General features: G+C 67.4%; 112 protein-coding genes and 1 pseudogene (2 of these 113 only partly in view). 51 read left to right on the plus strand and 62 right to left on the minus strand.

The genetic code is table 11. From position 1 onward, the window contains the following. Nucleotides 1-414: the 3' portion of a glycoside hydrolase family 95 protein gene (locus FDA38_RS07945; protein WP_137253377.1), read on the plus strand. Its footprint begins 1,980 nt before the window's first position; the window shows 414 of its 2,394 coding nt (coding positions 1,981-2,394); its start codon lies beyond the left edge, outside the window; its stop codon occupies nt 412-414. On the opposite strand, the gene FDA38_RS07950 is transcribed toward FDA38_RS07945, so the two are convergent. Beyond that, nucleotides 399-1,136 carry an SDR family NAD(P)-dependent oxidoreductase gene (locus FDA38_RS07950; RefSeq protein WP_170989619.1) on the minus strand — a complete coding sequence of 246 codons (738 nt, stop codon included), beginning with the start codon at nt 1,134-1,136 and terminating at the stop codon, nt 399-401. The genes FDA38_RS07945 and FDA38_RS07950 overlap by 16 nt on opposite strands. Before the next feature lie 159 nt (nt 1,137-1,295). Further along, on the minus strand, nt 1,296-2,060 hold the full coding sequence (locus FDA38_RS07955; RefSeq protein ID WP_137253379.1) for a maleate cis-trans isomerase family protein: 765 nt from the start codon (nt 2,058-2,060) through the stop codon (nt 1,296-1,298). 64 nt (nt 2,061-2,124) lie between these two features. Here FDA38_RS07955 and FDA38_RS07960 point away from each other — a divergent pair, with 64 nt between their 5' ends. Next, nucleotides 2,125-2,961 carry a class I SAM-dependent methyltransferase gene (locus FDA38_RS07960; RefSeq protein WP_233714585.1) on the plus strand — a complete coding sequence of 279 codons (837 nt, stop codon included), beginning with the start codon at nt 2,125-2,127 and terminating at the stop codon, nt 2,959-2,961. 46 nt (nt 2,962-3,007) lie between these two features. Here FDA38_RS07960 and FDA38_RS07965 read toward each other — a convergent pair whose 3' ends face one another. The 8 genes from FDA38_RS07965 to FDA38_RS08005 all read right to left on the minus strand — a co-directional run bounded on the left by FDA38_RS07965 (nt 3,008) and on the right by FDA38_RS08005 (nt 8,896). Continuing rightward, nucleotides 3,008-3,223, minus strand: a complete 216-nt coding sequence (locus tag FDA38_RS07965) for an antitoxin (protein WP_137253380.1) — start codon at nt 3,221-3,223, stop codon at nt 3,008-3,010. An 83-nt stretch (nt 3,224-3,306) separates the two neighbouring features. After that, the gene (locus FDA38_RS07970) at nt 3,307-4,062 is read right to left on the minus strand and encodes an isocitrate lyase/PEP mutase family protein (protein ID WP_137253381.1); all 756 of its coding nucleotides are present in this window, start codon (nt 4,060-4,062) and stop codon (nt 3,307-3,309) included. A gap of 5 nt (nt 4,063-4,067) precedes the next feature. Next, nucleotides 4,068-5,015 (minus strand): sigma-70 family RNA polymerase sigma factor, encoded by a 948-nt coding sequence (locus tag FDA38_RS07975; RefSeq protein WP_137253382.1) that lies wholly within the window; start codon nt 5,013-5,015, stop codon nt 4,068-4,070. Then, nucleotides 5,015-6,343 (minus strand): DHA2 family efflux MFS transporter permease subunit, encoded by a 1,329-nt coding sequence (locus FDA38_RS07980; protein WP_233714586.1) that lies wholly within the window; start codon nt 6,341-6,343, stop codon nt 5,015-5,017. The genes FDA38_RS07975 and FDA38_RS07980 overlap by 1 nt, the downstream gene beginning before the upstream one ends. Nucleotides 6,344-6,470: 127 nt before the next feature. Next, on the minus strand, nt 6,471-6,902 hold the full coding sequence (locus FDA38_RS07990; protein WP_233714587.1) for a PaaI family thioesterase: 432 nt from the start codon (nt 6,900-6,902) through the stop codon (nt 6,471-6,473). Between the two features lie 12 nt (nt 6,903-6,914). Further along, nucleotides 6,915-7,634, minus strand: a complete 720-nt coding sequence (locus FDA38_RS07995) for an anti-sigma factor (RefSeq protein WP_137253384.1) — start codon at nt 7,632-7,634, stop codon at nt 6,915-6,917. Then, complete coding sequence (gene sigK / locus FDA38_RS08000; protein ID WP_137253385.1) at nt 7,631-8,230, minus strand: ECF RNA polymerase sigma factor SigK; 600 nt, start codon at nt 8,228-8,230, stop codon at nt 7,631-7,633. Before sigK ends, FDA38_RS07995 begins: the two co-directional genes overlap by 4 nt. A 3-nt stretch (nt 8,231-8,233) precedes the next feature. After that, entirely contained in the window at nt 8,234-8,896 is a 663-nt protein-coding gene (locus tag FDA38_RS08005; protein WP_137253386.1) for a fasciclin domain-containing protein, read from the minus strand. Between the two features lie 161 nt (nt 8,897-9,057). On the opposite strand from FDA38_RS08005, the gene aroQ reads away from it, so the two are divergent. Further along, nucleotides 9,058-9,651, plus strand: a complete 594-nt coding sequence (aroQ, locus tag FDA38_RS08010; protein WP_202877585.1) for a gamma subclass chorismate mutase AroQ — start codon at nt 9,058-9,060, stop codon at nt 9,649-9,651. Here the strand turns inward: aroQ and FDA38_RS08015 are convergent. The 3 genes from FDA38_RS08015 to FDA38_RS08025 are packed head-to-tail and all read right to left on the minus strand — an operon-like array spanning nt 9,648 to nt 13,695. Beyond that, a complete protein-coding gene (locus FDA38_RS08015) occupies nt 9,648-10,643 on the minus strand; it encodes a hydroxyacid dehydrogenase (RefSeq protein WP_137253387.1) in 996 nt (331 codons plus the stop codon). The genes aroQ and FDA38_RS08015 overlap by 4 nt on opposite strands. Before the next feature lie 9 nt (nt 10,644-10,652). Further along, nucleotides 10,653-12,542 (minus strand): putative Ig domain-containing protein, encoded by a 1,890-nt coding sequence (locus tag FDA38_RS08020; RefSeq protein WP_202877586.1) that lies wholly within the window; start codon nt 12,540-12,542, stop codon nt 10,653-10,655. Nucleotides 12,543-12,567: 25 nt separating this feature from the next. Then, on the minus strand, nt 12,568-13,695 hold the full coding sequence (locus tag FDA38_RS08025; RefSeq protein WP_137253389.1) for a WD40/YVTN/BNR-like repeat-containing protein: 1,128 nt from the start codon (nt 13,693-13,695) through the stop codon (nt 12,568-12,570). A gap of 109 nt (nt 13,696-13,804) precedes the next feature. On the opposite strand from FDA38_RS08025, the gene FDA38_RS08030 reads away from it, so the two are divergent. After that, nucleotides 13,805-14,752, plus strand: coding sequence for a LuxR C-terminal-related transcriptional regulator (locus FDA38_RS08030; protein WP_137253390.1), 948 nt, complete (start codon nt 13,805-13,807; stop codon nt 14,750-14,752). 31 nt (nt 14,753-14,783) lie between these two features. On the opposite strand, the gene FDA38_RS08035 is transcribed toward FDA38_RS08030, so the two are convergent. Further along, entirely contained in the window at nt 14,784-15,995 is a 1,212-nt protein-coding gene (locus FDA38_RS08035; RefSeq protein ID WP_137253391.1) for an MFS transporter, read from the minus strand. 157 nt (nt 15,996-16,152) lie between these two features. Between FDA38_RS08035 and FDA38_RS08040 the strand changes: the two genes are divergently transcribed. Next, entirely contained in the window at nt 16,153-16,974 is an 822-nt protein-coding gene (locus FDA38_RS08040) for a nitroreductase family protein (protein WP_202877587.1), read from the plus strand. Nucleotides 16,975-17,113: 139 nt separating this feature from the next. After that, entirely contained in the window at nt 17,114-17,257 is a 144-nt protein-coding gene (locus FDA38_RS42105) for a GPGG-motif small membrane protein (protein WP_170989620.1), read from the plus strand. Nucleotides 17,258-17,392: 135 nt separating this feature from the next. Here FDA38_RS42105 and groL read toward each other — a convergent pair whose 3' ends face one another. From groL to FDA38_RS08085, 9 genes are all read right to left on the minus strand, one after another. Then, nucleotides 17,393-19,087, minus strand: a complete 1,695-nt coding sequence (gene groL / locus FDA38_RS08045; protein ID WP_202877650.1) for a chaperonin GroEL — start codon at nt 19,085-19,087, stop codon at nt 17,393-17,395. A 21-nt stretch (nt 19,088-19,108) separates the two neighbouring features. Continuing rightward, entirely contained in the window at nt 19,109-20,134 is a 1,026-nt protein-coding gene (locus FDA38_RS08050) for an NAD(P)-dependent alcohol dehydrogenase (RefSeq protein ID WP_137253393.1), read from the minus strand. Further along, a complete protein-coding gene (locus FDA38_RS08055; RefSeq protein ID WP_137253394.1) occupies nt 20,131-20,844 on the minus strand; it encodes an iron-sulfur cluster assembly protein in 714 nt (237 codons plus the stop codon). Before FDA38_RS08055 ends, FDA38_RS08050 begins: the two co-directional genes overlap by 4 nt. Next, nucleotides 20,844-21,887, minus strand: a complete 1,044-nt coding sequence (locus FDA38_RS08060) for an amidohydrolase family protein (RefSeq protein ID WP_137253395.1) — start codon at nt 21,885-21,887, stop codon at nt 20,844-20,846. Before FDA38_RS08060 ends, FDA38_RS08055 begins: the two co-directional genes overlap by 1 nt. A 16-nt stretch (nt 21,888-21,903) precedes the next feature. Next, a complete protein-coding gene (gene mimD, locus FDA38_RS08065; protein WP_134104567.1) occupies nt 21,904-22,278 on the minus strand; it encodes a propane 2-monooxygenase effector subunit MimD in 375 nt (124 codons plus the stop codon). After that, the gene (locus FDA38_RS08070; protein ID WP_137253396.1) at nt 22,275-23,462 is read right to left on the minus strand and encodes a ferritin family protein; all 1,188 of its coding nucleotides are present in this window, start codon (nt 23,460-23,462) and stop codon (nt 22,275-22,277) included. Before FDA38_RS08070 ends, mimD begins: the two co-directional genes overlap by 4 nt. Then, the gene (locus FDA38_RS08075; RefSeq protein ID WP_202877588.1) at nt 23,459-24,511 is read right to left on the minus strand and encodes an NADH:ubiquinone reductase (Na(+)-transporting) subunit F; all 1,053 of its coding nucleotides are present in this window, start codon (nt 24,509-24,511) and stop codon (nt 23,459-23,461) included. The genes FDA38_RS08070 and FDA38_RS08075 overlap by 4 nt, the downstream gene beginning before the upstream one ends. Nucleotides 24,512-24,533: 22 nt before the next feature. Beyond that, complete coding sequence (locus tag FDA38_RS08080; protein WP_137253398.1) at nt 24,534-26,186, minus strand: ferritin family protein; 1,653 nt, start codon at nt 26,184-26,186, stop codon at nt 24,534-24,536. Between the two features lie 86 nt (nt 26,187-26,272). Further along, complete coding sequence (locus FDA38_RS08085) at nt 26,273-26,521, minus strand: hypothetical protein (protein ID WP_137253399.1); 249 nt, start codon at nt 26,519-26,521, stop codon at nt 26,273-26,275. A gap of 125 nt (nt 26,522-26,646) precedes the next feature. On the opposite strand from FDA38_RS08085, the gene FDA38_RS08090 reads away from it, so the two are divergent. Then, the gene (locus FDA38_RS08090; RefSeq protein ID WP_202877589.1) at nt 26,647-28,440 is read left to right on the plus strand and encodes a sigma-54-dependent Fis family transcriptional regulator; all 1,794 of its coding nucleotides are present in this window, start codon (nt 26,647-26,649) and stop codon (nt 28,438-28,440) included. Here FDA38_RS08090 and FDA38_RS08095 read toward each other — a convergent pair. Both FDA38_RS08095 and FDA38_RS08100 read right to left on the minus strand, forming a co-directional pair. Beyond that, complete coding sequence (locus tag FDA38_RS08095; protein WP_137253400.1) at nt 28,437-29,003, minus strand: GNAT family N-acetyltransferase; 567 nt, start codon at nt 29,001-29,003, stop codon at nt 28,437-28,439. The two genes, FDA38_RS08090 and FDA38_RS08095, sit on opposite strands and share 4 nt — an antisense overlap. Then, the gene (locus FDA38_RS08100; RefSeq protein ID WP_137253401.1) at nt 29,000-29,338 is read right to left on the minus strand and encodes a hypothetical protein; all 339 of its coding nucleotides are present in this window, start codon (nt 29,336-29,338) and stop codon (nt 29,000-29,002) included. The genes FDA38_RS08095 and FDA38_RS08100 overlap by 4 nt, the downstream gene beginning before the upstream one ends. A 149-nt stretch (nt 29,339-29,487) precedes the next feature. Here FDA38_RS08100 and FDA38_RS08105 point away from each other — a divergent pair, with 149 nt between their 5' ends. Next, a complete protein-coding gene (locus FDA38_RS08105; protein ID WP_137253402.1) occupies nt 29,488-30,822 on the plus strand; it encodes an FAD-dependent oxidoreductase in 1,335 nt (444 codons plus the stop codon). Here the strand turns inward: FDA38_RS08105 and FDA38_RS08110 are convergent. Continuing rightward, on the minus strand, nt 30,800-31,603 hold the full coding sequence (locus tag FDA38_RS08110; protein WP_170989621.1) for an ABC transporter substrate-binding protein: 804 nt from the start codon (nt 31,601-31,603) through the stop codon (nt 30,800-30,802). The genes FDA38_RS08105 and FDA38_RS08110 overlap by 23 nt on opposite strands. A 121-nt stretch (nt 31,604-31,724) precedes the next feature. Here FDA38_RS08110 and FDA38_RS08115 point away from each other — a divergent pair, with 121 nt between their 5' ends. Beyond that, nucleotides 31,725-32,312 carry a DUF2278 family protein gene (locus FDA38_RS08115; RefSeq protein WP_170989622.1) on the plus strand — a complete coding sequence of 196 codons (588 nt, stop codon included), beginning with the start codon at nt 31,725-31,727 and terminating at the stop codon, nt 32,310-32,312. Here FDA38_RS08115 and FDA38_RS08120 read toward each other — a convergent pair. Then, nucleotides 32,309-33,718, minus strand: coding sequence for an META domain-containing protein (locus FDA38_RS08120; protein ID WP_137253405.1), 1,410 nt, complete (start codon nt 33,716-33,718; stop codon nt 32,309-32,311). The two genes, FDA38_RS08115 and FDA38_RS08120, sit on opposite strands and share 4 nt — an antisense overlap. Further along, on the minus strand, nt 33,715-34,938 hold the full coding sequence (locus tag FDA38_RS08125) for an FAD-dependent monooxygenase (protein ID WP_137253406.1): 1,224 nt from the start codon (nt 34,936-34,938) through the stop codon (nt 33,715-33,717). Before FDA38_RS08125 ends, FDA38_RS08120 begins: the two co-directional genes overlap by 4 nt. 78 nt (nt 34,939-35,016) lie before the next feature. Here FDA38_RS08125 and trxA point away from each other — a divergent pair, with 78 nt between their 5' ends. Further along, nucleotides 35,017-35,442 (plus strand): thioredoxin, encoded by a 426-nt coding sequence (trxA, locus tag FDA38_RS08130; RefSeq protein WP_137253407.1) that lies wholly within the window; start codon nt 35,017-35,019, stop codon nt 35,440-35,442. 16 nt (nt 35,443-35,458) lie between these two features. Beyond that, the gene (locus FDA38_RS08135; RefSeq protein ID WP_137253408.1) at nt 35,459-36,076 is read left to right on the plus strand and encodes a DUF1345 domain-containing protein; all 618 of its coding nucleotides are present in this window, start codon (nt 35,459-35,461) and stop codon (nt 36,074-36,076) included. Between the two features lie 3 nt (nt 36,077-36,079). Here FDA38_RS08135 and FDA38_RS08140 read toward each other — a convergent pair whose 3' ends face one another. Beyond that, nucleotides 36,080-37,072 carry an NAD-dependent epimerase/dehydratase family protein gene (locus FDA38_RS08140; RefSeq protein WP_137253409.1) on the minus strand — a complete coding sequence of 331 codons (993 nt, stop codon included), beginning with the start codon at nt 37,070-37,072 and terminating at the stop codon, nt 36,080-36,082. Nucleotides 37,073-37,158: 86 nt separating this feature from the next. Between FDA38_RS08140 and FDA38_RS08145 the strand changes: the two genes are divergently transcribed. Beyond that, the gene (locus FDA38_RS08145; protein ID WP_170989623.1) at nt 37,159-37,962 is read left to right on the plus strand and encodes an aldo/keto reductase; all 804 of its coding nucleotides are present in this window, start codon (nt 37,159-37,161) and stop codon (nt 37,960-37,962) included. A gap of 179 nt (nt 37,963-38,141) precedes the next feature. Here FDA38_RS08145 and FDA38_RS08150 read toward each other — a convergent pair whose 3' ends face one another. Next, entirely contained in the window at nt 38,142-38,708 is a 567-nt protein-coding gene (locus tag FDA38_RS08150) for a TetR/AcrR family transcriptional regulator (RefSeq protein WP_137253411.1), read from the minus strand. Between the two features lie 98 nt (nt 38,709-38,806). Between FDA38_RS08150 and FDA38_RS08155 the strand changes: the two genes are divergently transcribed. Beyond that, nucleotides 38,807-39,349 (plus strand): hypothetical protein, encoded by a 543-nt coding sequence (locus FDA38_RS08155; RefSeq protein WP_137253412.1) that lies wholly within the window; start codon nt 38,807-38,809, stop codon nt 39,347-39,349. On the opposite strand, the gene FDA38_RS42925 is transcribed toward FDA38_RS08155, so the two are convergent. Further along, a complete protein-coding gene (locus tag FDA38_RS42925; RefSeq protein WP_325053066.1) occupies nt 39,329-39,631 on the minus strand; it encodes an IclR family transcriptional regulator domain-containing protein in 303 nt (100 codons plus the stop codon). The genes FDA38_RS08155 and FDA38_RS42925 overlap by 21 nt on opposite strands. Then, entirely contained in the window at nt 39,573-40,070 is a 498-nt protein-coding gene (locus tag FDA38_RS42930; protein WP_233714588.1) for an IclR family transcriptional regulator, read from the minus strand. Before FDA38_RS42930 ends, FDA38_RS42925 begins: the two co-directional genes overlap by 59 nt. Nucleotides 40,071-40,288: 218 nt before the next feature. Between FDA38_RS42930 and FDA38_RS08165 the strand changes: the two genes are divergently transcribed. From FDA38_RS08165 to FDA38_RS08205, 9 genes are all read left to right on the plus strand, one after another. Then, nucleotides 40,289-41,692 carry an extracellular solute-binding protein gene (locus FDA38_RS08165; protein WP_137253413.1) on the plus strand — a complete coding sequence of 468 codons (1,404 nt, stop codon included), beginning with the start codon at nt 40,289-40,291 and terminating at the stop codon, nt 41,690-41,692. Further along, complete coding sequence (locus FDA38_RS08170; RefSeq protein WP_137253414.1) at nt 41,689-42,639, plus strand: carbohydrate ABC transporter permease; 951 nt, start codon at nt 41,689-41,691, stop codon at nt 42,637-42,639. The genes FDA38_RS08165 and FDA38_RS08170 overlap by 4 nt, the downstream gene beginning before the upstream one ends. Next, nucleotides 42,636-43,472: a carbohydrate ABC transporter permease gene (locus tag FDA38_RS08175; RefSeq protein ID WP_137253415.1), complete on the plus strand. Its 837-nt coding sequence runs from the start codon at nt 42,636-42,638 to the stop codon at nt 43,470-43,472. The genes FDA38_RS08170 and FDA38_RS08175 overlap by 4 nt, the downstream gene beginning before the upstream one ends. Before the next feature lie 9 nt (nt 43,473-43,481). Then, a complete protein-coding gene (locus tag FDA38_RS08180; protein WP_137253416.1) occupies nt 43,482-43,928 on the plus strand; it encodes a Rieske (2Fe-2S) protein in 447 nt (148 codons plus the stop codon). A 10-nt stretch (nt 43,929-43,938) separates the two neighbouring features. After that, entirely contained in the window at nt 43,939-44,892 is a 954-nt protein-coding gene (locus FDA38_RS08185; RefSeq protein WP_137254184.1) for a PDR/VanB family oxidoreductase, read from the plus strand. A gap of 15 nt (nt 44,893-44,907) precedes the next feature. Continuing rightward, nucleotides 44,908-46,002 carry an amidohydrolase family protein gene (locus FDA38_RS08190; RefSeq protein WP_137253417.1) on the plus strand — a complete coding sequence of 365 codons (1,095 nt, stop codon included), beginning with the start codon at nt 44,908-44,910 and terminating at the stop codon, nt 46,000-46,002. Nucleotides 46,003-46,012: 10 nt separating this feature from the next. After that, entirely contained in the window at nt 46,013-47,116 is a 1,104-nt protein-coding gene (locus tag FDA38_RS08195; RefSeq protein WP_137253418.1) for an amidohydrolase family protein, read from the plus strand. Continuing rightward, the gene (locus FDA38_RS08200; RefSeq protein WP_137253419.1) at nt 47,113-48,201 is read left to right on the plus strand and encodes a mandelate racemase/muconate lactonizing enzyme family protein; all 1,089 of its coding nucleotides are present in this window, start codon (nt 47,113-47,115) and stop codon (nt 48,199-48,201) included. The genes FDA38_RS08195 and FDA38_RS08200 overlap by 4 nt, the downstream gene beginning before the upstream one ends. Before the next feature lie 64 nt (nt 48,202-48,265). Beyond that, nucleotides 48,266-49,459, plus strand: a complete 1,194-nt coding sequence (locus FDA38_RS08205) for an epoxide hydrolase family protein (protein ID WP_137253420.1) — start codon at nt 48,266-48,268, stop codon at nt 49,457-49,459. Here FDA38_RS08205 and FDA38_RS08210 read toward each other — a convergent pair whose 3' ends face one another. Next, a complete protein-coding gene (locus FDA38_RS08210) occupies nt 49,460-50,284 on the minus strand; it encodes an alpha/beta fold hydrolase (protein WP_137253421.1) in 825 nt (274 codons plus the stop codon). A gap of 9 nt (nt 50,285-50,293) precedes the next feature. Then, nucleotides 50,294-50,986: an alpha/beta fold hydrolase gene (locus FDA38_RS08215; RefSeq protein ID WP_137253422.1), complete on the minus strand. Its 693-nt coding sequence runs from the start codon at nt 50,984-50,986 to the stop codon at nt 50,294-50,296. A gap of 129 nt (nt 50,987-51,115) precedes the next feature. On the opposite strand from FDA38_RS08215, the gene FDA38_RS08220 reads away from it, so the two are divergent. The 3 genes from FDA38_RS08220 (at nt 51,116) to FDA38_RS08230 (ending at nt 56,737) form a co-directional block, all read left to right on the plus strand. Then, entirely contained in the window at nt 51,116-51,769 is a 654-nt protein-coding gene (locus tag FDA38_RS08220) for an AAA family ATPase (RefSeq protein ID WP_170989624.1), read from the plus strand. Then, nucleotides 51,766-53,886, plus strand: a complete 2,121-nt coding sequence (locus FDA38_RS08225) for a helix-turn-helix transcriptional regulator (protein ID WP_137253424.1) — start codon at nt 51,766-51,768, stop codon at nt 53,884-53,886. Before FDA38_RS08220 ends, FDA38_RS08225 begins: the two co-directional genes overlap by 4 nt. A 172-nt stretch (nt 53,887-54,058) precedes the next feature. Next, nucleotides 54,059-56,737: a galactose-binding domain-containing protein gene (locus FDA38_RS08230; protein WP_137253425.1), complete on the plus strand. Its 2,679-nt coding sequence runs from the start codon at nt 54,059-54,061 to the stop codon at nt 56,735-56,737. Here the strand turns inward: FDA38_RS08230 and FDA38_RS08235 are convergent. After that, nucleotides 56,728-57,459 carry a TetR/AcrR family transcriptional regulator gene (locus FDA38_RS08235; protein ID WP_170989625.1) on the minus strand — a complete coding sequence of 244 codons (732 nt, stop codon included), beginning with the start codon at nt 57,457-57,459 and terminating at the stop codon, nt 56,728-56,730. The genes FDA38_RS08230 and FDA38_RS08235 overlap by 10 nt on opposite strands. A gap of 18 nt (nt 57,460-57,477) precedes the next feature. Beyond that, nucleotides 57,478-58,728: an NADH-quinone oxidoreductase subunit NuoH gene (gene nuoH / locus FDA38_RS08240; RefSeq protein WP_233714589.1), complete on the minus strand. Its 1,251-nt coding sequence runs from the start codon at nt 58,726-58,728 to the stop codon at nt 57,478-57,480. Between the two features lie 188 nt (nt 58,729-58,916). On the opposite strand from nuoH, the gene FDA38_RS08245 reads away from it, so the two are divergent. Beyond that, the gene (locus FDA38_RS08245) at nt 58,917-59,942 is read left to right on the plus strand and encodes an aldo/keto reductase (RefSeq protein WP_137253428.1); all 1,026 of its coding nucleotides are present in this window, start codon (nt 58,917-58,919) and stop codon (nt 59,940-59,942) included. Nucleotides 59,943-59,952: 10 nt separating this feature from the next. On the opposite strand, the gene ligD (FDA38_RS08250) is transcribed toward FDA38_RS08245, so the two are convergent. From ligD (FDA38_RS08250) to FDA38_RS08280, 7 genes are all read right to left on the minus strand, one after another. Next, entirely contained in the window at nt 59,953-60,870 is a 918-nt protein-coding gene (gene ligD / locus FDA38_RS08250) for a non-homologous end-joining DNA ligase (protein WP_137253429.1), read from the minus strand. Continuing rightward, nucleotides 60,867-61,844, minus strand: a complete 978-nt coding sequence (gene ligD, locus FDA38_RS08255) for a non-homologous end-joining DNA ligase (protein ID WP_233714590.1) — start codon at nt 61,842-61,844, stop codon at nt 60,867-60,869. Before ligD (FDA38_RS08255) ends, ligD (FDA38_RS08250) begins: the two co-directional genes overlap by 4 nt. A 155-nt stretch (nt 61,845-61,999) precedes the next feature. Continuing rightward, complete coding sequence (locus FDA38_RS08260) at nt 62,000-62,794, minus strand: sugar phosphate isomerase/epimerase family protein (RefSeq protein ID WP_233714591.1); 795 nt, start codon at nt 62,792-62,794, stop codon at nt 62,000-62,002. Next, entirely contained in the window at nt 62,791-63,843 is a 1,053-nt protein-coding gene (locus FDA38_RS08265) for a zinc-binding dehydrogenase (RefSeq protein WP_137253430.1), read from the minus strand. Before FDA38_RS08265 ends, FDA38_RS08260 begins: the two co-directional genes overlap by 4 nt. A 22-nt stretch (nt 63,844-63,865) precedes the next feature. Continuing rightward, entirely contained in the window at nt 63,866-64,762 is an 897-nt protein-coding gene (locus tag FDA38_RS08270; RefSeq protein ID WP_137253431.1) for a carbohydrate ABC transporter permease, read from the minus strand. Next, nucleotides 64,762-65,676, minus strand: a complete 915-nt coding sequence (locus FDA38_RS08275; RefSeq protein WP_137253432.1) for a carbohydrate ABC transporter permease — start codon at nt 65,674-65,676, stop codon at nt 64,762-64,764. Before FDA38_RS08275 ends, FDA38_RS08270 begins: the two co-directional genes overlap by 1 nt. Continuing rightward, on the minus strand, nt 65,677-66,981 hold the full coding sequence (locus tag FDA38_RS08280; protein ID WP_137253433.1) for an ABC transporter substrate-binding protein: 1,305 nt from the start codon (nt 66,979-66,981) through the stop codon (nt 65,677-65,679). Nucleotides 66,982-67,122: 141 nt separating this feature from the next. Here FDA38_RS08280 and FDA38_RS08285 point away from each other — a divergent pair, with 141 nt between their 5' ends. From FDA38_RS08285 to FDA38_RS08295, 3 genes are all read left to right on the plus strand, one after another. Beyond that, complete coding sequence (locus FDA38_RS08285; RefSeq protein ID WP_137253434.1) at nt 67,123-68,175, plus strand: LacI family DNA-binding transcriptional regulator; 1,053 nt, start codon at nt 67,123-67,125, stop codon at nt 68,173-68,175. A gap of 67 nt (nt 68,176-68,242) precedes the next feature. Beyond that, the gene (locus FDA38_RS08290; RefSeq protein ID WP_137253435.1) at nt 68,243-68,752 is read left to right on the plus strand and encodes an RNA polymerase sigma factor; all 510 of its coding nucleotides are present in this window, start codon (nt 68,243-68,245) and stop codon (nt 68,750-68,752) included. Further along, nucleotides 68,745-69,923 carry a beta propeller repeat protein gene (locus FDA38_RS08295; protein ID WP_137253436.1) on the plus strand — a complete coding sequence of 393 codons (1,179 nt, stop codon included), beginning with the start codon at nt 68,745-68,747 and terminating at the stop codon, nt 69,921-69,923. Before FDA38_RS08290 ends, FDA38_RS08295 begins: the two co-directional genes overlap by 8 nt. Before the next feature lie 3 nt (nt 69,924-69,926). On the opposite strand, the gene FDA38_RS08300 is transcribed toward FDA38_RS08295, so the two are convergent. Then, nucleotides 69,927-70,802, minus strand: coding sequence for an NAD-dependent epimerase/dehydratase family protein (locus tag FDA38_RS08300; protein WP_137253437.1), 876 nt, complete (start codon nt 70,800-70,802; stop codon nt 69,927-69,929). A 74-nt stretch (nt 70,803-70,876) separates the two neighbouring features. After that, complete coding sequence (locus FDA38_RS42110) at nt 70,877-71,074, minus strand: hypothetical protein (RefSeq protein WP_170989626.1); 198 nt, start codon at nt 71,072-71,074, stop codon at nt 70,877-70,879. Nucleotides 71,075-71,224: 150 nt separating this feature from the next. Between FDA38_RS42110 and FDA38_RS08310 the strand changes: the two genes are divergently transcribed. The 8 genes from FDA38_RS08310 (at nt 71,225) to FDA38_RS08345 (ending at nt 79,906) form a co-directional block, all read left to right on the plus strand. Beyond that, on the plus strand, nt 71,225-72,199 hold the full coding sequence (locus FDA38_RS08310) for a hydroxyacid dehydrogenase (RefSeq protein WP_137253438.1): 975 nt from the start codon (nt 71,225-71,227) through the stop codon (nt 72,197-72,199). 121 nt (nt 72,200-72,320) lie between these two features. Then, complete coding sequence (locus tag FDA38_RS08315; RefSeq protein WP_137253439.1) at nt 72,321-73,613, plus strand: extracellular solute-binding protein; 1,293 nt, start codon at nt 72,321-72,323, stop codon at nt 73,611-73,613. Next, nucleotides 73,610-74,548: a carbohydrate ABC transporter permease gene (locus tag FDA38_RS08320; RefSeq protein ID WP_137253440.1), complete on the plus strand. Its 939-nt coding sequence runs from the start codon at nt 73,610-73,612 to the stop codon at nt 74,546-74,548. Before FDA38_RS08315 ends, FDA38_RS08320 begins: the two co-directional genes overlap by 4 nt. Next, complete coding sequence (locus FDA38_RS08325; protein ID WP_137253441.1) at nt 74,545-75,441, plus strand: carbohydrate ABC transporter permease; 897 nt, start codon at nt 74,545-74,547, stop codon at nt 75,439-75,441. Before FDA38_RS08320 ends, FDA38_RS08325 begins: the two co-directional genes overlap by 4 nt. Nucleotides 75,442-75,472: 31 nt before the next feature. Next, entirely contained in the window at nt 75,473-77,437 is a 1,965-nt protein-coding gene (locus FDA38_RS08330) for a DUF2264 domain-containing protein (protein WP_137253442.1), read from the plus strand. 9 nt (nt 77,438-77,446) lie between these two features. After that, complete coding sequence (locus tag FDA38_RS08335; protein ID WP_137253443.1) at nt 77,447-78,532, plus strand: LacI family DNA-binding transcriptional regulator; 1,086 nt, start codon at nt 77,447-77,449, stop codon at nt 78,530-78,532. Between the two features lie 155 nt (nt 78,533-78,687). Then, nucleotides 78,688-79,299 (plus strand): adenosylcobinamide-GDP ribazoletransferase, encoded by a 612-nt coding sequence (locus FDA38_RS08340; RefSeq protein ID WP_137253444.1) that lies wholly within the window; start codon nt 78,688-78,690, stop codon nt 79,297-79,299. Nucleotides 79,300-79,306: 7 nt separating this feature from the next. Beyond that, nucleotides 79,307-79,906 carry a DedA family protein gene (locus FDA38_RS08345; protein ID WP_137253445.1) on the plus strand — a complete coding sequence of 200 codons (600 nt, stop codon included), beginning with the start codon at nt 79,307-79,309 and terminating at the stop codon, nt 79,904-79,906. On the opposite strand, the gene FDA38_RS08350 is transcribed toward FDA38_RS08345, so the two are convergent. From FDA38_RS08350 to FDA38_RS08360, 3 genes are read right to left on the minus strand one after another with little or no spacing between them, the layout of a single operon-like run. After that, complete coding sequence (locus FDA38_RS08350) at nt 79,872-81,317, minus strand: MFS transporter (RefSeq protein WP_137253446.1); 1,446 nt, start codon at nt 81,315-81,317, stop codon at nt 79,872-79,874. The two genes, FDA38_RS08345 and FDA38_RS08350, sit on opposite strands and share 35 nt — an antisense overlap. A gap of 40 nt (nt 81,318-81,357) precedes the next feature. Next, entirely contained in the window at nt 81,358-81,621 is a 264-nt protein-coding gene (locus FDA38_RS08355; protein ID WP_137253447.1) for a hypothetical protein, read from the minus strand. Between the two features lie 28 nt (nt 81,622-81,649). Then, nucleotides 81,650-83,323, minus strand: a complete 1,674-nt coding sequence (locus FDA38_RS08360) for a sodium:solute symporter family protein (protein ID WP_233714592.1) — start codon at nt 83,321-83,323, stop codon at nt 81,650-81,652. 180 nt (nt 83,324-83,503) lie between these two features. Here FDA38_RS08360 and FDA38_RS08365 point away from each other — a divergent pair, with 180 nt between their 5' ends. From FDA38_RS08365 to FDA38_RS08390, 6 genes are all read left to right on the plus strand, one after another. Then, on the plus strand, nt 83,504-85,483 hold the full coding sequence (locus FDA38_RS08365; protein WP_137253448.1) for a GAF domain-containing protein: 1,980 nt from the start codon (nt 83,504-83,506) through the stop codon (nt 85,481-85,483). Nucleotides 85,484-85,556: 73 nt separating this feature from the next. Further along, nucleotides 85,557-86,246: an arsenate reductase/protein-tyrosine-phosphatase family protein gene (locus FDA38_RS08370; protein ID WP_137253449.1), complete on the plus strand. Its 690-nt coding sequence runs from the start codon at nt 85,557-85,559 to the stop codon at nt 86,244-86,246. Next, nucleotides 86,243-86,911: an arsenate reductase ArsC gene (locus FDA38_RS08375; protein ID WP_137253450.1), complete on the plus strand. Its 669-nt coding sequence runs from the start codon at nt 86,243-86,245 to the stop codon at nt 86,909-86,911. The genes FDA38_RS08370 and FDA38_RS08375 overlap by 4 nt, the downstream gene beginning before the upstream one ends. Beyond that, nucleotides 86,908-87,651 (plus strand): aquaporin, encoded by a 744-nt coding sequence (locus FDA38_RS08380; RefSeq protein ID WP_137253451.1) that lies wholly within the window; start codon nt 86,908-86,910, stop codon nt 87,649-87,651. The genes FDA38_RS08375 and FDA38_RS08380 overlap by 4 nt, the downstream gene beginning before the upstream one ends. Further along, the gene (locus tag FDA38_RS08385; protein WP_137253452.1) at nt 87,648-88,049 is read left to right on the plus strand and encodes an arsenate reductase ArsC; all 402 of its coding nucleotides are present in this window, start codon (nt 87,648-87,650) and stop codon (nt 88,047-88,049) included. The genes FDA38_RS08380 and FDA38_RS08385 overlap by 4 nt, the downstream gene beginning before the upstream one ends. Nucleotides 88,050-88,071: 22 nt before the next feature. Beyond that, the gene (locus FDA38_RS08390) at nt 88,072-89,421 is read left to right on the plus strand and encodes an FAD-dependent oxidoreductase (RefSeq protein ID WP_137253453.1); all 1,350 of its coding nucleotides are present in this window, start codon (nt 88,072-88,074) and stop codon (nt 89,419-89,421) included. Between the two features lie 4 nt (nt 89,422-89,425). On the opposite strand, the gene FDA38_RS08395 is transcribed toward FDA38_RS08390, so the two are convergent. Beyond that, entirely contained in the window at nt 89,426-90,631 is a 1,206-nt protein-coding gene (locus FDA38_RS08395; RefSeq protein ID WP_137253454.1) for an MFS transporter, read from the minus strand. After that, nucleotides 90,631-92,010 (minus strand): FAD-dependent oxidoreductase, encoded by a 1,380-nt coding sequence (locus FDA38_RS08400; RefSeq protein WP_233714593.1) that lies wholly within the window; start codon nt 92,008-92,010, stop codon nt 90,631-90,633. The genes FDA38_RS08395 and FDA38_RS08400 overlap by 1 nt, the downstream gene beginning before the upstream one ends. Nucleotides 92,011-92,088: 78 nt before the next feature. Between FDA38_RS08400 and FDA38_RS08405 the strand changes: the two genes are divergently transcribed. Then, complete coding sequence (locus FDA38_RS08405; RefSeq protein WP_137253456.1) at nt 92,089-92,436, plus strand: ArsR/SmtB family transcription factor; 348 nt, start codon at nt 92,089-92,091, stop codon at nt 92,434-92,436. A 40-nt stretch (nt 92,437-92,476) separates the two neighbouring features. On the opposite strand, the gene FDA38_RS08410 is transcribed toward FDA38_RS08405, so the two are convergent. Continuing rightward, a complete protein-coding gene (locus FDA38_RS08410) occupies nt 92,477-93,076 on the minus strand; it encodes a helix-turn-helix domain-containing protein (protein ID WP_137253457.1) in 600 nt (199 codons plus the stop codon). A 68-nt stretch (nt 93,077-93,144) separates the two neighbouring features. On the opposite strand from FDA38_RS08410, the gene FDA38_RS08415 reads away from it, so the two are divergent. After that, a complete protein-coding gene (locus tag FDA38_RS08415) occupies nt 93,145-93,267 on the plus strand; it encodes an FAD-dependent oxidoreductase (RefSeq protein ID WP_325053054.1) in 123 nt (40 codons plus the stop codon). Nucleotides 93,268-93,418: 151 nt separating this feature from the next. Further along, entirely contained in the window at nt 93,419-93,856 is a 438-nt protein-coding gene (locus FDA38_RS08420; RefSeq protein WP_137253458.1) for a hypothetical protein, read from the plus strand. A gap of 45 nt (nt 93,857-93,901) precedes the next feature. Here FDA38_RS08420 and FDA38_RS08425 read toward each other — a convergent pair whose 3' ends face one another. From FDA38_RS08425 to FDA38_RS08470, 10 genes are read right to left on the minus strand one after another with little or no spacing between them, the layout of a single operon-like run. Next, a complete protein-coding gene (locus tag FDA38_RS08425; protein ID WP_137253459.1) occupies nt 93,902-94,831 on the minus strand; it encodes a cyclase family protein in 930 nt (309 codons plus the stop codon). Further along, nucleotides 94,828-95,301 (minus strand): nuclear transport factor 2 family protein, encoded by a 474-nt coding sequence (locus FDA38_RS08430; protein WP_137253460.1) that lies wholly within the window; start codon nt 95,299-95,301, stop codon nt 94,828-94,830. Before FDA38_RS08430 ends, FDA38_RS08425 begins: the two co-directional genes overlap by 4 nt. A 10-nt stretch (nt 95,302-95,311) precedes the next feature. Next, entirely contained in the window at nt 95,312-96,094 is a 783-nt protein-coding gene (locus tag FDA38_RS08435) for a 2-keto-4-pentenoate hydratase (protein ID WP_137253461.1), read from the minus strand. Nucleotide 96,095: 1 nt separating this feature from the next. Further along, nucleotides 96,096-97,193, minus strand: a complete 1,098-nt coding sequence (locus tag FDA38_RS08440) for a mandelate racemase/muconate lactonizing enzyme family protein (RefSeq protein ID WP_137253462.1) — start codon at nt 97,191-97,193, stop codon at nt 96,096-96,098. Continuing rightward, the gene (locus FDA38_RS08445) at nt 97,190-97,981 is read right to left on the minus strand and encodes an HpcH/HpaI aldolase family protein (protein ID WP_170989627.1); all 792 of its coding nucleotides are present in this window, start codon (nt 97,979-97,981) and stop codon (nt 97,190-97,192) included. The genes FDA38_RS08440 and FDA38_RS08445 overlap by 4 nt, the downstream gene beginning before the upstream one ends. Further along, nucleotides 97,978-99,207 carry a glycoside hydrolase family 172 protein gene (locus FDA38_RS08450; RefSeq protein WP_137253464.1) on the minus strand — a complete coding sequence of 410 codons (1,230 nt, stop codon included), beginning with the start codon at nt 99,205-99,207 and terminating at the stop codon, nt 97,978-97,980. Before FDA38_RS08450 ends, FDA38_RS08445 begins: the two co-directional genes overlap by 4 nt. Then, entirely contained in the window at nt 99,208-100,209 is a 1,002-nt protein-coding gene (locus FDA38_RS08455) for an aldo/keto reductase (RefSeq protein WP_137253465.1), read from the minus strand. Further along, nucleotides 100,206-101,540: an ABC transporter substrate-binding protein gene (locus FDA38_RS08460; protein ID WP_170989628.1), complete on the minus strand. Its 1,335-nt coding sequence runs from the start codon at nt 101,538-101,540 to the stop codon at nt 100,206-100,208. The genes FDA38_RS08455 and FDA38_RS08460 overlap by 4 nt, the downstream gene beginning before the upstream one ends. Nucleotides 101,541-101,574: 34 nt before the next feature. Continuing rightward, complete coding sequence (locus FDA38_RS08465; RefSeq protein WP_170989629.1) at nt 101,575-102,453, minus strand: carbohydrate ABC transporter permease; 879 nt, start codon at nt 102,451-102,453, stop codon at nt 101,575-101,577. Then, complete coding sequence (locus tag FDA38_RS08470) at nt 102,453-103,412, minus strand: carbohydrate ABC transporter permease (RefSeq protein ID WP_137253468.1); 960 nt, start codon at nt 103,410-103,412, stop codon at nt 102,453-102,455. Before FDA38_RS08470 ends, FDA38_RS08465 begins: the two co-directional genes overlap by 1 nt. Nucleotides 103,413-103,619: 207 nt before the next feature. Between FDA38_RS08470 and FDA38_RS08475 the strand changes: the two genes are divergently transcribed. The 3 genes and pseudogenes from FDA38_RS08475 to FDA38_RS42935 form a co-directional block, all read left to right on the plus strand. Then, on the plus strand, nt 103,620-104,363 hold the full coding sequence (locus FDA38_RS08475) for a GntR family transcriptional regulator (protein WP_137253469.1): 744 nt from the start codon (nt 103,620-103,622) through the stop codon (nt 104,361-104,363). Between the two features lie 310 nt (nt 104,364-104,673). Next, on the plus strand, nt 104,674-106,317 hold the full coding sequence (locus FDA38_RS08480; protein ID WP_202877591.1) for a hypothetical protein: 1,644 nt from the start codon (nt 104,674-104,676) through the stop codon (nt 106,315-106,317). After that, nucleotides 106,305-106,403: pseudogene (locus FDA38_RS42935) on the plus strand (DUF2613 family protein); the annotation flags it as partial. The gene FDA38_RS08480 and the pseudogene FDA38_RS42935, both read left to right, overlap by 13 nt. Here FDA38_RS42935 and FDA38_RS08485 read toward each other — a convergent pair. After that, complete coding sequence (locus FDA38_RS08485; RefSeq protein WP_233714595.1) at nt 106,357-107,565, minus strand: glycosyltransferase family 4 protein; 1,209 nt, start codon at nt 107,563-107,565, stop codon at nt 106,357-106,359. The pseudogene FDA38_RS42935 and the gene FDA38_RS08485 sit on opposite strands and share 47 nt — an antisense overlap. A gap of 91 nt (nt 107,566-107,656) precedes the next feature. On the opposite strand from FDA38_RS08485, the gene FDA38_RS43550 reads away from it, so the two are divergent. Together FDA38_RS43550 and FDA38_RS08495 are read left to right on the plus strand one after the other, a co-directional pair. Next, on the plus strand, nt 107,657-108,403 hold the full coding sequence (locus FDA38_RS43550) for a class I SAM-dependent methyltransferase (RefSeq protein ID WP_137253470.1): 747 nt from the start codon (nt 107,657-107,659) through the stop codon (nt 108,401-108,403). Next, a protein-coding gene (locus tag FDA38_RS08495; RefSeq protein WP_137253471.1) for an alpha-(1->3)-arabinofuranosyltransferase crosses the window boundary here: on the plus strand, nt 108,400-112,389 show its 5' portion. Its footprint extends 123 nt past the window's final position; 3,990 of the gene's 4,113 nt are visible here — the first part of the coding sequence; its start codon is at nt 108,400-108,402; its stop codon lies beyond the right edge, outside the window. Before FDA38_RS43550 ends, FDA38_RS08495 begins: the two co-directional genes overlap by 4 nt.

Genomic DNA, 112,389 nt, shown 5'->3' on the forward strand with positions numbered 1-112,389 from the left:
GACGGCGCGGCCGCACACCGCCTTGTCCGTGAATTGCTCACGCCTGCAGGCGATTCCGGTACGGACTACGTCGGCGACGGTTCCGGCCTGTACCCGAACCTGTTCTGCGCGCACCCGCCGTTCCAGATCGACGGGAACTTCGGCGCCACCGCCGGGATCGCCGAGATGCTGCTGCAGAGTCACACCGGCGAGCTCGAGATCTTCCCCGCACTCCCGGCCGATTGGTCCGAGGGCGCGATCACCGGCCTGCGCGCTCGTGGTGGCATTGCGGTCGATCTGGAATGGTCACCGTCCGCTGTAAACGCCGTACTGACAGCGGATCGGGACACTACCGTGGTGATTCGGCATGGGGACCAGCGCGAGCAGGTATCGCTCAGCGCTGGTGTCCCGCTGACCGTTCAGGTCACGTCGTGAACGTGTAGGACGCTGCCCGTCTCCAGATCCCGGTCGAGCAGCGACCAGATGATGCGGGCAACGTTCTCAGGTTTCGAAAGCCGGCCGAGCGCCTCCATTTCGCGGAAGCGCGTCGACTCCGGGACTTCGTCCGGACTGCAGGCCCGGAGCTCGGCCTGCATATCGGTGTCGAGCGCGCCGGGTGACACGGAGATCACCCGGCAGCCGGGACTTCGGCGCCGCTGCTCCAGCCCGACCGTACGCACCCATTGGTCGATCCCCGCCTTGCCGGCGCAGTAGCTCGCCTCGCCTTCGTGCGGCCGGATCGCCGCGCCCGACGAGATCATGATCAGGTGCTGCTCGCACTCCCGGCCGGCCACCGCGCGCAGGAACGAGTGCCCGAGCACCTGGGCGGACGCCGAGTTCAGCAGGACATTCCGCGTGTACTCCGCGGTGTCGACGCGATCGGCCGACCCTAGCGGCGTCAACGTGCCGGCGTTATGGATGAACACCACCAGGTCCGGATCGCTCGTCTCGATCCGCTGCTGGAAGTCGTTCTCCACGACCGGCCACGACTCCGGATCGGCGAGATCGACGGCGACGTGATGCGCCCCCGGCGTACCACCACGACGCGAGAGGTCGACCAACTCCGCGTTCTCGAACGGAATCGTCGCCGCGAGTGCAGCCCCTAACCCTGCGGAGGCTCCCGAAATCCAGATCAGGATCCGCCGCAGCGAAGTCACTTTCCCATCCCCGAGCGCAGGCCAAAATCCAGCATCATGCAGTACCCCCTGCAGCGCCCCACCATCCCCTTGGACCAGCAGCCTACGACGCAGATCCCTTTAAATGCACCCCTTTCGGCGATTCTGCCTACCAGCTGAGTGTTCGCTGAGTGCCGTTCCCTACCGCACCCCGAACAGCCGGCCGTACCTGGTCGGACGCGCCGCGCTACGTGCAGCCTGGAGCAAGCCCCAGAGCAGGGCGGAGTTCGCCGTCACGACCGGAACACGCAGATCCTCTTCCAGAGCGGCGATTACACCGACAGCGCGGAACCCGTTCCCTCCGATGAACACCGCGTTTGCGTCTGCCGGAGTGTGGTGCACGATCCAGCTGAAGAGTTCTGAAGGGTTAATGCTGCGTTGGTTGCTCGGTAGGTCGCAGGATGCGTGTGCGACGACCTGCAGGCCTTGGGAGCGGAAGTACTCCGCGCCTAACCGGTCTAGCTCGGCGTCGAACCAGGGTGGGTTGAACAACGCGATGCGATCGATGCCTAGCGCACCGAAACCGGCGACGGCGGCGGCGCAGGGTGCGACGACCGGGATACCGGCGCGTTCAGTCAAGCGATCGACTACCTTGCGTTCGCCGTCCGGCCCGCCGACGTACGACGAACTGGTGAAGCCGATGCCGATGGCACTGATCGGCGCTGCCGCCAGCAGAGCCGTGGCGTCGTCGATCGCGGGCGGTTCGACGAAGGCGTGCACTGGAGCGAGCGGGATCGTCGGATCCATCGTCCCGCCGGCCGCCATCCCACCGAACGGCACCCGGGTCGCGTGGATGCACACGCCGTCCGGTGCCATCGCCTGTAGTTCTGACTCGGGCCCGACGTCGCCGTGCGGTATCAGGACTCCGAGTCGGGTGCGCACATCCCATCCGTCTGATGACCACATGAGCCCCCTCCTTCCCCCACAAAAGAGTGTGCGCCTCGGTCGGCGGGGTCGGTAGCCTCGCTCGGTGGACAGCGACTGGGACTGGCAGTGGGATGCGAGCTTGTATGCCGGGAGTGCTCGGCACTACGCGGTGGGGCGGATGGCCTACCCAGTGGCGTTGGGGGAGGCGATCAGGGACGAGCTGGGGCTGGACGGTCGCGGGCGGTTGCTGGACATCGGCTGTGGGCCCGGTTCGCTGACGTTGCTGCTGGCGCCGTACTTCGCGGAAGCGGTCGGGGTGGATGCGGACGGTGAGATGGTCGAGGTGGCTGCGTCGCGGGCCGCTGAGCAGGATCTGAGCAATGTGACGTGGCAGCAGATGCGGGCGGAAGAGCTGCCGGGGGAGCTCGGCAAGTTCCAGGTGGTGTCGTTCGCGCAGTCGTTCCACTGGATGGATCAGGAACTCGTCGCCGATCGGGTCCGCGGGATGCTCGAACCCGACGGCGCCTGGGTCCACGTCGGCGCGACGACGCATCGCGGCATCGAAGGAGAGCACGAGCTGCCGCACCCGCGGCCGCCATGGGATGCGATCGACGCGCTGGTGACGCGTTACCTCGGTCCGGTACGGCGTGCCGGCCAGAGCGTCCTGCCGACGGGAACGCGGCCAGGTGAAGAAGTGGTCATGCAGGCCGCCGGGTATCGCGGACCCACGCGGGTAGTCGTCGGTGGCAACGAAGTCGAGGAGCGCACGGTGGACGACGTCGTCGCGGCCGTCTTCTCACTGTCCAGCTCGACACCGCACCTGCTCGGCGCTCAGCTGCCGGCCTTCGAGGCCGACCTGCGCGAACTGCTCGGCAAAGCCTCGGACAACGGCATGTTCTCCGAGCAACGCCGGGAGATCGAAGCCGTCATCTGGCGCTGACGCCTGCCGTTCGAGGGGGCTGACCCCCCTCGAACGGCACGGGATGTCAGGACTGGTTGTCCGGGATGTCGTCGTTCTCGCCGTCGAGGTTGTCCAGCTGGTCCTTGGCGAAATCGGTGCCCTGATCGATCTTGTCGCCGTACTTGCCGCCGGTCTTCTCGTCGGCGAAGTCACCGGCCTTGTCGAGGCCCTCGCCGACCTTGTCGCCGTGCTCGTTGACGAGATCGGCGGCCTTGTCCTTCATGTTGTCGAACATGCCCATCGTCTTTCCCCGTTCTGTCGATGGTTGCCTTGTACTAGCAACGCCGTTATTACCCGATCGCAGGGATCCCACACAAGGGGTGATCACCCGGCAAACGGATTCCGGTCCGCTTGCAGCGCCGGCAGGACGGAACCCGCGAACACGCCGTACAGGTGTCGCTGGAACATCGGGCCGAAGCTGATCCGGGCCACCCCTCGCGCTGTGTAGTCGGCGATCGAGTGCGCGCCCTGTCCGTACGCAACGTTCACCGGACCGTCGATCTGTGTCGTCAACGTGGCAATCAGATCGAGCTCGCCGACCCCGATCGGGTACACGCAGTCGGCGCCCGCGGTGAGGTACCGGTCGCCGCGATCGAGCGCGGTCTGTAACTGTTCTGCCGCCGAGCCGGCCTTGCGAATGAAGGAATCGATGCGGGCGTTGATGACGAGCTCGTCCCCGGCCGCGGCCCGAACCGCGGCCAGGAAGTCGGCCTGCTCGGACGGGTCAACCATCTCTCCGGTAGCGGGATCGGAGTCCTCGAGGTTGAGCCCGACGGCGCCGGTGGCAAGGAAGCGTTCGACCAGTTCGACCGGTGCCAGCCGGTACCCGCGCTCGAAGTCGACCGTGACCGGCACGGACACCGAGCGCGCGATGTGGGTGGCGGCGGCGAGTACGTCGTCGACCGGCACGTTCTCGCCGTCGTCGTACCCGAGGATCGCGGCCGTAGCGTTGCTGCTGGTGGCGACCGCGCCGAACCCGGCCGCCTCGACCACTCGCGCCGACGCCGCGTCCCAGGCGTTCGGTACGACGAGCGGAGTACCGGGAACATGCAGCTCCCGCAGAGTAGTTGCCAATGACATCGAAATCAGCTCCTGTGGATCAAAGGCAGCCCGAAGGCTGGGAACAAAGCAGGTTGGTGGAAAGCGAGCACCGCCGAGATGCCCGCAGAAGTCAGCGTGAGCACCTTGACCGAGTGCGCGTGGTACTGACCGTCCGCGCCGTGGATGTAGAGCGCGAAGGCCGGCTGGCCGTTCGCCGAGGTCTCGACCAGCACGCGCCGGTCCGCCCCGGGCCGCAGCTTCGAGTCGAGCAGCCGCAGTACGTCGGCACGCCCGCTGAACCAGGTCGGGATCGGCGGCATCTCCCACCGCGCGTCCTCGGTGAACAGGCCTTCCAGTACGACGAGATCCTTGCTCTCCATCGCCGCCTGGAACTGGTCGAGCAGCGCCCGCCGCAGGGGCTCGTGCGGTTCACGCAACTCGTCTTCGCGCGGCTTCAGCCGGGCGAGCTCGGCTCGTGCCCGCTGCAGTGAGCTGTTCACGGCCGCGGTCGTTGTGTCGAGCAACGATGCGACATCTGCAGCCGGCCAGGTGAGGACTTCGCGCAGGATCAGTACGGCGCGTTGCCGGGGCGGAAGATGTTGCATCGCAGCAACCATTGCCAGCCGCAAGCTCTGCCGGTCGCCGACCACCGTGGCCGGATCCGCCCCCAGTAACTGATCCGGGAACGGCTCCAGCCACGGCACCTCGAGCGCTTGCGCGTGCAGGTCCTCCGGGTCGTTGCCCGGGGCACCCAGCGCCGACGGGACGACCCGGCGGCTGCTGTGTTGCAGGAGGTTCAGGCACACGTTGGTCGCGATCCGGTACAACCAGGTGCGGATCGTCGATCGGTGCTCGAAGTCCGCATGACCCCGCCAGGCGCGCAGGTACGTCTCCTGGACCGCGTCCTCGGCGTCGTGCAACGAGCCGAGCATCCGGTAGCAGTGCGCCACCAGCTCGCCCCGGTGCTGTGCGAACTCCTCCTCGAGGTTCATCAGACTCCTTCCACCACCAACTCGCCGGTCCGGTCATCGGTACGACGACGCCGCGCCGCGATCGCGAAGCCCGAGAGTGCCCCGAGCAACGACAGTACGCCGCCACCGGCGAGTGCCCGGGCGAATCCGTCACCCGTGTAACCACCGGCCGCGGTGAACACCGATCCGAGTACGGCGACCCCGGCCGCGCCGCCGAGCTGACGGTTCATGCTGTAGATACCGGACGCGATACCGACGGCATCCCGCGGCAGCGCCGACATCGCCGCGCTCTGCGCCGCCGGCATCGCCAGCGAGATCCCGCAGCCGCAGATCACGAGCGGCGCGACGAGTTCGTAGTACTGATCGGCGCCTCGGCTGAGCCAGAGCATGCCGATCGTCTGCAGCGCCATACCGATCACGACCAGCGGACGTTCACCGACGCGATCTACCAGCCGGCCCGCGATCGGCCCGACGATGAAGAGCGTGGCCGTCCAGGGGAGCAGCTGCAGCCCGGCCTTGAGCGGCGCCGATCCGAGCTCGGCCTGCATGTACTGCGAGAGGAAGAAGACCGCGCTGATCAGCGCGGCAGTGAGGAAGAAACCGGCCGAGTTCGCCGCGGTGAACGTCCGGTTCCGGAAGAACGCGAGCGGAATCATCGCGTGATCGGTACGCCGCTCCCATAGCCCGAACGCGACGAGCATCACGACACCGATCGCGAACGCCGTGAGTACTTCGGCACTCGTCCAGCCCGCCGACTCGCCGCGCACCGTGCCCCAGACCAGCCCGAGTACGGCGAGGCTGATCAGCACCGCGCCGATCAGATCCAACCGCCGGGCAGGCCCGGTGCTCTCCGGGATCTTCGCCAGTACCACGCCGATCGCGACCACGCCGATCGGCACGTTGATCCAGAAGATCCATTGCCAGGAGAGCCCCTCGGTCACCGCGCCGCCGATCAGCGGTCCGCCGAGTACGGCGATACCGGTCACGCCGCTGAACACGCCGATCGCCTGACCGCGTCGCTCGGGCGGGAACGCCGCGCCGAGCAGGCCCATCGCCAGCGGCATCACGATCGCCGCACCGACGCCCTGCACGGCCCTGGCCGCGATCAGGAACGGGAGGGACGTCGCCAGCGCGCAGGCGACGGACGCGGCGGTGAAGAGCGCCAGTCCGGCCGCGTAGGTACGTCGCCGGCCGAGACGGTCGCCGATCGCGGCGGCCGTCATCAGAAGCATCGCGAAACTCAACCCATAGGCGTTGACCGTCCACTCGAGCTGCTCGGCCGAGGCGCCGAGGTCACTCCGGATCGTGGTCAGAGCCGCAGCGACCACGAGGGTGTCCAACGCGACCATGACCGACCCCAGGGAGGTCAGTCCTAGAACCCATCGTTGTTGACCTGTCATTCGTGCAGAAGATTGCTTCACACGAGTACAGACCAGCGCCGAGGGCCGAACTCATCGCTGCGATGAGAACAAGTTTTCAGCGCTCGGGCCGGGCCTCGACCTGGATCAGCGTCTGCTGACCGACCGCGACCAGCGTCCGGCGGTCACCCGCGACTGCGAAGACCTCGAGTTTGCAGATCGTCAGCGTCCGGCCCGGCTTGATCACGGTGCCCACGGCCTCGAGCCGCTCGCCCTCCGCCGGGGCGAGCAGATTGATCTTGAACTCGACCGTGAGCACCGTCGTACCCTCGGGGAACAGCGTGAACGCCGCATATCCACCGGCACTGTCCGCGATCGAGCTCGTCGCCCCCGCGTGAAAGTACCCATGCTGCTGCGTGACCTCGGGCCGGCTCGGCAGCTCGATCCGCACCTCGCCCGCCCCGACGTACGAGATCCGCGCCCCGAGATGCTCCATCAGCCCTTGCCGGTCGAAGCTCTCCCGGACCCGCGCCTCAGCAGCCTCCGTCATGCCCGGAGAGTACTAGGCCAGCGGGACCAGCGCGGCGGCCGGCAAGGTCGGGGTGCGGGAGCCGCCATCAGGTTCAACGGTCAGGCCGAACGTTGCCATTCCGGTGGTGGAGCCGTTGATGACCTGGGTGATGTCGCCGCTGGCGAGGCCGATCGAGGTGGCCTTGTTCGACGGGTCCATCATCCAGAGCTGCCAGGTTCGGTCCTTGGGCAGTTTCGGGAGATCGCGGAGTACGACGACCGACTTGTCGGCTTTTGTGGAGAGGACGACCGTGGCTTGGCCGCCGCCTTCGACGGTGCCGTGGACGGTGCGTGCGTCGGGCTGGGCCAGTACTGCGGCCATCTGCTGGTTCGCGCTCTCCGCGGCGGTGCGGTCCTGGTACTGGTCGATCGCGACGCCGCCGGCGGCAGCCACCGCGAGTGCCGCTGCGGCCAGGGCGAGCACCGAGCGTCGGGTGAAGCGCTGGACCTTCGACGTCGAGCTGACGACGGGGACCTGCGGGGGCAGTTGGCGGACGTCCTCGATGGCGGCCATCACGTTCGCCTTCAGGCTGGGTGGCGGCGGGGTCGAGACCTGGGTGGCGAGCTTGACCGCGGCTGTGCGGAGTTCGGCGACCTCTGCCGTGCAGAACGTGCAGACGGCGAGGTGGGCCTCGAAATGCGCTCGTTCGTCCTCGGGCAGTGCGTCGAGGACATAAGGGCCGGCCAAGGTGTGCACGTCCGGTTCTGTCATGGCCGTTCCCCCTTTGCAGAGCCTAGGCAGTCGCGCAGACGGATCAGGCCGTCGCGCATCCTCGCCTTGATGGTCGGGAGTTTCGCCCCGAGTTGATGGGCGACCTCCGGGTAGGTGTATCCGTTGTAGTACGCCAGTTCGATCGACTCACGTTGCAGCTCGGTCAGCGACCCGAGGCAGCGGCGTACCTGCTCTGCCTCGAGCCGCGTGCTGACCGTATCCGCGACCTGGTCGAAGTCGACCTCGACGGACCGGGCGCCGGCCAGGTCGGTCCGGTCCGCCGAGGCCTGCTCGGAGCGCACCCGGTCGACTGCCCGGCGGTGCGCGATGGTGAGGATCCACGAGTGCGCCGAACCCCGATCGGCGTCGTACCTGGTGGCCGTTCGCCAGACGTCGATCATCACCTCCTGCGTGACTTCCTCCGACTGGGCCGGGTTACGCAGAATCCGGCGTACCAGGCCGAACACCCAGGGGGCGACCCGGTCGTAGAGCGCGCTGAACGCGGCCGTGTCACCGGTCGCGGTCAGCGCCAGGAGGTCTCCGTCGGATCGGTTGGGCGATCCGACGGGCCAGGGAAGCGCGGTGGGTTCGGTCACGGGTCAGCTTGCCGGGGGCATCAGCACGGAGTCGATGAGGTACACGGTAGCGTTCGCGGTCCGGACGCCGCCGCAGATCACGTTCGCGCCGTTCACCTTCAGGCTGTTGCCCGAGCCGGAGACCGTGACGTCCTGCTTCTCGACGGTCGCGTGCGTGCCGACCACTGCGGACGGGTCGAGCTGGCCGGCGACCACGTGGTACGTGAGGATCTTGGTCAGCAGCGCGTCGTTGGTCTTCAGCGTGTTGACGGTGGCGGTCGGGATCTTCGCGAAGGCCGTGTCGACCGGCGCGAAGACGGTGAACTCGCCGCCGTTGAGCGTCGAGACCAGGTCGACCTTCGGGTTGAGCTTGCCGGAAACGGCCGCGACCAGGGTCGTCAGCAGCGGGTTGCCCGAGGCAGCGGTGGCTACCGGGGCGGCCGCCATACCGTCGATCGAGCCGGCGCCGCTCGGGTTGGCCTTCGCGTAACCGGCGCAGCCCGGGCCGACCAGGTCGCTCGCGGCGTCGCTCATGGCCGGGGTGGTGGCACTCGCGGACGGAGCGCTGGACGAGCTTGCCGGAGCGCTGGAGCTGCTGTTGTCGTTCGAACCACCGCAGGCGGACGCGGTCACGGCGAGGGCCAGCGCACTGAGGGCGAGGCCGGCGCGGGTGAGTTGCTTGGACATGAGGTGACTCTTTCCTGACGAGGTTGTTGCTGACACCGGTACTTCGGAGCCGCTCGCAGGCCGGATGGGTTCGAGATTTTTGAAAGTGAACAGACGTGCACCCGGTCCGGCGTACAGTCGCCAGCCGTCCTGGACTGTTGCCTGGAGAGAGTGGGAAGAAAGTGCTGCGAAAGCTGATCACCGGGGTCGTGGCCGCGAGCGCGATCGGCGGGTTCGCGCTGCCGGCCCCGGCGGCGAATGCTGCCCCTGCTGTGCATGAAGCTGTTGCGAGCCGGGTGACGACGTTCGACGGGCTGACCGAGTTGATGATCCAGCGGATCGTGATCGGTGACGACGTGGCGGCGTCGAAGTACTTCAGCGGGAAGCCGGTCGACGACCCGGTCCGCGAGCAGCAGATCCTCGACTCGGTCCGGCAGTCAGCCGTTCAGCTGGGCATCGACCCGGACTCCACTGCGGCGTTCTTCCAGGCGCAGATCGATGCGAGCAAGGTCGTCCAGCGCGGGCTGCTGGCGTACTGGGCGGCGCATCCGGACAAGGCTCCGACCAGCGGCCCGGACCTCAACGTCATCCGCGAGAAGCTCGACGCGCTGACCACCCAGCTGCTGGCCGAGCTGGTCCGCGTCGACCACCTCCGCCAGAGCGGTCTGCGCTGCGACATCTCGCTCGTCGTGTCCGCCGCGACCGCCGAGATCCGGCACCACCTGGACGCCCTGCATCGTCAGGCCGTGCGGACGGCTTCAGCGACTGTTTGTTAGCCCATACGAGCGAGGGCGGCCTCGGTGAGCTCGTACTCGAGTGGCTCGCCCGCTGCGTACCGCTCGATCTCGGCGGCGGTGATCTCGCCCATCTCGAGGTAGCACTCGACGGTCGCTGCAGCCTGATGCGGGGTCAGTAGGACGTTCGCCAGACTCCGGTACGGGCTGTCGGCCGGTAGCGGCTCCTCGTCGAACACATCGAGCGCTGCGTCGATGCGGCCGGTCTGGAGCTCGGTGAGGAGCGCGGCCGAGTCGATCAACCAGGAGCGAGCCGTGTTGACCAGCGATGATCCGTCGGCCATGAGCGCGAGCTCGCGGGCGCCGATCATGTGATGCGTCTCGGGCAGCGTCGGCGCGTGCAGGGCGACGACCCGGCTGGTGCGGAGCAGGTCGTCCAGCGCGATCCGGCGTACGCCGAGCTGGGCCGCGCGATCGTCGGTCAGATAGGGGTCGTACACGACGACCTCGGCGCCGAGCGCGACGAGCATCCGGATGTACTCGACGCCGGTCCGCGATGCCCCGACCACCCCGATCTGCGACGACGTGAGCCCGTGCTGCGGAGGCGCGTCGTCTCGCCACGCGCCGTCGTGCATCTGGTGGTCGAAGCGATGGATCCGGTGCAGCAGGCTCAACGTGAACGCGAGCGACACCTCGGCCACCGGCTCCGCCATCGCCTGCCCGGCCTGCGTGATCCGCAGTCCACGCCGGAACACCTCGTCGGTGACGAAGTGCTTCACCGACGACGCACTGTGCGCGATCAACCGCAACCGATCCGCGTGATCCAGCACCCCAGCCGTCAATGGCGTCGCGCCCCACGACGTGATCAGTACGTCGGCCCCTGGCAGCGCCGCCGTCAAAGCCGCCGCGTCACCAGGGTCATCGAGTACGACGACGTCCCCCAGCGCCTCCAGCCGCGCGACGCTCGCCGCCCCGAACACCATGTCCCGGAACGACGGCGTCGCCGCCAGCACCATCCTCAGCTTTTCGGCCATGACCGAATGCTAGTTCACCGAGACGTCGTCCAGCAGGAACGTCGTCGGGGCCCCTTCGTTCTCCGTGCTGGTCCAGTCCAGCGTGACCGTCCGGCCCCGGTACGGCGTGAGGTCGACGGACTGCGTCGCGTACGACGGCGTACTCCGGCTGAACGTCTTCACCGCGTGACCGTCGACCGTCAGTTGCAGTACGTCATCGCCACCGGCGACCCGCAGCGCGAATCGCAGAGTCGGATGCCCGAAGGACGGGACTCGCACCCGCTGGCTGAGCGAGTCGGTGTGCGTCGTACCGGTCCCGCCGAGCCAGGCGTACCCGAGCCCGTTGTGGCTGTACTGACCGTCAGCACGGATCACGTCCGTCGTCTCGGTCCAGCCGCCGTTCCCGGATTCGAAGTCACCGTTGACCACGGCGTTCTTCCGGGTGCTGACCACCCAGCTGATCACGGTGTTGCCGCGCGCCTTGGTGGAATCGGTTGCTGTCACCGTCGCGGAGTAGGTCCCGGGCGTGGTCGGCCGGCCGTAGATGATCCCGCTCAGCGCATCGATCCGGAGGCCGGCGGGCAGACCGGTTGCCGAGAACCGCACGAGGCCGCGGCCAGAGTCAGTCGCGCGTGCCCGCAGTACGACGACATCGCCGGCCGCGTTGAATTGCTGCGTCGGTGCGGAGACCGTGATCCGGTTGGCCTTGGTCGGCGAGGTCAGCGCGTGGGTGCCGATCGGCGTACCGAGGCCGGTGGGGCCGTCCCAGCCCGGCTGCGCGGTGCACAGCGCGGCCGGGGTACACGAGCCGTTGTTGCCTTCGACAACATCGTTGAGGTTGCCGGTGGCCCCGTAGGGGTATCCGGCCGGACGGGAGTCCGGAGCGGGGTCACCGGCAAGTGCGTAGGTCGCGGCGATGACCGGGGCGGCCGCGCTGGTTCCGCCGTACACGGCCCAGCCGGAGCCTCCCGTGGTTTGGTATACCGCGACACCAGTGGCCGGGTCGGCGATCGCCGAGACGTCCGCGATCGCACGCTTCGAGCAGGTCGTTGCCGGGATCACCGACTGCCAGCTCGGCTTGGCGATCAGGCTCGAGCAGCCCGATCCGGTGCCCTGACCCGGTCCGTTGTTCCAGACCGTCTCGGTCCAGCCGCGGGTCGAGTCGTCCTTGGTCAGCGTCGTACCGCCGATCGCGGTGGTGGCCGCGGAGCTGGCGGGGTAGGAGACACCGGCGTCGTAGTCGTAGTCGCCGGTGGACGCCGCGTACACGACACCGCGCGGGTTGAAGTACAGCTTGTCGAGCTCGGCCAGGTCGGACGACTCCGGTCCGCCCCAGCTCAGCGAGACGAACTTCGCGCCCAGATCGTTCGCGGTCTTCACTGCCTTCAGCAGGTCGTCGCTGGGGGAGTCGGACTCGATCAGCGTGATGCCGCAGTTCGGGCAGATCGCCGACACCATGTCGAGGTCGAGCGAGATCTCGCCGGACCACGACCGCGACGGTGCGGGCAGGGGACTCGGCAGGCCGTCCTGGTTCAGCTTCTGGAAGCAGCCGTTCGCGGTCGTGCACGCCGGCAGCCCGAACTGCTTGCGGTATACCGCGAGATCGGCCTCGGCGGTCGGGTCGTCGTACGCATCGACGATGTAGACCCGTTGCCCTTGGCCAGCCGTTGCTGACGGCAACTTGTACGCCGACTGCAGGTCGGCCGGACCGTACCCGGCCGGCGTGTCGGTCAGCGCCTTGGCGCGGAAGCCGAGATCGGCACGGCGCTGCGCGAAGCAGGTGTATTCGCCGGGCTTGACGTTCTGGTCGCAGCTCGCGACCACCTTCGGCGACTCTTGGGTATCCGCGGCCGCCGCCGTCGTCGAACCAGCGACGAGGACGAGGGCGAGCGGGACCGCCAACCGGCGCAATGAGATCACTGTTCTGCTCCTGAGTGGATCGGCGTCACGCCGGGACGAGAGTGGTCTGCTGCCAGCTCGCGCCGGCGTCATGGCTCACCCAGAGCTGCGTGTTCTGGGTGTACGCCGCATCGCGCTCGACGACCCACGCCGTCGTACCGGACTGCTGGACCAGGTCGTGGATGTGCTCGCTGTTCTCGAGCCATTCCTGGTCGATGCGCCACGACTTCGACAGCGTCGGCCGGTTGTACACGAGGCTCGCGGTGAGCGTGCTGAGCATGACCGCGCCGTCCGGTCCGACCGACAGTTGGCCGGCCAGGCCGAGTCCGCCGGGAATGGCGTCGTACCGGAAGGTCTTGCCGCCGTCGCCGGAGACGAGGAGGGTCTTGTCGGAGTGGCCGCGGCCGAAGTTCGCCATGCAGAGCACGTAGACGCGCCCCGGGCCGTTGGTCGCGAGGTCGGTGATGGTCGCGTCCTCGGCGTCGGCACAGGTGACCGAGCTCGTCGGCCGGACTGTGCCGTTGCGGATCGTGGACAGCCGGCCCGGGCCGACGAACGGCGCGGCCAGGAAGTAGACCGTCGAGCCTTCGGCGTCCATCGCTACGTGGTCGTCGGCGGCGACCTGGACGTCGAGTTGCTTCCAGCCGGTGGACTTGCCGGCGGGTGCACGCCAGACCTTCAGCGGGCGGTCGTCGCAGATGCCGGTGCCGATCTCGCAGCCGGACGTGACGAGGTAGGTGCCGTCGGGGGCAGCGAGCAGGTTGAGGACCTTGGCCTCGCCGCCGGGCAACGGGACCTGCGTCCACGTCTTGCCGCCGTCCTTGGTGGCCTCGAGGTACGGGTCGTACGCCCAGCCGAACTTGGCGTTGGCGAACTGCAGGCTGGTCAGACCCGGCTCGCCGCTCTTCGCCAGCCCGTTGTGCGTGCGGCCGGCGGCGGTCCAGGTCTTGCCGCCGTTGTGCGTGGCAAGTACCTCGGCCGGACAGGTCGCCGTACCGCAGGCGACGCCGCCGAGCACGTAGCCGTCGGACTGGGTCGGCCAGACGATCGACTGCGGAGCGAAGGCAGGCTCGGTGGGATCAGCGGTCGCGACATCGGCTCCGGAGCCGACCAGAAGCGCGGTGACAACGGCGCCTATCAACGCGATTGTCTTGCGGCCAGCATGCAGACGCACAGTTCACTCCTCGGACAGGCGACGTTTCCTGGGACACGCTAAGCCCTGATCTCGCCATCACGTCGCCCATTCCGGCCAAACGCCGATCCCGGCCAACTACGCTCAGCAGGTGGCTGATTGGGAAGCAGTTGGGTTGTCAGGAATCGACGCTCAGGTCTATCGCCAGCTGCTCCGGGATCCGGGGATGCCGGTGGAGCAGCTCGGGGAGATTCTCGAGTTGCCGGATATCGCGGAGGCGGTTGAGCGGCTCGTGGCTGCCGGGTTGGTGCGGAGTGGTTCGGAGGCCGCGCCGGCTCCGGTCGACCCGCGGTCGGGGCTGGGGATGCTCGTCCGCGAGCGACGGGCCGCGTTGGACGGGGTCGCGGCGATGACCGATCAGCTCGCCCGCGAGTTCAGCGCGGGCCAGTTGCAGGCCGAGCCGAGCCGGCTGATCGAGATCGCGGTCGGCCGGGACGCGATCGAGGCACGGATCGACGACATGCTGCGCGGTGCGACGCAGCAGGCGGTCGGTACGGACACCCCGCCGTACGTCGCTGATGGGAGCGCGCAGGTGTCGGGCGCGGAGTTGGCGCTACTCGATCGTGGTGTGCGGTTCCGGTCGATCTATGCAGCCGAGGTGCTCGATCATCCGGGGTGGGTTGAGCGGTTGCGATCGATGGGCGAGCGCGGCGAGCAGTCGCGGGTGCTGCCGCAGGTGCCGGTGAAGCTGCTGATCGTTGATGGGACGACGGCGATCCTCCCGTTGGCGGGTGGGCCGTCGACGCCGGGGCAGGCGCGGGCGGTTGTTGTGTCCGACTCGGCGCTGACGAGTGCGCTGCAGGTGTTGTTCGACCAGTTGTGGAATCAGGCAACGCCGTTGCGGTTGTCGGAGAACGCGGATCCGAACACGACTCTGATCAACCTGCTGGCGAGTGGGATGAAGGACGAGGCGATCGCGCGTCAGCTGGGGGTGAGTGGCCGGACGTTGCGGCGGCGGATCGCTCAGGTACAGGAACAGCTCGGCGCCACCAGCCGCTTCCAGGCCGGCCTCCAAGCAGGCCGCCACGGCTGGAGCTAGGCCGCGGGTAGAGCTGAGCCGCGGCGGGGAGCTAGGCCGCGGCGGCGCGACGGCTGGCGCGGGTGACCAGCAGGTGCAGGGTGACCGTGATCGCGAGGATGACCCCGGCGACACCGAGCAGCCCGTCCGGCGACGCTCCGGCCGTCAACGCGACACCACCGAGCGCGCTGCCGAGCGCTGACCCGAGCGAGATCGCACTCCCGTTCAACGCGATCACGATCGTCGCCGACTCCGGCGCCATCGTCGCCAACCGCGCCTGCTGCGGAACGGCCCCGCCACCATTCCCCACACCCGCGGAGAAGAACCAGACCAAACCCCACACCGCCGCGACGACGGCCGGCGCAAACATCAGCGCCACCATCCCGAGAATCGAGTTCAGCAGCAGGCCGATCAACACCACGGTCAGCACCCGGATAGCGCTGAACCGATCGACGAGCCGCCCGGTGATCGCATTGCCGGCCATGCTCGAGACGCCGTACCCGAACATGATCAGGATGATCGCCCAGTGCGCATGGAAATGCGGACCGAGGATCAGCGTCGCGTACGTGAAGCACGTGTAGCTGCTGCACAGAATGCCCGTCGTGACCAGCAACCCGGCGAGCAGGCGCGGCTGCTTGAGCGGCCGCAGTCGATCGACGAGCGTCCCGCCGGGCAGGTGCAGCCGGGGGAGCCGAAGCAGGATGCCGACCAGCGCGATCGTGCCGACCACCGCGACCATGATCATCGGGAACCGCCAGCTCGACTGCCCGATCACCAGGCCGATCGGTACACCGAGAGCGGTCGCGGTCATCCAGCCGCCCAGGACGAACGACAACGCCTTGCCGTGGTGCTCGGGCGGCGTCAGCGCGATCACGTACCCGGTGACGGCCGCGTTCAGCAGGCAGCCGCCGAGCGCCGCGATCACCCGGCCGCCGAGCGCGATCGGGTAGTTCGTCGCGATCCCGACGATCAGGTTGCCGAGTACGAACACGGCCAGCGCGAGCGCGATCGTCGTACGGCGTTCCCAGCGTGACGTCAACGTGCCGAGGACCGGACCGGCGAGCGCGGCGGTGAACGCGAACACCGACATCAACTGCCCGGCCGCAGCCGCGGTGACGCTCAGGTCGCCGGCGATCTGCGGAAGCAGACCGGCCAGCACGTACCCATCGATCCCCATCGAGAACGTCGCGACCGCCAGCCAGATGAACGGCCGGTACGAGAACCCATGCCCGTCCACCGCGCCCGCGGCCCGCGTCTGCGTCATCTGGATATCTCACCCCGAGCGGCATACTCCGGGCAAGAGGAATCTGATCAAATCTGCCAAAAAGCCCCTACCTGTGATCACCCATGGTCAAGACAGCGACCGTCTTGACCGGTGAGACCGGGACCGGAATGTCCAGTCGAAAAGTAATCTTTCAGGTGTGACGACTGCGGAGAGTTCCTACCGGCTGCGCTACGGATCGAGTACGGCGTTCGCGCCGCCGGCGGTGTGGAACGACGTCATCGCGCAGCAGCTCGCGCATCGATCCGTGCGGTCCTACCGGCCGGATCCGGTGCCCGCTGACACGTTGGCGGCGTTGATCGCGGCCGCACAGTCCGCCCCGACGTCCGGGAACCTGCAGCTGTGGAGCGTGGTCGCGGTCCAGGACGAGGTACGTCGTACCCGGCTGGCGGAGCTGGCGGGGGAGCAGGAGTTCATCGCGCAGGCGCCGTTGTTCCTGGTCTGGCTGGCCGATCTGGCCAGGGCGCGACACATCACCACCGAGATCGGATCGGCAACGGCAGAGGCCGCGGACTTCGTCGAGGCGGCCCTGCTCGCGTTCGTCGACGTCGCGCTCGCCGCGCAGAACGCTGCGCTGGCAGCCGAGTCGCTCGGGCTCGGCACAGTGTTCGTCGGCGCGATCCGCAACCGTCCGCTCGACGTCGCCGCGGAGTTGCGGCTGCCGCCGAACGTCTTCCCGGTCTTCGGCCTGACCGTCGGCTATCCGGACCAGCTCGACGAGGCCGCGGTCAAACCGCGTCTCCCGCAGGAGGCCGTCCTCCACCACGAGACGTACGAGCTCGAACCGCAGGAAGCCCATGTGCGCGCCTATGAGGAGGCGCTGAACACGTTCTACGCGAACGCCGGCCTGCCGACGAGCTGGGTCGCCCGCGTGGCCAGCCGGTTCGGGACAGTCGCCGGGCTCAAGGGCCGTGAGCACCTGCGCGAGGCCCTCAAAGTCCGCGGCTTCGAATTGCGCTGACCCATCCGGCGGGGTTGTTTCATACGACCGTTTCGCCTGCTCTGTAAAGGGTTTGCCGGGCGACGCCCCGGGCACCGGACCGGACGCACGGGGATTGCGTCCGCCGGGTCAATCCCCGGCCCACAGAGGAGAGGGAAGCATGGTATTCATCCTGTGGATCATCGCGGTGATCCTTGTCGTGTCCGGAATCGTCTCGCTGTTCCGCGGCCAGGTGATGTGGGGTGCCGCCCTGATCATCATCGGTCTGCTGGTCGGCCCGGGCGGCGTGAGCATTTTCACCTGATCCAGCTACACGAATACGCAGCGGCGGACCGGGTACCGGATTGCCGTTGAGGGACGCATCCGGGCCCGCCCCGGTGCCGGTGAGCGTTGAACGCTCGTGACCATGACCGGCGCCGGGGCGTGTCCTTTCTGTCTCCTAACCGACCGACGGGCCCAGTCCGAGCGACTGCGGTGTGCTGGGGTCGGGGCTCGGCTGGTGCAGGCCCTCGTCCAACGCGCCGTACTCCGTCATCAGGGCGGCACTGCCGCCCCACGGGGTCTGCTCCTCGGCGATCAAGGTGTTGGTCGTCAAGAGCAGGCCGGCCACCGACGCGCCGTTCTGCAGCGCGGAACGCGCCACCCGGAGCGGGTCGATGATGCCCATCGCGAGCATGTTGCCGTACACGCCTTCCAGAGCATCGAAGCCCTCGTCGACGCCCATCTGCGACGTACGCTCCAGCACCTCGGCGCCGGAGTAACCCGCGTTCGCGGCGATCAGGTACGCCGGTTCGCGCAGCGCCCGCCGGACGATGTCGACACCGGTCTTGTAGTCACCCTTGACGTCCAGACCGTCGAGGGCTGACGCGGCATGCAGGAGGGCCATGCCGCCGCCCGCGACGATCCCTTCCGCCATCGCGGCCCGTGTCGCAGACAGCGCGTCCTCGACCCGGTGCTGGAGCTCCTTGAGCTCGGCCGGGGTCGGCGCACCGACACGGATCACCGCAACCTTGCCCGACAACGAGCCGATCCGCTCGGTCAGGACGTCCTCGTCGACGCCGAACGTGGCCCGTTCGAGCTCCGACCGCAGCTGCGCGAGCCGGAACGCCACGTCCTTGTCGTGCCCGCTGCCCGCGACGATCGCCGTACGGTCGGCCGTGACCCGCACCTGGTCCGCGCGGCCCAGTTGGTCGAGCGTCATCGTCTCGAGGCTGAACCCGGAGTGCCGGCTGTAGACCGCGCCGCCCGTGATCGCCGCGATGTCCTCGAGCTTGTGCAGCCGCCGGTCGCCGAACCCGGGGGCCTTCACGGCCACGCACTGGAACAACCCGTTGACGTGGTTGTGCACCAGCATGCTGAGCGCCGTACCTTCGAGGCTCTCGGCGATGATCACCAGCGGACGCGGCTCGCGCATGATCTTGTCCAGCAGCGGCATGATCTCCTGGACCTTGGTGATCTTCTCGCTGCACAACAGGATGTACGGGTTGTCGAGCACGGCCTGCAGGCTGCCAGGATCGGTCACCATGTACGGCGACATGTACCCGTTGTCGAACTCGAACCCCTCGACGAAGTCCACGCCCATACCGTTGATCGAGGACTCCTCGATGGTCACGATCCCGCCGTCGCCGACGGTGTGCAGCGCGTTCGCGATCACCGCGCCGACGACATCGTCGTCGTTCGCCGAGATCGCCGCGACCCGCGCGTAGTCCTGCTCGGTCACGACCGGGTGCGCGACGTCGCGCAGCCGCTCGACCAGTTTGCCGACGGCAACGTCGATACCCCGTTTCACCAGAACGGGGTTCCCGCCGGAGCCGATCGCGTGCATGCCCTCGCGGATGATGGCCTGCGCGATCACGGTCGCCGTGGTGGTGCCGTCGCCGACGATGTCGTTGGTCTTGATCGCGGCTTCCTTGACCAGCTGGGCGCCCATGTTCTCGAACTGGTTCTTGAGGAAGATCTCCCGCGCGATCGTCACGCCGTCGTTGGTGACGACGGGCGATCCGGTGATCTTCTCCAGGATGACGTTGCGCCCCTTCGGGCCCAGCGTCGACTTCACCGCGTCTGCCAGCTGGTCAACGCCGGCCAGCAGAAGATCGCGGGCACTCTCACCGAATCTGAGTTCCTTGGCCATCAGTTCCCTCCGGAAATGGTCGTGTTACGGAACGAGGATCGCGCGGCCGCGGACCCGGCCGGCGTCGAGATCGGCGACCGCGTCAACGGCCGCGTCGAGCGGATAGGTCCGGGTGTGCAGCGTGACCTTGCCGGCCTGGGCGAGCGCCATCAGCTCGGCCAGCTCGTTGAACGTGCCGACGATGTTTCCGACGATGTTGCGCTCGGTGGAGATGATGTCCAGCGTCGGGATCTGCACCTGGCCGCCGTACCCGATGACGAAGTACGAACCGGCCCGGCCGGTCATCGCGAAACCGTCGTGCTCGGCGCCCTGCTCGGCGACGAAGTCCAGCACCACGTGTGCGCCGGCGCCGTCGGTCAGCTCCAGCACCTTCTCCACCTGCTTGCCGTCGGCAACGACCGTCTGGTCGGCGCCGAGCTGCTCGGCCAGTTTGAGCGCGTCCGGGTTGCGGTCGACGACGATGATCCGCGCCGCCGTCAACGCAGCCAGGCACTGGACGCCGATATGCCCCAGACCGCCCGCGCCGATCACCACGGCCGTCGTACCGGGAGGCAACAGTGGCAGGGCCTTCCGGACCGCGTGGTACGCCGTGATGCCCGCGTCGGCGAGCGCCGCGACATCCTGTGGTCGCGTGCTCGGGTCGAGCTTCACGCAGGCGCGGGCGGAGGTGAGGAGGTACTCCGCCATCCCCCCGTCACTGTCCAGACCCGGGAACGAGCTGTTCTCGCAGTGCATGTCGTCCCCGGCGCGACAGGCATGGCACAGACCGCAGGTCGGCGTCGGGTGCAGGATGACGGTGTCGCCGACCTTGACGTTGGTGACGGCCGAGCCGATCTCGTGCACCCAGCCGGCGTTCTCGTGGCCGATCGTGTACGGGAGCGACGGGTGCATCGCCGCGTCCCACTGACCCTCGATGATGTGCAGATCGGTCCGGCACACGCCCGCGCCGCCGATCTTGACGATGACGTCCAGCGGGCCCTTGACGACCGGTTCCGGTACGTCCTCGACCACTGGTTGCTGGTGGTACCCGTGCAGTCGAACGGCCTTCATCCCTGCTCCTCCTCGCCCGCACCGGTTTCGGTGTACCGGTGCCTCAGCATGCCCCTGCAGATACCGGTGTTGGCCTCGATGCCGGTCCGGGTCAGCCGGGCCAGCCCGAGGTGTCTGGCCGCCGCGGGTGCGCCGATCGCCTCGCCGGTCGCGACGTCGATGAGCAGCGGTGCGTCCGGTCCGGTCGGCAGCCCGAGTTCGGACCGGCGACGCAGCAACCGGTCGAGCTCGGCCGACGGCGGTACGTCGGCGATCGTCAGCCGCGCGACCTCCGCCGGATCGGTGCCAGAAGCAACAAAAGGCCGGCAGACCTGATCGGTCCCGGCCAGCACCGCCTTGGCGACGAACGTACGGCGTAACTCGTCGAGCTCCGCCGCCGCCTCGCCGTCGAACGAGGCGACGAACCCCGCCCGCGCCGCCACCCCCGCATTGATCTGGGCGGCGGCGAAATGATCCTCCAGCGCCACGTCGACCGACCGCACGGCGGGCAGCGCCGACACCACGTCGTACGCGTCGGCGACCATCAGGAACGCGAAGTTCGGCGCACAGAAGTAGGTCGGCAGCCGCAACCGCACGACCACGTCGCCGGCGGCCGACACGACGCAGGTCGAAACGAATCCCAGCGTCGTGATCGGCTCGTCCAGCTCCGGGTCCCGGACCGCACCGAGTGCGTCCAGGACCCGGTCCTTCTCGGCGATGACTGCCGTCATCAGGACGCGACCAGCTTCGAGTCGTCCTGTGCGGCGGGGGTGTCCTCCTTCAGTTGCAGCTCGTCCGGCACCTTGATGTCGTAGAGCTTGGCCGCGTTCAGCCCGAGGATCTTCTTCTTCCCGTCCACCCCGAGCCGCGGGTAGTCCGCGAACTCCGGCTGGTCGGGGAACTCCCAGTCCACGAAGCCCTCGATCTGCCACTTCGGCTCCCAGATGCCGTAGTCGCTGCCGAACGTCATCTTGTCCTCGCCGACCCAGAACAGCAGTTCGCCCATCACCTTGGCGAAGAACTGCGGCCGCGCGTGCATCAGTCCGCCGATGACGACCGACAGACCGGCGTACACGTTGGGTTCCTGGGTGGCCATGAAGCAGAAGTCCTCGATCCGCGGCAGGCCGACGTGCTCGACGATGAAGTTGAGCTCGGGGAAGTCGGTCGCGGCGTGGTCGACATCGGAGACGTCGAACGCGTCCTTGTCCAGCGGCCAGATCGTGGGGCCCTTGTGGACGTGGATGTTCTTGATCCCGAGTTCCTGCGCCTTGGCGAGGTACGTGTACGCCGCCGGGTCGGTCAACTTGTAACCGCGGGATCCGGCGTTCCACTCTGCCGTGTAGAGCTTGACTCCCTTCGAGCCGTACCGCTCGACGTTGCGCGCCAGCTCTTCCAGGCCGGCGTCACCGTCGCGCGGGTCGAACCGGGTGTTCAGCACGAACATGCCCGGATGCTTCTCGCCGAGATTCGCGTTCTGCTCGGTGGTGTTGAAACCCTCCGCGTACCACTCCTTCAGGTACGTCGGCTGGAACACCGCGACGTCCACGTAGCCGTCCTCGAAGACGTCCTTCATCAGGTCGTCCTCGGTGTAGCTCATGAACTTCTCGATCGTCCAGTGGGTCTCCTTCGGGCCGAGGCTCTGGTACGCGTGGAAGCATTCGATCCAGCCCTTCGCGTACTGCTCCGCACCCTTCACCCAGTTGTCCGGGCCGGCCTTCCACATGTGCATGTGGCTGTCGACCACGAAGTACTTCTCACCATTCTTCTCGTACACGAAAGAGACCCCCTGGTCAGCTGGATGCGGTCAGGTCGAAGCCGATGTACTCGGCGGCGTCCTCGGGGTTGGCGAACATGATCGTCCGGTCGTCGAGGTGGACCATCCGCCCGTAGTGGGTCGACATGTTCTCCTCGAACTCGGCCTGGTCGAAGTACCCGGGCTCCTCGCCGAGCGCCTCGGAGATGTCGTCGTAGACGAAGTCCATCCGGTTGATCGCGTCGACCCGGATCATCGACGGCAGGTGCGTCACGGTGACGTTGTCCTGACCGGTCATCACCTCAGCGACAACCGCGCCGACCTGGTTGTTCATCAGCGTCACGCCGCACTTGTTGGACGCGGTGTTGTCCTGCTTGAACGGGCTTTCCGCGGTGGTGAACGTGCTGGTCACAGTGACAGCTCCTTCGGTTCCTCGAGGCCCAGCGAGGTGACGATGCCGCTGAACCGGCTCTTGACCCGGTCGAGGCCGTCCTCGAACCGTGGCGGTTTCGCGTCCGGCTGCGACCACAGCGGCTGCAGTGCGCGGGCCGCGCGGAGCGACTCCGCGGTCCACTTCGCCGCCCAGTCCTGCAGGATCGACTTGTTGTGGTCCGCGAACTCCTTGTCGTTGGTGAGCAGCTCGAACATCGCCGTCGTGTAGCGCAGGTCGCGCTCGGCGAAGTCGTACTCCGCCGCGCCGACGACCGTCGGAGTGACGAAGTCGCCGTTCCGCGGGGATGCCTGCTGCACCAGCTGGCTGCGGAACAGTTCACCGACGAGCGGCTCGAACACGACGTTCGACGCGAAGATCGCCTCGCACCAGTCGTCGATCCCGGTCAGCTGCTCGGCGACGTCGCGCACGCCCTGCCAGGCCGGGTCGCTGTTCCAGGTCTCCAGGTGCGCGGTGCCGTCGAAGCCCTCGATCTCCTCGGACAGCGTGAGGTTGTACAGCGCGAGGTCTTGCGCGGCGCGGATCCGGTGCATGCTGTTCACCGAGATCGCGTTGTTGTGCATGTTCGTCGGTGCGCGCCGGTTCGCGTTCGCGTACAGGTACAGGCCGAGGCCGTGGTCGACGTGCATCCAGGCGCCGACGTGCTGCTCGACGAAGCGGACCCAGTTCGTGTTCCACTGCTCGAAGGCCTTCGACTGCTTGGCGGCCTCGACGTTCTGGGTGACCTGGCGGACCACGTTCGAGTTGTACCGGTAGAGGGTGAGCTCCCACTCCTCGTTCGGGTCGCGGAACTCGTGCCAGCCGGTGGCCGGCCATTCCTTCACGAACAGGCCGCCGGTACCCGGGCCACGCTGCGGGCTGGGCTTGTCCGAGCCCCAGGCCTTCAGCACGGTCCAGTCCAGCGGGTATCCGCCGCGGCCGTCGGAGAAGCCGTACAACCAGCCCTGGCTGAGGTAGTGCCGCGGGTCGGGCTGTACGTCGACCGTGACGTCCTCGTAGTGGGTCTGCTTACGCTTCTGCGGTGTGTAGTAGTTGTACCGCCGCGAGGTCGAGTCCGGGAACTCGCGGGCGCCCGCCTCGGCATCGGTGAAGACCGGCTTGGGCACGCTGCGTTCGGTCTTAGGTGAGTCCTGTGTGGTGGTCATCGGCTTCCTGCCTCCAGCACTTCCGAGTCACCGGCGTCGCCGGTCGTGGTGAACTTGTCGTAGTAGATGTGCTTGGTCGCGATCCCGAGCCGTTCGAGCAGCGGGATCGCCGCCTCGACCATCGGCGGCGGCCCGCACACATAGGCATCGGCTCCGGTCAGGTCCGGCTCGAGCCGCTTGACCACGTCGGTGATCAGTCCGCTCTCGCCGTCCCACTCCTCTTCCGACAGCGCCGGCACGTACCGGAACCGCGGCAGCCGCTGCTCGAGCTCGTGCAACTCCTCCTCGAAACACAGGTCCAGTTGTGTCCGGGACCCGTAGTAGAACGTCGTCGGCCGGTCGATCCCGCGCTCGGCCATCGACCGCAGCAGGGCCAGGATCGGCGCCATCCCGGCCCCGCCGCCGAGGAAGACCAGCCGGGCGTCCGGATTGTCCCGGAGGGTGAACACCCCGAACGGCCCGGTCAGGTCCAACCGGTCACCGACCCGGAGGCGCTGGTCCAGGAACTCCGAGAACATCCCGCCCGGGTACACCTTGATGACGAACTCCAGCTGCCCGCTCTCGCGGCTCGACGTGTTCGCCATCGAGAACGAGCGACTCGCCCCTTCTTCGCCGGAGTCCGGCACCGAGATGTCGACGTACTGTCCCGGGAAGAACTTCAGCTCGCCGGGCTCGGAGAGCTTCAGCACCAGGTGCCGGAGGTCGTGCGTCACCGGAGTGATCGCGACGACCTCCGCCGTCCGTTCCTGGATCGGCAGACCCGAGCGGATCATGTCCTCGTCGTAGTTGAGCAGCTCGATCGTGAGGTCCTCGAAGGCGTGCGCCCGGCACAGCAGCGTGTAGCCCTCGTCCAGTTCGTACTCCGGTAGCGCGAAGGTGCTGTAGCGGTCCAGGTCGATGTCGTCACCGTCGAGGACGAACGACTTGCAGGACGCGCACTGTCCCTCCTTGCAGCCGTGCATGAGCATCACGCCCTGCTCGGCGGCCGCGCGCAGGATCGTCTGGTCCTCGTCGACCTCGATCTCGATGCCGACGGGCTCGAACCTCACGACGTGCTTGTCTCCCATGGGATCAGGCGTCGGCTCGAGCGGGTCGTCCGGCCGGGCCGCCCTTGACGTAGCGCGCCGCGAACGCGGTCCGCTCGTCGTCGGACATCTCGTTCAGCAGTACGTTCGGGCTCGCCAGCGGCGGGCACTTGCGCAGGTGGTCGAGGGTCCACATCTTGTCCGGGTTCAGGTCCAGGTGCGGCTGCGCGACCATCGTCTTGCCGTCGTCGCGGACGAAGCCCATGTCGGACACCACGTCGGCCCAGTTCCAGCCGTGGTACAGCGTCTCCCACTCGCGGTGGCCGATCAGCTTGCCCATGTTCGGCGTCTGCCGGCCCTGGTACGTCGGCCGGAACGCGGTCTCGTCGGTCCACTTGCACATCTCGTGGCAGTACGTCCGCCACTGGCCGTCGACCTTGGCCATCACCATGTCCTCACGGACCAGACACGGCACCATGCACGTCCAGCAGCGGTGCGGGTACTCGTAGTCGACGTCCTCGAAGACGATCGGCTTGTGCCCGTTCGGCGTGGACAGGCGGTTGTAGTTCTCCCACCAGGCGCCGTACTTGTCGTACCAGCCCGGGTACTTGTACTCGAACCACTCGAAGTCCTTGTCCGTCATCGGGTCGATCCGCCAGTAGTTGGCGAGCCAGCCGGTGGCGAAGAACTGGGCGACCTCGTGCACGTAGCCCTTGTTCCAGATCTGGTTCCAGGACTCCTCGATCAGGTCGTGCGGGATCTCGAGTCCGTACTTCTCCAGCGGCACCAGGTAGCTGCGGTAGTAGTCGTCGTAGATCCAGCGGCGCCACATCTCGGCGTACGACTCGCGGTCCTTGCGCCGGTCCTTGGTGCCGTACTCGATGAAGGTGCCGATCGCGGCGTCGACGACGCGGTGGTTGTTCCACCAGGCGTACCGCAGGTCGCGGGCGAGCAGCTGGTGGTTGTCCTCGTCGGCGAGCGCCATCAGCAGCGTCGCGTACCCGTTGCTGATGTGCCGGGACTCGTCGGACTGGACCGAGTGGAACACCGTCGGCAGCAGGTAGTCGCCGTTCGCGGCGGCCTCGGCCGGCATCGCGACGAACAGCGTGTTGGTGAAGGCGGTCTCGGCCACGATCGTCAGGTAGATGCTGGCCGCGGTGATCGCGTCACCGGTGATGAAGCCCTCGGCGAACTGCCGGCCGATGGTGCCGCAGTAGTCGCTCTGGAAGTCGCGCAGGCTTGAGTTGAAGCCGGCTGGGTCGATGTAGTTGTTCATGTACAGGCGCTTGAGGTTCTGCTGGATCGTCGAGTGCCTGACCTCGTCGATCATCTGGATGGCCTGCCCGTTGTGCAGCTCCGGGTTCGGCACGGTCCGGAACAGCAGCGGCATCGCCCGAGCGGCCGAGATCTCCGGCAGCGGGATGATGCTCAGGAACAGCTTCTGCCATTCCAGCCAGCGTTCCTGGACCTGGCGGAACATGTTCCCGCGGATCGCGCCGTCCGAAGCGCCGTACACCCGGTGGTCCTTCTCCTCCTGCATCGGGAAGTACGACCGCAGTACCTGCTTCAGGGGGTCTTTCTTCTGCGCCTTACGGAACGTGTAGTCCGTCCCGTACTGGGAGACCGGCTCGTGGTACGCCGGTTCCCATGACAATTCCTGGATCTTCTGGTGGGCCCTCGCCACGCTTTGGCGACTCATGGCTTTCCTCCCGCTCATGTGGCCGGCTGTGTGCTTGCAGTACATCGCCGCCCGGAGCGGGGTGAGGTCTCAAATTGAGAAGCGGGTCACGACTCGCCGAAGAAGGCCTGGCGGAGCTCGGCGAGCCGCTCTTCCTTCTGCTCGACCAGCCGGTGGTCACCCTGCGGATCGGGCTGGATACCCAAGCACCGCAGCAGTTCGGCGGCCGGTTCGCCGGGGTGACCAGTGGCTCCCAGGACGGGATGCAGACCGGCGTCGGCGAGGTGTTCGAAGACGAGATGTACGACGGTCCACGGGTTGTAGGACTCCTGCTGCGGCGAGACATCGTTGTCCATGAAACCTCCAGTCGTTTGATCTCAATCGCATGCCCGGCAGGCCTCCCTGGGTGTCTCATTCTGAGACGCCACTTGTGTCCGGCTGCACTACTCTCGAAGAGGACGCGACCCCGGTGGGAGGCCCCGTGGACGAAATCGCCCCCTCGATGGAGGACAACCGGCGCGCCGCTACGGCGCGGTTGAACTTCCTCACCCTCGACCCGGTCAAGACGCAGGATGTCCGGCCGCCGATCCTTGCCTCCTGGGTACGGTCGCGGCGCTGGAACCTCCCGGCCGACCGGATCACGCTTCCGTACGTCGCCGACCCCGACCTCGACATCCCGTTGACCCGCAGCGCCGCGCCCGTACTGCGGCAACTGCACCAGAATCTCGACGGTCAGCCGATCAGCGTGATCCTCACCGACCGGACCGGGATGGTGCTGGAGCGCCTGACGGCGGACACCAACCTGGCGCGGTACCTGGACAAGGTTTTCCTGGCGCCGGGGTTCAGCTACGCCGAGGAGTTCGCCGGCACGAACGGCATCGGGACCGCGCTCGAGGGCGGCGGACCGATGCACGTGTTCGGTCACGAGCACTACGCCGAGGATCTCGAGGATCTTGCCTGCGCCGGCGTACCGATCAAGCACCCGGTGAACGGCAAGACGATCGGCGCGATCGACCTGACCTGCTGGCGCAAGGACGCCGGGTCATTGCTGATGGCGCTTGCCAAGACCACGGCGGAGAACATCCGGGCCGCGCTGCTCAAGGACAGCTCGGCGCGGGAGCTCTCGCTGCTGCAGGCGTATCTGCAGAGTTCACGCCGGCTCGGTGACATGGTGATCGCAGTCGACGACGATCTGCTGCTGATGAACGCGAAGGCAGGTCAGTCGCTCGACGCGTCGGACCAGCGCGCCGTACTCGGGTATGCAGCCGAGATGCTGGCCCGCGGTACGACCGAGGCCATTGTGGCCGAGCTGCCGACCGGTTCGTGGGTACGGATCATGTGCCGCCCGGTCGCGTCCGGTGGCGGTGGGATCATCCAGATCAGCCCGCATTCGTCGGGTGTCGGCATTCGTACGCCGGCCACCGGGCATCGTCCGCCGCCGCGTCCGGTCCTTCCCGGGCTCGTCGGGCGGAGTGCGCCGTGGCTCGGCAGCAGCCGCGAGGTGGACAACGCGTGCCGGGCCGGCCAATGGGTCGTGCTGACCGGCGAGCGGGGGACCGGCAAGGTCACCCTGGCGCGGGCCGCGCACCATCAGAACAACCCGGCCGGTTTGTTCCACGTTGTCGACGTTGCGCGGGTGGGTGGCGGGTTCGCGGCAGAGCTGGAGTCCGAGCTGTCCGACGATTCGGTGCAGGCGCTGGTGATCCGGCACGTCGAGCGCCTGGACGCGAGCGGCGTGGATGCGACGATCGCGGCGCTGTACGACGTACTCGAACGCCGACCGGCCGATCCGCCGTGGATCGCGCTGACCCTCACCTCGGACGAGTCGGACGCGCCTGATCTGGGGGAGCTGCTGTCGCTCTTCCCGCTGACCGTCGAGGTGCCACCGCTGCGGCACCACATCGAGGACGTCCGCGAACTCGTCCCGTACTTCCTCAACCAGTTGAGCCACGGCGAGCTGACCTGCGGCCCCGACGCCATGCAGCAACTGATGCGCTCAGCCTGGCCCGGCAACACCGCCGAACTGTGCCAGATGCTCAAACAGGTCGTCGTACGCCGTCGTCGTACCGGCGTGATCACCCCCGCGGACCTCCCGGGCCGCGCCCAAGCCATCAGCCGTCGCAGCCTCAGCCAGCTGGAAGCGCTCGAACGCGACGCGATCATCCGCAGCCTGCTCGCCAACGACGGCCACAAGGGCCACGCCGCGAAATCGCTCGGCATGTCCCGAGCGACCATCTACCGCAAGATCCACGACTACGGAATCCAGCCGCCCTAAACCGTCCGGGTGACGACCCACCGGTGCGGCGAAATAGGACGGGTCCTGGTGAACCCGTGATTCTCGAACGCCGCCATCGGCCCCGTATGCAGAAACGACCCCGACACCTTCCGGTCGTCGGTCTCCTCCGGATACCCCTCGACGACGCCACCTCCGAGCTGCCCAATCTGCACCAAAGCCCCACCGAGCGCCACATCCGCAACCCCGCGCCCCCGCAGCCCTTTCCCGGTGAAGAAACAGGTAACCCGCCAGTCCGGCAGCTCAGTCAGCCCCTTCTCATAAAGCCGCCGACTCTTAACCTCCGGCAACTCCTCCGGCGACCCGAACTGACACCACCCCAAACACTTCTCCCCGTCGAACACCAGCGCCGCATGCGTATCCCCACTCCGCACCCGCGCTTCCTTCTCCTCCCGATTCTGCTGAGGAGTCCGCCCCTTCCCGAGCTTCACATGAAACCCCACACACCAACACCCACCCCAAACCCCGTTGTTCGCCTCAACCAACTCCGCAAACGCAGGCCACGTCTCCACATCCAAGGCCCGTACCTCGAACTCCACACTCATACGCGGCGGGAGTGTTTCTTGGAGCGGTGGAGTTGCCAGGTGGGGAGGAGGAGTAGTTCGTCCTGGTTGGAGCGGTCGTCGGGGTTGCTGCGGAGGTAGCGGGTGAGGCCGTCGGAGTTGACTCGGACCCGGGGGCCGCGGGTGCCGTCGGAGCGGCGGACGAAGGCGCGGCCGGCGCCTCGGTCGAGCCACTGGACGAAGTCGGCCAGTGAGGACTCTTCCGGGTCGAGGCTGCCGGGGTCCCAGCGCACGGCAGCGATGTGCTTGAGGTCGGGGTCGCCATTCAGTCCGACCGCGGTCACGTACAGGGTCGTGTAACTCGCCAAGCTGGCCATCGAACGGTTCCTTCGGCGTACGCGGAGAAGTCAGGGTTTCTCCACCTCGGAGGCTAGCCGTCGGTCATCGCCTTGTGAAGTGAGTCTCAAAGGATGTCAAAATCCGTCATTTTGACTAGGTTAGGCTTACCTAACTTATGGAGTGAATCGTGACGGACCCTCGGGTCGCCGTGGTCGGTGCCGGCCCGGCTGGAATCTATGCCGCTGACATTCTCGCCCAGGAACATCCCCGGGTGCTGGTCGATCTCATCGAGCGGTTACCGGCGCCGTTCGGCCTGGTGCGGTACGGCGTGGCGCCGGACCATCCCCGGATCAAGGAGATCATCAAGGCGCTGCACCGGGTGGTGAACCGCGACCGGATCCGGTTCGTCGGAAACGTTGCGTACGGCACCGATCTGAAGCTCGACGACCTGCGCAGGCACTACGACGCGGTCATCTTCGCGACCGGCGCGATGGCGGATCGGTCCCTCGACATTCCGGGGATCGACCTCCCGGGCAGCCACGGCGCCGCGGACTTCGTCAGCTGGTACGCCGGGCATCCCGACGTACCGCGGGATTGGCCGCTGGACGCGCGTGAGGTCGCGGTCGTCGGCGCGGGGAACGTCGCGCTCGACATCGCCCGGATGCTGGCGAAGCCGGCCGACGAGCAGTTGAGCACCGAGATCGCGGACAACGTGTACCAGGGTCTGAAGCTCAACCAGGCGACCGACGTACACGTCTTCGCACGCCGCGGGCCGGCGCAGATCAAATTCACGCCGATGGAATTGCGCGAGTTGTCGCACTCACCGTCGGTCGATGTGATCGTGCATCCCGAAGGCTTCGAGATCGACGACGCGAGCCAGGCCGCGATCAGCTCCAGCAAGAGCACCCGGCTCGTCGTCGACACGCTGCTGAAGCACCTCGACGCCGAGCCGACGGGCGCGCCGCACCGGATCCACATCCACCTGTGCCAGGCGCCGATCGAGGTCCTCGGCACGGACAGGGTCGAAGGGCTACGCACCGAGCGGATGCAGCTACAGGGCGACGGCACCGTGAAGGGAACCGGCGAGTACGTCGACACTCCCGTGCAGGCCGTGTACCGCGCGGTCGGGTACCTCTCCTCGCATCTGCCGGAGCTCCCGTTCGATCACCAGGCCGGCGTCATCACCAACGACCGCGGCCGCATCCTCGACCTCGACGGCGTACCGCTGCCGGGGATGTACGTGACCGGCTGGATCAAGCGCGGCCCGGTCGGACTGATCGGCCACACGAAGTCGGATGCCGCGGAGACGATCGCCAGTCTGTTGCAAGATCTCGACCAGTTGCCGCGCCCGGAGATCAGCGACCCGGAGGCGATTCTCGAGCATCTCGCCGGGCCGATCGTCGACCGCGACGGCTGGGCCCGGCTCGATGCTCACGAGATCGCGCTGGGTCAGGCGCAGGGTCGCGAACGTGTGAAGGTCGTGCCCCGGGACGAGATGCTCAACGCTGCGCGAGGCCGTTGACGAAGGAGTCGGCCGCCGCGTAGGTCAGCGGCGGCTCCGGGTTCCACGGCAGCACGTTGCCTGCTTGTACGCCGGGGACCTCGGACCATCCCGGGATCGTGGCCAGGCGATCGGCGCCGAGCGAGTTGGGGCGCTCGTCGTACAGCACGAGATCGGCGGGGTGCTTGGCGGCGAGCTCGTCCCACTTGACGACCTCCCAGCCGCCCGCGGTGGTGGTCGGGGTGAAGTGCACGCCGGCGTCGGCGAGCATCCGAAGGCTCGGCCAGTACGCCGGGTTCGCGACGTACGCGTCGGTGTCGGTGCCGCCGGACAGCGCGACGACCCGCACCGAAGGATCGGTCGGCGCCGAGGCCAGGTCCGTCGCAGGATCCTGTACGTCGGCTCCGAGCGCCGTCGCCAACGCGTGGAAGCGCTCGATGACCGACTCGAGCGTCCGATCCCCGGCGATACCGATCGCGAGGATCGGCGCGACCTCGGCCACCCTGTCGGCAACCGCTGCCGAGAGGCCGTACACCTCGCCGCCGTAAGTGACGGTCACGACGAGATCGGGATCCAGCGACTTGACCAGGTCCTCGTCGACGTCGTCACCCGAGCCGACCAACGGCAGGTCCAACCCGACCGAAGCACCACTGTCCGCGTGATGCTGCGACCCGAAGTACCCAACCACCGGCACACCGAGACTCGCCAGCGTCTGCGCCGCCTGCGCGTACGCCAGCACCCTGGTCGGCCGACTCTCCGTCTCGATGTGCTGCTCCCGATCGTCGTCGAACGACCAAGCCATCCGTGCACCATCCCTCTCCTCGAGCCGATCCGCAGTCCCCATCATCGCCGCAAGACCACTCCCAGAAACGTCGGTCTCACGACCTGTGACAGATCGGCGTACGATCCGGGCAGGGGAAACGATGCCGCTCACAAGCTATGGGGTTCTGGCCGGTCGGTTGGTGCGGTTTGCGCGGGAGGATCCGGATGACTTCGGGTCCTGGTACCACGGGAAGATGTACGTCGCGGCGCCGGCGGGTGAGTATGAGGGCGCGGTGGACGTGTCGACGCCTAGCGGCATACCGGTGGAGTACCGCGAGGTGCGGTATCTCGACGCGGATCTGTTCGCAGCGACGGCCGCGCTGGCCGACGGCTGGCACCTGCTGGAGAAGACACCGAGCTCGGGCGCGTTGGACTACATCCGCTCTCAGCTGCTGACCTCGCCGTCCCTCTGGATGGAGAGCACGGCGGACAACGCGTTGGACCTCCTCGAGCAACTGCTCACCTACTCGCGCCGCGTCTACGTCTTCGGAGCGCCGTACGACGAGGGTCTCGGCGTACACGACATCCACTACAACCAAGGCGACCCACCGGGCGAGTTCCAGCACCTCGACGGTATCTGGCAAGACGGCGGCACCATCATCGAACGCCCCGACGGCGAACTGGTCGCCTTCCTGACCAAGTTCAAACCCCAGGTGCTACTGACCGACGACGACGGGCTGCCGCTCTAATCCGCTGTGAGATCAAGGCCGACGCCGGCGGGGTTGATCAGGGTCAGTGCCTTGAAGTCGATGGTGTAGGTGGCCCTGGTTGCGAGGGTGGTGAGGATTGCGGCCTCGACGTCGGCTGTTTCGCCTGGGCAGGTGTGGTTGGTGGTGGTGACGTCGGTGAAGATCAGTTCGGTGTTGGTGCGGGTGACTGTGCCGGAGAGTTCGTTGCAACCGGTCCAGCCGGTCAGGCGGCCGCCGTCGAAGGAGATCCAGGCTGGGTCGGCCTGATAGCGGTGATAGCGCAGGTCGGCGTTGGTGATGGTGGTGACGACGTTCCATCTGGTGCCGTCGAGCGGGAAGTCGGGTTCGGCGAGCTTCTTGTCGAGCAGGGTGATCGTCGTACCGTCTGACGTGAGCGTGAGTTGGTCGCCGTCCACGTGCCAGCTGGGTCGGCTCGTGAGGAACGTCTTCAGCCATTCCTCCTGAGCCTGGAGTGCCGGTTCGCAGCGCATCTGGGTGCCGCCGACACCCTGGAGCCACAGCTTCCCGTCGGTCAGCAGTTCGCCGGCAGCGGCGGCTGTGCCCAGCTGGTTGCAACCGGAGTGCGCTCGTACGGCGTCCCACACCCGCGGCTCGCCCTCGTTCTTGTTGGGCGATCGGTAGAACTCCAGCCGGATGCGTGTCCCCGGCACCAACTGCCTGCCGGTCACTTCGGTCGACAGATACGTATGGCCCAGCGGCGTACTCGTCGACGGATCGAGCCGGCCGATCTCGGACTTGAACTCCCGCAACCGATGAAGGAGTCCGCCCGCCAGCTGGTCCTGGATGCCGGACCGATGCAGGGTCAGCTGCCCATCGGAGTCCACCCGAATCTTCGTGCTGGCCCCGAACGACGCGGCCGGCTTCCGGAGGTGGTCGGCGTCGATGACGCGGGTGTCGGCCGGGAACTGGGCGCGGGCTTCGGCGGCGGAGGTGGCCGGCGCCTCGCCGGTCCGGTTGGCGCTGCTTCCGTACAGGTAGGGAAAGGTCATCCACAGCGATGCCAGCGGACCCCAGTACCCGTCGAAGAACACCACCCAGCCGTCGTGGATGGCCGGTGCCAGCCACTCCGGCATCGCCGGGTCCGACCGGATCGGCGCCAGGACGGTGATTCGCTCGGCGAGAGCGAAATTGACCGCAGCGAGGGCGTTGGTCGGCAGGTCGAGGAACCGGAAGAGCTGATCATGCGCGGCCTGCGAGTGGACCGAGACTCCGACTGGCTGGTCGGCGGGACGGCCCTTCAGCAGATTCAGCGCGCGGGCGTCACGCGCGACCACGCCGTACGTCATCGGGCTCGGGTTCGTCACGACGACGGCTCCACCGTCTCGCAGTACCTCGATCGCGCGCAGCTGAGCACGGTTGAACTCGGGCAGATCCGCCTCGCTCATCCTCCAAGTATCGTCCGAGCGACCGGCGGATAGTTGTCGACAGTCATCGAGTTGTAGACGCGGGCGCTCTTGGTGGTGAGGCGGAGGAGGGCGCGGCTCGGGCCGGCCGGGAGGGCGGAGATGAGGCGGGCGCCGTACGCGAGGCCGGCCATGCCCAGGCGGGACTTGGGGATGAGGGTCTTGGCGGCGCTCAGCGCGACGGCTCGGCTGCCGCGGATGTGGTCGGTCATGGCGTGTTCGTACGCCGGAAACGCGCGCTCGTGGTCGCCGTCGAACCGGGCGAGTTCGCCGGCCAGGACGTAGGCGCCGACGACGGCGAGGGTGGTGCTGCCGCCGACGGCCGGGCCGGGGCAGTAGCCGGCGTCGCCGACGAGCGTGACCCGGTCGCGGGACCAGGTGTCCATGCGGAGCTGGGTGATCGAGTCGAAGTAGAAGGCCGACGTACGGTCCAGCTCGCTCAGCCAGCCGTCGACCTCGGGGTCCATCCCGTCGAACGCCGCACGCAGCAGCTCCTTCTGACGGGGTACGTCGCGGTGGTGGTAGTCGAGCTCCCGCTCGCTCCGGAACAGGAACAACGCCCGCGCGTCGTCGATGTGCCGCGCGCCGTAGATCCCCGCAGTACGGCCGACTCCGGTGTGGATCACCATGTCGCCGTCGAGCCCGGCGGAATTTGGGAGCGTCAGTACGCCGAGGTACGCCCCGATGAAGGCGCTGTACTGCGACTCGTCACCGAAGACGATGCGCCGCACGTTGGAGTGCAGCCCGTCCGCGCCGATGACCAGATCGAAGCGACGCCGTACGGCGTTCTCGAACTCGACCTCGCCGTCGGGCGAGATCGCGGTGATCGAGTCGTCGAAGATGTACTCGACGTCGTCGCGGGCGGCGTCGTAGTAGATCTCGCTGAGATCGTCGCGCAGGACCTCGAGGTGGCGATCGGACGCGCCGCCGAAGACCTTGGACAGGTCCACCCGGACGGGACGCCGTACGCCGGTTCGGTAGAGCGTCATCCGGTCGGTGCCGGTGGCCCGCTCCTCGATGCGGGGGAGTACGCCCATCTGCTCCGAGATGTCCACCGCCGGCCGGAACAGATCGACGGCATGGCCGCCGGTCTTGCGCAGTACTGGTGCGCGCTCGACGACGGTGACGTCGAAGCCGTACTTGGTCAGCCAGTACGCCAGTACCGGACCGGCGACACTGGCGCCGGAGATCAGAATCCGCATGAGTATGCCTCCCTCGGGGTCACCCGTTGATCGGAGCCGAGCGCCCACTTTCGACATGCCGAGGGGTGAGAATGCGGTATGAGCGAAATCATCGCGTGCCCACACTGCGGGAAGAAGAATCGCGTTCAGGCGACCGCTGACGGCAAACCGGTCTGCGGCAACTGCGGCAAGCCGCTGCCGTGGATGGTCCACGCCGGCGACAAGGACTTCGCCGAGGTGGTCGAGATGTCCCGGATCCCGGTCCTGGTCGACGTCTGGGCGCCCTGGTGCGGGCCATGCCGGATGGTCAGCCCGGTCCTCGAACAACTCGCCACCGAGAAGGCCGGTCAGGTCAAGCTGGTGAAGATCAACGCCGACGAGGCGCCCGACGTGTCGCGGCACTTCGACATCCGGTCGATCCCTACCCTGATGGTGTTCCGCGGGGGCAAACCGACGGCCACCCACATCGGCGCGGCACCGGCCGCCGTACTCCGTCCCTGGCTGGAAGATGCTCTGAGCAACTGATCACCGGAGGGCCTCGATGACTGCGAATGCGCGGCAGTTCGTGTCCGTGCTGACTGGCTGCGTCATCGGGGCGATCGTCGCGGTCATCTGGGGTGTACCGCTCGGCATCCTCGCCGCGATCGCGGTGATCGGCGCGGCGTTCGTCGTCAGCACGGTCATCGTGTTGTGGCCGATGGACCCCGACGCGACCCGCCGGCACGTCGGCCGCGAGGATTTCCGGCCCTCCGTCGACGAGCTGTTCGTGGTGGCGCTGGCCGGCGGCGCTGTCATCGTCATCGCGCTGATCCTGATTCTCGGCAGGTCACAGGGCCAGAACGTCGCCGCCGCGATCGGTCTGGCCGGAGTCTTCATGAACTGGGCCGTCCTGCACATGATGTACGCCGCCCGCTACGCGCACCTCTACTACCGTGACCCGGTCGGCGGGATCGACTTCAACAGCGACGAGAGCCCGGCGTACCGCGACTTCTTCTACTTCAGCTACAACCTCGGCATGACCTACCAGGTCTCCGACACGAGCGTGTCCAGCTCGGCCATCCGCTCCGTCGTACTGCGTCACTGCCTGCTCTCGTACATCTTCGGAACCGTCATCCTCGCCGCAACCATCAACCTCGTCGCCGGCATCGTCACCAACTGACGGTCAGCGATCGAGTTTGTACTGCGCGATCAAGGCGTTCATCGCCTCGTCGATGGCCGGGTCGGTCCGCTGACGGGTCGGGTCTTCGTCGTACCAGGCGATGATCTCGCGGGCGCCGACCTCGAACGGGATCGTGGCGACGAAGTCCGGGACGACCTGGCGGAGCTTGGTGTTGTCGAAGACGGCCGAGTGGGTCTTGTCGCCGAGCAGGGCGTCACCCCAGTTGGGGTGTACGGCGGCGATCGCGTCGGACGGGACGTGGACGATCTGCGCCGTCGTACCGGCCGCGGCCGCGAGCGTGTGCGCGATCTGGTCCCAGGTCAGGACGTCGTCGGACGTGATCTGGAAGGTGTCGCCGAGCGTGCGCGGGTGGCCGAGCAGCGGGACCAGTCCGCGGGCGAAGTCGCGGTGGTGGGTCAACGTCCACAGCGAGCTCCCGTCACCGTGTACGACGACAGGCTCGCCGCGGCGCATCCGGTCGACGATCGTCCAGCCGCCGTCGAACGGGACCAGCGTGCGGTCGTACGTGTGCGAGGGCCGCACGACCGTGACCGGGAAGTTCTCGTCGCGGTACAGCGTGGTGAGCAGGTCCTCGCAGGCGATCTTGTTCCGCGAGTACTGCCAGTGCGGGTTCCGCAACGGCGTCGACTCGGTGATCGGCAGCCGGGCCGGGGGAGTCTGGTACGCCGAGGCCGAGCTGATGAACACGTACTGAGCGACGTGTCCGCGCAGCGCGTCGGTCCGGGCCCGCACCTGCTCCGGCGTGAACGCCAGCCAGTCGACCACGACGTCGAAGTCCTGCCCCGCAACCTCGGCGAACGCCGCAGTGTCCTCGATGTCAGCTTGGATCTGCCGCACTTCCACCGGCAGCGGCCGGCTCGCGGTCTTGCCCCGGTTCACGACCGTCAGGTCGAGCCCCACCTCGACGGCACGCGACGAGCACGCCGAGCTGATGATCCCGGTCCCACCCAGAAACAGAACTCGCAAGTCAGTCACTCGCCCGAGTCTTCCAGACCGACCCACCCACCGCAGCGTTGTCCACATGCCGACGGTCAGACTGTCCAGCACACACAGGAGGAATGATGCTGGAGCTTGCCGGCCGGGTTGCCCTTGGTCTCGCCGGATTCTCGATGACGCCGCGGGACCGAACCGCCGACCTCGCAACGATTCGCGCCGCCGGTGCCACGATCCTCGACACCGCGCGCGCCTACGCCCAGGTAGACAATCCGCTGTACGGCGAAGAGCTTGCCGCCGAGGCCGTCGACGGTACGAGCGTGATCGTCGGCACGAAGGGCGGCCACTCCCGGATCAACGCCGACACCTGGGACGCGGACATCAGCGCAGCCCGGATCCGGGCCGACGTCGAGTCGAGCCTGCGGGTCTTCGGGCGCGAGCAACTCGATCTCTACTACCTCCACCGGGTCGACCTCGCCGACCAACCCGTGGAGGAGGGCGTCGCCGCGCTGACGTCCCTCCGTGACGAGGGCAAGCTGGCGCGGATCGGCCTGTCGAATGTCACGGTCGCCGAGCTCGATCGCGCAACAGCGGTCGCGCGCGTCGACGCCGTACAGAATCGTCACACCGCCATGGGCCGCGAGGCTGACGATGTCGTCGCCTGGTGCGAGGCCAACGAGGTCCCGTTCTTCGCGTACTCACCCCTGCGCTCGGCGATCCCGGCGCCCCACCTGGCAGCCATCGCCGCCAACCGTGGAGTGTCGCTGCAACGTCTGCAACTGAGCGCTCTGCTGCACTCGTCGCCGGTCGTCTCCGTGATCTCCGGAGCCACCCGTCCGCAGACGGCCCTCGACTCCATCGCGGCCGAGCGCGAGCCGTGGAGTGCCGAGCTCCAGACGGCCTACGAAGCGGATCTAGAGACGGTCCAGTAGTTCGTCATCGGCCTTGACCGGATCGGAGCCGCGAGGGGCCGGTCGGCGGACGAGCGCCAGGAGCGCACGCAGGCGTCGGACCAGATCCGCGTCATACGGATCTGGTCCGGACTGCCGGTACCCACAGCGTCGCATCCCCAACTCCTCCCAAGGGGATATCGAGACCGGCGGACGTGTTGTTACAGCGCCTCGCGACTGCGGTACGTCAGGAGGCCTTCGATCCCGCGCAGGAACGTCTCGCAGATCGGCTTCGGATCCGACAGGCAGCCGGCGGTCATCGCTCCGTCGCGGAGCATGACGAAGTGCCGGGCGGCGGGCTCCGCGTCGATCTTCCCGATGCCGGAGAACAGTTCGGTCATCGTCTCCAGGAACCATTCCCGGTGCTTGACGACCGCCTGGTGGACCGGATGCGCCGGGTCCGGATACTCGGCCGCCGCATTGAGGAACGCGCACCCGCGGAAGCCGGCGCTCTGGATGTCGTCCGTGATCGACCGGCCGACGGTTCGAATCACGTCATCGGCGGTCGAGTCGTCAGCCCGTGCGGCCTGCACCCGCGCGCGGATCGCCTCGTCGGCCTGGGTCAGGTACGCGACGATCAGGTCGTCCTTGCTGGGGAAGTGCTTGTAGAGCGTGGCGCGCGTCACCTGCGCCTCCCCGATGACGCGGTCGACGCCCACGGCGTGAATGCCCTCGGCGTAGAAGAGCCCGGTGGCCTTGCTGAGCAGTCGCGCCCGTGCTTCCGACATGCCCCGAGGTTAGCAGATAGAACGGTCGGTCTTGACAACGACGGCCAACAGAGGGAGGGTCGGGGTAGACCGATCGTTCTATCTACGGAGTCAACGAAATGCCGAAGACCCTGCGAACCCTCTACCACGCCCGCTTCGGTTTCGCCGTCGTCTGGGCGATCCTGACGATCGCGCTCGCCAAGACCCTCAGTCCCGGAGTCACCGCGCTCCTCGTCGTCTACCCGCTCTTCGACCTCGCCGCGGCCGTCATCGACTTCCGCTCCTCGGGCACCACCCGCGCGAAGGCGCCGCTCTACGCCAACATGGGCCTCAGCCTGCTTGCTGCCGTCGGCCTGGCGATCGCGGGCAGTATTCCGAGCGTGCTGCGGGTCTGGGGCGCCTGGGCGATCACCGCGGGTATCGTCCAGCTGATCGTCGCGATCCTCCGCTACCGCATCGGCGGTCAATGGCCGATGATCCTCAGCGGCGGCATCTCGGTCCTCGCCGGCAGCAGCTTCATCCTGATGGCAGGCCGCCCGGACCCGTCCCTCACCACCGTCGGCGGCTACGCCATCCTCGGCGGCATCTTCTTCCTCAGCTCCGCACTCCGGATGCGCCAGCTCGCAGCCAAGAGGTCAGGTTCAGCCCAGTACGCCCAGTAGTTCTTCGGAGATCGAGCGAGCCTCTGCGAGCAGCAGCGGGACGGCCTGCTTGCCGAGCTCCTGCGTCATGCGGAAGCCGGGGCCGGAGACCGAGATCGCCATCGAGATCGGTACGTCGGGGATCGCGACGGCGTAGCAGACGACGCCTGGTTCCTGTTCGCCGTTGTCGGTGGCAAAGCCGGTACGGCGGATCCGGCCGAGTTCCTTGCGGAGCTTGGTCAGATCAGTGATGCTGCGGTCGGTCGCGGCCGGCGATCCGCGCCATCTGCTCGTCGGGCAGATCGGCCAGGATCGCCTTCCCGACGCCGGTCAGGTGGGTGTACGCGCGATGCCCGACCTCGGTGAACATCCGCATCGCATGCCTCGACGGTGACTGGGCGATGTAGACGACCATGTGCCCTTCGAGTACGGCGAGATTCGCCGACTCGCCGATCTCCCGGGCGAGCGTGTCCAGGTGCGGCGCCACGATCGGGGCCAGCTGCGAGTCGACCCGGCCGGCCAGCCTCGTCAGCTTCATCCCGAGTCCGTAGCGGCGGTCCGGCAACTGGCGCACGTACCCGAGCGAGACCAGCGTCTTCAGGAACCGGTGCGTCGTCGGCGTCGGTACGTCGATCGCCGCCGAGAGCTCGGTCAGGGTCGAATCGCCGTTGTCGGCCAGTAGCTCGAGAAGGTGGAACGCCCGTTCGACGGATTGGACACTCCCGGACACCTTGTTCTCCACCGCGCCAGCATAAAGCGCGCCGCGCGCTGGCCAGGTCCGGCCAAGTGGTTCCACATATCGGAAGTTCTCTTCCAGATAGTGTTGACAGCTCTCTCGTGCTGCGCCAACCTGATGCAACACCCAAGACCGATAGCTCGCAGCTCTCACCGGCTCGTAGTACATCGGTGTAGAGAGCTCCTGCCGCCCGCCGGTCGACCCGCTTGCCGAGGGAGACACTCATGACTTCCGGCTCGTTGCTCACCCGCCGCCGATTGCTGCAATCCGGACTCGGTCTGGCCGCCGCCGGCGTCGCCGGGACCTCGCTGGCCGCGTGTGGCGGCTCGTCGTCCGGTTCGCCCGCGGGCTGGACCGAGGTGACCTTCAGTTCCGTGGGCGATCCGACCACCCAGAAGATGTTCAAGGACATGATCGCGGCTGCTCAGAAGGAGAGCCTCGACGAACACAAGATCAAGATCGTCTGGAAACCCGCACCGGGCGACGACTGGGCCAGCGTCATGCTCCAGTTCGCCTCGGGGACTACGGCCGACCTGCAGCGCATCGACGACGACCGGGTCTACGACCTGGCCACCAGCGGCAAGATCCTGCAGCTGGACAAGATGATGCAGGACAGCAGCAACGGCTTCGACCTGACGAAGTACAGCCCGACGTTCACCACCAAGGTCGCGGTCGAGGGGTACCAGTTCTCGATCACGCCGGGGATGAGCGCCAACGCCCTGTACTACAACAAGAAACTCTTCGCCGACGCCGGCCTGACGGCGCCGACGTCCTGGGCCGAGGCGTGGAGCTGGGACGAGTTCGACGACGCGGTCAAGAAGCTGACGAAGAAGAGCGGCAACAAGACCGACACCTACGGCCTGCAGTACGCCGTCAACACCATCCAGGCCACTGCGTACGGTGCTGGTGACACCGCGCTCTACAACAACCAGACCGAGTGTGGTTACGGCAAACCGGAGACGCTGGACGCGATCGACAAGCAGGTCTCGTACATCCGCGAGGGATACGCGCCCACCATCGACGTCGAGTACCTGCCGCTGTTCAACGCCGGCAAGCTCGCGATGACCTGGCAGGCGATGGACATCAGTGCGCAGATCAGCAAGGACGTCGACTGGGACGTGATGCCCTGGCCGAAGACGCCGCTGTTCGCGATGACGAAGAACTACGCGCGCACCTGGGTCATCCCGAAAACCGCGAAGGACCCGCAGGCCGCATTCCTGGCGATGAAGGCGTTGTGCGGCAAGGCGGCATCGGAGGTCATGGCCAAGGCCCAGTTCGCCGTACCGGCGCTGACGGAGGTCGCGAAGAGCGCGGCGTTCACCGACCACCCGCGACCGAAGACCGCGAACGTCTGGGCCGAGGCGCTCGGCAACGTCGCCGGCAAGCCCGTCGACGTACCGTTCCCGCGCGGACCGATCGGTACGGCGCTGGCGGACTCGTTCGTCGAGGGCACCAACGCGAACAACCTGGTCAGCGGCAAACTGGCCACCGCCGACTATCTCAAGCGCGGCCGGGACGCGGTCAACGCCGAGATCAAGAAGCGCGGCTGGAACGGGACGAAGGGCAAGGAGTTGCTCGAGAAGGGAGGAGCGCTCTCCGATCCCGACCTGAAGGTTGCGGCCAAGTGACGGCCGCACCGACGATCGAGGCGCCGCCGCCGGTGGCGACGCCCGTCGACGAGCATCAGGTCCGGCGGCGCGGGGTCCGGCGGCGCAACCTCCGCGGTTGGATGTTCATCGGCCCGGTCGTGATCGGGACGCTGCTGTTCAACGTCATCCCGGTGCTGCCGACGCTGGTCACCAGCTTCACCGACTGGGACGGCCTGGCAGCGCCCAAGTTCACCGGGGTCTCCAACTACAAGGAGATGTTCTCCGGGCAGGATCCGCTGTTCGGCAAGAGCCTGATCAACACGGCGATCTACACGATCGGCTACGTCCCGGTCGGGATCATCATCGGGATCGCGCTGGCCCTGCTGGTGAACAACCGGCTCCGCGGGATGGCCGTCATCCGGGCGCTGATCTTCCTGCCGTACGTCACGTCGCTGGTCGCGGTCGGCGTGATCAGCCGGTGGGTGTTCAGCGATCAGTACGGCGTCATCAACGCAGTACTCGCGTCGTTCGGTATCACCGGACCGCACTGGCTGGGTGAGCCCGCGTCGGCGATGGCCGCGGTGATCGTGACGGCGATCTGGGCGAACATGGGCTTCAACATGGTCATCGTCCTGGCCGGCCTGCAAGGCGTGCCGGAGACGTTGATCGAAGCGGCCACCCTCGACGGGGCCGGCCGGTTCTCCCGGTTCATCCACGTGACGCTGCCGTTCCTCACGCCGACGATCTTCATGCTGCTGATCCTGCAGACGATCGGCTCGTTCCAGGTCTTCGCGCTCATCCTGGTGATGACGGGCGGCGGACCGGGCGACGGCACATACGTCTACATCTACCACCTCTGGTACGAGGCGTTCTCGCTGCGCCGGATGGGCTACGCGTCGGCGCTGGCGATCGTGCTCTTCGTCGTACTGCTCGCGGTCACCTGGATCCAGAACCGGCTCTCGAAGAGGTGGGTGTTCTACCAATGAGGGGGCAGCGACGGATCCTCGGACCGACGGCGACGTACGTCGGCTGCATCATCGTGGCGCTGATTGCCATCGGCCCGTTCGTGTGGATGTTGTCCAGCTCGTTCAAGGAGCCGGGCGACGTGATCAGTCTGACCCCGCGCCTGCTCCCGAACCCGTTCACGTTCGAGAACTACGAGTACCTGGTCAACAACGGCGTCCTGCCCTTCATCCGGTTCCTCGGCAACAGCGCCTACATCACGGTGCTGGTGATCATCGGCCGGCTGATGGTCTGCGCGCTCGGTGCCTACGGCTTCGCGCGGCTGCAGTTCCGCGGCCGGGACGCCGCCTTCGGGCTGCTGCTCGCGTCGCTGATGATCCCGGACATGCTGATGGTGCTGCCGCTGTACTCGGCGTACGTCAAGGCAGGTCTGATCGACACCCACTTCCCGTTGATCGTCCCGCCGATCGTCGCCAACACGTTCGGCACCTTCCTGCTCCGGCAGTTCTTCATGACGATCCCGAAGGAGTACGACGAAGCCGCGCTGGTCGACGGGGCGAGCCATTTCCGGATCTTCGTGAGCATCATCCTGCCGCTGTCGAAACCGGCGCTGGCCACGCTGGCGGTGCTGACCTTCGTCAACGTCTGGAACGACTTCTTCGGCCCGTTGGTGTACCTCAGCGATGTCAACAAGTTCACCGTCCCCGTCGGCCTGGCGTTCTTCCAGACGCAGGACAGCACGCAGTACGGCCCGCTGATGGCCGGCGCGACGCTGGCCATCATTCCGACCGTCCTGGTCTTCGTGTTCGCGCAGAAGTACTTCACCCGCGGGATCTCGATGACCGGAATCAAATAAGGAGACAACGTGACCAAGTACGTGGTGGCTACCGTCGACGAGATTCCGCCCGGGTCCCGGAAGGTGGTCGAGGTCGCCAAGCGCTCGATCGGCGTCTTCAACGTCAAAGGCAACTACTACGCGATCCGCAACCTGTGCCCGCACGGCGGCGGCCCGATGTGCGAGGGCGTCACCTCGGGGCTGGTCCGCTCGGACAAGCCGGGCAACTACGACTACGTCATGCGCGGCGAGATCATCCGCTGTCCCTGGCACGGCTGGGAGTTCGAGATCGCCACCGGCCAGTCCTGGTTCGATCCCGCGAAGACCAAGGTCAAGGCCTACCAGACCGGTGTGGAGTCGGGCGAGACCCTGGCCAAGAATCCGGAGCTGTCCGCGGCCGGTTTCCAGCCCGGCCCGTACTCCGGTGAGATGTACGAGGTCGAGGTCGATCGCGACTATGTCATTGTCAATATCTGACGCCGCCGGGATGGTGGGCGAGACGACCATCCCGTTGCGGGTGCAGTCCGTCACGCCGGTCTCGGCCGGCGTGACGGAGCTCGTGCTCGTCGCCGACGACGGCTCGGACCTGCCGTCGTGGACCCCGGGAAGCCACATCGACGTGGAGATCCGCCCCGGGCTCGTCCGGCAGTACTCGCTGTGCAGCGATCCCGACGATCGTGCCGGGTGGCGCATCGCCGTACTGCGGGAGCCGGAGAGCCGCGGCGGCTCGATCGCGCTGTGCGAGCGGGTCCGCGCCGGCGACGTACTGACAGCCACCGGGCCGCGCAACCACTTCCCGCTGCACGAGTCCCCGCGGTACCTGTTCATTGCCGGCGGCATCGGAATTACGCCGATCATCCCGATGATCAAGGCCGCGCACGAGGCCGGCGCCGACTGGCGGCTGGTGTACGGCGGTCGCAGCGAGGCGTCGATGGCGTATCGGGACGAGCTCGGCAGGATCGATCCCGCGCGCGTACTCGAATGGCCGCAGGACCTTCGCGGGCTGATCGAGCTGGATCAGCTCCTGGCCGAACCGCAGCCCGGGACGTTGATCTACTGCTGCGGTCCCGAGCCGCTGATCGCGGCCGTCGAGGCGAAGAGTGCGCACTGGCCGCACAAGACCCTGCAGGTGGAACGGTTCGCGCCGCGGCCGCTGACCGACGTACCGCCGAACACCTCGTTCGAGATCGAGCTCGTCGACAGCGACGAGGTGCTCGTCGTACCGCCGGACAGATCCATTCTCGAAGTCGTCGACGAGGCCGGGATCTTCGTCCTGTCGAACTGCGAGGAAGGCACCTGCGGGACCTGCCAAACGACTGTGCTGGAAGGCGTTCCGGACCATCGCGACTCCGTTCTCGACGAGGACGAACGCGCCGCCAACGACACGATGATGATCTGCGTTTCCCGCGCGCTGTCGTCCCGATTGGTCCTCGACCTTTGAAAGGTGAGATCACAAGTGGCTGTACAACAACTTGAGAATTACGCCCGGCCCCAGCAATGGACCGGGCTCGACCTGGTCGACACCGACGTACATATCAATCTTCCCGGCCTGAAGAACCTCTTTCCTTATCTCGAGGCGCGGTGGCGTGACTACATCACCGAGTCGGGTATGGGCGGATTGCCGTCGAACCTCTATCCGTCCAACGCGCCGAATCTCTTCCTCGACGGCACGCGACCGGAGCAAGGACCGGCCGGGTCCAGCCTCGAGCTTCTCCAGGGTCAGCTGCTCGACCCGTGGCAGTTGCAGTACGCGATCCTGAACTGCACGTACGCCATCGACTCGATCCACAACGACGACCTGGCGGCTGCGCTCGCCCGGGCGCTGAATCGCTGGCAGCTGCACGAGTTTCTGGAGCAGGACCCGCGGTTGCGTGGCTCAGCCGTGCTGCCGCTGCAGAACCCGGGCTTCGCGGCGAAGGAAGTCGAGTGGGCGGCGGAGCACGAGCAGTTCGTCCAGGTGACGGTTCCTTCCCGGAGCCGGGAGCCGCTGGGGCGCCGCGGGTTCTGGCCGATCTACCGCGCCGCGCAGGAAGCCGGGCTGGTGATCGGCGTGCAGGCGGGCGGTTTGAGCGGCAACCCGACGACGCCGATCGGCTGGGCGACGTACTTCGTCGAGGACTACGTGAACGTGCCGCTGGCGTTCCAGACCCAGCTGATGAGCTTCGTCACCGAGGGGGTGTTCGTCGAGTTCCCCGAGCTGAAGGTCGTCACGATCGAGGGCGGGTTCGCCTGGCTGCCGCCGATGATGTGGCGGTTCGACAAGGACTGGAAGGGTCTGCGTCGTGAGGTCCCATGGGTGGAGCGTCCGCCGTCGGAGGTGATCCGCGACCACGTCCGGATGACGATCGCGCCGCTCGACCGGCCCGACACCCCGCAGTACCTGCTCGACGTGATCGACCAACTGCTCAGCGACGACATGTTGATGTTCTCCACCGACTACCCGCACGCGCATTTCGCGAACTCCGCGGACGCGCTGCCCGCGGGAATCTCCGGGGATCTGCAGACAAAGATCATGTCCGGCAACGCGCACGCAACGTACCGGCTGCGATGAGGAGCCTTCCATGACACAGACAGAAACCCGACCGGAACGCCGGACCGCGACGAAGCAGATGATCATCGACTGCGACATCCACAACGTGATGGCGCCCGGAGCCCTGGAACCGTACCTCTCGAATCGCTGGCTCCGGCACCTGAAGACGTTCGGATCCCGGCAGCACAACGGAAACGTGTACCCGAAGGGATCGCCGGCCCGTTACGACGCCTTCCCGCCGTCCGGCCTGCCCGCGGGCGCCGATCTGGGGTTCATGCAGAAACAGCATCTCGACGGGCTGAACGTCGAGTTCGGCATCCTCGGTCCGCTCAGCGGCTCCGGCAGCCAGCTCGACCCGGAGTTCTCCGCGGCGTTGTCGGCGGCAACCAACGACTGGCAGATCAAGGAATGGCTGGAGCCGGAGCCGCGGCTGCGCTCGGGCATGATCGTGCCGGCCGAACACAGCGAGCAGGCCGTCGCCGAGATCGAGCGGCTCGCCGGTCATCCGGGATTCGTGCAGGTGCTCCTGGTCGCCCGTAGTGCCGCGCCGCTCGGCGATCGCCGGTACTGGAAGATGTACGAGGCTGCCGCGCGGCACGACCTGCCGATCGGGATTCACTACGGCGGCGGGGTTCGCGGCGTACCGATCAGCAGCGCGGGCTGGCCGTCGTACTACCTGGAGGACCACGCGGGGATGTCTGCCGCGTTCCAGGCGCATGTGGCGAGCTTGATCCTCGGCGGGGTGTTCGACCGGTTGCCGAATCTGCGCATCGCGTTGATCGAGGGCGGGTTCGCGTGGCTGCCGTCGCTGGCCTGGCGGATGGACACGCACTGGGAGCGCTTCCGCGACGAGATTCCCTCGGTACGGCGGCGGCCGTCGGAGTATGTGCGCGACCACTTCTGGGTGACGACCCAGCCGATCGAGGAACCGCATCGGCCGGCCGACCTGCAGAAGGTGTTCGACCACCTCGGCGGTAGCGACAAGGTGATGTTCTCGACCGACTACCCGCACTGGGACTTCGACCATCCGCAGCATGCCTTCAAGGTCAGGCTGTCCGCGGAGCAGCGGGACAACATCTACACGGAGAACGCCCGGGCGTTCTACAAGCTGCCGGCGCGGGCGGAGTCGCTTTGACCAAGATCACCTCGATCGAGACGTTCGACGGCCACGGCTGCATCGTCCGCGTCACTACCGACGACGGCCTGGTCGGGTACGGGCAGACCGCGCACTCCGAGGCCCGGATCACCGGCGAGGTGCTGCACACGCTGGTCGCGCGGAACTACCTGGGCCGGGACCCGTTCGATGTCATGACCCTGGCCGAGGAGTGCGCGCGGGCGGAGTACAAGTACTTCGGGAGCTTCCTGTTCCGGGCGTTGGCCGGCGTCGATACCGCGTTGTGGGACCTGGTGGGGAAGGCCAGGTCCCAGCCGGTCTACCAGTTGCTCGGCGGGAAGTTCCGGTCGTCGGTGCCGGTCTACGGTTCGGGGATGCGGCGCGACACGACGCCCGAGGAAGAGGTCGACCGGATGGTCGCCGCCGTCGCCGAGCACGGCTTCCGCGCGGTGAAGATCAAGATCGGCGAGCGCAACGGCCGCGATGCCGAGTCGCGAACCGGCCGCACCTGGCGGCTGGTTCCCCTGCTGCGCAAGGAGCTCGGCGACGACATCGAGCTCAGCGCGGATGCGAACGGTGCCTACTCACCGGGCCAGGCGGTCCGGATCGGGCGGCTGCTCGAGGAGTACGACTACCTGCACTTCGAGGAGCCGGTGCCGTTCTGGGAGTACGAGAACACCAAGAGCGTGGCGGCAGCTCTCGACATCCCCGTCGGGCTGGGGGAGCAGGAGTTCTCCGTCGACACCATGCGGCGGATCATCCAGGACGGTACGGCAGACGTCATCCAGCCCGACGTCTGCTACATCGGCGGCATCACTCGCGCCCGCCAGGTCGCCGACCTGGCCAACCTCGCCGGGCTCCCGTGCGTACCGCACTCGTCGGGCAGATCGCTGACGGCAATCTTCACCGCCCATCTGGTCACGGCGATGCCGGCCTGCAACCTCTTCCACGAATGGACCATCGAGGACGCCTCGTCGATGCGGGTCTACGAGCCGTTCCCGGTCGCCCGCAATGGCGAGGTGGTCCTGTCCGACGCGCCAGGCTGGGGTGTCGAGATCGCCGACTCCGTGTTGCAGCGGATGGAGCGAAGGGCGTCGTCGCTCTAGATGGAGTTCCGGATCGGGCGGATGATCGACAGGTCAGGGGAGGCGATCCGGGAGGGACACGATCATGAGTGACAGCACGCACGCGATCCGTACATTCCGTGTCGAGGTACCACAGGTGGAGCTCGACGAACTGCTCCGGCGGATCGAGGCGACGCGCTGGCCGACCAAGGAACTCGTCGGGGATCGGTCGCAGGGAGTGCAGTTGGCGGCACTCCAGGAGCTCGCCCGCTACTGGTCGACCGAGTACGACTGGCGCCGGTGCGAGGCGCGGCTGAACGAGCTTCCGCAGTACAAGACCGAGATCGACGGGCTCGACATCCACTTCATCCACGTGCAGTCGCCGCACGCGAACGCGTTGCCGCTGGTCATGACGCACGGCTGGCCGGGCTCGGTCATCGAACTGCTCGAGACGATCGGTCCGCTCACCGATCCGACCGCGTACGGCGGAAGCGCCGACGACGCCTTCCACCTCGTGCTGCCGTCCATCCCCGGCTACGGCTTCTCCGACGAGCCGGCCGAACTCGGCTGGGGTCCGATCCGCATCGGCCGTGCCTGGGACGAGCTGATGCACCGCCTCGGTTACACCCGGTACGTCGCGCAGGGTGGTGATGTCGGCTCCCAGGTCACCGACGCGATGGGCCGCCTGGGCCTCGACGGGCTGATCGGCATCCACACCAACCTGCTGACACCGGCGCTGGGCGACGCCGAGGCCCTGAGCGAGACGCCACCCACCAAGGAAGAACAGACCGCGCTCGACCAACTCGCGACCTTCCATGAATCCGGCACCGGCTACTTCGTGGAGCAGGCGACCCGCCCGCAGACCATCGGTTACGCCGCCTTGGACTCCCCGATCGCCCTGGCCGCCTGGATGATCGACCACGACACGGACAGCTACCTGAAGATCGCCCGCGTCTTCGTCGACGGAGAACCCTCGGGCAATCTGACCAAGGAACATCTGGTCGACAACATCACCCTCTACTGGCTGACCGGCACCGGCGCCTCCGCGGCCCGCTCCTACTGGGAGGAGACCCAGGAGAACGCCCGTGCTGTCGGCCAGCCGCCGACCTCGGTGCCGATCCCGGTCGGCTTCACCACCTTCCCCGGCGAGATCTGGCAGACCCCGCGCAGCTGGGTCGAGAAGGCTTACCCGAACGTCGTCTACTTCAACGAGGTAACCAAGGGCGGCCACTTCGCCGCCTGGGAGGAACCCGATCTCTTCTCGTCCGAGATCCGCGCTACTTTCCGTTCGTTGCGCTAGTCAGGAGGTCGCCCGGGCGGCTTCCAGGATCAGGTCCGCGGTGGTCTGCGGGTGGCTGATCATTACGACATGGGAGGAGGTACGTACCTCGACGACCCTGCGGAAGTTCCCGCGGGCGTACATCCAGCGTTCGGCCGCGGGTGGGATCGCCTTGTCGCGGCCGGCTACCAGGCCCCAGGACGGGATGGTTCGCCAGGCGGCGGCAGTGGTCGGATAGATGAAGGAGTCGGCGTCGAACGGGCGTTGGGTGGCTTGCAGGATCCGGAACGACTCCGCCGAGATGTCGGCGGCGAAGGCTGCCTGGCCGTCCTTGCTCAGGTAGAGGTCGATGCCGGTGGTGCCGTCGGCCTTCGTGTAGGGGATCCCGACGCTGACGGGCTCGACGAGGCTGCCGGGAAACTTGGTGATCAGCTCGCCCTGCGTCTCGCCCACGTCGGGCGCGAACGCCGCGATGTAGACCAGCGCCTTGACGTTGCTCTTGCCGGCGGCCGCGTTCGTGATGACGGTTCCGCCCATGGAGTGTGCGACCAGCACGACCGGGCCGTCGATCGAGTCCAGCAGACTGCCGATGTACGGCGCGTCGGTGGGGATACCGCGCAGCGGGTTCGAGCCCGCGATCGTGGTGTAGCCCTCACGCTGGAGCTTCTGGATGACCGCGTTCCAGCAGGACGAATCGGCGTACCCACCGTGGACCAGCACGATGGTCGGCTTGACCTTCGGCGGCTTGCCGGCCTGGGCAGCGGCCGGAGTGGCCAGCAGCGCGGCTGAGCCGGCCGCGACCGCGCCGGCCGCCAGGACCTGGCGGCGGGTGACATTGGTACCCATGCTGATCTCCTAGGCCAGGGACTCGACAGCGGTGTGGATGAGGTCGGCTACGGCCTGGGGCTGGGAGACGTAGACGGAGTGGCTGCCCGAGACCTCGCGGACGGTGGCGCCGGCGCGTTCGGCCATCTGGCGCTGGGCGGGCGGCGGGATCATCCGGTCGTCGGCGGCGACGAGGTACCAGGACTGCTTGGCGCGCCAGGCGGGTTCGGTGACCGATCCGGCCAGGGCGTTGACGCCCCACGGCACCTGGGAATCGGCCATGAACGCGGCCTCGTCGGCGGGCAGGTCGCCGGCGAACGACTCGTGGAACTTGTCCCGGTCGAGGTAGAGGTAGCCGTCGCGGGGCGGCAGGATCGGGGGTACCGGCGCGCCGGGCGGCGGGTCGGCGATCAGGGTGTTGACGGACTCGCCCTTGTCCGGGGCGAACGCCGCGATGTAGACGAGGCCCACGACTCGCTCGTCGGTGCCGGTCTCGGTCACGACGACCCCGCCGTACGAGTGACCGACGAGGACGGCCGGTCCGTCGATCGCGTCCAGGACCTGCTTGACCGCGGTCACGTCGCCGTCCAGGGAGACGGTCGGGTTCTGTACGACGGCGACCCGGTGGCCCTGCGCGCGGAGCCGGTCGTACACGCCGCGCCAGCCGGAGCCGTCGACGAAGCCGCCGTGGATGAGGACCACTGCCGGTCGGGTGCTGCTCATGAGATTCCTCCAAGGGTGGGGTACTCCGTGACCGTAGGGATGGGACCGCTCTCACGGCAGGCGGGAAAACCCTCGACCGGGTCCCTCGCGACCCTCGATCTGCGCGGTCGGGTACCGCAGAATGACCTGATGGACGACGAACTGGCGGCCGCGTACGGGTTGTACGGCCGCGAGGACGCCTTGGGGGTGCTGAGCGACGTCGTGGACGACGGCGGCAGTGCTGTCGTGATCGGCGAGCCCGGGCTGGGAAAGAGCAGTCTGCTGAAGGTGGTCGACCAGCTGGCCCAGCGGCGCGGACGGCGGGTGCTGTCGGTCGGCCCGACGCAGTTCGATCGAGGTTTGCCCTTCGCGGGGCTGGCCGAGCTGGTCAGCCAGTGTCCGGACAGCGCCTTCGACCGTCTGCCGGTACCGCAGCGACGTGCGCTGTCGGTCGCGCTCCAGCGTGCCGACCCGGACGGCGACGACGTCGACGCCCTGGCCGTCCCGCTCGCGGTACGTGGTCTGCTGACCCAGTTGTACGGCGCTGAGCCGGTCACGCTGATCCTCGACGATGCGCAGTGGCTGGATCAGGCGAGTCTCGCCAGTCTCGCGTTCGCGCTGCGGACGATCGACCCGCGCCGGTTGAGCGTCGTACTGGCGTCGAGGCCTGATCCCGGGGCGGCGGCCGAGCTGATCCGGGTGCTGGCGGAGCCGCGGCACGAGTTGGAGTTGAAGCCGCTGCCGGACTGGCGATCGGCCAGTTGCTGCGCAAGCGGCTGGGCCTGCGGTGGACCCCGCCGATGAGTGCCGGGGTGGCGCGGGCCAGCGGCGGCAACCCGCTGCTGGCGTTGATGATCGCGATGGCGATGCAGTCCGATCTGTCGAAGTGGCGCTGGAGTTCGCAGCAGGGCCACGAGCCGATCTTCCCGGTCCCGCCGAGCCTGGCCGGTTTGCTGGGGGAGAAGGTCTCGGTGCTGTTGTCACAGGACGCCCGCGACGTACTGCTGCTGGTGTCCGCGGCGGGCCGGCTGACGGTCTCCCAGTTGCAGCGGATGGTCGAGGAGACTCGGCTCCGGTCAGCTCTGGAGGCGGCGGCCGATGCGGACGTCGCCCGGGTCGGGGCGGGCGCATTGGTCGCGTTCACCCATCCGCTGCTCGCGTCGGCCATTTACGACGCTGCGGCACCCGAGGCGCGACGTCGTACGCACCGGATGCTGGCCGAGAAGCTCGAGGACCCGGTCGAGCGTGCGCGGCATCGCGCGGAGTCGATCGTCGCGCCCGACGAGACCGCGGCCGGCGAGCTCGAACGCGCTGCCGAGATCTCGCGGAGCCGCGGTGCTCAGCAGTTGGCGGGCGAGTTGCTGGAGGCGGCCGCGTTGGCGACACCGTCCGACGTGGACGCGTCGGTGAGCTTCCGTCGTTGGCTCGGCGCGCTCGATACGTACTTCGGTGCCGGGGACCTGCTGGCGGCCCGGGCCGCACTGGAGAACGCGTCCGCTGTGGCGGCGTCGCCGGAGGACCGTGCCCAGGTGCTGCTCCGGGAGGCGCGGCTGCCCGGCAACCTGCGCTCCGCGCGCTCGCTGTCCGAACAGGCGTTCCGGCTCGCGCCCGCGGGCACGGAGGTCCGGGCCGCGATCCTCCAGGAGCTCAGCGAGTACCACCGGATGGAGGGCCACGGCCGGCTCACGCTGCGGCTGAGTCAGCTGGCGATCGACGAGGCGGTCGCGGTCCGTCGTACCGACATTCAGTTCATGGCGTTGAACCAGCGGCTGAATGCCGAGTGGCTGTGGGGGAGCAGCCGTCTGAAGGAGACAGAGCGCGAGTTCGAACAGTTGGTCGCGAGTTCGGACACCGAGATCTCCGCCGCGGAGCTCGCCTGGGGCCGCGCATTCCACGCGGCCTGGAACGATCCGGAGGCCGTGGCGGAGATTCGCGACGGCATCCGGCGGACGATCGACGCCGGGCGGTACGGCGATCTGTCGAGCCTGTACATCTGTCTGGTCATGTGCCACGTCCGGGGGTCGCGGATCGCGGACGCGCGGGCGGCGCTCGAGGAGGCGGACCGTTCAGGGGCGTGGGCGAGTGCCTTCAACCTGCAGGAGCAGATGGCGCGGATCCTGGTCGCGGAGTACTCCGGTGACCTGGACGAGGCCCGGACCCTGGCGCAGCGTGCGGCGGCAGAGTCGAGGTCGCACGGGATCACGTACTGGCTGGCCGGATTCCTCGCCCAGGTGGGGTTTGTCGAGACCTCGGCGCGGAACTGGCAGGCCGCGCTCGACGTACTGCGTGAGCTCGCCGACATCTTCGCGAAGACCGAACTGGTCGACCTCGAGCAGCTGTTGTGGCCGGTCGACTACGCCGATGCCGCGCTGCAGGTCGGCGCACTCGATGACGTCGAGACAGCCGTTGCGCTGCTCCGTCGCCAGGGGGAGGCGGGCCGCCCGGAGGCGAGCGTTGCCGCCGATCGCTGCCAGGCCTTGTTGACTGCTGCCCGCGGCGACCTGGACCAGGCGATCGCCGAACTGCGGCGGATCGTCGATCAGACCGGCGCCGAATGCCCGTTCGAGACGGCCCGGTCGCGGCTGGCGCTGGGTCAGGTGTACCGCCGCGCCGGCCAGAAGGGCCTGGCCGTCGAGACTCTGAACGAGGCCGCCGCGACGTTCGACGCGCTCGGCGTACCGCGCTGGGCCGAGCGCGCCCGCGACGAGTCCGGCCGCTCCGGCCTGTACCCGAGTACGTCGATGCTGACGGCAACCGAACGCCGCGTCGCCGAACTCGTCGCCGCGGGCCGGTCGAACCACGAGACCGCCGCCGAGCTGTTCATGTCGGTCAAGACCGTCGAGGCCAACCTGACCCGGATCTACCGCAAGCTCGCCGTACGCTCGCGGACCGAACTCGCGAACCACCTGAACCGGGCCTGACGAAGTTGTAGGCCGTGGCATCTTGACGTGTTGAGGACATTCGCGTTTCATCCTTCTCACGGTGTCGGCGCAATTTTGTGAGGTGCTGTCGCAAATTCCTGACATCGCGGCCGTCGCAGTCGCCCCGTCGGGACAGCCCGCTCCCGACCTGCGGAGGCCGGAGAGGACGACCATGCGCTCTGCCCTGCTCAGCCTCCTGTCCGCTGTCCCCGTCGCCGCGCTGCTCGTCACGCCGGCGGCCGCGGCTACGACCGCCGGCGCAACCGTGCCATTCACTTCGTACGAGGCCGAGGCCGGCGCGCTCGGCGGTGGCGCGACCGCGGTGTCGCTGACGGCCGCGCCGACGACGCAGTATTCGAGTCCTTCGCTGGAGGCGTCCGGGCACGCGTATGCCCATCTCGCCGGCACCGGCCAGAGCGTGCAGTGGACGAACACGACCGGCGCACCGATCAGCGCGATCACGGTCCGGGTGAGCATCCCCGACAGCAGCGCCGGCGGCGGGCAGACCAGCACGTTGAACCTGTACGTCGACGGCGGTCTGCGGCAGGCGCTCAACGTCAACTCGAAGCAGACCTGGCTGTACGAGGGCAACAACAACTACAACGGCAACAGCCAGAACCCGTCCGACGGCAGCCCGCGAGTGTTCTTCGACGAGACGCGTACCCTCGTCACCGGTACGCCGATCGCACCCGGCGGCACGTTGATGCTGCGCAAGGACTCCGGCAACTCGGCCGCGTACTACGACGTCGATGTCGTCGATGTGGAGAACCCGCCGGCTGCCCTCTCCCAACCGGCCAACTCGATCTCGATCACCGACTGCGGCGCGGTCGCCGACAACACCCCGACCAACGGTGCGGCGGATCCCGCGTCGGTCGACAGCCGGGCGGCGATCCAGAACTGCATCAACCAGGCGCAATCGCAGGGCAAGACCTTGTGGATCCCGGCCGGCACGTTCTACGTCAAGGGCACGCAAGGTCTGCAGGCACAGGGCATCACGATCGCGGGTGCGGGCGCCTGGTACAGCACGATCTATCGCGACGTACCGCTGCCGAACAGCACTCCGCTGCCCGCGCTATGGGGTCTGACCTCGACCACGATCCGCAACCTGCACGTCGACTCGAACGCGACCAGCCGCGCGACCGTCGACGGCGCGGGCGGCTCGATGGACGTCACCGGGACGAACTGGGTGGCCGAAGGGATCTGGACCCAGCACACGCTGTCCGGCTTCTGGGCCTCCGGCACCGGCGGCACGATCCGGAACAACCGCCTGACGACGATCTGGGCGGACGGCGCGAACATCAACAACGTCTCGATGGGCAACTCGGTCGGCAACAACCTGACCATCACGAACAACTTCGTCCGCGGCACCGGTGACGATGCGCTCGCCATCAACTCCGTTAATTACAACGACATTGACGGCACGCGGGTCTACTACACGCCGATGGCGAACGCGGTGGTGACGAACAATACGTCGATCGCTCCGTGGGGCGGGAAAGGCGTCGGAATCTACGGCGGCGGTGGCCATCGGATCGAGAACAACTACGTGTCGGACACCGCCCGCTACATCGGTCTGGGTGCGGGACGGTTCGGTGTCAATGGCAACGATCTGTTGTCGGCGAGCGTTACCGGCAATGTCGTCGTACGGTCCGGTGGGAATGCGTACAACCAGGGGCAGCCGGCGTTCCACATCGGGAACGGCGGCGACGGGCAGAACGTCGGCGTTGTCGATCGGGTGACCGCGAGCAACAACACCGTCGTCAATTCGCTGTACGACGGCATCGGCTTCTCCACCTCGACGAACACCGTGCTCCAGAACAACACCGTGACCTCTCCGGGACGCAACGGCATCGTCATCTCGCCGCCGTTCTACCCGGCGCCGTCGGGTTCCGCGACGATCACCGGTAACACGGTGACCGGTGGAGGTACGCCGTACCTCAACAACTCCGGTGGGTTCAGCGCGTCGCTGAGCGGCAACAGCTGGCAGGGCGGCGGTACGCCGGAAGCGCCGTACGGCGGCACGCCCGCCGCGATCCCCGGGACCGTGCAGGCGGAGAACTACAACACCGGCGGGCAGGGCGTCGCGTACAACGTGAGCTCGGTGAACGGCACCGCGAACGGCTACCGCACCGACGGCGTCGACCTCGAGTCAACGTCGGATGCTGGTGGCGGCTACAACCTGGGCTGGACCAGCACGGGCCAGTGGTTCCACTACACGGTCAACGTCGCCACCGCCGGTACGTACACCGTCGCGATGCGAGTGGCGGCGCCGAGCGCGGTGACCAACGCCTTCCACTTCGCCGGCACCACGGTCAGCGTCCCGGCAACTGGTGGTTGGCAGAACTGGGCGATCGTCACCACTCAGGTGACACTGCCCGCCGGCCTGCAGACCTTGACGGTCTCTCAGGACAACGGCGGCTGGAACCTCAACAGCCTGCAGTTCACCGGCGGCGGCTCCGGCAACTTGGCGGCCGGTAAGCCCACCAGCGAGTCATCACACAACCAGGCCTACGCGTCGAGCAACCTGACAGACGGCAACCAGTCGTCCTATTGGGAGAGCGCCAACAACGCCTTCCCACAATGGGCGCAGGTGGATCTCGGCTCAGCCCAGTCGGTGAGCCGCGCGGTCCTGCAGCTTCCCACGTCCTGGGGTGCTCGCGATCAGACCTTGTCGTTGCTCGGGTCAACGGACGGCATCAACTTCACGACGGTAAAGGCCTCCGCGACCTACACCTTCTCGCCGACGGTGACCTTGACCTTCCCCGCGACGACCCAGCGCTATTGGCGAGTCAGTATCACCGCCAACACCGGGTGGCCGGCGGCGCAACTCTCAGAGCTACAACTTCAAGCGTGAGGCGCGTGTTTCTCCTCGACACTGTCGAGGAGAAACGCCAGGCCGGCCTCGAAGTTGTCCGGCTGGGCGGCGAAGCCGTGGCGCAGGAGAGGTCCGACGTACGGGTAGTCACCGCTGTCGGCGCGTTCGGTCAGGTACCTGTTGACCGTCGACGTCCATTCGCCGGCGGCGGCCGGGTCCGACGGCACGGCACGTCGCTGCGCCGAGACCCGGGTGACATACCCGACCGTGTGGTCGTTGACCGCTGTCACGATGCTCCACGCTTCTTCCGCGGAGACGGCTAGCGGCGCGACGGCACGCATCCACTCGTCGAGAACCCGGAGCGTGTTCGGGCCCAGCTGCATGCGGTCGACCAGGAGCTCGATCGTCCACGGGTGGGCCAGGCCCTGGTCCCGGGTCCGTCGCGCGATGGCCTCGAGCGCTTCTCGCCAGTGCTTCGGGAGTTGGTCGCCGAGGACGCTCTCCCCGGCGAGCTGATCGAACATCAGGTCCAGCAGGTCGTCCTTGCTCGACACATGCGCGTACAAGCTCATCGGCCGTACTTCGAGGAACGCCGCGACGCTCCGGATCGAGACCGCGTCGAGCCCGTCGCGGTCGGCGATGTCGACCGCGGCGCTCACGATGGATTCGCGGGTGAGCGTCCTGCGCCGGGGCCGGCGGTCGTTGCGTGCCCACACCGGACCCGCATCCCGCTGGGTGCCCTCGTCGGCCGGCCGTGTCATGTCGGGCATCGTACGGCGTCATCGCGCCCGACGCTCGGTGGCTACGGCCGACATCGGCGGCACCGGGAACCCGTCGTACGTGGCTGCTTCCTGCTGCGCGGCCTTGTCCGACTGCTTCTTCTCACCGACGAACAGCAGTACGACGACCGCGACGACGCAGAGCGCGATCGCGACGAACAACCACTGCCGGTCGATACCGCCGTTCAGGTTGATCGTGCGGATCGTCGCGACCACCAGGATCCACAGCAGGGACAGCGGCATCAGCCGCATCCACCCGAAGTGCATGAACTGGTCGTACCGCAGGCGTGGCAGCGTCCCGCGCAGCCAGATGAAGAGGAACAGGAAGCAGAGGACCTTCCCGAAGAACCACAGGACAGGCCAGTAGTCGCTGTTGGCGCCGTCCCAGATCAGGTTGATCGGCAACGGGGCGTGCCAGCCGCCGAGGAACAGCGTGGTCGCCAAGGCCGCCACGGTGCCCATGTTCACGTACTCCGCGAGGAAGAACAGCATGAACTTCGCGGACGAGTACTCCGTGTGGAATCCGCCGACCAGTTCGCCCTCGGCCTCGGGCAGGTCGAACGGCGCCCGGTTGGTCTCGCCGACCATCGAGATCACATAGATCACGAACGACGGCGCGAGGATCAGGCCGTACCAGAGCTTGTCCTGCGCGGCGACGATCTGCGACGTCGACATCGATCCGGCGTACAGGAAGACCGCGACGAGCGAGAGCCCCATCGAGACCTCGTACGAGATCATCTGGGCGCTGGAGCGAAGGCCGCCGAGCAGGGAGTACGTCGATCCGGACGACCAGCCGCCGAGCACGATGCCGTAGATGCCGACCGAGGCCATCGCGAGCACGAAGATCACCGCCACCGGCATGTCGGTCAGCTGCAGCGCGGTGCGGCCGTCGCTCCACGGCAGCTTCACCGTCGGCCCGAACGGGATCACCGTCCACGCCGCGAACGCCGGAACGACCACGATCGCCGGCGCGAGCACGAACACCACTTTGTCGGCCGTCTTCGGGATCAGATCCTCCTTCAGGATCAACTTCATCCCATCGGCCAACGACTGCAGCAACCCGAACGGCCCGTTGACCTTCGGCCCGATCCGCTGCTGCATCCGGGCCACCACCCGCCGCTCCGCCCAAATACTGAACAGCGTCAGCACCATCAGGATCACGAAGACCAGGACCACCTTGAGCAGCATCACCCCCCACGAGTCCTGCCCGAACCCCACCGGCCCACCGCTGACCTCATCACTCCACCGCATCGCCATCGCTCCTCCGAGATCGACTAACAGATACGGTGTATCATTAAGACGACCGGAAGAGAACCCGGACTTGCTGCACGCGCTGGATCAGGATGTGAGACCGCGGGCGATCGCGATCCGACGGGTGTGAATGTTGAGGCATGCGTGCGATCGGGTTCGTGAGTTGGTCAGCCGAAGGACGGATGTGAATGACGGTCGAGCGGGTCTATCGGGCGGCCGACGGGCGGTACGAGCGGCTGGAGTATCGGCGGGCGGGGGACTCCGGGCTGGATCTGCCGGCGTTGTCGCTCGGGTTGTGGCAGAAGTTCGGTCGTGACTACCCGTTCGGGACGCAGCGGGAGATCTTGCTGCATGCGTTCGATCTGGGCATCACGCATTTCGACAACGCCAACCGGTACGGGCCGCCGCACCGGGCCGCGGAGCAGGTGTTCGGGCAGGTGCTGCGGACGGACCTGGCGCCGTACCGCGACGAACTCATCCTGACCACGAAGGCCGGTAACCCGATCGGTCCGAGCCCTTATCTCAAAGGCGGTTCGCGCAAGTCGCTGCTGGTGTCGCTCGAGCGCAGCCTGCGCGATCTCGGCACCGACTACGTCGACATCTTCTACCACCACCGGCCGGATCCGTCGACGCCGCTGGACGAGACCGTGGGCGCGCTGGTGAGCGCGGTCCAGCAGGGCAAGGCGTTGTACGTCGGCATCTCGAACTACCCGACGGAGCGCGCGCACGAGGTCGCCGCCTTGCTGCGTGCGGCCGGCGTACCGCTGCTGGTTCATCAGCCGCGGTACTCGATCTTCGACCGCACGCCGGAGACCAGCGGGCTGCTCAAGCTCGCTGCCGAGGACGGGTTCGGTTTGGTTGCCTACAGCCCCCTTGCGCAGGGGTTGCTGACCGACAAGTACCTCGACGGCGCCATCCCGGCCGGTGCCCGGGCCGCGGCCAGCGCGTTCCTGTCACCGGATCAGATCGACGACGTCTATCGCGAGCGCGCGACGGCGCTGAACGAGCTCGCCCGAGAGCGCGGCCAGTCCTTGGCACAGCTTGCCCTCCAGTGGGTACTGCGTCAGCCGCAGGTGACGACTGCCCTGATCGGCGCAAGCTCGACCGCCCAACTCGACCACAACCTCGCCGCGCTCGACTTCCCGGCCCTCACCGACGAGGAACTGACCCGCATCGACCACCACGGCATCCACGGCACCGGCCAACGCGTCTGAGCTCCCGGCGCTATTTCTCGGTCAGCAAGTCATTCAGGCGACGCCATGGTCGGGTCAAGGACCGGCGGCGACTCGACCCGCGCCATGGATCGCCGTCCCGCTCAAAGCGGCGCACAACTGAGCGAATGGTGAACCGGTCGCCGCGCATCCGGCGATCGTCGAGTTCGCTCCAGTCCAACGGGGTGGCAACCGGCGCGCCCGCCCGGGCTCGCACGGCGTACGGCGGTACGGCGGTCTGCCCGTAGGCGTTGCGCATGATGTCGAGGTACAGCCGCCCTTCCCGTTTCGCGATGCGCTGCTCGATGGTGTAGCGCTTCGGGTCACGAGCGACGAGCACCTGCGCGACGCCGCTCGCGAATTCGCGGACCTGGTCGAAGTCCGCCGTACGGTCCAGGAGGACGTGGACGTGAAGTCCCTTGCCTCCGGTGGTTTTGAGCAGCGAGGGGAGCCCGAGGTCGGTCAGGAGTTCGCGGACATCGAGGGCAGCGCGGCGTGCGGCGGGGAAGTCGTCGCCGGATGGGTCGAGGTCGAAGATCAGCTGATCGGGCTTCCTCGGGCGGTCGGCGCGAGACAGCCAGGTGTGGGGAGTGATGCACGCTTGGTTGGCGAGGTACACCAGTGCGGCAGCGGAGCTGACGACCGCGTGCTTCACGTTGCCGGCACCCCCGAGCCGTTTCACCGACGCGGTCTCGATCCAGTCCGGGAAGTATCGCGGTACGGTCTGCTGGAACACCTGTTGGCCGTCGATGCCGTCCGGGAACCGCTCGAGCGACAGCGGACGGCCCTTGAGATACGGGACCATCCGTGGTGCGACCGTCTCGTAGTAGCTGATCAGGTCGCCCTTGGTCACCCCGTCGTCGGGGAACAGGACCTTGTCCGTCCGGCTCAGTTGAATGGTACGGCGGCCGACCCGTACCTCATCAGTCACTGTGCACGCTCCCGGACCACCTCACGTGGAGGTTTGTCCTCGCGCAGTCCCTGGAAGCTGGGATGGCGGAGTTGCCCGTCCCGCGTCCATTCGCTGAAGGCGACCTGGCCGACGAGCTGCGGTTTCACCCAGTGCACCCGCAAGCGCGGCAAGTTGCCGCTGGCAAACGCCGGTTCGTCCTGCTCGAGCTCGGCGAGTTGTTTGCTCAGTCGCTCGAGCATCGGACGGTCGTAGCCGGTGCCTACTTTCCCGGCGTACCGGAGTTCACCTTTCTCGTAGTAGCCGATCAGCAGTGCGCCGAAGCCGACCCGGCTGCCTTGGGGATCGGTGTAGCCGCCGATCACGAACTCCTGCGCGGTGGCGCACTTGAACTTCAGCCAGTCCTTCGAGCGACCGTGGGCGTAGGCTCCGACGGCCCGCTTGGCGATGAGGCCTTCCCAGCCGCGCCGGCAGGCCTCTTCCCAGTACGCGACGCCGTTGCCGATCCGATGCGGCGTGAAGCGCAGCGGACCGCCGTACTCGAGCGCACTGCGCAGGAGCGCTTTGCGTCGGCGGAGCGGGAGGCCGGTCAGATCGTGCCCGTCGAGATGCAGGACGTCGAACACGTAGAGGAAGACCTTCACCCCCGTACGGCGTGCCGCGTCGGGGTCGTTGACCTGCATGCGTCCTTGCAACCGGGAGAAGCTGGTCCGGCCGCCCTCGAAGGCGACGATCTCGCCGTCGACCACGAAGTCCTGATTCGTCTGGCCGGCCAGTGCCTCGACGAGTTCGGGGTAGTGGTTGTTGAGTTCCTTCTGGTTGCGCGAGAGCAGGCGGACGCCGTCCGCAGTACGGAAGACCAGGCAGCGTTCCCCGTCGAGTTTGCGCTCGTACAGCCAATCGGGGTCGGAGAAGCGGTCCTCGGTCAGCGTGGCGAGCATCGGCGTGACCCACTCAGGCTGGGCTACTGTGCGCAAACTCTGCTTCGCCGTCACACCCCCGCCAGTGCCCGAGCCCCCCGCGAGGCAAACACCAGCGAGCGGCGCAGGACCTGGGCAGCTACGCCGAGGACCTGCGCCACGTCGCACAGGAGTATCCGGATCTCCAGTGGGAGTTGCTGCATCTGCTGGTCGACCCGGCCGTCGGGGCGTCAGCGCGTCAGCAGCTTGGCGACCTTTGGGAGGACTTGGTCGACGGGGCCGCTGACGCCGCATTCCATCGCCAGCCAGCCGTTGTAGCCGATGGCCTCCAATGCGTCCAAGGTCTCCGGCCAGTCGTAGTGGCCGGCGCCGGGCTCCAGCCGGTTGCTGTCGCCGAGCTGGACGTGACCGATCAACGAACCGGCCTGCCTGATCGACTCGCCGATGTGGGCCTCCTCGATCGACATGTGGAAGGTATCCGCAGTGATCATCACCCCGGAGGATCCGACCTCCTCGACCACGGAGACCGCATCGGCGAGCTGGTTGATCACGAAGTCCTCGAACCGGTTCAACGGTTCCAGGTAGACCTTCGCGCCCACCGACTCGCCGTGCTCACCCACCTCCCGGAGGGCCTCGACCAGCGCCGCGCGAGAGTCCTCGACCGAACGCGGCGGCACGAACGGAGGCAACCGCCGCGAGAACAACCCGAAGGCATGCGGCGAGACGATCCCCGTCCCGCCGGCCGCCGCGATCGTGCTCAACTGGATCTTCAGCTGCTCGATGGCATCCCGGCGCCGGTCCGCGTCGAAGTCGCCGATGAAGTGGTCCATGTGCACAACCGCGGTCGGCATCTGTACGCCGGCATCGCGCGCCCGCCGCAGCTCGTCCACCCGCGATCCGAAGATCCCGTCACCACGGGCGGACAGCTCGATCCCGTCGAAACCCACCGACCGGACGAATGCGAACTTCTCCTCCAAGGTCTCGCCGGGCAGTGTCATCTCCGCGGCCGCCAGTCGGAACGTCATGCGGTCACCTCCTCGTCGAAGCTGAGTACGACCTGCAGAGCCTCTTCCGGACGCTCGTCGAGCATCTGGAAAGCGTCCGCGGCCAGCGCCATCGGCACGGTGTGCGTGATCAGGTCGGTCACGTTCAGCCGCTTCTCGGCGGCGAGCTGGATCGCTGTCCGCGCGAGCCGGTCGTAGTTCCACCGATGTTGCAAGGACGGCGCGACCCCGGAGATCTGCGAGCAGATCAGTGCGATCCGGTTGTGGTGGAACTCCTCGCCCAGCCGCAGCCCTACACCGTCACCTTGCATGAACCCGGCGACGCACACCCGCGAGCTGTACGCGACCGACCGGACCGCCTCGTGCAGGGCGCGATAGTTGCCCGACACCTCCAAACACACATCGGCACCGCGGCCGTCGGTGAGCTCTCGGATCCGTTCGGCAACGCCACCGTCGGCGGGATCGAGCGCAACCTCGGCGCCCAGCTCCAGCGCCAGCTCACGACGGGCCGGAAGGTTGTCGACGGCAATCACCCGGCCACCGTTCAGCCGGGCCAGCTGCGCGGCCAACTGCCCGGGTACGCCGAGACCGAAGACCGCAACTGTCTCCCCGATGTGGATGTCGGCGTCGAGCACCAGGTTCAGCGCGATACCGCCGATCTGGCTGAAGATGCCGATCCGCGGATCGACGGTAGCGTCGAGGATCCGCCCGGCGGCCCACGACGCCTTCTTGACGGTGTGGCTGCGATGTCCCCACGTCCCCCAGATCACATCGCCGACCGAGACGCCCTCGGCCGACGATCCGAGCGAGACGACCTCGCCTACCTCCTCGTACCCCCAGCCGTCGACCGGGTAGCTGATCGAGGTGTCACCGTCGACGAAGAGCCGGGAGTCGTCGTCCCAGCGCTTGTTCAGATAGGGGTTGCTGCCGCGGTACGCCGTGAGCTCGGTGCCCGCGGAGATACCGGAGTACAACGTGCGGATCAGGACCTCGTCCGGTTCCGGCGTACGTTCGAGATCGGGGACGACCTCCGCGACGCGGGACGAGCTGAATCTGACCAGAGATGGCATGGGTCTCCTCGAGAAGTGTGGGTCAGCCTTTGACTGCGCCGGACATGAAGCCCTGCGTGACCTGGCGTTGCAGGACGACGAAGATCACGATGATCGGGACGATGGTGATCAACGTGCCGGCCGCCAGCGGGCCGATATCCATCGAGCGGCCGCCGGTGAAGTTGTAGAGACCGGCGGTGAGCGGCCGGTACTTGCCGCTCGGCAGGTAGAGCAGCGGGACCAGGAAGTTGTTCCAGTTGCTCAGGAACGTGAAGACGGCCAGGGCCGCGGCGCCCGAGCTCACCAGCGGCATCATCACCTGCGCGAAGATGCGGCTCTCGGAGGCGCCGTCGATCCGCGCGGCCTGCTCCAGTTCCTCGGGCAGATCGGAGAAGAACGCGCGCATGAAGAACGTGCCGAACGACAGGTTGGTCGAGATCAGCACCAGGTTGGCCCCGACCAGGCTGTCCAGCAGTCCCATCGACCGCAGCTGGAAGTACAGCGGAATCATGTAGGTGAAGAACGGTACGAGCAGACCGAGTACGACGACGTAGAAGATCGCCGTACGTCCGGGGAACGGCAGCCGGGCGAACGCGTAGCCGGCCATCGTCGAGATCACGATCACGACGATCGTGCTGGGAACGGTCAGCAGCAGACTGTCCAGCAGATAGCTGCTGAACCGGCCCACGGTCCAGGCCGAGCGCAGGTTCTCGAACGAGAACGACGAGAACAAGCCGAACGGATCGGTACGGACGTCCTGCGGTGTCTTGAGTGCCGTGGAGATGATCAGCACCACGGGGAACAGCGTCAGCGCTGCCATCAGTACGAGGACGACGTGACGGATAGCGAGTCCGGTCGACCGGCGTACGACGTGCCGGCGGAACTCCAACCGTTCCTCGGACCGGCTGCTGCTCGAGACGGCGACTGGCATGTCGATCATCACGCCCCCAGTCCCTGCAACGACAGCCGTCGTTGCAGCCGGTTCAGCATGATCGTGAACGGCACCGCCAGCACCGTGATCAGCAGCGCCAGCACGGTGCCGTAGCTGATCCGGTTGAGCTGGAACGCACTCGAGTACGCATAGGTCCCGAGTACTTCGGTGGCGTCGGCCGGCCCGCCGCCGGTCATGATGAAGATGATGTCGAACACGCTGAACCCACCGACCAGCGTGAGCGTCAGCACCATCAGGAAGACCGGCATGATCTGCGGCAACAGGATGTGCCACAACCGCTGACCGGCGTTCGCGCCGTCGATCCGGGCGGCGTCGACCAGCTCCACGTCCACGTTGCGGAGCGCGGACAGGATGATCATCGTGACGAAACCACATGTCGCCCAGATCGCGGTCGCCAGTACGGCGAAGATCGCGGTCTTCGGATCACCGAGCCAGCCGCGGGTCAACCCGTCCAGCCCGACGGCGTTGAGCACCCGGTTGATCCACCCGTTGACCGGATCGTAGATCCATCCCCAGACGATGCCGATCGCCACGCCGGGCAGCATGAACGGCAGGAAGAACAGCAATCGGTACGTCGCTCCACCGCGCCCGGACCAGATCAGGACTGCCACCAGCAGCCCGATGATCATCGGCGCGGCGGTGCCGATCGCGATCCAGATCGCATTGTTGCCGAGGGCGTGCCAGGTCGCGGCGTCGGTGAACATCTCGGTGAAGTTCCGCAGCCCGACGAACGGCGGTGTCGGATCGAGACCGTCGAAGTCGACCACCGAGTAGTACAGCGCGTTCGCCATCGGGAAGACGAAGAACACCGCGGTGATGATCGCCACCGGCAGCGCGAGCAGGATGCCGAGCCGCGCCTGCGCCCGCCGGGTGACCGCCGGAACGTTGCTGACGGCCCCCATCTATTTCGCCGACTTCTCGTACGCCGTCTGCAGCTGCGCGGCCACCTTCGCCGCGTCACCCTGCCCGCTCAGGATGCCCTGGATCCCCTTCCACATGGCGTTGTTGAAGACGTCGGTGGTCAGAACGTCGATGTTGTACCCGAAGTCACCGGTACCGTCGGCGATCTTGGCCGAGTCGTCCAGCACCTGCTTGAACAGCGGCGACGCCGTCATCCCGTTCGTGTCGATCGGGTACGCCGGGATGTCCTGCAGTTTCTCCGCGGCCCAGCGGCCGTGCTCGGGGGTGAGCAGGTAGTCCAGGAACTTGATCGACGCGTCCGCCTTGGTGGTCGAGGCGGACACGAACGTGCCCGAGCCGAGACCGCCGCTGAAGATGCCCGCGCCGTCCTTGGCCGGGAACGGGATGAAGCCGACGTCGAACTTGGCGTTCCGCTCGATGTCCAGGGCCAACCAGCTGCCGGTCGGGTTCATCGCGGCCTTGCCGGAGTAGAACAGCGCGTTCGCGTTGTCGTAGCTGACCGCGGTCGGTGACGGCGTCAGCAGCTTCTTGTCGTTCCAGTCCTTCCAGACGGCCAGCGAATCCACGACCGGCTGGGTGTTCCACGACGTACGGCCGTTGAGCAGGTCGTCCATACCCTTCGACCCGACGGCGCTGGACAGCGACATGCTGAGCAGATGGCCGCCCTGCCAGCCTTCCTTGTCGCTGACCGCGAACGGGACGACGTTGTTCTGCTTGAGCTTCTCGGCCGCGGCGGTCAGGTCGGTCAGGCTCTTCGGTTCGGCGATCCCGTACTTCGCGAACAGCGTCTTGTTGTAGAAGACGCCGACCTCCTCGATCTGGCTCGGTACGCCGACGATCTTGCCGTCGAACGTGACCCGCTTCTTGGCGAAGTCGTAGATCGGCCACTTCTTGTCGGCGTACGCCTTGGTCAGGTCGTAGACCAGCCCGGCCTTGGCCAGCGCGCCGGCGAAGCCCGGCCCGGTGTCGTAGCCGAAGACGTCCGGACCCTGGCCCGACCGCAACTGGGTCTGCAGCACGGTCCGGACGTTCTCGCTCGGGATGACGTCGAGCTTCACCGTGATCCCCGGGTTCTTGGTCTCGAACGTCTTCAGGTCGGATTTGATCAGCTCGAGGTCCGCCGGATCCTCCGGCTGGCCGATCATGTAGCGGATCTCCTGCTGGCCGCTGGTGTCTTGCTTGACGTCCTCGGAGCCGGTGCCGGGGGCGCCACCGGTGCACGCCGCGGTGGCGAGCAGCGTGGCGGTGGACAGCACGGCCGAGGCGACGAACGCGATCTTCTTCATGAGCCACTCCCGGTGTCGGTGGCACTGCGTCAGGAAAAGTTCTAACGTTAGAATTTCTAACGTTAGAAGTGATGGTTGCGGTGCTCGCGAGCTCTGTCAAGATGTCGTCCTACTGTGTTTGAGGTAATCGGAGGGACCACGATGGCGCCTGACGTTGATGCCGGTCCGGATGGCCGGCCGGCCCGTCCCGCGCGGCTGAAGGACGTCGCCGAGCTGGCCGGGGTGTCGCTGAAGACCGTGACGAACGTCGTCCATGAGCGGCGCCACGTGAAGGCCGAGACCCGGGCCCGGGTCAAGGCCGCGATCGCCGAGCTGGGCTACACGCCTTCGCTGGTCGGCCGGCAGTTGCAGAGCGGGCGCAGCAACATCGTCGCGCTCGCCGTCCCGCGGATCGACGAGCCGTACCTCGGTGCGCTGGCGCACGCGCTGATCATGGCGGGCGAACGGCAGGGGTACGCCGTCTTCACCGACGAGACCGGGCGCAGCGACGAGCACGAACTCCGGGCCGCCGCCGGGTATCCCGGCAACAGCATCGACGGCGTGATCTACAGCCCGCTGGCCGTGGACCCTGAGCGACTGGCCGACATGAGCCGATTCACGCCGATGGTGCTGCTCGGCGAACACCTGAGCGAGGGCGCGGCCGACTACGTCGCGATCGACAACGAGCAGTCCGCGCGGGACGTCGTACGACATCTGGCCGACGGCGGACGGCGGCGGATCGCCTATATCGGCGGCAATCCCTCCCGGCCGTTGAGTGTCGGCCAGCTACGGTTCCGGGGCGTCCGCGCCGCCGTGGACGAGCTCGACCTGGAGACGCGGGACGACTGGCTGCTCCGCTGCGACCGCTACTCCCGGGAGACGGGCGCGGCGATGGCCGAGCAGCTGCTGCCGCTGATCGGCGAGATCGACGCCCTGGTCTGCGCCAGCGACCTGCTGGCCATCGGCGCCATCCGGACCTTCATCGAGCACCAGGTGCGAGTCCCCGACGACGTCGCGGTGATCGGCTGGGACAACATCGTCGACGGCCAGTACCTGTCACCCAGCCTGAGCAGCGTCGCGACCGACCTGGACCTACTGGCCGACCGGACGTTCGAGGCCCTGATCAGCAGAATCGAAGGCAACCGCGACCCGGCCCGCGTCTACACCGTCCCGCACGAACTCGTCCTCCGCGAGTCGAGCCGGGCATCGATCTGAACTGTCGTGCAACCAGATCCTCACGCCAGGACTCGTGCAGGCAAAGGGTCCGATCTGGGGAGTGGTGATGGCTGACGGCGACACGGTGCGCGAGCTGTACGAGGGGTGCTACCGGCGGCTGGTCGGGCAGCTGTTCGCGATCTGCGGGGACCTGGGTGAGGCCGAGGACGCCGTCCAGGAGGCGTTCGTCCGGGCGGTGGAGAAGCCCCGGCGGTTCGCCCAGCTCGACAACCCCGAGGGGTGGCTGCGCACAGTCGCGCTGAACGCCGTACGTCGGAAGTACCGCCGCGCGACCCGGTTCCACGGGTTGCTCTCCCGCGCAGGTGTCCCCGAGACCACGATCACCGGGCTGTCCGCGGACCGGGTCGCTCTGGTCGAGGCCCTGCGACAGCTCCCGTACGAACAGCGCGAGGCGATCGTCCTGCACCACATCGTCGACCTGCCGGTACGCGAGATCGCCGTACAGCTGCGGGTTCCCGAGGGGACGATCAAGGCACGCCTCTCCCGCGGCAGGGCCGGCCTGGCCCCGCTGGTCCACGAGTTCGCCGACGACGCCGAGGAGGTCAACCATGTCTGAGCTGAAGGAACTGTCCTGGGAGGTCCAGGAGACTGTTCACCCGTTGCCCTTCGAGGCTCTCGAGCGCCGTGGCGTTCGCCGCCGTCACCGTCGGCAGGCGCTGACCGGTGCGGGAGTCGCTGTGGCGGTGACCATCGCAGTACTGGCTGCCGTTCTGCCGCTCGGCAAGGTGACCGGCAGCGAGAAGCCGCCGGCGGCCGGTGTCTCGATGCCGGTCGACCAGGCGGCCGAGAAGCTGATCCACGACAAGAAGTCGGGCTTTGCCGGAATCGCGTTCGCCACCCCGACCCGCTGGGCGGCGGTGTGGATGCTGGCCCAGCCGGGATACACCTGGAACTACGCCGCGGTGCTGAGCCGTGACGGTGTGCGGACCACCGCCCCGGTGAGCAAGACCGGGTACGCCGTGGTGGCGGACGGCGACGACGTACTGGCGCTGTCGACGCCGACGAGTATGAAGGGCAGCGACCCGACCTGGGCCCAGGCCCTGATGATCGGACTGACCGACAAGGGCCGGATCGAGAAGAAGCTGCACTGGGCTCCGCCGACCACAGAGTTCGGGGACGGCGACGTACTGATGGGCGATGGCCCGCTGCGGGCGCTGAATCCGCAGACCGGCGTTCTCCGGGAGGTGAAGGTCCCCGGGGTCGACAACAGCTACACGCCGCAACGCGATACCACCGGACGATGGTGGCTGGTCGGCGCCAGGAACAGCGGCGTCGGCAACATCTACTGGACCGATGACCACGGCAGGACCTGGGACCACTCCGTCATCAGCCCGGGCCGGATGCACGGCCGGCTGGCAGTCAGCCCGGACGGCAACACGTTGGTGGTGATCCCGGGCAACAAGCCCGAGATGGCCCGGCCGGATGACGAGGTGCCGCTGCGGTTGTCCACCGACCGGGGCGATCACTGGACGACAGTGGCTACCCGGAACTCGACGTACCTGTCGTCTCCTGTTGCCTTCGACAACGGCACGGGCCTCGCGCTCTATCAAGGAGGCAAGGACCGCGAGCTGCTCCGGCCCGGCGCCGGTACGCCGTTCACCCCACCGACCGACCTGGGCGAGGTGATCGGTGTAGGCGACTTCGTCTACGGCATGCAGTACAACGGCAACCACGTCATAACCAGCACCAACCACGGCAAAACCTGGAAGTACATCGACCCCCGCTAGGGCTCAGGCTGGGATGCGGCCGGGGGCCCAGAGGGCGGTGACGTCTTCTCCGGCTGTTTCGCGTCGTTGGAGGTCGGTGAGGAACTCGATGAAGTCGTGCTCGGGACGCCAGTCGAGCAGGTCAGCGGCCTCGCTGAGGTCGTGCTGCTCGACGGTGTCAGGTAGCGCGAGGCCGTGGCGTTCGATCAGCTCGGCTGCGCCCGGCATCCGCGACTCCGACCACTCGACGCCGCGCGCAGCGAAGTCGGCGCGGACCTCCTCGGGCATCCCGTGGTCGCTGTGCACGATCGTCCGGAACAGGTCGAAGCGGTGCGCGATCGCAGCCTCGGTCGCGGCGACCGTCGCGGTCGCGATATCGCGTACGTCGACACCGTTGCGCAGCAGCCGCTCGCCCCAGCGCAGGTAAGGCTCGGGCACGAAGCCGTGATACCGCAGCAGCGCGACCGATGCCCCGGTCGTCTCCTGGTACATCTTCCAGAGGTCCTCGCCGAGCACCTTGGTGACGCTGTAAACGCTGCCCCACCCATACGCCATCGACGATGCGAACACGACGCTCCGGACGCCGGTCGCCCGGCACGCCTGTACGACGTTGAACGTGCCGTCGACGTTGACCGCAAAGATCGTCGCGTCACTGACACCCGGCCGGTGAGCGTTGTGCCACGCCGCAAGGTGTACGACGGCGTCACAGCCCTCCACCGCCTCGAGCACGTCGGTCGGCGTACGCGTATCACACCGCACGAACTCCCCGATCCCAGCGTCTGCAGGATCCGGCGAGGGCATAACATCCGCCCGCCGCACGCGATGCCCCGCCGCAGCAAGCCGCCGCGAAACCTCCCGCCCAGCAACCCCCGACGCTCCGGTGACCAAGACGCTGCTCATTCAATCCTCCACGCACTCGGCAAGCACTTGCCGCCCCGACGCTACCCGGCGTGACGCATGAGGCCTCCGGCGGATCAAGCGTCGTTGGTCCAGGGGCGTTGGTCGTCGGCGCCGGTCATGGTCTTCGGGTCGCACCACCGCCAGAACTGCTCTCGGGGGATGCCGTGCCGGGCGGCGACGACATCGACCGGATCTCCGGTGGACAGTGCCTCCGCCGTGATCCTGGCGGCCGCGTGTTGTCCGATGTGTGGTGTCAGTGCCGTGGTGAGCATGACGCTCGCCCGTACGTTCTCGGGGCCGACCTCGACGGCACCGCCCAAACGATGACAACGCTCCAACGACCTGGGCGCTAGAAACCAGCGGCGTGTTATCGTCGCCGATGTAGAAACGTTTCTGTCTGTTACTGCATCGAGAGGGCCTTGATGGCTGTGCCTGTCGTGTACGTGGATGTGCCGCCCGCGCTCGAAGCCGAACTCTTCGGCGACGGGCTGGAGCAGGGGCTGAGGGGGATCGGGAGACTCGTCCGCAGGGGTGACGGTGTCGGCAGGTTGCAGGCGGATGTACTCGTCACAGGCTGGGGGTCGGAGCCGTTGCCCGAGCGGCTCGCGCCGGAGGACAACCTGCGGCTCGTCGTGCACAGCGCGGGGACGATCCGGTCGCTGGTGCCACAGGCCTTGTTGTCTCGCGGCGTGCGGGCCAGCCAGGCGTCTGCGGGGATGGCGCAGTCCGTCGCCGAGTTGGCGCTGTACATGACGATCTCCCGGCTGCGTGACCTGGACCGGATCGACCGGGTGATGGCCGGCGCGCATGACTGGCGTGGAGCCGACTTCGGTCTGGCGCGGACGCTCGCCGATTCCACTGTGGGAGTCATCGGCGCCAGCCGGGTCGGACGGGCATATCTCCAGCTCAGCGTGGCCGCGGGCTCCGAAGTGCTCGTCTACGACCCTTACCTGGATGAGCAGGAAGCCAAGAGGCTCGGGGCCAGATTGGTCCCGCTCGAGACGCTGCTCGGCCAGTCGACCGTCGTGGCCCTGCACGCGCCGGTACGCCGGGAGACCAGGCACATGCTCGACGCCCCGAGGTTGGCGCTGATCCCGGACGGAGGTGTCGTCGTCAACACGGCACGCTCCGCCCTCGTCGACACCGACGCCTTGCTGGCCGAGGTTCGCAGCGGGCGGCTGAGCGCTGCGCTCGACGTGTTCGACGACGAGCCGCTACCGCTCGACTCGGAGTGGTGGCAGTTGCCGAACGTCCTCCTGACCCCGCACCTCGGAGCCCGGACCTGGCACTCGCGGCGAGCTCAGGGATCGATTGCCGTCGACGAGGTCCGGCGCTACCTGACCGGACGCGACCTGCGCCACGAGGTACTCCCGGAGACGTACGACCTGATGGCCTGAGCAGCTTCTCGTTTCAGAGAGATGACTCGGGTATTGCGAAACGATACTAGAAACGCTTACCGTGTCGGGAAGCGTTTACCGGACCGCTGAGGCGGTCGCCGACAGGAAGTGGTGAAGAGTGATGCAGCGAGGACTGAAGGTCGCGGCGTCCGCGGCCGTGGCCATCGCGATGGCCGCGATCGCCGGGTGTTCCTCCGGTGGTGACACGGCAGCCGAAGGTCAGGACCCGGCGACCGCGACCGGCACCCTGCGGGTCGTCGTCCCGAACTTCCCGGCGAACAACGAAGGCCAGGCCGTCTTCCAGGGGATCGTCGACATCTTCCACAAGACGTACCCGCAGATGAAGGTCGAGCCGGACTTCGTGCCGTACGACAACCTCAACGAGAAGATCTCGACCTCGCTCGCGGCCGGCAAGAACTACGACGTGGTCAGCGCCGGAATCGGCTGGGTGCAACCGTTGGCCGACCTGGGAGCGATCCAGTCGCTGACGAAGCTCGGCGTGAAGACCGAGGACCTGGAGAAGTCGGTGTACCCGGCCTTCGTTCCCCCGATGAAGTACAACGACGAGTTGTACGCCGTACCGATCGTGGCGAACCCGCGATTGCTTGCCTACAGCAAGAGTGCGTTCGCCGCGGCGGGCCTGGATCCGAACAAGGCACCGCAGTCGCTGACCGAGCTCCGCGAGGACGCGAAGAAGCTGACCACGCGCGACGCCAAGGGCCAGATCACCCGGACCGGCTTCGACTTCTGGGCACCGGCGAGCAACTATCGCCAGCAGTTCGTCGCGTTCATGGGCGCGAAGGGCGGTCAGATGTTCACGCCGGACGGTCAGCCCGCCTTCAACGGTCAGGCCGGGATCGACGCCCTGCAACTGATCCACGACATGGTCGGCGTCGACAAGTCCTCGACATACGGTTATCAGAACTCCGCGAAGACCGCGCTGGTGACGACCGGTGAGGCCGCGATGGGCTTCGCCAGCCCGTACGTCGACTGCTCGACCAAAGGCCAGGGCATCGGCGCGAAGTGCAAGGACCTCGTCTACTTCAACCTGAAGGACGCCAAGGAGGTCATGTACGTCGGTGGCCGGGTCGCCTCCGTCGGTGACGGGACGAAGTACCCGCAGGCGGCGCTGGCGTTCATCCGAGCGATGCAGGACCCGACGTCGCAGGAGGCGATCTCGAAGCTGGACGTCGGCGTACCGATCAGCAGCAACGCCGGTGACAGCGCCTTCGTGAAGTCGAACCCGGCCGGATCGTTCGCCTGGAAGAACCTGGACAAGTCGGTCTTCGAGTACGGCGGCGCCACGTTCCTCGACTTCCGGGCCAAGTTCGGTCCGTCGCTCGACGAGGTGATCCTCGGACGCAAGTCGCCGCAGGACGTCCTCAAGGAACTCGACACCTTGGCGCGCAAATGACCACCGAGACACTTGAACGACCGGTCGTCGCCGCGGCCACGCGACCGTCCCGGCGCCGTCGGGGCGGCGTCGAGCGGGCCAAGGCACGCGCCGGGTGGCTCCTGCTCGCACCCTCCTTGGTCCACTCGGTGATCTTCATCGCGATCCCCGGTGTGATGGCGGTCTACCTCAGCTTCACCAATGCCAGGGTGGCGGGGCAGGGGGACTGGATCGGGCTGAAGAACTACCTGGATCTCTTCCAGGACGCGCAGTTCCTCAACGCGGTCAAGAACACGCTGCTGTACACGATCGCGGTCGTCCCGGTTGCGATGGCGTTGTCGCTGGCCGTTGCGCTGGGCCTCAATCAGAAGATCCCTGCCCGCGGGCTGTTCCGGACGCTGTTCTACATTCCGGTGGTCACCTCGACGGTCGCTGTCGCGGCGGTGTGGCTGTGGATCTACAACCCGGCCGCGGGCCTCGGCAACCAGGTTCTCGCGTTCTTCGGCCTGGCGAGATCAGGCTGGCTGACCGATCCCGACGTCGCATTGCCGGCGTTGATGCTGGTCGGTATCTGGCAAGGGCTCGGCGCGAAGATGATCATCTACCTGGCCGCGCTGCAGAGCATCTCGCCGGACCTCATCGAGGCAGCGACGCTTGACGGAGCTTCCAAGTGGCAGACGTTCTGGAACGTCACCTGGCCGGGCCTCGCGCCGGTGCACTTCTTCGTCCTGGTGACCTCGATCGCGGGATCGTTCCAGGTGTTCGACCTCATCTACGTGACCACCGGCGGCGGACCCGCGAACGCCACCAACGTGCTGACCTTCGACATCTTCACCAACGCGTTCGAGCGGCTGCACATCGGCTATGCCTCCGCGGAGACCGTCATCATGCTGGTCTTCGTCGGCATCCTGATCAGCCTCGGCCGCCTGAGCCTGCGCAACCGGGAGGACCTATGAGCAGCGCCGCGGTGACAACGGGCCGGTCGGCCCGCAGCATCTCACCGGCCAAGGTGCTGCTGGTTGTGGTGCTGGCCGTTGCGGGCTTCCTGATGGTCGTGCCGTTCATCTGGATGATCCTCACCTCGTTCAAGAACCTCAACGAGGTGAACGGGTTCTCCTGGCTGCCCGACCGGATCGAGTGGCGCAACTACGTGGACGCGCTCAAGGCAGCGCCGTTCCTGACGTACTTCCGCAACAGCATCATCGTCGTGGTCGGGCAGACCATCCCGGTGCTCGCGTTCTGTACGGCGGCCGGGTACGCGCTGGCGCAGTTGCCGATCCGCGGCCGCAAGGGCATCCTCAACTACTTCATCGTCCTGCTGATCGTCCCGTTCCAGGTGCTGATCGTTCCGCTGTTCCTCGTGGTACGGCGGATCCCGCTGGCAGGCGGCAACGACATCCTCGGCAACGGCGGCACCGGGTGGCTGAACACCTGGGCGGCGCTGATCGTCCCGTTCGTCTCCGCGCCGCTGTACACGTTCCTGGCCAGGCAGTTCTTCGTCTCGCTGCCGGCCGAGCTGGCCGACGCCGCCCGGGTGGACGGGGTGTCGGAGATCGGCATCTTCTTCCGGATCATGGCGCCGTTGGCTGCTCCGGCGTTCGTGACCATCACACTGTTCAATGTCGAGTCCGCCTGGAACGGATTCATCTGGCCGCTGGTGGCCACGAGCTCGGAGAGCCTGCGCCCACTACAGTTCGGTCTCGCGACGTTCGCCCAGGGCCAGGGCAACGTGCAGTGGCCGTTCCTGATGGCGATGTCCGCTTTGGCCACGCTGCCGATGATCCTGCTGTTCGTCCTCGGTCAGCGCTACTTCATCGCCGGTATGGCGACTTCGGGGATCAAGGGATGATCCCGACCCGCTTTCTGACGAAAGGTTCTCGATGAAGCCCGTACTGCCTCCGCTGCAGGTCTCCGGACCGCTCGCGTCGGTGCTGCCCGCCGAGGATCGCACGCTGAGCCCGTACTCCGGTCTGACCCGCGACCACTGGATCGCGGTCGCCGACCACCTGCTGGCCTCGGCCGACGCCTACCGTTCGCCTGCGGGCGCGCGGATCAACTTCCCCGGCCGCCCGTCCCAGCAAGGAACCGCGACCGACGGGCTGGAAGGGTTCGCCCGGACGTTCCTGCTGGCCGCGTTCCTGCATGCCGGCGGAGCGGACCGCAACGGACATCTGCAGAAGTACGTCGACGGGCTGATCGCCGGCACCCGGACGATCGGTGCCGACGACAACGAGTCGTGGCCGGTCGTCGGGCACATCGGACGCGACGGGCAGCCGCACGTCGAGGCCGCCGGGATCGCGCTCGGTCTCCATCTCACCAAGGACGACACCTGGGGCAGGCTCAAGCCCGACGAACAGGACCGGCTGGCCGACTGGTTCCGCGCCACCATCGAACAGGAACCCTCGCCGAACAACTGGTACCTGTTCCCCGCGACGATCGCGAGCTTCCTCGAGGGCGTCGGCCGGGCCGATGACCAGACCCGGTACGTGATCGACCGCGCGCTCGGCCTGATCGAGGTCTGGTACCGCGGACAGGGCTGGTACTCCGACGGCGCCGGCGACGCCTTCGACCACTACATCGGCTGGGCCTTGCACCTGTACCCGGTCCTGCACGCCCGCCTGCGCGGCATCCGCGAACTCGAACAGCGCTACGGCGATCGGCTGGAGGAGTTCCTGCAGTCCTTCGCCCGGACGTTCGATCGCAACGGCGCACCGCTGTACTACGGGCGAAGCATGACCTATCGCACCGCGACTCTCGCGGCGGTCGCCCTCGGCGAAGCGGTCGGCCGTACCCCGCTGAGCCCCGGGCAGACCCGCCGGATCTTGTCGGGCGGCCTGCGGTACTTCGTCGAACGCGGCTCGATCACCGACAACGGCGTACTGTCCCTCGGCTGGCACCGAGAACACCTGCCGACGATCCAGCGGTACTCCGGGCCCGGTTCGCCGTACTGGGCGTCGAAAGGGTTCCTCGCGTTGATGCTTCCGGCGGATCATCCGGTGTGGACTTCGGAGGAGACGGCCCTCGCGACCGACACCGAGGATCAGGTGCAGGCACTCGACATCGGGCTGCTGATCCAGAACACCGCGGCCGACGGCCTCGTCAGGGTGCACAACCACGGCAGCGATCACCTCAAGCCGGACGCCGCCGACGCGGGCGCTCCTGATCCGCTGTACGCGCGGTTCGGGTACTCCACCCGGACCGGGCCGACCTCGTTGCACGACCCGGCCGACAACGACATCCAAGTACGCATCAGACGCGTCTGGAGCGCTCGCCGAAAGATCCACACGGTCGCATCCGGTCCGAACTGGATCGCCTCCTGGCACGCGCCGAGGTTCCCGCGGCTCTCGCCGTGGGAGGCCAGCGACACCGCCGACGGCGGACCGGTCCTGCCGTCGGCACGGATCGAGAGCCTCACCGCGGCGCGTGGAGCTCAGGAGGTGCGAATCCACCGGCTCATCTGGATTCCACCGTCGCTCCCGCTGCGGATCAGTGGGTGGGCGGTGGCGGGATCACGCCCGAGTGACTTCGAGGTCGCGGCGGACGGCCTCGCCGTGGATGTCGAGGCCGGCGGTCTCCGGTCGGGTCTCGTCGGCCTGCACGGCTGGACCTCCGCGGGTACGTCGAGCGCGTCGTACGGAACGGCGTACGGCGAGTGGGCCGTCGTTCCCGAGTTGCTGTCGACGACGTCGCCGACGGACACGATCTATGTCGCCGGCGCCACGCTGAGCGGCGTACCTGTGGAAAACGTTGCCACTGCCGCCGTCGACGGCGCTGTCGTCACGATCGACTGGGGTGACGAACGACAGGCGTTCGACCTGGGCGCAATCTTTGCCGGAATCAGGTAGAAGTAGTCGATGACCGAGATCGAGGGAACGCCCCGCCGCAGTGGGCCGTCGCTGCGTGACGTGGCCCGGCGTGCCCAGGTCTCGGTCGCCACCGCGTCGCGGGCTCTGACCAGTGACTACCCGGTCGCCGAAGCGACCCGGGCCAAGGTCCTGCAGGCGGTGGAGGAGCTGCACTACGTCGTCCCGGCGAGGCCGGCGAAACGCAGTACCGCCACGTCTCTCATCGCGATGGTGGTGTCGGACGTCGTGTCGCCGCTGCGCAGCCATGTCGCTGCCGGTGTCGCCGAGGCCGCAGGCGACTACGGACGGCTCAGCTCCGTGTACATCACCGGCGGTGAGCTGCAGCGCGAAGAGGCGGTGTTCGCCTGGCTCGAGGAGCAGGACGATGTCGAGGCGGTCATCTTGGTCGGCGGCGTCGAAGTCACCGAGGAGTACGAGCACCGGATGGCCGCCCATGCGAGGGCGTTGCACGCGCGTGGGTCCCAGCTCGTGCTCTGCGGTCGGCCACCGCTCGCGGCCGGCGTGCCCGCTCTCGTGGTCGAGTACGACAACCGTGGCGGGGCATACGCCGCGACGAGCCATCTGCTGTCGATGGGACACCGCCGGATCCTGACGTTGACCGGTCCGGAACGATCCACGACGACGATCGGGCGAGTTGAGGGATACCTGCGGGCACACGAGGACTTCGGCGTGGTCGTCGATCCGTCGTTGCGGATCGCGTGCAGTGCCGATCGAAGTGGCGGGTTCCAAGGGTGTCAGCAGGCGCTCGACCAGGGGCTGGAGTTCACCGCGATCTTCGCGCACAACGATGTCATGGCGTCCGGGGCTCTTGCCGCGCTGCGTGAGAAGGGCCTCGGCGTGCCCGACGACGTCTCGCTGGTCGGCTACGACAACATCCCGGTCGCGCAGGAGCTGTGGCCGCCGCTCACGACCGTCTACATGCCGCACGAGGAGATGGGCAAGGCCGCCGTCCGCCTCGCCATGGAGCGCCCCGCTCCAGGATCCGGTCGCGAACGCCAACTCCTCGGCACCCACATCGTCATCCGTACGTCGGTGCGGCCGCTGCTCTCGACCGAGCGCCAAGCCGACTACTAGGACCGGCCGGCAACCCCGCTCGGCGGTTCCGGCTAGCAGGCAGGGCGGTACTCCTGTTAGCGGGCCTATCGGCTGGGTGCTCACGTCGACGACAACACCGCCTGTCGGGAGCGATGCTTCGAGGGTGTAGTCCCGACGTCCCGAGAGGTATCGAGATGAGACGCCGTACCCACCGCCGTCAGGTGTATCCGCTCGTGTGGAGTGTCTTGTGCGGCTTGATCGTCGTACTGGGCCTGATGGCGGGACTGTTCCTGGTGTCGACTGATGTGTTGTTCGTACTTCTGTTCATCGGCGCCATGATCGGAGCGACCGTAGCGAGCAGTCGCTGGTCCAAGGCGAGAGACACGACGCGTGCCGCCAAGGCGTGGAAGGCAGTTGGCACCGTGGCCACGGTGATCGCGGTCATGCTGGCGTCTGCGGGATATGCCGTCCTGCTGGGGCCTGCGGGACCGTTCTTGCTGGTCATACTCGGTGCAGCGTCGCCACCTGCGATGCGGTGGTTCGGACGTAGGCTCGGGCACCTGCCCGGTAGACGCCGCAGCGGTGCGCTGACGACGGCCGAGCTGTGCAGGCACTGGCAGGACAGCTACGAGGCCCTCCGGCAGGCGACCACGGCGGCCGCCCGGCTGCGCATCGTCGAAGCCCGACAGCATTACCTGGACGAGCTCGAACGCCGCGATCCCCATGGGCTCAACGCCTGGTTGAGCCGGAACGCCAGCGCCGCAGGCGATCCCAGCCGGTTCCTGACCGGCGGAGATCCTCACTAGGGTCAGAGTGCTCGGATTCCTGCAGCAACTCGGTGCGCAGCTCGGGGCGTGGTTCTACGTCATCGCAGGCGGCCTTGCCTGCGCGGAGGCCGCGATCATGGCCGGGCTGGTCCTGCCCGGGGAGACCGCCTTGGTGGTAGCCGGGTTCGCCGCCCATCAGGGCTGGATCTCCCTGTGGCCGATGGTGGCGGTGGCCATCGGGTCGGCCGCCCTCGGCGACAGCGTGGGCTATGAGGTCGGTCGCCGTCTCGGACCGAGGCTGCGCTCGTCTGCGTTGGGCCGCCGGGTCGGAGGCGATCGATGGAGCCGTGCCGATGCCTTCCTTCGCCGGTACGGCGGACGCGCGGTCCTGCTCGGCCGGTTCACCGCCGGCCTGCGGGCCCTGATGCCGGGCCTGGCCGGCATGGCCCGGATGTCCTACCTGCGCACTTTCCTGCCGTGGAACCTGGCCGGCGCCGTGGTCTGGGGCGCTGGTTGTGTCCTGCTCGGCTACGCCTTCTCTGCCTCGCTGTCGAAACTGGACCGCGTCATCACCTACGTACCGCTGGCTCTGATCGCCGTGGCAGCCGTCGCTATCGTCCTGCATGTGCGGAAGAAGCGTGCCTGAACAGGTCCACGGCGGCTATCAACAAGGTCAGGACCATGAGTGCGGACGCGCTCAACAGCGCATCCGAAGCCGCTCGCGAGTAGTTGTGCGCCGAGCTCATGAGCACCCGATAGAAGATCGTCGCCAGTACGGCGGTGCCGATCGCCGAGCCGATCCGCTGAGCGGTCTGCAGGGCACCACCTGCCGCGCCGGCCATGTCGACGGGAACGTGCTGAAGGGAGAGCGTGACGTTGGGGGACGTGACCATGCCGCCGCCGAGCCCTGCCACCAGCAACGGGCCGGCGGCCGCCCACGCCGCAGTGTCGCCACCGACGTGCCGCAGGACCAAAGCGGTGGACACGAGACCGGCAACCGTCGCAATCAGCCCGGCCACCGTCAGCACACGACCGAATCTCGAGACCAGACGCCCCGCGATCGCCGCGGACACCGCGATCCCGATCGCGAACGGGGTCACCGCCAGCCCGGAACGCAGCGGCGAGTAACCGAACCCGTCCTGGAAGAACAGCGCCAGCACGAGCCAGATGCCGGTGAACCCGATGAAGTAGACCAGGCCGATCAGCGATCCGGCAGCGAACCCGGACGTGTGCGCCAGCCTCGGGTCGAGCACCGGCTGACGTCCGCGACGTACGGTTTGCAGCTCCCAGCGGGCGAAGGCGGCGAGCAGACCGACGGCCGCGACCAGGAGCCACCAGTCGTGGCCCAGACCGTTGCTCTCGGCATCTACCGCCGGGAGCAGCAGGCACAGTACTCCGGCTCCCAGCAGCAGCGACCCGATCAGGTCCAGGTGTGTCCTACCGCGGCCACCTCCCGAACGTGCCGGAACCCACCGCGCCGCGAGTACCAGAGCGACCAGGCCGATCGGTACGTTCACGTAGAACACCCACCGCCAGGCATCCGGCCCGGCGATCAACGTGATGATCAGGCCGCCGACCACCGGTCCGGTCGCCGTGGCCACTCCAACGGTCGCACCGAGGATGCCGAAGGCCCGTCCGCGTTCAGCTCCCTGGAAGAGCTCCTGGATCAGGCCTGAGTTCTGCGGCAGGAGCATCCCGCCGGCGACACCTTGTAGCAGCCGTGCCGCGATCAACAGTCCGATGGTCGGTGCCGCGCCGGTCAGGGCACTGGTCAGTACGAACGCCGCCAGCGCGATCAGGAACATCCGGCGCCGGCCCAACGCGTCGCCGAGTCGGCCGGCCGGTACCAGCGCCAGCCCGAAGCTCAGGGCGTAGCCGGACACCACCCACTGCGCCGTCGCGGCCGAAACACCGAGCCCTCGCTCGATGGACGGCAGCGCGACGTTGACGATGCTGACGTCGAGCAATGCCATGAACGCGGCGAGCTGGCTCACCCCCAACGTCCGCCAGCGCAGCGGATGGCCCGTCGTACCAGGGGCCTCGCGGGTGGCGCTCATCCGGTCGCCGGCCGATAGGGATGCCTCATCGTGTCCTTGTTCATTCGACGACCACCGGACGGTAGCGCGACCACAGCAGAAGACAGACCGCGAAGACCGTCATGGCGAGACCGGCCCACAAGTTGGCGTTCACGCCGCCTGTCTTCAGGCGATCCTGGGCGGAGTCCGCGACGAGGCCCACGATGATCAGCACGATGCCGTAGAACCCGATCAGCGCGCCGATCACGTTGCGGATGTCGAAAGGCCCGGCCCGATGCCGTACGTCGGCCTCCGGGCCGCTGCCGTCGTGCTGTTCGTTGCTCATCTCCGTCTCCTTCGGTTGATGACGATGCTCAGCGGAAGATCACGTTGAGCGCGACCACGAGCACCAGCGCGAGTCCGGCGAGCTTGGTCGGCGAGCGGTACCAGGTCAGCCGGCCCGCCATCGGGTCGGTGCGCTGCTCCTTGGGCGTCTCCGAGTAGACGAGTCCGGCCAGCGCCGCCGCGGGCTTGGGAGCCGTCGCCAGGCTGACCACGACACTGACGGCGACATCGACGACGAACGCCACCCCGGCGGCGACGAAAGCCGCGCCCTGGCCGGGCAGGTTGATCACGCCCGCCAGGTTGACCGCCCAGACAGCGACAGCGCCCACCGTTCCGGCGACCAGCCCTACCCAGCCCGCGGTCGCGGTCATCCGCTTCCAGAACATGCCGATGATGAAGGTCGCGAACAGCGGGGCGTTGAAGAACCCGAACAGGGTCTGCAGGTAGTTCATCAGGTTGCCGTAGCCCGATGCGATGGCCGCCGTACCGATGGCCAAGACGGTGGCGCCGACGGTCGCCCACCGGCCGACCTTCAAGTAGTACCCGTCGGGCCGGTCCTTGCGGATGTACTGCTGCCACAGGTCGTAACTGAAGACGGTGTTGAAGGCGGAGATGTTGGCCGCCATGCCTGCCATGAACGACGCGAGCAGGCCGGCCAGTGCGACGCCGAGCAGCCCGTTCGGCAGGATGTCGCCCATCAGCAGCAGGATCGAGTCGTTGTAGGTGACCCCGCTGGGGGCGCCGCCCGCCTTGAGCTGGACGATCTGCGGCACGAGGACGCCGGCGATCATCCCGGGAATCACCACGATGAACGGCAGGAACATCTTCGGGAACGAGGCGAGGATCGGCGTACTGCGGGCCGCCGACATCGATCGGGTCGCCATCGCCCGCTGGACCTCGACGAAGTTCGTCGTCCAATAGCCGAAGGACAGCACGAAGCCGAGACCGAAGACGATGCCGATCACCGACAGGACCGAGTTGCCGAACCCCGACAACTGGTTGCCGGGCCAGGAGCTGAGCTGCTCCGCGCCACCGCCGGCGGCGACCTTGACCTTGTCGATCAACCCGCCGATACCGCCGACGCGGTGCAGCCCGATCAGCGTGAGCGGCAACAGTGCGGCGACGATGACGAAGAACTGCAGGACCTCGTTGTAGATCGCCGCCCGCAGCCCGCCGAGGGTGATGTAACTGAGTACGATCGCGGCGGCGAGCAGCAGCGCGACCCAGAGCGGCCACCCGAGCAGCGTGTTGACCACGGTGGCCAGCAGGTACAGGTTGATGCCGGCAATGAGGATCTGCGCCAGTGCGAAGCTGATCGCATTGACCAGGTGAGCGCCCGGCCCGAAGCGCCGGAGCATGAACTCGGGGACGCTGCGCACCTTCGACCCGTAGTAGAACGGCATCATCACCACGCCGAGGAACAGCATCGCCGGGACGGCGCCGATCCAGTAGTAGTGCACGGTAGGCAGGCCGTACTCCGCGCCGTTCGCGGACATGCCGATGATCTCGACGGCGCCGAGGTTGGCCGAGATGAACGCCAGCCCGGTCAGCCACGCGGCCAGCGACCGGCCCGACAAGAAGAAGTCGAGGCTGTCGAAGACCCGGCGGCGGGCGGCCCAGCCGATCAGCACCACGACCGCGAAGTAGCCGAAGATCAGCACGTAGTCGATGACGTCAGCGCCAAGTTTCAGTCCGTTGTCCACGGTGACCAGGATCGTTCGCCGGGCGGGTGCCGGGCATCGCCGCCAACCGGCATCCACTGTTCTCGCCAGGAGGAAGCCTGCGTACCTGCTAGCGGGTGGCACAATCAGGAGAGGTTCGGCGGTCCGCCGCGGGCGCCTGCGGCGAGCAAGCGGCCGTCGGTGTGCGAGGGAAGCGATGTGATGGCACGGAGCCGGCTGGCACTGCCGAGCGTCCGCTGGCTGCGCGGGCTGCTGGCCGGTGTGGCGCTGGTCGCAGTCGTGACCGGCTTCGTCGCGCTGCTCAAGCCGTATGTCCCGGTCTTGAATCTGCTGGTCGTGTATCTGCTCGCGGTGCTGCCGATCGCCGTGGTGTGGGGAGCGCGGCTGGCGGCGATCACCTCGGTCCTCAGCGTGGTCGCGTTCGCGTTCTTGCTGCCGCGCCAGGGGTCGCTCTGGATCGCCGACTTCCGGAACCTGGTGGCGCTCGGGGTGTTCCTGGTGACGTCGTTCGTGGTGGCCGAGCTGGCGGCGCGGTCGCGACGCGCGGCGGTCGAGTCGGCCCGCCTCACCGAGGAGCAGTCGGCGTTGCGGCGGGTCGCGACGCTGGTCGCGGAATCGGATTCGCCGGCGACGGTCTTCGAGGCGGTGACCCGGGAAGTCGGGCTCCTGTGCGGGGCCGACCTGGCCCGGATGGAGCGGTACGAGGCCGATGGGACAGTGACCGGAGTCGCCGCCTGGAGCAGGGTGCCGGCTCGGCTCTCGGTCGGTACGCGCTTCGAGCTGCTCGGACTCAGTGTGGCGCGGGAGGTACGGCGTACGAGCGGTCCGGTCCGGCTGGACAGTTTCGTGGGTGCGACCGGGGAGATCGCCGAGGAGGCCCGCGGGCTGGGTATCCGTTCGTCGGTGGGCGGCCCGATCCTGGTCGCCGGACAGGTGTGGGGCGTCATTGCCGCCTCGACGAGAAGCATCGAGCCCTTCGCAGCGAACACGGAGTCCCAGATCGCGCGCTTCACCGAGTTGGTTGCCACCGCTGTGGAGAACGCCGAAGCCCGGGCCGAACTCAGGCGACTGGCCGACGAGCAGGCCGCGCTGCGGCGGGTGGCGACACTGGTCGCACGCGGGGGCGAACCCGAGCTGGTGTTCGATCTGGTGGCCGAGGAGCTGGGTCAGCTCACCGACGCCGACATCACCGGGATCTTCCGGTTCGAGAGCGACGGAACAGCGACCATGATGGGCAGCCGCGGCCTGCGCGCGGGCGAGATGGGCGTCGGCGAGCGCCGGATGCTCGAGTCGCCGTCGGCGATCGCGTCCGTTCAGGCGACCGGCGAACCCGCTCGGTACGACGTTGATGACGGGCTGCGTCCGCAGCTGCCGCCGTTCCTTCGCGGCTGGGGAGTCCGGTCGGCGGTGGCCAGTCCGATCAACGTCGAGGGGCGGTGCTGGGGCGGCATCAGCATCGCGTCGCAGCATGAGCCTTTCCCGCCGGCCACCGAGCAGCGGATGGTCGAGTTCACCGAGATCGTTGCCACCGCGATCGCGAACGCGGAGAGCCGGGCACAGCTCGCCGCGTCGCGGGCACGTGTAGTCGCCGCCGGAGACGAGATGCGGCGGCGGCTCGAGCGGAATCTGCATGACGGCGCACAGCAACGACTCGTGTCGCTGGCGCTCGTACTGCGCGTCGCCCAGCGCGACGTACCCGACTCCTTGCCTGGCGTGCAGTCCGGCATCGGCCAGGCCGTCGAGGAACTCACCGAGGTCGTCGACGAGCTGCGCGAGATCGCCCGAGGGATCCACCCCGCGATCCTGGTCGACAACGGCCTCGGCCCGGCCCTGCGAACTCTGACCCGGCGCTCGTCCGTCCCGGTCGCCCTGAAGATCGGTGCCAAGTCGCGCTACCCGGCGCCGCTGGAGGTGGCGGCGTACTACGTGGTGGCCGAGGCACTGACCAATATGGCCAAGCACGCCAACGCAGCTCACGCCGAGGTCTCGCTGGAGGAGCGCGACGGCAGGCTGCGGTTGTCCATCCGGGACGACGGCGCCGGCGGAGCGGAGCCACGCGGAGGCTCCGGCCTGATCGGTCTGCACGACAGAGTGGAAGCTCTCGGCGGATCGATCCTCGTCATCAGCCCGCCCGGACACGGCACGGCGATCTACGTCTCCCTTCCGCTGGAACGCGCCTAGCTCGGCCAGACCACGGTGAGGGTTGGGGCCCTGCGTGTTGACAGTTCGGATTAGCTCAGCGAATATTGAGGCAATGAGCGTTGAGCGAGATTCCTTGGTTGAGCGGGCGCGGGTGCATGCGGCGCTCGGTGATCCTGCGCGGTTGGCGATTGTGGATGCGTTGGTGGTGGGGGATGCGGCGCCGGGGGAGTTGGGGGCGTTGCTGGAGATGCCGACCAATCTGGTGGCGCATCACTTGAAGGTGTTGGAAGAGGCCGGGCTCGTGGTCCGCGGGCGGTCGGAGGGGGATCATCGGCGGACGTATGTGCGGCTGGTGCCGGAGCGGTTGGCGTCGGTGGTGAGTTCGTCGTTGTCGGATGTGCCGCGGGTGGTGTTCGTGTGTACGCACAACTCGGCGCGGTCGCAGCTGGCGGCGGCGATCTGGGCGCGGCGTAGTCATGTGCCGGCGGTCTCGGCGGGGACGACGCCTGCCGAGCGTGTGCATCCGCGGGCGGCGAAGGTGGCGCGGCGGCGCGGGCTGGATCCGGGCAAGTGGCGGACTGCTCAAGTTGTCGACGTTGTGAAACCGAAGGATTTGGTGATCGCGGTGTGCGACATCGCGTATGAGCATCTGCCGGCCGAGGCGCGACCGCGGGTGCATTGGTCGGTGCCTGATCCCGCGCCGACGAACACGGACGCGGCCTTCGAAGCGGCGTACGACGAGATCGCCGGCCGGATCGATCGCCTGGCTCCACTGGTTTCACCAAAGGGGACGCAGTCATGACCGACGTTGTGTGGCATCACCGCGAGGATCTGTCGATCGATCAGCACCTCGCACTGCGAACGGCAGCGGCCCGGCTGAAGGTGCAGTTCGACGCGTACTACGGAGCCGAGACAATCGAGCGCTTCCTGCACTCGAGCTACGACCAGTTCGCGACCGGCAGCACGATCCCGAACTTCCTACCCTTGCTGGCCGAGCGGTTCGCGCGCCAGCGGCTGACGGCACTCGCGAAGGTCGAGGGGCATCAGGACGACGGCCGTCCGGTGGTGCTGTTCCTGTGCGTACACAACGCCGGACGCAGCCAGATGGCGTTGGGGTTCTTCGAGCACCTGGCTGGTGACCAGGCGGTCGGATGGTCGGGCGGTTCGGAGCCGGGCATCGAGGTCAATCCAGCTGCGATCGCCGCGATGGCCGAGCGCGGCATCGACATCTCGACGGAGTACCCGAAGCCGTGGACCGACGAGGTCGTGCGTGCGGCCGATGTGGTAGTCACGATGGGCTGCGGTGACGCGTGCCCGATCTTTCCTGGAAAGCGTTACGAGAACTGGGATCTCGCCGATCCCAATGGTCTGGAGGTGGCCGACATCCGCCCGATCCGTGACGAGATCGAGCGCCGGGTCCGTGAGTTGCTCGGCGAGCTCGCCGTACCTGCTGTGAGCGGCCGGTGAGCGCGACTCCGTTGTGGCGTCGTGCAGTTGCCGAGGGCATCGGAACCGGTCTGTTGGTCACCGTCGTCGTCGGGTCCGGTATCGCGGCGGCGAAGCTGTCGCCGGACGATGTCGGACTGCAGTTGCTCGAGAATTCGTTCGCGACCGCGCTCGGGCTGGCTGTGCTGATCCTGATGCTCGGGCCGGTCTCGGGCGCGCACTTCAACCCCGTCGTGTCCGCCGCCGATTGGTGGCTCGGGCAGCGCGACGGCAGCGGCCTGAGCCTCCGCGAGCTCGCGACGTACATTCCGGCGCAGGTTGTGGGCGCGATCGCTGGGGCCATTCTGGCCAACCTGATGTACGGCGAATCCGCGGTCTCGTGGTCGACAACGGATCGATCAGCTCCGCATCTGTGGATCGGTGAGACGGTCGCCACCGCCGGGCTGATCCTGTTGATCTTCTCGCTGGTGTGGTCGGGCCGGGCAGCGATCGCACCTGCCGCGGTCGGCGCCTACATCGGTGCCGCGTACTGGTTCACCTCGTCGACGTCCTTCGCCAACCCCGCCGTCACTATCGGCCGCGCGTTCAGCGATACCTTCGCGGGCATCGCGCCGTCATCTGTGCTCGGGTTCGTCTTCTTCCAGCTGTTCGGGGCGATCGTCGGCGTCGGCCTCGTGGTCGTTCTCTATCCCAAACTCGGCAGCGCGGCGGATGTCGTCGTACCGCATGCCGACACCACCGACTCTGGAGTCGCTTCGTGAGCAAGCCCGTCGTGCTGTTCGTCTGTGTGCACAATGCCGGCCGGTCCCAGATGGCGGCGGGCTGGCTGCGCCACTTGGCCGGGGACAGCGTGGAGGTCCGCTCGGCAGGGTCGGCCCCGCGGGATCAGATCAACCCGACGGCCGTCGAGGCGATGAACGAGGTCGGGATCGATATCACCGGCAACGTCCCGCAGTTGCTGGAGTACGACACCGCCCAGACGAGCGACGTCATCGTCACGATGGGCTGCGGCGACGCGTGCCCGGTGTTCCCTGGCAAGCGGTACGAGGACTGGGAGCTCACCGATCCGGCCGGGCAGCCGATCGAGGTCGTACGCCAGGTCCGCGACGAGATCCGCGACCGGGTGGAGAAGCTTGTGGGTGAGTTACAGGCCCCGTGACGGACAACAGGAGCTGGAGACGATGCGGATTCTGGTGATAGGCGGTTCGGACGCTGGAATCAGTGCTGCACTGCGGGCGCGCGAGTGCGACCCGGCCAGCACGGTCACGATGCTGGTCGCGGACGCGTACCCGAACTTCTCCATCTGCGGCATCCCGTACCGGCTGTCCGGCGAGGTCGCCGACTGGCCGGACCTTGCCCACCGTACGACGGCCGAGATCGTTGCGACCGGCATCGATCTGCGCATCGACCACACAGCGACCGCGATCGATCCCGCTCGCAAGACCGTCACGGCGGTGACACCGGACAGCGAGGTCGAGCTCGAGTACGACCGGCTCGTGATCGGCACCGGCGCGGTGCCGCTGCTTCCGCCGATCGCTGGTCTCGACGCTCTCGGCCCGGCCGACGGCGTACATCTGCTTCACACCATGGACGAAGCCCGCGCGCTCGACGACGACCTACGTGCGCGCGACGCGCGACGGGTGGTGATTATCGGCGCGGGCTATATCGGTATCGAGATGGCCGAGGCGCTGACCAACCGCGGTATCGGCGCCACCGTTCTGGAGCGGTTCGACGGTGTCCTTCCTCGGACCCTCGACCAGCAGTTGGCCGACGAGATCAGCGCCGAGCTCGAGTCCCACGGCGTCGAGGTGCACTGCGGTACTACGGTGACCGAGGTACGGCGCGACGCCGGCAACCTGACCGTCGTCGCCGCCGAGGCCAAGTGGGCCGCCGATGCGGTCCTCGTCGTCAGCGGAGTCGCCCCGAACAGCGCACTCGCCGCCACGACCGGTGTGCGGGTCGACAAGCGCGGCGCGATCGTCGTCGATCGGCAGATGCGTACGAACGTCCCTGATGTCTGGGCTGCGGGCGACTGCGTCCATACCCACCATGCCCTGCTCGACGAGCCGACGTACTTGCCGCTGGGAACCACCGCGCACAAGCAGGGCCGGGTGGCCGGCGAGAACGCGGCGGGTGGGCAGAAGGAGTTCGCCGGGATCGTCGGCACGCAGGTCGTGCGCGTTTTTGATCGTGTCGTAGCCGCGACCGGTCTGCGGGAGGTCGAGGCGGCCGGATACTCGCCGCTGACGGTGCAGACGACCGCGGACGACCACAAGCGCTATTACCCCGGCGCGACTCCGATCCAGATCCGGCTGACGGGTGACCGCGACACCGGCCGGCTCCTCGGCGCTCAGCTGGTCGGCACGCACGGCGCTGAGATCGCGAAGCGCGTCGACACGTACGCCGTCGCGCTGCAGAACGGACTGTCGGTCGAGCAGCTCCTCGATCTCGACCTGTCCTACACCCCGCCTCTCGGAAGCCCGTGGGACGCGACCCAGCTTGCCGCGCAAGGCTGGCTGGCAGCCCGATAGCCGGTCAGCGTCGGATGACGGGAATCCGCTGTACCGCGAGGAGCAGTAGACCTGCGAGTGCGCACGCCGCGGCGACCAGCAGGACGAGCGTCCGGTAGCCCAGTGCGGCGGCAAGCAGCGCACCGCCGAGTGGTGCGGTGGCCTTTGCGATCAGGATCGGCGCGGCCAGCGTGCCCGCGATCGTGCCGTAGCCGGTGGCGCCGTACCGCTGGAGGAGGATCGCCGGGGTTGCGATCGAGGCGACCCCGAAGCCGAGGCCGAACAGGACGAGGCAGGCGATCGCGCCGAGCAGGTACCGTCCGACAACAGGCAGGAGGGACATCGCCGCGCCTTGCCCGACCAGGATGAGTCCGACGATCGTGGCCATCGGCAACCATCGGGTCGAGAGCGTGGTGACGACGCGGCCGGTCACCGACAGCAGGCCGAGTAGGCCGGCGAGCGTGGCCGCGACGACGGCGGGATGGCCGAGGGTGATCAGATACTGGACCAGATGTACGGCGATCACGGCCAGCGCGGCGCCGTGGAGTACGAAGGTTGCTGCGAGCAACCAGAAGGCGGGATCGCGCGGTACCCAGGTCGAGCGGCGGAGGTGTAGTTCGTGATGCGGGGCGGCGGCCGTGCGGCGCAGCCCGATCGCGTGGAGGGGGATGGTGAGTGCTGCCAGCGCGATGGCGAGTACGACGAGCGCCGGCCGCCAGTCGATCCGGTCGACCAACTGCCCGGTGAGCGGGATGAAGATCGAGCTGGCGAATCCGGCGACGAGTGTGATGCCCAGCAGCGCCTTGGCCCGCCACTGCGGGTCCGTGGCTGCCACGACGACAGCGAACGCCGGCTCGTACAGCACCATCGCCGACGCCACACCGACGAAGACGAATGCGACGTACAGCTCTACCGCGTTGTGGACCTGCGACCATCCGAGCACCGCGATGGATCCGACCATCGACCCGGCAGTCATCAGGGCGTGCCCGCCACGGGCGTCGAGCCAGCGCCCGACCGGGATCGACAACAGACCCGCGACCAGGACGGCGGTGGTGAGGGCACCCGCGGCCGTGGTGTGCGAGATCCCGAGGTCGGTGCTCATCGGGCCGAGGATCACGCTGAAGGCGTAGTACAGAACGCCGTACCCGACGGTCTGCGTGATGGCGAGCGAGCCGACGAGCCGGCGCGGTCCGGGGCCGGCCGTGACAGCCGGCCCCGGAGTCGCTGTCATCAGTTGCAGCAGCCGGACTGCGTGGTCGGCTCGGCGTCGATGACCGTCAGCAGACCGCCGGTGATGCCGGTGGCCAGCCCGCGGCTCACGGGTGCCTCGACGCTGACCGGTGCCGGTCCGCAGCAGCCGCCTGCGGACTCGTCGGCGGAGTCGCCGTACGCGAGGTTCGACGAGCACACGCCGGTCTCCGGCAGGTTCAGCTGGACGTCACGTGCAGCTTCCCAGTCGCCGGCCAGCGCGGCGACGACCGAACGCGCCTGCTCGTAGCCGGTGGCCAGCAGGAACGTCGGCGCCCGCCCGTACGACTTCGCGCCGACCGCGTAGTACCCGGGCTCGGGGTGCTGGAGTTCGTCGACGCCGTGTGGCGGGACGGTCCCGCAGGAGTGCTGGTTCGGGTCGATCAACGGCGCCAGCGCACGCGTCGAGCCGAGGATCGGGTCGAGGTCCAGCCGCAGCTCTCCGACCATGTCGTGGTCGGGGCGGAAGCCGGTCGAGTTCACCACCGTGTCGGCCACCACCTGCTGGTCTCCGGCCGTGAGCGCCACCCGGCCGTCGGCCGTGCGTGCCATCGACTCGGTGCGGAAGCTGCTGACCAGCTCGACGCGCCCCGACTGGACCAGCCGCTTGAGCCGTGTGCCGAGCGCGCCCCGCGCGGGGAGCTCGTCCCCGTCGCCGCCGCCGTACGTGCGTGCCTGGTCGGTGCCGCGGACGACCCACACGACTTCGGTACCCGGCTCGTGGTCGACCAGCTCGCCCAGCTCGAGCAACGTGGTCGCAGCGGAGTGACCGGCGCCGACGACCGCCGTACGACGACCCGCGAAGCGCTCACGGTCGCGCCCGAACACGTCCGGCAGCGCGTGTGAGATCGCGTCGGCCACGTCGCCCTCGCCGCGTGCCGGGATGCCCGATGCACCAAGGACGTTGGGACGCCGCCAGGTGCCGGCTGCGTCGATCACGGCGGATGCCAGTACCTCGTCGCCGTCCGCGAGACGCAGCAGGAACGGTGACGTCTCCCGTCCGGCCGTGCGGATCCGGTCGTACCCGACCCGGGTCACGGCGACGACTTCAGCGCCGTACCGAACGTTGTCGGCCAGCGTCTTGGCGAGCGGCGCGAGGTAGTCGTCGATCAGGTCGCCGCCGGTCGGCAGTTCGTCCAAGTCGGGCTCGAGCCAGTCCGATGCCTCGAGCAACCGACGCGCGGCGCTGTCGATGTCGTAACGCCACGGGCTGAACAGCTTCACGTGCCGCCACTCGTCGATCGCGGCCGCAACACTCGGCCCCGATTCGAGCACCAAGAACTCGACTCCGCGTTCGGCGAGATGCGCCGCCGCGGCCAGTCCCACCGGGCCCGCTCCGATGACTACCACCGGCTCTGTCACGATCGTCCTCCGTGCTGTCTAGATACTTGTCTAATCACGAAGCTTGCCTCCTGATTAGACAAGAGTCAACATAGACACATGCCGAAACAGGAACTGACCGTGCTGAACACGTGCTGTACGCCGATCTCCGAGGCCGCCCTCGACCCGGCCCAGGCCGCGGACGGCGCCGCGGTGTTCAAGGCACTGTCCGACCCGATCCGGCTCCGCCTGATGTCGATCATCGCCTCAGCCGGCGACGAGGTCTGCGTCTGCGACATCACCCCGAACTTCGACGTCAGCGGCCCGACAATCTCCCACCACCTGAAGGTCCTCCGCGAAGCCGGCCTCGTCGACTGCGAACGCCGCGGCACCTGGGTCTACTACTGGCCCCTCCCTGAACGCCTCACCTGGCTCTCCACCCTGCTGTCGGTCCCCTCACCCGCCTGACCAACACCAGCTGGCACCGCTGCGACAGCGAGCGGTTGGGTCAGGGCTGAGGGGTTGGAGGTGTTCGGAGGTTCATTCGTTCGCCGGGTCTGGCGAAGATGCTGAGGATCTCTGACGGTTCGTGTCCAGTGCTGCCGAACCAGTGCGGCAGGTGGGTATCGAACTCGGCGATCTCGCCTGGCCCGAGTACCCAGTCTTGTTCGCCGAGGACGAGACGTAGGTGCCCTGACAGGACGTAGATCCACTCGTGGCCGTCGTGGGCTCGAGGCTCCGGGGTGGTCTTGCCGGTCGGGATGACGATCTTCCACACCTGCATGCCGTCGGGTTGCCGGGTGAGTGGGATGACCGTCCGGCCCTTGACCTTGCCTGGTTTGAGGCGGATTCGCGGGTCACCGACCTCGGGTGCGTCGACCAGGTCGTCCAGCGGCACCCGGTAGGCCTGCGACAGAGCGAGCAGCAGCTCCAAGGTCGGTCGCCGGTGTCCGGTCTCAAGTCGCGAGAGCGTGCTCTTGGAGATGCCGGTCGTGGTCGCCAGACCGGCCAGCGTGATGCCGCGCAGGGCACGAATCCGCTGCAGCCGCGGCCCGACCTGCTCGAGTACGGCAGCGATGGCGCCTGAGGTGTGGTCCACAAGCCTCATCTCACTGCGAATTCCCACAAACAGCAACGATCCTTGGCGAGAGATCCTCGCGGACCCAGTCTGATCCCATGAGTGAGTACGACGTAGTTGTCATCGGCGGAGGGGCCGCCGGCCTGTCCGCCGCCCTGGTCCTGTCCCGGGCCCGCCGCAAGGTTGTGGTGGTTGACGCCGGTTCGCGGTGCCGATTGTGATCTACGGCGTCATGCCTCAGCTGCACCGACTCCGGATACGCATCCTGACTCGATCCGCCAAACCGCTCAGCCCGGCCGAACAACCACAGCCGCACCAGTCGCACTGACGCTGATCAACCGACGCAATCTACAGTCCGGAAAGGATCTCCCGATGGCGACGATCACCGCACCTTCGGCGCACACGAGCCCGGCCGACCTGCCGCTCTACCGCCTGCACCTCATGCGAGCCGGATACCTCCTCATGGGCATCGGTCTCGCCGTCGTCAAGTGGCCGGCCGTCATCAGCCACAGCGACTCCTGGCCGCTGTTCGAGGGAGTCGTCGCCTGCATCCTCACCGCCATGTCGCTCCTGGCATTCCTCGGATTGCGCTACCCCGTCCGGCTGCTACCCATCCTGCTGTTCGAGTCGATCTGGAAGATCATCTGGCTCGCCGTCGTGGCGCTCCCCAAAGCAGCCGCGGGCACCATGGACGCAGCCACCCAGGAGGTCACGATCAACTGCGCAGTTGTCATCGTCATCCTCGCGGTAACCCCGTGGCGGTACGTCTGGCAGCACTACGTACGCACTCCCGGCGACAGCTGGCGCTAATCGCCGAGAGATCACCACGGTGACACCCGGTCGTCGCTGGCGGTCTTATGCCAGTGCTACTGGGCGGAGGGCGAAGCCGGCCGTGATGCCGCGGAGTTTGGGCACCAGAGCGATGTAGCAGAACCGGTAGGTCCGGCTGGCCGCAAGCTCTTCCAGGTAATGCAGTTCGCCCATCGGTACGCCCTGCTCGACCAGCAGGTACGAGTGCACCGGTGACTGGTTGTCGCCGTCGACGGGCGGCATCACCTCGACTGTGGACGTGTCACTGCCGATGAGCATCGCGCCGCAGTCCTCGACGAGCCATCGTGCGCTCTCAAGCGTGAGACCGGCGGTGTCCGGTCCGGTGAGCGCGGTGTGGTTCGCGCCCACTTCGCCCCAGTGCCGCAGCGCACCGGTGCGGATCAGGACGACATCTCCGGGACGTATCTCGGTCTCCTGCCGGCGCAAAGCGTCCTGCAGGTCGGTCGGAGTGATCGGGTAGTGCGGGGAAAGTTCGTCGACTCCCGCGGCCACATCGATCAGCACGCCGGGCGCGATGATCGGCGGGAACGTGTGTGCTGCCGACCTGTCCGGCCCGAAGTCTCGACCGTGCGCCTCGGCGGTTGCGCCGTTGTACCAGTGCTCGTCGGGGCCGAGCGTGGCGTGGCACAGCCCGTCGATCTGCGTCCCTGCGTGGTCCGAGACGACAACGAGGGAGGTGTTGAAGCTGACGCCCGGAGCGCCGAGCTCCGTGCTGGCGTCGGCCGTGAGCCCTTGTGGCGTACGGAACGCAACGACCTCGGTTCCGACGTGCGGACTGGCAAGGAACGACGTCCGATCGACGAGGACGCCGAGGTCGTACGCCGCACCTGTCTTGATCGACTGCAAGGCGGCGAGGCGCGACGAGGCATCGATGGTGTTGAGGGCGCCGATCTCGTCGTCGGCGCCCCACACCCAGCCCCAGCCGCGCGACTGTTGCCAGCCGCGTTGGGTCATGCCGGTTGTTCCCGCGTGATCGGCGACTTCAGCGGGTAGCCGCGCTCGGCGTAGTCGAAGCCGCCGAGCTCGAGCTGTTCGAGATCACTGTCCTGCGGCGAGGCGTAGTACGCGCGGATCTCGCGGATCAGGCCACTTTCGTGGTCGAAGATGTACCACTCGTCACCGCGCAGCATCTTGTGGTGGTAGGTCTTGAAATGAGTCCACTCGATGACGGCTCGCGCCGACGCGGGATCGGTGATGACCTGGTCGACGGTCCAGACCGAGCCGACCGTCTCGACCGCCTTGACCCAGGCCGTGGCGATCGCTTCGGCGCCGACGAACGGTCCGCCGTACATGCCGGGCGGGAAGTAGTGGACGCCGTCATCGACGAAGCAGGCCTGGATCTTCGCGGCGTCAGCCTCGTTGCAGGCATCGAAGTAGGTACGGATGGTCTGCTCCATCCGCTCGTGCGTGAGAACGCTCGACATACCAATCCTTTCAGCTGAAGAGGCAGGAGACGCTGCCCAACGTGTCGAACTCGGCGACGTAGGTCTCGCCGGGCCGCACCGGAGCGGCGCGGGTCATGGAGCCGGACATCACGTAGTCGCCTGCCCTGAGCGCTCCGCCGTACTCGGCGATGGCGTTGGCCAGCCACGCAACCGCAGCTGCCGGATGCCCGAGTACGTCGGCGCCGCTGCCGGTGTCGAACTCGTTGCCGTCGCGGAGCAACCGAACCCGCTCGCCGACCAGATCGAGCCCGGCCTCGTACTTCGTTTCCGGTCCGAAGACGCATCGGGAGCTGCTGCCGTTGTCGGCGACGGTGTCCGCGAACACGATCCGCCAGTCGTGAACCCTGCTGTCGATGATTTCCAGCGAGGGCAGAACGCTGACGGTCGCGTTCAGCACGTCGTCGGCCGTGACGTTCGGTCCACGGAGGTCCTGACCGAGCACGAACGTGATCTCGGGCTCCACCATCGGCGCGATCAGTTGCGAGCTGACGATCGTGCCGCCGACGGGCACGACCATGTCGTCGAACAGATGGCCGTAGTCGGGGGTGTCGATCCCGAACAGGTCCTGGATCGCCTTGCTGGTGCAGCCGATCTTCCGGCCGACGAGCCGGGCTCCGCGTTGGGTACGCAGCCGTACGTACTCCTCCTGTACGGCGTACGCCGACGACGGGTCCAGATCCGGATGCCGCGCGCTCAGCGGCTCGAACGGTATTGCGTTCTGCTCGGCCAGGTAGATCTCGCGTCCCAGTTCGGCCACGGTCCTGGTGTCCATGTCACGCCACCCGGTACTGCGCGAACGCGTCGTCGGTGAACGTGGTCGACGCGCCCGGCGTCTCCGACACGTGGAACACGCCGGCCCGGATGTCGGCGGGCTCGTGGAAGAGCTCCTGCAGCCAGGGAATGCATTCGATCATCGGGGATCCGGGATGAGCGACGCCGAGGTGCTGGTGGACCCTCATCATGTCGGCGTGATGTGGAATGACGGGGACGTGGTAGGAGTTCGCGAGCTCGGCGACGGCGAGCCACTCGGTGATGCCGCCGACCCGGGTGGCGTCCACCTGCACCACGCCGATGTTCCCGCGCACGATCAGGTCACGGAACGCGGTCCGGGTGTAGACGTGTTCGCCGACCGCGATCGGGATGCTGGTGGCATCCGCGATCCGGGCGTGTCCCTCGACATCGTCGGGGTCGATCGGCTCTTCGAGCCAGCCGATGTCGAACTCGGCGAACCGTTCGGCCCAGGCCACCGCCCGCGTCCGGTTCCAGCGCTGGTTGACATCGATCATCAGGTCGATGTCCGGGCCGAGTGCGTCGCGCACGGCGGCGACGCGGCGCAGGTCCTCGCGCGGATCGTCCTTGCCGATCTTCATCTTGACGCCGGACCATCCCTGGTCGACGATCCTCGACATCTCGTCGATGAGTCGTGGGACCTCGAAGTTCAGCCAGCCGCCGTCGGTGTTGTACGAACGCACCTGTCCTTGCTTGTGACCGCCGGCCAGTCGCCACAGCGGCAGTCCGCAGTGCTTGGCCTTGAGGTCCCACAGGGCGATGTCGACCGCTGCCAACGCCATGTGCGTGATGCCGAGCCGGCCGACCCAGTGCGCGTCGGACCAGTAGAGCCGGTCCCAGTGTCGTTGGGTGTCGAGCGGATCCTCACCGAGCAGCAGTGGGGCGTAGATGCGGTCGAGGATGTCCTTGATGGCGAAGTCGCCGTGGGTGAGTGTGCTCGTGTAGCCGGTTCCTTCCAGTCCTTCGTCGGTCCGGATCCGGACGCCCGGAAGCCCCCATTTGTCTGCCTGGTTGAATGCGTCGGTCACCCGCCGTGGGATCGGTGCGTGCAGGACAAACGACTCCACCTCGACGATCTTCATCGTGATCGGCCCTCCGTGTTCAGGTCGTGAAGCTCTTCCACAGTGCGGCGAAAGCCGGCACCGGCCATCGCGATGTCGGCCGACAGTGCGGCCAGCCGGGCGCCGGCCCGTTGCCAGCGGGCGGCGGCGTGAGGCGTGGGGCAGTAGATGCCGGTCCCGATGCCGGTGCGGGCGAGGCGGTCCATCAAGTCCTGGACCTTCTCGAGCACCAGCGGATGCTCGGGCTGGCCGGGGAGGCCGAGCGACGTCGAGAGGTCCACCGGCCCGACGAAGACTGCATCGACACCGGCGACCGCGGCGATGTCGTCGAGGGCGGCAAGTCCGTCCTTTCCTTCAACCATGACGAGTACGGCGACACCGGCGTTCGCCGTGGTCAGGAACGACTCGGTGCCGTCGTAGCCCGCGGCGCGGACGTAGGGGTTGAGGCTGCGGGACCCGTCCGGTGGGAACCGTGCGGCGTCGACCGCGTCGTGGGCGTCGGCGGCGCTCTCGACATGCGGCAGGACCACTCCGTCGACTCCGCAGTCGAGCACTCTGCCGATGGTGGCGGGAGTCCGCTCACCCAACCTGGCCAGGACATAAGCGCCGGCGCCGTGCCCGGCCGCAACCATGCCCGGCAGATCGTCGACCGAAATTGGTCCGTGCTCCAGGTCGACCAGGACGGCGTCGAACCCCGCGTCGGCCAGCAGTTCCACCATTTCCAGGCGCGGGATCAAGAGGAATGTCGCCGTCAGCCGAGTGGTCGGATCCGCGAGCACCTCCCGCAGCGGACGCCTGTCCGTCGTCACGCGAAGTCCCCCAGCAGGCGTTCGGTCTTGTCCCATTCGCCGCGGTAGAACGCGGAGCCGAGTTCGTCGAAGCGCAACAGCGCCAGCGGATCGCCGTTCTCGCGAGCGCGTCGGGCGGTCTGGATCATCCGCTCGTACAGGTCTTCGTAGCGGTCGTCGAGCGGTGGCAGGAGATCCGTCCGTGACGGCAGCGACGGCTGACGCGTCGCGACCGGGTCCTGGTACCAGTACGCCACGGACGCATAGCCGTTGGCGAAGTTGTTGGCGTGGCCGTGCTCGAGGGTCCACCGGATGCTGCGCTCAAAGCGGATCGGGTCGTGCACGTACCAGCGGTACATGCCGGTCAACCCGGCGAAGTCGGGCGACTCGATCATGTGGAAACCGGTGTACGCCGAGGAGTACTCGACGTTCGGGCATGCTCCACCGCCGAAGATCTCCTCCGTGCCGGTGCCATGGATGTTCGGCGGCCAGGTGGCGCCGTCGAGGAACACCATGTCGTCGCCCTCGCCGTACCAGCCGCCACCCTTGTTGTTCACCTGCAGGTGCAGGCCGACCATGTGACCGCGGCCCTCGGCCTCGAGCGCGACGTAGTTGTCGGCACCGGTGAGGTTGACCGCGTCGTGGAGAGTCTGGTTCGGGGTGTCACCGATGGCCTCGGTGGTCAGCTCCTGCCGGAACTGTGCGTGGAAGTGCAGCGTGTCGTCCGGCACCGGCTCGGCGTACACGTCGTAGTCGACGTGGAACCACAGTGCGCCGTGCGGGCCGCCGAGGGTTTCGGTACCGCGGTTCTCGAGAGTGATCAGCGCGTGCTCGGAGAACGGCATCGGGAAGTAGCAGTTGAGACCGTGCGAGGGGCCGTAGCCGGGGTTGACCGCCATCATCTGGCTGGAGAACTCGCGGATCCGTGCGTGTGAGAGTCCGAAGAAGTCGCCGAGCGGGACCTCGACCGACGGAACGCTCGATCCCTCCCAGTAGCAGCGGATGATCGCGTCGCGGTAGTCGGTGATCCGCGGCATGATCATCGCCGCGTAGAAGTGGGTGACGCAGCCCGGGCCGTCGTGCTCCATCAGCGTGACGGTCTCGCCGGCGCCGACCGAGAACCAGTCGTGGTTGCCGCCGGTCCGGTCCCACGAGCTCGACCGGCGCGAGACTGCGCGGACCGGGCGGAGCAGATGGCCGGCCTGCAGGGCGTGCAGCGGGTGGGTCGTTGCCACGTTCAAGCTCATTCAGATCTCCTCAGGTACGGGCGCGTCGTCGCGAAGTAGGTGCTCTGCCTTCAGGTCGAGCCAGAGCGCCGCTGGAATGGGCAGGTCGAACAGAGCCACGTTCTCCTCGACTTCGGCCGGTGTCCGGGCACCGGTGAGGACGGACGCGACCGCGGGATGACCGAGAGGGAACTGCAGGGCGGCGGCCTTGACGGGGACGTCGTGGCGCGCGCAGACCGCACCGATCCGCCGGGCGCGTTCGACGATCTCCGGCGCGGCGTCGGCGTAGTTGTAGTACGCCTGCCGGTCGGGATCGATGAGTACGCCGCTGTTGAAGACGCCGCCGGTGATCACCGAGATCCCCCGGTCGAGGCATTCCGGCAGCAGGTTGTCGAGCGCACCCTGCTCCAGCAGCGTGTACCGGCCGGCGAGCAGGAAGCAGTCGAAGTCGCCCGTGCGCGCGAACCGGGTGAGCATCTCGGCCTGGTTCATGCCGGCGCTGATCGCCCGGATCCCGCCGGCTGTCTTGAGGTCCAGCAGAGCCCGGCGCGAACCCTCGAGGGCGTCGTCGTAGTGATCGTCAGGATCGTGGATGTGGGCGACGTCGACGCTGTCCAGGCCCAGCCGACCCAGGCTTTCGTCGTACGACCGGATCGTGCCGTCGTAGCTGAAGTCGTAGACCGGGTTGACCGGCGGGGTGCCGTGGAACAGCGATGGTTCTTCCGGCTCGACCTCGCGCAGCAGGCGGCCGACCTTGGTGGCGACCGTGAACTCCTCGCGCGGGAGCTTCGACAGTTTCTGCCCCAGCCAGGTCTCCGAGAGACCGTGTCCGTAGAGAGGTGCGGTGTCGAAGAACCGGATCCCCGCGTCCCACGCAGCCTGGATTGTGGCGTCGGCGACGGCTGGGTCGGTCACCTCCGGCCAACCCCCGAGTGGAGCCGTGCCGAGACCGAGTCGGGTCACCTCGACGTCTGTACGACCGAGGCGCACCCGTTGCGTCGCTCGGGTCGGACGATGGCTCATCGCTGCCGCCCGAGGATCGTCGTCAGGCCTGAGCAGACCTTGTCGACCGCCTGCTGGGTCGTCTCCTGACCCACGATCGCGACCTTGAACTCGTTGTTCCACAGGGTTTGCGCCTCGGCGCCGTTCGCGAAACCCACCGCGGGTTTGCGGTTCGTCTCGGTGAGCTGGTCGAGGATCAGCTGATTGTCGGCGCGGTGCGCGGCCCCGCCGTACCCGAGCCACTGCTCGCTCAACGCGAGGTTCTTCATCGGCGTGATGGACCGGCCGCCGTAGATGTCCAGCCAGCTCTGCAGGCCCTCCTTGCCCGACATCCACTTCACCAGCGTCCACGCATCGTCGCGGTGCTTCGTCGTGGCCGAGATGCCCCACATGTCGGTGAAGACCGGGATGATCGGAGCCTGCCCCTGCGGGCCACGCGGCACCGGTCGGACGGTCCAGTCCATGCCCTTCGTCGCAATCAGGCCCGGCCGTAGCCACGGTCCGAAGATGCCGAACCCGATTGCACCGCCCAGGAAGGCCGCGTTCTCGGCGTTCTGCGTGCCGAACGACGCGAGCGCGCCCGGGGTCGGCGCGGCGTTGTCCTTCACCCGGAGCCCGAAGTAGTAGTCCAGCGCCTCGACGGCTTTCGGGTCGCCGAGCTTGCAGTCCTTGCCTTCGTAGACCTCGCCGCCGTTGGTCCAGACGAAGGGTGACCAGTTCCAGTCGGCGTTGACCAGGATCGTGCCCCACTTGGTGACCTTCGAGCCGGTGTTCAGTTTGGCGGTCAGTTCCTTTGCGGTGGCGCGGTACTCGTCCCAGCCCCAGTCGGCGGCCGGCAGCGGGACGTTCGCCTTGGTGAACAGGGTCTTGTTGAGGAAGACGATGACGTTGCTGAGGTCCTTCGGCATCCCGTAGAGCTTGTCGTCCAGCTTGCAGCCGGTGACCGCCTGCGGCCAGTACGCCGACAGGTCGACCTTGTCCTGGGAGACGAGATCGTCCAACGGGAGCAGGGCTTTGCGTGCCGCGAACGATTCGAACTGCCCGGAGTTCAGCATCATCACGTCCGGGGCCGCGCCGCCCGCGATCATCTGCTGGAGCTTGGTCGAGCCGTACGGCCCACCGTTGACGATGTTGACGAGTTCGACCTTTATCGAGGGGTTGGCGCCCTCGAACTTCTTGACGAGCTGCTGCATCGCCGTCAGTTCCTCGGCGCCCAGCCAGACGGTGACCTGGAGCTTGCCGCCGCTGGTCTGGCTCGAGCTCCCACCGGAGTTGCAGGCGCCGAGCAGTCCGGCGCCGGACACCGCCGCTCCGGCGGCGAGCAGTCCGCGGCGGGTCAGTGTTCTTTCCATCAATTCCATCCCCTTTGCAGGTGTGCGCCGGCGGTCAGCGACCGGCCGTGGCACTGAGCGTGATGCCGCGAACGAAGTACTTCTGGAACGCGAAGAAGACCAGCACGACAGGAACCGTCATCACGGCGGCGTAGGCCATCATGAGGTTGTAGTTGATCCGGAAATCGCCTTGGAACAGGTTGACCGCGAGCGACAACGTCCACTTGTCCTCGGTGTTCAGGTACACCAGCGGGGCGATGAAGTCGTTCCAGTGCGTGAGTACGGACAAGATGAGGACCGTGGCGAGCCCCGGCCGGGCGAGCGGGAGAGCGATGCTCCAGAAGGTTCGGAGGAAGCCGGCACCGTCGAGCCGGGCGGCGTCCTCGACCTCGACCGGAATGCTCTTGAAGAACTGGCGGAGCAGGAAGATGTAGATCGGATGGCCGAACATCGACGGGATGATCAGCGGCCACAACGTGTTGACCAGACCGACGTTGCGGAACAGGACGAACTGCGGGATCAGCGTCACGACATACGGCAGCATGATCGTGCTGAGTACCACGACGAACAGCGCATCCCTGCCCGGGAAGCGCAGCCGGGCGAAGGCATAGGCGACGAGCGCCGAGACCATCACGTTGCCCACCAGGGTCACCAGCGTGATGATCATCGTGTTCTTGAAGAACGTGAGCAGCGGCGCGACCTGGAAGATCCGCAGATAGTTGCCCCACTCAACGGGACTGGGGATCCAGCGGACCGGGATCGTGAGCTCCTGCCCACTCGGTTTCAGCGACGTGCTGATGGCATAGACCATCGGCACGAGTGCGGCGAGTGCGATCACGGTCAGCGCGACGTACGCCGCGGTCCGGCCGGAGAACTTGATCAGCATCCGGCGCCGGCGACCGTCCGGCGGGGCAGGGCTTGCCAGGTTGACCATCACGCGTCTCCTTCGTAGTAGACCCATCGACGCGCGAGCCGGAACTGTCCGAGCGTCAGCACGAGGATCACGAGGAACAAGATCCACGAGAGCACCGAGGCGTAGCCCATCGAGAAGTTCTGGAACCCCGTTTGGTAGATGTAGAGAACGCCCATCAGGGAAGAGTTTCCGGGTCCGCCGCCCGTCATCACGTAGGGCGGGACGAACACCTGCAAGGCGCCGATCGTGCCGATGATCAGGTTGAAGAAGATGGTCGGTGACAGCATCGGTAGCGTGATGTGCCAGAACCGGCCGATGACACCGGCGCCGTCGATGGCGGCGGCCTCGTGCAGATGCATGGGGATGTTCTGCAGGCCGGCGAGGAAGATGATCATCGCGTTACCGAAGGCCCAGACGCCCATGATGATCAGGGCGGGCTTGACCGTGTGGCTGCTGTCGAGCCAGTTCAGCGGGCCGATGCCCGCCTTGCCGAGAAGTTCGTTGGCCAATCCCGAGTTCGGGTTGTAGATGATGAACCAGAGGATCGCAGTCGCGACGAACGGGATCTGCGACGGCAGGAACACCGCGGCCCGGTAGATGTTGCGGCCGATGATGTCGAGGTTGAGCAGAAGTGCGACCGCAAGCGCGACAACCAGTTGAAGCGGCACCGTCAGCGCCGTGTAGAAGACCGTGTTCCACAGCACCTCCCGGAACACGTCGTCGTGCACGAGCCGGGTGAAGTTGCCGAATCCGATCCACTCGGGGCTGGAGATCAGGTCCCAGCGGGTGAACATCAGGTACGCCGAGAAGGCCATGGGGCCCGCGGTCAGCAGCAGGAATCCGAGCAGCCAGGGGAGGATCGCGGCGTACCCGGTCAGCGCCTCGCGACGCTTGAGGGTGAGCCACGGAGTACTACTCCGGGACACCGTACGGCTGCTGTCACGGACGACGGGTGCGCTGTCGGCTGGGCGGTCAACCATGAGCCCGCACCCGTTCAGCTACGCGCGTTCCATGCATCCTATATGGAATGAGCATGTAGTTCTCCTCACTAGATGGAGAAGGTTGCGCGCAGGACTCGATCGAGGAGTTGCGCGCGAGAGGTGACGCCGGTTGGTCTTCCGAACATCGTCGGCCGGGGAGCCCGTTCGGGGTCGCTTACTTCGGCCGTGTGCGTTACCATATAGGATATGAAAAACGCTGGCAAGGGTTCGCGTTCGTCGTCGCGCGCGCACCGACCGTCACGGCAGATCCTCACCGACGGCGCGTACGAGACGATCAAAGAGCTGGTGATGGACAACCAGCTCGAGCCCGGCGAGCGGATCAACATCGAGGAACTGGCGCGCCAGTTGGAGATCTCCACGACGCCGGTGCGCGAGGCGCTGGCCCGGTTGGAGTCCGATGGCCTCATCCGCAAGCGGGCGCTGACCGGCTACGCGGTGGCGCCGCTGCTCGACCTGGCGTCGCTCGGTCACCTGTTCGAGATTCGCCATCTGCTGGAGCCGCACGCGGCCGCCAAGGCGGCCAAGCTGGCCAACGACCTCGAGCTCGCGAATCTGCGTGAGATGGTCGAACTGATGCGCGCGGACGACATCGGCGACGCCTACGGCCACTACCGGGCCTTCGCTGCTCACGACACCGAGTTCCACGCCCTGATCGCGCGTTACTCAGGCAACCCGGTGCTCGAGCAGACGCTGGCCGGCCTGCATTTCCAGTGGCATCTGTATCGACTCCGTTTCGAGCCCGAGGTCGGTCTCGACACGATTGCCGAGCACGCGAACATCGCGACCGCCATCCTGCAACGCGACGCAGCAGCCGCCGCGGAGGCCATGCGCGAACATCTCCGTCAATCCGAGCAGCGACTGCTGCCGGTCGCGCAAGGCGGCGCGCAGGGTTTCAAACGGGATCGGGGTTCGGGCGACACCGCGAGGTGACGCACAGCCACATCCAGACGGACGTATCGGAGGTGGCCGCCGCGGGTCACTGTTCTCAATGGGGCCTGCTGGGTTCGGCAGCCCGGCCAACCGATTCTCCGATGCCATGCCAGATGCTCGCGTTGCGGCACCGCCACCCTCATTGGCAACCTAGGCTTCCGCAGTGGCGCGAGTCTGACTTGCATCAATGCGCCAGCTTCTACCCTTGCTGAGTTCACCTTGACCTCGGGGGTGTGGCCTGAGGAGAGGACGAAGGGTGTCGGAGCGTTGGAGGCGTGTTGCTCCGTGGCTCTGGCCTGTCCTGCTTACTGTGTTGATCACGGCGCCGCTGCTCGCTCCAGGGTTCGTGGTCGGTTACGACATGGTGTTCGTGCCTGACCTTTCGTTGCGGCTTGATCTGTTCGGGGTTTCGGCGGCGATGCCGCGGGCGGTTCCGTCGGATGTGGTGGTCGCGGTGCTGGACGAGATTGCCGGCGGCCAGGTTCTGAACAAGCTGGTGCTGGTGGCGATTCCGCTGCTGTCAGGTCTCGGTATGACGGCCCTGTGGCGAGAGCTTCGCTTCGGCGGTGCGCTGCCCGGTGCGGCGGCCGCGACGTTGTACATGTGGAATCCGTTCGTGGCTGAACGTCTGCGCCTCGGCGCTTGGGCGCTGCTTCTCGGGTACGCCGCGCTGCCCTGGCTGGTGCGGTCCGCGATCAGAGTGCGCCGGGGGGAAGGGTGGGCGGGATTCGTCCTTGCATCGGCGGCCTGTGCCTTGACCGCATCCGGCGGCGTCATCGGTCTGCTTGTCGGTGGATTGATGCTGCTCTGGCGACCGTGGGCGAAGCAGCTTTGGCTCTTGGGCGCTGCGGTTCTGTTGAACGGGCCCTGGCTGGTCGCTGGGTTCACGCACGTCGGACTACCCACCGACCCCGCCTCAGTGACAGCGTTCGCGGCCCGCAATGAGGGGTACGGCGGGACGTTGCCGACGCTGCTTACTCTCGGCGGCGTCTGGAATGCAGATGTCGTCCCGGACAGCCGAGGTGAGCCGGTCTCGTTGGTGATCGCGTTCGCCGTACTCCTGCTGTCGTTGGCCGGCATCGCACTGCACTGGAGGCGGAGTCAGCCAATCCGCGCCCTTTCGGTGGCCGCCGTCGTAGCGACAGCGATCGCCTTGGCCGGAGTCATCGCGCCAAGTGCTTTCGCCCAGCTGGTTGCCCATGTCCCCGGGGTTGGCCTGTTCCGTGACGGCCAGCGGTATCTCGGGCCGTTGGTGCTCCTCGAAGCGATCGGCTTCGGCGCGGCTGTCTGCGCGATCGCGCAGCGCGTCCCTCTGAAGCGCGTTGTCGGTGTCACAGCACTCCTGCTGCCGATCGCCGCGCTACCAGGGCTCGTGGCCGGCGCGGGTCTTCACGTATCGAGATATCCAGCAGACTGGTCGCAAGCCCAACAAGCACTCCACGGTCGCTTCGTCCCGTGGCCGTTCGAGGCGTACCGCGCACCGTCGTGGAACGGCCGTCGTCCTGTGCTGGACCCGATGCCGCGCTACTTCGACCAGGCTTCGGTCGTACCCGACGAGCTGATCATCGGCGGCCGGCGTCTCGCCGGTGAGGATCCGCAGGCCGCTGCAGTAGCGAGCGCCGTACGGAAATCCATCGACGACGGCACAGATCCGGCACCTGTACTGCTGCAGCAGGGGATCGGCTGGATCGTGGTGGATCGGGAAGCAGGCGGCCCGCTGCCGGAAACCATGATGAGCGGTCTGAAGCGAGAGTTCGCCGGACCGTCGGTCATCGTCTACAAGCTCGACGGTACGCCGGCGCCGCAGCCGCATCCGCTCTGGCGGACAGTGGTCATCCTCGCGGCCTGGACGGTTGCCGGAGCAACGTTGCTCGCCGCTCTGGTGTCCCTGGCGCGGCGTTGTTACTCTTCGGTTCACTTGACCGGGAGGGGACGTATTTCATGGGATCACTGATCGGTGCGGCAATCGCCGTACTCGCAGGGCTCGCGGTGGCTACGACGACAGTTGTCGGGGTGGTTCAGCAGGTGAAGGACGATCCGGCGCCGCCGGCCGGCCAGCCGCAGGGCCAGGCCGATGTCCCGATCGTGAACTACGGCTCGAAGTAGCCAGCAACTGGTCGAAGGCCAGCGCCGCCGCGCTCCACGTGAACTGGTCGGCGCCGGCCAACGCTCCCTCGGACAACCGCCGCCGGAGCGTGCCGTCCTGCAGCAGTTCCGTGATCGCCGTCGCGAAATCACTCTCGTTGTCGACGAGCATCCCCGACACTCCGTCGTGCACGGATTCGGTCGGCCCACCTGCGCTGCGATACGCGACGGTGGGTACGCCGTGACCCGCGGCCTCACCGACGACGAGACCCCAGCCCTCCTTGAGGCTGGGCAGTGCCAGGATCCACGCTTCGTCGTACGCCGCATGCTTGTCCTCCTCGCTCACGTGGCCGCGGAATTCGACCGCGTCGGCAAGCCGGCGCTGTGCGACGTACTCGCGCAGTTCGTCCTCCCACCAGCCGGAGCCGACGATGATCAGCTTGCAGGTCGGCAAAGCCTTGCGCGCCAACGCGATCGCGTCCACCGCGTGCTCGAGCTGCTTGTGTGGGACCAGCCGGCCGACACACACCACGGTCGGCACGTCGGCCTGCGGGCGTTGCCGCGCCGGCGCCGGATCGGCACCGTTGTAAATGACGGCTATGCCGTCGACTCCGAGTTCGGTGAGTTCGTCGCGGGACGCCGAAGACACTGTCACGTAAGGACAATCGCGGTACAACCATGGAGCCACGCGAGACTCGAGCCACCATCCCAGCCGGCCACGCCAGCCCGGATACACGACCTGCCACTGCTCGTGGTGCACGTGATGGACGAGCACCACGACAGACCGACGCACCAGCCGGGTGAAGAACGGCAGCCCGTTCTGAACGTCGACAACGCAGTCCGGCCGATGGAACAACGTATACAGCAGCCCGTGCAGATACACCGTGATCTTGGAGCCGCGGTACACGTACCGCACCTGTTCCCGGCTCGCCTGGCGCGGACTCCCGGGGTACGCGGCGCACAGCACCGTCACCGACCAGCCCAGCAATGCAAGGCCTTTCGCGACTTCCTCGACATACCGCTCGGAACCCCCTCCCTCCGGGTTGGTCGTGTCCCGCCAGTTCAGCAACAGCACGCTCTGCGCACGCACCTGCTCAGCCCCACCCTCTTTGATCACCTCCCCCGAGGTAATGGGCGGGGACGTTACCAAGGAGTAACGATCTCCGCCAGACCTCGGAAGTTCCGTTAATGTCCCGCGTGTGCAGGTGATGACGAATGCCACGGGGCGCGCGGAGTGGCGCGCCGATCTGGGCCGGGCGGTGCGGTTGTTCCGCGCGTTCAAGGTCGAGCAGACCGACCCGGATCGCTTCTATGAAACGCTTGCTGAAGATTCGGCGGAGCAACTGGCGCAGTACGTCGACGTCGGCGGCGCGCTGATGCTCGACATCGGCGGCGGACCCGGCTACTTCGCCGATGCCTTCCGTCGTGCCGGGGCGACGTACTACGCCGTGGACTCGGACCTCGGCGAACTGAGCGGTCGGGGCGAGCCTGTACCGGGCACTGTCCTGGGAAGCGGCATGGCCCTGCCTGTTGCCGACGCCGCAGTGGATATCTGCTTCTCCTCGAATGTGCTCGAACACGTCCCCGAGCCTTGGCTGATGGCGGACGAGATGGTGCGGGTCACCCGGCCCGGAGGAACGATCTTCCTGTCCTACACCGGTTGGTGGGGACCGCACGGCGGCCACGAGACCTCGCCGTGGCACTACCTCGGCGGACACCGCGCGGCCGGCCGTTACGAACGGCATCAGGGTCACCCGCCCAAGAACAAGTTCGGTGAATCGCTCTTCCCGATCACGGTCGCGGCGGGGCTGCGCTGGGCGCGCAGTTGCCCCGGTGCCGAGCTGGTCGCGGCCCTGCCGAGATACCACCCGCGGTGGGCGTACGGCGTACTCGCACTGCCTGTTCTCCGTGAGGTCGTGGCCTGGAATCTCGTCCTGGTGTTGCGGCGACGATGAGTGAACCGGGGGGACGTCGTTCGGGGGAAGTGGTCTGGCGGGCGCGGATCACCGTTGCATGCCTGGTGCTGATAGCGCTTTGCTTCCACCAAGCACCGGGCAAGATCGTCCCGGACACGAAGCTCGACCTGACTGCCGATCCTGGCGCGTTCCTCGGTCGGGCCTTGCACCTGTGGGACCCACAAGGTGCATTCGGCCAACTGCAGAACCAGGCGTACGGCTATCTGTTGCCGATGGGACCGTTCCATTGGCTGCTCGACGTGCTGTCGGTGCCGGACTGGATCATCCAGCGACTGTGGTGGTCGCTGGTCCTCTGTGTCGCCCTGGTAGGTGTCTGGAAGCTCTGCAATGCCTTGCAGTACGGCGTTCCTTGGACGCGTTTCGCCGCAGCGTTGATGTATGCGCTGAGTCCGCGGATGCTCGGCGAGCTGTCGATAACGTCCATCGAGGTCTGGCCGATCGCGATGGCTCCGTGGGTGCTGCTACCGCTCGTCACCCCGCGGCCGCGCTCGTTCTGGTGGCGTGCCGGTTGGTCTGCCGTGGCGTTCGCGCTGGTAGGTGGAGTGAACGCGGTGGCAACCGGTGCGACTCTGGTGCTGCCCGCGTTGTGGCTGCTCACCAGGCGGTTCGATCGCTCGACGGTGAAGCTTGCGGTCAGCTGGTTCGTCGGCGTCGTAGCGGTCTCGTTGTGGTGGCTGGTGCCGCTCATGCTGCTCGGCCGATACAGCCCGCCGTTCCTGGACTGGATCGAGAACGCAGCGATCACGACCCACATGGCCAGTGTCTTCGAGTCCTTCCGGGGTACGTCGCAGTGGCTGAACTTCCTGGCCGGCAACGGTGGTCCCAGTTGGCCTGCGGGCTGGCTCTACGTCACGCAGCCGATGCTGATCCTCACCACGTCACTGGTGGCGCTGCTTGGGCTCGTAGGCCTGGCGATGGGATCCCTCAAGCATCGAGGCTTCCTGCACCTATCGCTGCTCGTCGGCCTGCTGCTGGTGACTCTCGGCCATGCGGGTGCGGCAGGCTCGCCGTTGGCGCCGCAACTGCAGGACCTACTCGACGGACCTCTCGCAGCCTTTCGCAACACGCACAAGTTCGAGCTCGTCGTCCGGCTGCCGCTGACGCTCGCCGCAGCGCACGCGCTCGCCCGGCTGGCCAGCTGGTCGGTCTCCCATCGCATCCATCGCCGAGTCGTCCCTGTCCTGGTGTCCTGCCTCGTGGTCTCCGTCGCCACTCCCGCGATCGTCGGTCAGCTGCCCAGACCAGAGGGGTACGACGCCATTCCCGCGTACTGGCGCGAGGCCGCGACCTGGCTCGACGCCCAGCCCGGGGACGGCAGCGTCCTCGTCGTACCTGCTGCGTCGTTCGCGGATTTCACCTGGGGTTCGACCAAGGACGAGCCGTTCCAGGCGCTGCTGAAGCGGCCGATGGCAGTGCGGGACGCGGTGCCGTTGGGGTCAGCGGGTGCGACCAGATGGCTGGATGAGGTCGAGCGGCGGCTTGGCTCCGGCGTCGGGGACAAGACCCTGCAGCAGGCACTCCAGCGGGCAGGCGTGAGGTACGTCGTCGTACGCAACGATCTTCGGTACGACGTGCAGCTCGCGTCGACCATCGCCGTACACGAGAGCCTGGGCGAGTCCGGTATCGGGCGCGTCGCGTCCTTCGGTCCACCCACCGGGAGCCGGATCGAGCAGCCTGATGTCACGCTGGACGGTCACACCCGATTGCCCTATCCGAGTGTGGAAATCTACGACGCCGGCCAGACCGATGCCGGCCGGCTGGTACCGCGGTCGCGGCTTGTCGAGGTGCGTGGAGCGGCCGAGGATGTACCGGCTGCGTTGACCGCGATGGGTGCTGATCAGGAAGCAATCACCAGCTCCGATGCGGCAGGGCGGCTCGACGGTTTGCCGCTGATCGAGACCGACGGCCTGCAACGCCGGGAGGTGTCCTTCGGTCGTCCGGCCGAGAACTATTCGCCGGTGCTGACAGCATCAGATCCCGGTCGACTGGGGCGGCGCGTCCTCGGGTACCAACTCGATGGTGCGTCGCCGCCGACGACGAGGACCTGGGCCGGCGGTGTCGTCGACGTACGGGCGTCGTCGTCGGCTGCTGACGCCGATGCCACTTTGCGCACCGGACCAGGCAACGGCCCGTTCGCCGCGGTGGACGGCGACCCGGCGACTCGGTGGGTCTCGGGCCGGTTCGGTCGTGCCAGCGGCGAGTGGCTCGAGGTGACGTTCGCGGAGCCACGGACGGTCGATGGTCTCACCGTGCAGTTCTCGTTGGACCCGCCAACGACCGAGCCGGTGCGGACGCTGCAGGTGGAGACCGACGCCGGTTCGCTGACCTCGGTGGTGTCGGGATCGGGAGATCCTCAAAGCATTCCGGTGCCGCCGGGCTCGACGCAGCGGCTGCGATTGAGCATCGGGACGACCGACGGCAGACAGGCCGGGGGAGTATCGATCGCCGAGGTGACACTGCCTGGGATGCTGGCCGTGAACAGGTTGTCGGTACCGGCGTCAACGCGTCAGCCGAGCGCGCTGGTGTTCAGGAACCAGCAGATCGGGCGGTCCTCCTGCCTGCACGTGGACACCCGGCCGCTGTGTCGACCGAGTCAGGCCGAAGACTCGGAGGAGCCGACCGGGCTGCTGCGGAGTATCGAGCTCCCGAAGACCGCGTCGTACCAGGTGCAAGGCACAGCTCTACCGCAGGACGGCGAGGCGCTGGAGCGTTTGCTGGCTGTGCCCGGCGGGATCAGCGCGACGGCGTCATCGCGGGCGGTGGCTGCGCCGGAGGGTCGGCCGGGCGCGGCCGTGGATCGGGACCTCGGCACGGGGTGGGTTGCGGATCCCGACGATCCCGCTCCCAGTCTCACCCTGAGGTTGCCTCGAGACCGCAGTCTGACCGGGCTGCAATTCCTCGGTGATCCGTATCTGACGGCGTCCCGACCGGCTGAGGTGTCATTGCGGTTCGACGGTGGTGCGCCGACCAGGAGTGCAGTCGATGCCGAAGGCTATGTCCGCTTCGCCGCACGGAAGGCGCGTCTGGTTCAGGTGGACTTCGTCGCGACCAGACCGCAGCTGGACTTCGACTCCGCGACCGGCTACTCGCAGACTGCGCCGGTCGGTGTGGCGGAGGTGCGCGTGCTGGGCGCAGAGGACCTGCGCAGGGGACTCGATCCGAACCGTCAGATCGGGGTGCCGTGCGGCTTCGGACCAGGCATCCGAGTCGACGGCGTGCCCGCGGACACGCAGGCCACGGCGACGGTGCGGGACCTGCTGCAGCGGCGACCGGTGACCTTCAGCGGCTGCGGTAAGGACACGGACGTCTCCGTGCTGGCCGGGCGACACTCCGTGGACGTCCTGGCCGGTGGTGGTCTTGTCCCGATCGAGCTCAGGCTCGGCGCCCCCAGCTCTCGCGCGACCTCGGTGCAGGGCGTCAAGGTGTCGCGGCAGAGCCCTGCCGAGTTGAAGCTCGACGTGCCGCATGCGGCGGAGCAGTCGGTGCTCACGGTCGCGCAGAACTACAACGAGGGCTGGCAGGCGTACGACGCAGGCGGCCACCAACTCACACCGATCCGCGTCGGCGGATGGCAGCAGGGCTGGCTCGTGCCGGCTGGGCAGGCGCAGGTGGTGACGGCCCGCTTCGGGCCTGACGGCAGCTACCGGACCGGCGTCCTCCTGGGGCTGCTCGCTCTGCTGTCGGTGGTCGCGCTGGCCTTGTTCTCCCGGCGCTCGAATCACCCGGGGCAGCAGCTCGTTGGTGGACGGATCCTTCGCCCCTGGGCGGTCCTCGGCTTCGGACTGGTGGCGGGAACATTCATGGCGGGCTGGATCGGCCTCGGTGCAGTCTCAGTGGCCGCGCTGTGCGCGTGGGCCTTGCCTCGACGGGCAGTGCTTGGACTGGTCGCAGCGGTGGTGGCGGTCGGGACGCTGGTCGCGGCAGCTCAGCCTTGGCCCGGGGGCGATGCCGGAGTGACCTCGGCT

Origin of the sequence: Kribbella jiaozuonensis (genome assembly GCF_005233875.1) — a bacterium.
GTDB classification, from domain to species: domain Bacteria; phylum Actinomycetota; class Actinomycetes; order Propionibacteriales; family Kribbellaceae; genus Kribbella; species Kribbella jiaozuonensis.

Excerpts from the sequence above, each read along its gene's own strand:
- FDA38_RS07955 (WP_137253379.1), bottom strand. The coding sequence starts at position 2,060 with ATGTGGTCATCAGACGGATGGGATGTGCGCACCCGACTCGGAGTCCTG.
- FDA38_RS07965 (WP_137253380.1), bottom strand. The coding sequence starts at position 3,223 with ATGGGCATGTTCGACAACATGAAGGACAAGGCCGCCGATCTCGTCAAC.
- FDA38_RS07970 (WP_137253381.1), bottom strand. The coding sequence starts at position 4,062 with ATGTCATTGGCAACTACTCTGCGGGAGCTGCATGTTCCCGGTACTCCG.
- FDA38_RS07975 (WP_137253382.1), bottom strand. The coding sequence starts at position 5,015 with ATGAACCTCGAGGAGGAGTTCGCACAGCACCGGGGCGAGCTGGTGGCG.
- FDA38_RS07980 (WP_233714586.1), bottom strand. The coding sequence starts at position 6,343 with ATGGTCGCGTTGGACACCCTCGTGGTCGCTGCGGCTCTGACCACGATC.
- FDA38_RS07990 (WP_233714587.1), bottom strand. The coding sequence starts at position 6,902 with ATGACGGAGGCTGCTGAGGCGCGGGTCCGGGAGAGCTTCGACCGGCAA.
- FDA38_RS07995 (WP_137253384.1), bottom strand. The coding sequence starts at position 7,634 with ATGACAGAACCGGACGTGCACACCTTGGCCGGCCCTTATGTCCTCGAC.
- FDA38_RS08005 (WP_137253386.1), bottom strand. The coding sequence starts at position 8,896 with ATGTCCAAGCAACTCACCCGCGCCGGCCTCGCCCTCAGTGCGCTGGCC.
- FDA38_RS08015 (WP_137253387.1), bottom strand. The coding sequence starts at position 10,643 with ATGGCCGAAAAGCTGAGGATGGTGCTGGCGGCGACGCCGTCGTTCCGG.
- FDA38_RS08035 (WP_137253391.1), bottom strand. The coding sequence starts at position 15,995 with ATGACGCAGACGCGGGCCGCGGGCGCGGTGGACGGGCATGGGTTCTCG.
- FDA38_RS42105 (WP_170989620.1), top strand. The coding sequence starts at position 17,114 with ATGGTATTCATCCTGTGGATCATCGCGGTGATCCTTGTCGTGTCCGGA.
- FDA38_RS08050 (WP_137253393.1), bottom strand. The coding sequence starts at position 20,134 with ATGAAGGCCGTTCGACTGCACGGGTACCACCAGCAACCAGTGGTCGAG.
- FDA38_RS08055 (WP_137253394.1), bottom strand. The coding sequence starts at position 20,844 with ATGACGGCAGTCATCGCCGAGAAGGACCGGGTCCTGGACGCACTCGGT.
- FDA38_RS08070 (WP_137253396.1), bottom strand. The coding sequence starts at position 23,462 with ATGACCACCACACAGGACTCACCTAAGACCGAACGCAGCGTGCCCAAG.
- FDA38_RS08080 (WP_137253398.1), bottom strand. The coding sequence starts at position 26,186 with ATGAGTCGCCAAAGCGTGGCGAGGGCCCACCAGAAGATCCAGGAATTG.
- FDA38_RS08085 (WP_137253399.1), bottom strand. The coding sequence starts at position 26,521 with ATGGACAACGATGTCTCGCCGCAGCAGGAGTCCTACAACCCGTGGACC.
- FDA38_RS08095 (WP_137253400.1), bottom strand. The coding sequence starts at position 29,003 with ATGAGTGTGGAGTTCGAGGTACGGGCCTTGGATGTGGAGACGTGGCCT.
- FDA38_RS08100 (WP_137253401.1), bottom strand. The coding sequence starts at position 29,338 with ATGGCCAGCTTGGCGAGTTACACGACCCTGTACGTGACCGCGGTCGGA.
- FDA38_RS08110 (WP_170989621.1), bottom strand. The coding sequence starts at position 31,603 with ATGGCTTGGTCGTTCGACGACGATCGGGAGCAGCACATCGAGACGGAG.
- FDA38_RS08115 (WP_170989622.1), top strand. The coding sequence starts at position 31,725 with ATGCCGCTCACAAGCTATGGGGTTCTGGCCGGTCGGTTGGTGCGGTTT.
- FDA38_RS08120 (WP_137253405.1), bottom strand. The coding sequence starts at position 33,718 with ATGAGCGAGGCGGATCTGCCCGAGTTCAACCGTGCTCAGCTGCGCGCG.
- FDA38_RS08125 (WP_137253406.1), bottom strand. The coding sequence starts at position 34,938 with ATGCGGATTCTGATCTCCGGCGCCAGTGTCGCCGGTCCGGTACTGGCG.
- trxA (WP_137253407.1), top strand. The coding sequence starts at position 35,017 with ATGAGCGAAATCATCGCGTGCCCACACTGCGGGAAGAAGAATCGCGTT.
- FDA38_RS08135 (WP_137253408.1), top strand. The coding sequence starts at position 35,459 with ATGACTGCGAATGCGCGGCAGTTCGTGTCCGTGCTGACTGGCTGCGTC.
- FDA38_RS08145 (WP_170989623.1), top strand. The coding sequence starts at position 37,159 with ATGCTGGAGCTTGCCGGCCGGGTTGCCCTTGGTCTCGCCGGATTCTCG.
- FDA38_RS08150 (WP_137253411.1), bottom strand. The coding sequence starts at position 38,708 with ATGTCGGAAGCACGGGCGCGACTGCTCAGCAAGGCCACCGGGCTCTTC.
- FDA38_RS08155 (WP_137253412.1), top strand. The coding sequence starts at position 38,807 with ATGCCGAAGACCCTGCGAACCCTCTACCACGCCCGCTTCGGTTTCGCC.
- FDA38_RS08165 (WP_137253413.1), top strand. The coding sequence starts at position 40,289 with ATGACTTCCGGCTCGTTGCTCACCCGCCGCCGATTGCTGCAATCCGGA.
- FDA38_RS08175 (WP_137253415.1), top strand. The coding sequence starts at position 42,636 with ATGAGGGGGCAGCGACGGATCCTCGGACCGACGGCGACGTACGTCGGC.
- FDA38_RS08185 (WP_137254184.1), top strand. The coding sequence starts at position 43,939 with ATGGTGGGCGAGACGACCATCCCGTTGCGGGTGCAGTCCGTCACGCCG.
- FDA38_RS08195 (WP_137253418.1), top strand. The coding sequence starts at position 46,013 with ATGACACAGACAGAAACCCGACCGGAACGCCGGACCGCGACGAAGCAG.
- FDA38_RS08205 (WP_137253420.1), top strand. The coding sequence starts at position 48,266 with ATGAGTGACAGCACGCACGCGATCCGTACATTCCGTGTCGAGGTACCA.
- FDA38_RS08210 (WP_137253421.1), bottom strand. The coding sequence starts at position 50,284 with ATGGGTACCAATGTCACCCGCCGCCAGGTCCTGGCGGCCGGCGCGGTC.
- FDA38_RS08215 (WP_137253422.1), bottom strand. The coding sequence starts at position 50,986 with ATGAGCAGCACCCGACCGGCAGTGGTCCTCATCCACGGCGGCTTCGTC.
- FDA38_RS08220 (WP_170989624.1), top strand. The coding sequence starts at position 51,116 with ATGGACGACGAACTGGCGGCCGCGTACGGGTTGTACGGCCGCGAGGAC.
- FDA38_RS08225 (WP_137253424.1), top strand. The coding sequence starts at position 51,766 with ATGAGTGCCGGGGTGGCGCGGGCCAGCGGCGGCAACCCGCTGCTGGCG.
- FDA38_RS08230 (WP_137253425.1), top strand. The coding sequence starts at position 54,059 with ATGCGCTCTGCCCTGCTCAGCCTCCTGTCCGCTGTCCCCGTCGCCGCG.
- FDA38_RS08235 (WP_170989625.1), bottom strand. The coding sequence starts at position 57,459 with ATGACACGGCCGGCCGACGAGGGCACCCAGCGGGATGCGGGTCCGGTG.
- nuoH (WP_233714589.1), bottom strand. The coding sequence starts at position 58,728 with ATGCGGTGGAGTGATGAGGTCAGCGGTGGGCCGGTGGGGTTCGGGCAG.
- FDA38_RS08245 (WP_137253428.1), top strand. The coding sequence starts at position 58,917 with ATGACGGTCGAGCGGGTCTATCGGGCGGCCGACGGGCGGTACGAGCGG.
- FDA38_RS08260 (WP_233714591.1), bottom strand. The coding sequence starts at position 62,794 with ATGACGTTCCGACTGGCGGCCGCGGAGATGACACTGCCCGGCGAGACC.
- FDA38_RS08265 (WP_137253430.1), bottom strand. The coding sequence starts at position 63,843 with ATGCCATCTCTGGTCAGATTCAGCTCGTCCCGCGTCGCGGAGGTCGTC.
- FDA38_RS08270 (WP_137253431.1), bottom strand. The coding sequence starts at position 64,762 with ATGATCGACATGCCAGTCGCCGTCTCGAGCAGCAGCCGGTCCGAGGAA.
- FDA38_RS08275 (WP_137253432.1), bottom strand. The coding sequence starts at position 65,676 with ATGGGGGCCGTCAGCAACGTTCCGGCGGTCACCCGGCGGGCGCAGGCG.
- FDA38_RS08280 (WP_137253433.1), bottom strand. The coding sequence starts at position 66,981 with ATGAAGAAGATCGCGTTCGTCGCCTCGGCCGTGCTGTCCACCGCCACG.
- FDA38_RS08285 (WP_137253434.1), top strand. The coding sequence starts at position 67,123 with ATGGCGCCTGACGTTGATGCCGGTCCGGATGGCCGGCCGGCCCGTCCC.
- FDA38_RS08290 (WP_137253435.1), top strand. The coding sequence starts at position 68,243 with ATGGCTGACGGCGACACGGTGCGCGAGCTGTACGAGGGGTGCTACCGG.
- FDA38_RS08295 (WP_137253436.1), top strand. The coding sequence starts at position 68,745 with ATGTCTGAGCTGAAGGAACTGTCCTGGGAGGTCCAGGAGACTGTTCAC.
- FDA38_RS08300 (WP_137253437.1), bottom strand. The coding sequence starts at position 70,802 with ATGAGCAGCGTCTTGGTCACCGGAGCGTCGGGGGTTGCTGGGCGGGAG.
- FDA38_RS42110 (WP_170989626.1), bottom strand. The coding sequence starts at position 71,074 with ATGCTCACCACGGCACTGACACCACACATCGGACAACACGCGGCCGCC.
- FDA38_RS08310 (WP_137253438.1), top strand. The coding sequence starts at position 71,225 with ATGGCTGTGCCTGTCGTGTACGTGGATGTGCCGCCCGCGCTCGAAGCC.
- FDA38_RS08315 (WP_137253439.1), top strand. The coding sequence starts at position 72,321 with ATGCAGCGAGGACTGAAGGTCGCGGCGTCCGCGGCCGTGGCCATCGCG.
- FDA38_RS08320 (WP_137253440.1), top strand. The coding sequence starts at position 73,610 with ATGACCACCGAGACACTTGAACGACCGGTCGTCGCCGCGGCCACGCGA.
- FDA38_RS08325 (WP_137253441.1), top strand. The coding sequence starts at position 74,545 with ATGAGCAGCGCCGCGGTGACAACGGGCCGGTCGGCCCGCAGCATCTCA.
- FDA38_RS08330 (WP_137253442.1), top strand. The coding sequence starts at position 75,473 with ATGAAGCCCGTACTGCCTCCGCTGCAGGTCTCCGGACCGCTCGCGTCG.
- FDA38_RS08335 (WP_137253443.1), top strand. The coding sequence starts at position 77,447 with ATGACCGAGATCGAGGGAACGCCCCGCCGCAGTGGGCCGTCGCTGCGT.
- FDA38_RS08340 (WP_137253444.1), top strand. The coding sequence starts at position 78,688 with ATGAGACGCCGTACCCACCGCCGTCAGGTGTATCCGCTCGTGTGGAGT.
- FDA38_RS08350 (WP_137253446.1), bottom strand. The coding sequence starts at position 81,317 with ATGAGCGCCACCCGCGAGGCCCCTGGTACGACGGGCCATCCGCTGCGC.
- FDA38_RS08355 (WP_137253447.1), bottom strand. The coding sequence starts at position 81,621 with ATGAGCAACGAACAGCACGACGGCAGCGGCCCGGAGGCCGACGTACGG.
- FDA38_RS08365 (WP_137253448.1), top strand. The coding sequence starts at position 83,504 with ATGGCACGGAGCCGGCTGGCACTGCCGAGCGTCCGCTGGCTGCGCGGG.
- FDA38_RS08370 (WP_137253449.1), top strand. The coding sequence starts at position 85,557 with ATGAGCGTTGAGCGAGATTCCTTGGTTGAGCGGGCGCGGGTGCATGCG.
- FDA38_RS08375 (WP_137253450.1), top strand. The coding sequence starts at position 86,243 with ATGACCGACGTTGTGTGGCATCACCGCGAGGATCTGTCGATCGATCAG.
- FDA38_RS08390 (WP_137253453.1), top strand. The coding sequence starts at position 88,072 with ATGCGGATTCTGGTGATAGGCGGTTCGGACGCTGGAATCAGTGCTGCA.
- FDA38_RS08395 (WP_137253454.1), bottom strand. The coding sequence starts at position 90,631 with ATGACAGCGACTCCGGGGCCGGCTGTCACGGCCGGCCCCGGACCGCGC.
- FDA38_RS08405 (WP_137253456.1), top strand. The coding sequence starts at position 92,089 with ATGCCGAAACAGGAACTGACCGTGCTGAACACGTGCTGTACGCCGATC.
- FDA38_RS08410 (WP_137253457.1), bottom strand. The coding sequence starts at position 93,076 with ATGAGGCTTGTGGACCACACCTCAGGCGCCATCGCTGCCGTACTCGAG.
- FDA38_RS08415 (WP_325053054.1), top strand. The coding sequence starts at position 93,145 with ATGAGTGAGTACGACGTAGTTGTCATCGGCGGAGGGGCCGCCGGCCTG.
- FDA38_RS08420 (WP_137253458.1), top strand. The coding sequence starts at position 93,419 with ATGGCGACGATCACCGCACCTTCGGCGCACACGAGCCCGGCCGACCTG.
- FDA38_RS08425 (WP_137253459.1), bottom strand. The coding sequence starts at position 94,831 with ATGACCCAACGCGGCTGGCAACAGTCGCGCGGCTGGGGCTGGGTGTGG.
- FDA38_RS08430 (WP_137253460.1), bottom strand. The coding sequence starts at position 95,301 with ATGTCGAGCGTTCTCACGCACGAGCGGATGGAGCAGACCATCCGTACC.
- FDA38_RS08435 (WP_137253461.1), bottom strand. The coding sequence starts at position 96,094 with ATGGACACCAGGACCGTGGCCGAACTGGGACGCGAGATCTACCTGGCC.
- FDA38_RS08440 (WP_137253462.1), bottom strand. The coding sequence starts at position 97,193 with ATGAAGATCGTCGAGGTGGAGTCGTTTGTCCTGCACGCACCGATCCCA.
- FDA38_RS08450 (WP_137253464.1), bottom strand. The coding sequence starts at position 99,207 with ATGAGCTTGAACGTGGCAACGACCCACCCGCTGCACGCCCTGCAGGCC.
- FDA38_RS08455 (WP_137253465.1), bottom strand. The coding sequence starts at position 100,209 with ATGAGCCATCGTCCGACCCGAGCGACGCAACGGGTGCGCCTCGGTCGT.
- FDA38_RS08460 (WP_170989628.1), bottom strand. The coding sequence starts at position 101,540 with ATGGAAAGAACACTGACCCGCCGCGGACTGCTCGCCGCCGGAGCGGCG.
- FDA38_RS08465 (WP_170989629.1), bottom strand. The coding sequence starts at position 102,453 with ATGGTCAACCTGGCAAGCCCTGCCCCGCCGGACGGTCGCCGGCGCCGG.
- FDA38_RS08470 (WP_137253468.1), bottom strand. The coding sequence starts at position 103,412 with ATGGTTGACCGCCCAGCCGACAGCGCACCCGTCGTCCGTGACAGCAGC.
- FDA38_RS08475 (WP_137253469.1), top strand. The coding sequence starts at position 103,620 with ATGAAAAACGCTGGCAAGGGTTCGCGTTCGTCGTCGCGCGCGCACCGA.
- FDA38_RS43550 (WP_137253470.1), top strand. The coding sequence starts at position 107,657 with ATGACGAATGCCACGGGGCGCGCGGAGTGGCGCGCCGATCTGGGCCGG.